General features: G+C 66.3%; 95 protein-coding genes and 1 pseudogene (1 of these 96 running past the window's edge). 52 read left to right on the top strand and 44 right to left on the bottom strand.

The window, feature by feature from the left end; translation table 11 throughout:
- Together BLU29_RS00485 and BLU29_RS00480 are read right to left on the bottom strand one after the other, a co-directional pair.
- Positions 1-355: the start of a cytochrome c biogenesis protein ResB gene (locus tag BLU29_RS00485; protein WP_091054631.1), read on the bottom strand. The gene continues 803 nt to the left of window position 1, outside the view; 355 of the gene's 1,158 nt are visible here — the first part of the coding sequence; its start codon is at positions 353-355; the stop codon falls past the left edge of the window.
- A gap of 2 nt (positions 356-357) precedes the next feature.
- The gene (locus BLU29_RS00480) at positions 358-1,017 is read right to left on the bottom strand and encodes a hypothetical protein (protein WP_091054630.1); all 660 of its coding nucleotides are present in this window, start codon (positions 1,015-1,017) and stop codon (positions 358-360) included.
- Between the two features lie 437 nt (positions 1,018-1,454).
- Between BLU29_RS00480 and pxpB the strand changes: the two genes are divergently transcribed.
- From pxpB to pcp, 6 genes are all read left to right on the top strand, one after another.
- The gene (pxpB, locus tag BLU29_RS00475) at positions 1,455-2,159 is read left to right on the top strand and encodes a 5-oxoprolinase subunit PxpB (RefSeq protein ID WP_091054629.1); all 705 of its coding nucleotides are present in this window, start codon (positions 1,455-1,457) and stop codon (positions 2,157-2,159) included.
- Entirely contained in the window at positions 2,156-3,145 is a 990-nt protein-coding gene (locus BLU29_RS00470) for a biotin-dependent carboxyltransferase family protein (RefSeq protein WP_091054628.1), read from the top strand. Before pxpB ends, BLU29_RS00470 begins: the two co-directional genes overlap by 4 nt.
- 3 nt (positions 3,146-3,148) lie before the next feature.
- The gene (locus BLU29_RS00465) at positions 3,149-3,895 is read left to right on the top strand and encodes a 5-oxoprolinase subunit PxpA (protein ID WP_091054627.1); all 747 of its coding nucleotides are present in this window, start codon (positions 3,149-3,151) and stop codon (positions 3,893-3,895) included.
- Positions 3,892-4,581 carry a DUF969 domain-containing protein gene (locus BLU29_RS00460; RefSeq protein ID WP_091054626.1) on the top strand — a complete coding sequence of 230 codons (690 nt, stop codon included), beginning with the start codon at positions 3,892-3,894 and terminating at the stop codon, positions 4,579-4,581. The genes BLU29_RS00465 and BLU29_RS00460 overlap by 4 nt, the downstream gene beginning before the upstream one ends.
- Positions 4,578-5,540 carry a DUF979 domain-containing protein gene (locus BLU29_RS00455; protein ID WP_091054625.1) on the top strand — a complete coding sequence of 321 codons (963 nt, stop codon included), beginning with the start codon at positions 4,578-4,580 and terminating at the stop codon, positions 5,538-5,540. The genes BLU29_RS00460 and BLU29_RS00455 overlap by 4 nt, the downstream gene beginning before the upstream one ends.
- 167 nt (positions 5,541-5,707) lie before the next feature.
- The gene (gene pcp, locus BLU29_RS00450) at positions 5,708-6,358 is read left to right on the top strand and encodes a pyroglutamyl-peptidase I (protein ID WP_091054624.1); all 651 of its coding nucleotides are present in this window, start codon (positions 5,708-5,710) and stop codon (positions 6,356-6,358) included.
- On the opposite strand, the gene BLU29_RS00445 is transcribed toward pcp, so the two are convergent.
- Positions 6,311-7,192 carry a hypothetical protein gene (locus BLU29_RS00445; RefSeq protein ID WP_157693529.1) on the bottom strand — a complete coding sequence of 294 codons (882 nt, stop codon included), beginning with the start codon at positions 7,190-7,192 and terminating at the stop codon, positions 6,311-6,313. The two genes, pcp and BLU29_RS00445, sit on opposite strands and share 48 nt — an antisense overlap.
- Before the next feature lie 262 nt (positions 7,193-7,454).
- Positions 7,455-8,558: a redox-regulated ATPase YchF gene (ychF, locus tag BLU29_RS00440; RefSeq protein ID WP_091054622.1), complete on the bottom strand. Its 1,104-nt coding sequence runs from the start codon at positions 8,556-8,558 to the stop codon at positions 7,455-7,457.
- 129 nt (positions 8,559-8,687) lie between these two features.
- Here ychF and rpsP point away from each other — a divergent pair, with 129 nt between their 5' ends.
- From rpsP to BLU29_RS00365, 15 genes are all read left to right on the top strand, one after another.
- Positions 8,688-8,945 carry a 30S ribosomal protein S16 gene (rpsP, locus tag BLU29_RS00435; protein WP_091054621.1) on the top strand — a complete coding sequence of 86 codons (258 nt, stop codon included), beginning with the start codon at positions 8,688-8,690 and terminating at the stop codon, positions 8,943-8,945.
- Between the two features lie 124 nt (positions 8,946-9,069).
- Positions 9,070-9,738 (top strand): tRNA (guanosine(37)-N1)-methyltransferase TrmD, encoded by a 669-nt coding sequence (gene trmD, locus BLU29_RS00430; protein ID WP_091054620.1) that lies wholly within the window; start codon positions 9,070-9,072, stop codon positions 9,736-9,738.
- Positions 9,739-9,747: 9 nt separating this feature from the next.
- The gene (rplS, locus tag BLU29_RS00425; RefSeq protein WP_091054619.1) at positions 9,748-10,119 is read left to right on the top strand and encodes a 50S ribosomal protein L19; all 372 of its coding nucleotides are present in this window, start codon (positions 9,748-9,750) and stop codon (positions 10,117-10,119) included.
- 239 nt (positions 10,120-10,358) lie between these two features.
- Positions 10,359-12,347, top strand: coding sequence for a transketolase (tkt, locus tag BLU29_RS00420; RefSeq protein WP_091054618.1), 1,989 nt, complete (start codon positions 10,359-10,361; stop codon positions 12,345-12,347).
- Positions 12,348-12,503: 156 nt separating this feature from the next.
- Positions 12,504-13,082 carry a MarR family transcriptional regulator gene (locus tag BLU29_RS00415; RefSeq protein ID WP_091054617.1) on the top strand — a complete coding sequence of 193 codons (579 nt, stop codon included), beginning with the start codon at positions 12,504-12,506 and terminating at the stop codon, positions 13,080-13,082.
- Between the two features lie 37 nt (positions 13,083-13,119).
- Complete coding sequence (locus BLU29_RS00410; RefSeq protein WP_091054616.1) at positions 13,120-14,241, top strand: efflux RND transporter periplasmic adaptor subunit; 1,122 nt, start codon at positions 13,120-13,122, stop codon at positions 14,239-14,241.
- A 37-nt stretch (positions 14,242-14,278) separates the two neighbouring features.
- Positions 14,279-17,587: an efflux RND transporter permease subunit gene (locus BLU29_RS00405; protein ID WP_091054615.1), complete on the top strand. Its 3,309-nt coding sequence runs from the start codon at positions 14,279-14,281 to the stop codon at positions 17,585-17,587.
- Between the two features lie 28 nt (positions 17,588-17,615).
- Positions 17,616-18,980 (top strand): TolC family protein, encoded by a 1,365-nt coding sequence (locus tag BLU29_RS00400; protein WP_172830173.1) that lies wholly within the window; start codon positions 17,616-17,618, stop codon positions 18,978-18,980.
- 126 nt (positions 18,981-19,106) lie between these two features.
- Positions 19,107-22,649, top strand: coding sequence for an AsmA-like C-terminal region-containing protein (locus BLU29_RS00395; RefSeq protein WP_091054613.1), 3,543 nt, complete (start codon positions 19,107-19,109; stop codon positions 22,647-22,649).
- Positions 22,650-22,791: 142 nt separating this feature from the next.
- Positions 22,792-23,781: an aldo/keto reductase gene (locus tag BLU29_RS00390; RefSeq protein WP_091054612.1), complete on the top strand. Its 990-nt coding sequence runs from the start codon at positions 22,792-22,794 to the stop codon at positions 23,779-23,781.
- A gap of 143 nt (positions 23,782-23,924) precedes the next feature.
- Positions 23,925-24,932 (top strand): AAA family ATPase, encoded by a 1,008-nt coding sequence (locus BLU29_RS00385; protein WP_091054611.1) that lies wholly within the window; start codon positions 23,925-23,927, stop codon positions 24,930-24,932.
- Positions 24,933-25,116: 184 nt separating this feature from the next.
- Positions 25,117-25,755 carry a hypothetical protein gene (locus BLU29_RS00380; RefSeq protein ID WP_091060798.1) on the top strand — a complete coding sequence of 213 codons (639 nt, stop codon included), beginning with the start codon at positions 25,117-25,119 and terminating at the stop codon, positions 25,753-25,755.
- A gap of 101 nt (positions 25,756-25,856) precedes the next feature.
- Positions 25,857-28,649 carry an AMP-binding protein gene (locus BLU29_RS00375; protein WP_231962278.1) on the top strand — a complete coding sequence of 931 codons (2,793 nt, stop codon included), beginning with the start codon at positions 25,857-25,859 and terminating at the stop codon, positions 28,647-28,649.
- A 546-nt stretch (positions 28,650-29,195) separates the two neighbouring features.
- Positions 29,196-29,441 carry a hypothetical protein gene (locus BLU29_RS00370; protein WP_091054610.1) on the top strand — a complete coding sequence of 82 codons (246 nt, stop codon included), beginning with the start codon at positions 29,196-29,198 and terminating at the stop codon, positions 29,439-29,441.
- A gap of 12 nt (positions 29,442-29,453) precedes the next feature.
- Positions 29,454-29,987 (top strand): hypothetical protein, encoded by a 534-nt coding sequence (locus BLU29_RS00365; protein WP_091054609.1) that lies wholly within the window; start codon positions 29,454-29,456, stop codon positions 29,985-29,987.
- A gap of 128 nt (positions 29,988-30,115) precedes the next feature.
- On the opposite strand, the gene BLU29_RS00360 is transcribed toward BLU29_RS00365, so the two are convergent.
- Together BLU29_RS00360 and BLU29_RS00355 are read right to left on the bottom strand one after the other, a co-directional pair.
- Positions 30,116-31,216 carry an Ldh family oxidoreductase gene (locus tag BLU29_RS00360; protein WP_091054608.1) on the bottom strand — a complete coding sequence of 367 codons (1,101 nt, stop codon included), beginning with the start codon at positions 31,214-31,216 and terminating at the stop codon, positions 30,116-30,118.
- Positions 31,217-31,331: 115 nt separating this feature from the next.
- Positions 31,332-32,297, bottom strand: a complete 966-nt coding sequence (locus BLU29_RS00355; RefSeq protein WP_091054607.1) for a phosphoglycerate dehydrogenase — start codon at positions 32,295-32,297, stop codon at positions 31,332-31,334.
- A 357-nt stretch (positions 32,298-32,654) separates the two neighbouring features.
- Between BLU29_RS00355 and BLU29_RS00350 the strand changes: the two genes are divergently transcribed.
- Together BLU29_RS00350 and BLU29_RS00345 are read left to right on the top strand one after the other, a co-directional pair.
- Positions 32,655-34,118 carry an FAD-binding oxidoreductase gene (locus BLU29_RS00350; protein ID WP_091054606.1) on the top strand — a complete coding sequence of 488 codons (1,464 nt, stop codon included), beginning with the start codon at positions 32,655-32,657 and terminating at the stop codon, positions 34,116-34,118.
- A gap of 117 nt (positions 34,119-34,235) precedes the next feature.
- A complete protein-coding gene (locus tag BLU29_RS00345) occupies positions 34,236-34,652 on the top strand; it encodes a GNAT family acetyltransferase (RefSeq protein WP_091060794.1) in 417 nt (138 codons plus the stop codon).
- On the opposite strand, the gene BLU29_RS00340 is transcribed toward BLU29_RS00345, so the two are convergent.
- Positions 34,649-36,103, bottom strand: coding sequence for a DHA2 family efflux MFS transporter permease subunit (locus BLU29_RS00340; RefSeq protein ID WP_091054605.1), 1,455 nt, complete (start codon positions 36,101-36,103; stop codon positions 34,649-34,651). The two genes, BLU29_RS00345 and BLU29_RS00340, sit on opposite strands and share 4 nt — an antisense overlap.
- 393 nt (positions 36,104-36,496) lie before the next feature.
- Here BLU29_RS00340 and smc point away from each other — a divergent pair, with 393 nt between their 5' ends.
- On the top strand, positions 36,497-40,318 hold the full coding sequence (smc, locus tag BLU29_RS00335; RefSeq protein ID WP_091054604.1) for a chromosome segregation protein SMC: 3,822 nt from the start codon (positions 36,497-36,499) through the stop codon (positions 40,316-40,318).
- Positions 40,319-40,483: 165 nt separating this feature from the next.
- Here smc and BLU29_RS00330 read toward each other — a convergent pair whose 3' ends face one another.
- Positions 40,484-42,733: an ATPase, T2SS/T4P/T4SS family gene (locus BLU29_RS00330; protein ID WP_091054603.1), complete on the bottom strand. Its 2,250-nt coding sequence runs from the start codon at positions 42,731-42,733 to the stop codon at positions 40,484-40,486.
- Positions 42,734-42,848: 115 nt separating this feature from the next.
- Here BLU29_RS00330 and BLU29_RS00325 point away from each other — a divergent pair, with 115 nt between their 5' ends.
- The 7 genes from BLU29_RS00325 to BLU29_RS00295 all read left to right on the top strand — a co-directional run bounded on the left by BLU29_RS00325 (position 42,849) and on the right by BLU29_RS00295 (position 47,979).
- Complete coding sequence (locus BLU29_RS00325) at positions 42,849-43,331, top strand: YraN family protein (RefSeq protein WP_091060791.1); 483 nt, start codon at positions 42,849-42,851, stop codon at positions 43,329-43,331.
- A 59-nt stretch (positions 43,332-43,390) separates the two neighbouring features.
- Positions 43,391-44,932, top strand: a complete 1,542-nt coding sequence (gene zwf, locus BLU29_RS00320) for a glucose-6-phosphate dehydrogenase (protein ID WP_091054602.1) — start codon at positions 43,391-43,393, stop codon at positions 44,930-44,932.
- A gap of 90 nt (positions 44,933-45,022) precedes the next feature.
- Positions 45,023-45,979, top strand: coding sequence for a glucose-6-phosphate dehydrogenase assembly protein OpcA (locus BLU29_RS00315; RefSeq protein WP_091054601.1), 957 nt, complete (start codon positions 45,023-45,025; stop codon positions 45,977-45,979).
- A gap of 82 nt (positions 45,980-46,061) precedes the next feature.
- Complete coding sequence (locus tag BLU29_RS00310) at positions 46,062-46,382, top strand: multidrug efflux SMR transporter (RefSeq protein WP_091054600.1); 321 nt, start codon at positions 46,062-46,064, stop codon at positions 46,380-46,382.
- 34 nt (positions 46,383-46,416) lie between these two features.
- Positions 46,417-46,746 carry a hypothetical protein gene (locus BLU29_RS00305; RefSeq protein WP_091054599.1) on the top strand — a complete coding sequence of 110 codons (330 nt, stop codon included), beginning with the start codon at positions 46,417-46,419 and terminating at the stop codon, positions 46,744-46,746.
- 4 nt (positions 46,747-46,750) lie between these two features.
- Complete coding sequence (locus BLU29_RS00300; RefSeq protein WP_091054598.1) at positions 46,751-47,152, top strand: VOC family protein; 402 nt, start codon at positions 46,751-46,753, stop codon at positions 47,150-47,152.
- Between the two features lie 53 nt (positions 47,153-47,205).
- On the top strand, positions 47,206-47,979 hold the full coding sequence (locus BLU29_RS00295) for a hypothetical protein (protein WP_091054597.1): 774 nt from the start codon (positions 47,206-47,208) through the stop codon (positions 47,977-47,979).
- Positions 47,980-48,026: 47 nt separating this feature from the next.
- Here the strand turns inward: BLU29_RS00295 and BLU29_RS00290 are convergent, their stop codons facing one another.
- Both BLU29_RS00290 and tyrS read right to left on the bottom strand, forming a co-directional pair.
- Positions 48,027-48,239, bottom strand: a complete 213-nt coding sequence (locus BLU29_RS00290) for a hypothetical protein (RefSeq protein WP_091054596.1) — start codon at positions 48,237-48,239, stop codon at positions 48,027-48,029.
- A gap of 61 nt (positions 48,240-48,300) precedes the next feature.
- The gene (tyrS, locus tag BLU29_RS00285; RefSeq protein ID WP_091054595.1) at positions 48,301-49,584 is read right to left on the bottom strand and encodes a tyrosine--tRNA ligase; all 1,284 of its coding nucleotides are present in this window, start codon (positions 49,582-49,584) and stop codon (positions 48,301-48,303) included.
- A gap of 288 nt (positions 49,585-49,872) precedes the next feature.
- Here tyrS and BLU29_RS00280 point away from each other — a divergent pair, with 288 nt between their 5' ends.
- From BLU29_RS00280 to BLU29_RS00250, 7 genes are all read left to right on the top strand, one after another.
- Positions 49,873-50,346: a redoxin domain-containing protein gene (locus BLU29_RS00280; RefSeq protein WP_091054594.1), complete on the top strand. Its 474-nt coding sequence runs from the start codon at positions 49,873-49,875 to the stop codon at positions 50,344-50,346.
- 81 nt (positions 50,347-50,427) lie between these two features.
- Entirely contained in the window at positions 50,428-53,253 is a 2,826-nt protein-coding gene (locus BLU29_RS00275) for an aconitate hydratase (protein WP_091054593.1), read from the top strand.
- A 55-nt stretch (positions 53,254-53,308) separates the two neighbouring features.
- Positions 53,309-53,818, top strand: a complete 510-nt coding sequence (locus tag BLU29_RS00270) for an STAS domain-containing protein (RefSeq protein WP_091054592.1) — start codon at positions 53,309-53,311, stop codon at positions 53,816-53,818.
- 100 nt (positions 53,819-53,918) lie between these two features.
- Entirely contained in the window at positions 53,919-55,358 is a 1,440-nt protein-coding gene (locus tag BLU29_RS00265) for a GAF domain-containing SpoIIE family protein phosphatase (protein WP_091054591.1), read from the top strand.
- 45 nt (positions 55,359-55,403) lie between these two features.
- Positions 55,404-56,636, top strand: coding sequence for a tryptophan synthase subunit beta (trpB, locus tag BLU29_RS00260; protein ID WP_091054590.1), 1,233 nt, complete (start codon positions 55,404-55,406; stop codon positions 56,634-56,636).
- A 45-nt stretch (positions 56,637-56,681) separates the two neighbouring features.
- Positions 56,682-57,035 carry a four helix bundle protein gene (locus BLU29_RS00255; RefSeq protein ID WP_091054589.1) on the top strand — a complete coding sequence of 118 codons (354 nt, stop codon included), beginning with the start codon at positions 56,682-56,684 and terminating at the stop codon, positions 57,033-57,035.
- Between the two features lie 58 nt (positions 57,036-57,093).
- The gene (locus tag BLU29_RS00250) at positions 57,094-57,963 is read left to right on the top strand and encodes a YicC/YloC family endoribonuclease (protein WP_091054588.1); all 870 of its coding nucleotides are present in this window, start codon (positions 57,094-57,096) and stop codon (positions 57,961-57,963) included.
- 68 nt (positions 57,964-58,031) lie between these two features.
- Here the strand turns inward: BLU29_RS00250 and lspA are convergent, their stop codons facing one another.
- The 6 genes from lspA to hemF form a co-directional block, all read right to left on the bottom strand.
- Entirely contained in the window at positions 58,032-58,625 is a 594-nt protein-coding gene (gene lspA, locus BLU29_RS00245) for a signal peptidase II (RefSeq protein WP_091054587.1), read from the bottom strand.
- Positions 58,626-58,662: 37 nt separating this feature from the next.
- Positions 58,663-59,592 (bottom strand): TraR/DksA C4-type zinc finger protein, encoded by a 930-nt coding sequence (locus BLU29_RS00240; RefSeq protein ID WP_091054586.1) that lies wholly within the window; start codon positions 59,590-59,592, stop codon positions 58,663-58,665.
- Positions 59,593-59,603: 11 nt separating this feature from the next.
- Positions 59,604-62,447: an isoleucine--tRNA ligase gene (gene ileS / locus BLU29_RS00235; protein WP_091054585.1), complete on the bottom strand. Its 2,844-nt coding sequence runs from the start codon at positions 62,445-62,447 to the stop codon at positions 59,604-59,606.
- A 115-nt stretch (positions 62,448-62,562) separates the two neighbouring features.
- A complete protein-coding gene (hemG, locus tag BLU29_RS00230; protein WP_231962276.1) occupies positions 62,563-63,951 on the bottom strand; it encodes a protoporphyrinogen oxidase in 1,389 nt (462 codons plus the stop codon).
- 108 nt (positions 63,952-64,059) lie between these two features.
- Positions 64,060-65,085 carry a uroporphyrinogen decarboxylase gene (hemE, locus tag BLU29_RS00225; RefSeq protein ID WP_091054583.1) on the bottom strand — a complete coding sequence of 342 codons (1,026 nt, stop codon included), beginning with the start codon at positions 65,083-65,085 and terminating at the stop codon, positions 64,060-64,062.
- A gap of 81 nt (positions 65,086-65,166) precedes the next feature.
- The gene (gene hemF, locus BLU29_RS00220; RefSeq protein ID WP_091054582.1) at positions 65,167-66,075 is read right to left on the bottom strand and encodes an oxygen-dependent coproporphyrinogen oxidase; all 909 of its coding nucleotides are present in this window, start codon (positions 66,073-66,075) and stop codon (positions 65,167-65,169) included.
- Between the two features lie 214 nt (positions 66,076-66,289).
- Between hemF and BLU29_RS00215 the strand changes: the two genes are divergently transcribed.
- Positions 66,290-67,006 carry a hypothetical protein gene (locus BLU29_RS00215; RefSeq protein WP_091054581.1) on the top strand — a complete coding sequence of 239 codons (717 nt, stop codon included), beginning with the start codon at positions 66,290-66,292 and terminating at the stop codon, positions 67,004-67,006.
- Between the two features lie 117 nt (positions 67,007-67,123).
- Here BLU29_RS00215 and BLU29_RS00210 read toward each other — a convergent pair whose 3' ends face one another.
- On the bottom strand, positions 67,124-68,479 hold the full coding sequence (locus BLU29_RS00210) for an amidohydrolase family protein (RefSeq protein WP_091054580.1): 1,356 nt from the start codon (positions 68,477-68,479) through the stop codon (positions 67,124-67,126).
- 145 nt (positions 68,480-68,624) lie between these two features.
- Between BLU29_RS00210 and BLU29_RS00205 the strand changes: the two genes are divergently transcribed.
- Positions 68,625-69,458 (top strand): hypothetical protein, encoded by an 834-nt coding sequence (locus tag BLU29_RS00205; RefSeq protein ID WP_091054579.1) that lies wholly within the window; start codon positions 68,625-68,627, stop codon positions 69,456-69,458.
- 57 nt (positions 69,459-69,515) lie between these two features.
- Here the strand turns inward: BLU29_RS00205 and BLU29_RS00200 are convergent, their stop codons facing one another.
- The 4 genes from BLU29_RS00200 to BLU29_RS00185 form a co-directional block, all read right to left on the bottom strand.
- On the bottom strand, positions 69,516-69,923 hold the full coding sequence (locus BLU29_RS00200) for a hypothetical protein (RefSeq protein ID WP_091054578.1): 408 nt from the start codon (positions 69,921-69,923) through the stop codon (positions 69,516-69,518).
- A 16-nt stretch (positions 69,924-69,939) separates the two neighbouring features.
- Complete coding sequence (locus BLU29_RS00195; RefSeq protein ID WP_157693528.1) at positions 69,940-70,722, bottom strand: alpha/beta fold hydrolase; 783 nt, start codon at positions 70,720-70,722, stop codon at positions 69,940-69,942.
- 82 nt (positions 70,723-70,804) lie between these two features.
- Positions 70,805-71,158, bottom strand: a complete 354-nt coding sequence (locus tag BLU29_RS00190) for a cyclic nucleotide-binding domain-containing protein (protein WP_091054576.1) — start codon at positions 71,156-71,158, stop codon at positions 70,805-70,807.
- A 113-nt stretch (positions 71,159-71,271) separates the two neighbouring features.
- Positions 71,272-72,909 carry a peptide chain release factor 3 gene (locus BLU29_RS00185; protein ID WP_091054575.1) on the bottom strand — a complete coding sequence of 546 codons (1,638 nt, stop codon included), beginning with the start codon at positions 72,907-72,909 and terminating at the stop codon, positions 71,272-71,274.
- Between the two features lie 192 nt (positions 72,910-73,101).
- Here BLU29_RS00185 and BLU29_RS00180 point away from each other — a divergent pair, with 192 nt between their 5' ends.
- Positions 73,102-73,308, top strand: coding sequence for a hypothetical protein (locus BLU29_RS00180; RefSeq protein WP_091054574.1), 207 nt, complete (start codon positions 73,102-73,104; stop codon positions 73,306-73,308).
- Positions 73,309-73,602: 294 nt separating this feature from the next.
- Positions 73,603-74,817, top strand: a complete 1,215-nt coding sequence (locus BLU29_RS00170; protein ID WP_091054572.1) for a class I SAM-dependent rRNA methyltransferase — start codon at positions 73,603-73,605, stop codon at positions 74,815-74,817.
- Between the two features lie 83 nt (positions 74,818-74,900).
- On the opposite strand, the gene BLU29_RS00165 is transcribed toward BLU29_RS00170, so the two are convergent.
- The 3 genes from BLU29_RS00165 to BLU29_RS00155 all read right to left on the bottom strand — a co-directional run bounded on the left by BLU29_RS00165 (position 74,901) and on the right by BLU29_RS00155 (position 77,984).
- The gene (locus BLU29_RS00165) at positions 74,901-75,413 is read right to left on the bottom strand and encodes a hypothetical protein (protein ID WP_157693527.1); all 513 of its coding nucleotides are present in this window, start codon (positions 75,411-75,413) and stop codon (positions 74,901-74,903) included.
- Between the two features lie 183 nt (positions 75,414-75,596).
- Entirely contained in the window at positions 75,597-76,874 is a 1,278-nt protein-coding gene (gene eno, locus BLU29_RS00160; protein ID WP_091054570.1) for a phosphopyruvate hydratase, read from the bottom strand.
- 84 nt (positions 76,875-76,958) lie between these two features.
- The gene (locus tag BLU29_RS00155; protein ID WP_091054569.1) at positions 76,959-77,984 is read right to left on the bottom strand and encodes an ankyrin repeat domain-containing protein; all 1,026 of its coding nucleotides are present in this window, start codon (positions 77,982-77,984) and stop codon (positions 76,959-76,961) included.
- 117 nt (positions 77,985-78,101) lie between these two features.
- Here BLU29_RS00155 and BLU29_RS00150 point away from each other — a divergent pair, with 117 nt between their 5' ends.
- Complete coding sequence (locus BLU29_RS00150) at positions 78,102-78,536, top strand: response regulator (protein WP_157693526.1); 435 nt, start codon at positions 78,102-78,104, stop codon at positions 78,534-78,536.
- A 93-nt stretch (positions 78,537-78,629) separates the two neighbouring features.
- On the opposite strand, the gene rpoN is transcribed toward BLU29_RS00150, so the two are convergent.
- Entirely contained in the window at positions 78,630-80,087 is a 1,458-nt protein-coding gene (rpoN, locus tag BLU29_RS00145; protein WP_091054567.1) for an RNA polymerase factor sigma-54, read from the bottom strand.
- A gap of 12 nt (positions 80,088-80,099) precedes the next feature.
- The gene (locus BLU29_RS00140; protein ID WP_231962275.1) at positions 80,100-81,110 is read right to left on the bottom strand and encodes a serine/threonine-protein kinase; all 1,011 of its coding nucleotides are present in this window, start codon (positions 81,108-81,110) and stop codon (positions 80,100-80,102) included.
- A gap of 133 nt (positions 81,111-81,243) precedes the next feature.
- Here BLU29_RS00140 and erpA point away from each other — a divergent pair, with 133 nt between their 5' ends.
- Positions 81,244-81,561: an iron-sulfur cluster insertion protein ErpA gene (gene erpA, locus BLU29_RS00135; RefSeq protein ID WP_091054566.1), complete on the top strand. Its 318-nt coding sequence runs from the start codon at positions 81,244-81,246 to the stop codon at positions 81,559-81,561.
- Between the two features lie 80 nt (positions 81,562-81,641).
- Here erpA and BLU29_RS00130 read toward each other — a convergent pair whose 3' ends face one another.
- On the bottom strand, positions 81,642-82,337 hold the full coding sequence (locus BLU29_RS00130; RefSeq protein ID WP_091054565.1) for a class I SAM-dependent methyltransferase: 696 nt from the start codon (positions 82,335-82,337) through the stop codon (positions 81,642-81,644).
- A 94-nt stretch (positions 82,338-82,431) separates the two neighbouring features.
- Here BLU29_RS00130 and BLU29_RS00125 point away from each other — a divergent pair.
- From BLU29_RS00125 to BLU29_RS00115, 3 genes and pseudogenes are all read left to right on the top strand, one after another.
- Positions 82,432-82,785, top strand: a pseudogene (locus BLU29_RS00125) (HU family DNA-binding protein); the annotation flags it as partial.
- A gap of 24 nt (positions 82,786-82,809) precedes the next feature.
- Positions 82,810-84,195 (top strand): histidine--tRNA ligase, encoded by a 1,386-nt coding sequence (gene hisS, locus BLU29_RS00120; protein ID WP_091054563.1) that lies wholly within the window; start codon positions 82,810-82,812, stop codon positions 84,193-84,195.
- A gap of 4 nt (positions 84,196-84,199) precedes the next feature.
- Positions 84,200-85,027 carry an alpha/beta hydrolase gene (locus tag BLU29_RS00115; protein WP_091054562.1) on the top strand — a complete coding sequence of 276 codons (828 nt, stop codon included), beginning with the start codon at positions 84,200-84,202 and terminating at the stop codon, positions 85,025-85,027.
- A 15-nt stretch (positions 85,028-85,042) separates the two neighbouring features.
- On the opposite strand, the gene BLU29_RS00110 is transcribed toward BLU29_RS00115, so the two are convergent.
- On the bottom strand, positions 85,043-85,459 hold the full coding sequence (locus BLU29_RS00110) for a cytidine deaminase (protein WP_091054561.1): 417 nt from the start codon (positions 85,457-85,459) through the stop codon (positions 85,043-85,045).
- Positions 85,460-85,530: 71 nt separating this feature from the next.
- A complete protein-coding gene (locus tag BLU29_RS00105; protein WP_091054560.1) occupies positions 85,531-86,721 on the bottom strand; it encodes a glycine C-acetyltransferase in 1,191 nt (396 codons plus the stop codon).
- Between the two features lie 139 nt (positions 86,722-86,860).
- Between BLU29_RS00105 and BLU29_RS00100 the strand changes: the two genes are divergently transcribed.
- Together BLU29_RS00100 and BLU29_RS00095 are read left to right on the top strand one after the other, a co-directional pair.
- Entirely contained in the window at positions 86,861-87,505 is a 645-nt protein-coding gene (locus BLU29_RS00100) for a SatD family protein (protein WP_091054559.1), read from the top strand.
- The gene (locus tag BLU29_RS00095; RefSeq protein ID WP_091054558.1) at positions 87,502-88,254 is read left to right on the top strand and encodes a hypothetical protein; all 753 of its coding nucleotides are present in this window, start codon (positions 87,502-87,504) and stop codon (positions 88,252-88,254) included. The genes BLU29_RS00100 and BLU29_RS00095 overlap by 4 nt, the downstream gene beginning before the upstream one ends.
- Positions 88,255-88,305: 51 nt before the next feature.
- Here the strand turns inward: BLU29_RS00095 and tdh are convergent, their stop codons facing one another.
- From tdh to BLU29_RS00075, 4 genes are all read right to left on the bottom strand, one after another.
- The gene (tdh, locus tag BLU29_RS00090; protein WP_197677741.1) at positions 88,306-89,346 is read right to left on the bottom strand and encodes an L-threonine 3-dehydrogenase; all 1,041 of its coding nucleotides are present in this window, start codon (positions 89,344-89,346) and stop codon (positions 88,306-88,308) included.
- Positions 89,347-89,458: 112 nt separating this feature from the next.
- Complete coding sequence (locus BLU29_RS00085) at positions 89,459-90,091, bottom strand: DNA-3-methyladenine glycosylase (RefSeq protein ID WP_091054557.1); 633 nt, start codon at positions 90,089-90,091, stop codon at positions 89,459-89,461.
- Positions 90,092-90,166: 75 nt separating this feature from the next.
- Positions 90,167-90,691 (bottom strand): methylated-DNA--[protein]-cysteine S-methyltransferase, encoded by a 525-nt coding sequence (locus tag BLU29_RS00080; RefSeq protein WP_157693525.1) that lies wholly within the window; start codon positions 90,689-90,691, stop codon positions 90,167-90,169.
- Between the two features lie 238 nt (positions 90,692-90,929).
- A complete protein-coding gene (locus BLU29_RS00075) occupies positions 90,930-93,188 on the bottom strand; it encodes a S9 family peptidase (protein ID WP_091054555.1) in 2,259 nt (752 codons plus the stop codon).
- A 239-nt stretch (positions 93,189-93,427) separates the two neighbouring features.
- On the opposite strand from BLU29_RS00075, the gene dgt reads away from it, so the two are divergent.
- The gene (dgt, locus tag BLU29_RS00070; RefSeq protein WP_091054554.1) at positions 93,428-94,699 is read left to right on the top strand and encodes a dGTP triphosphohydrolase; all 1,272 of its coding nucleotides are present in this window, start codon (positions 93,428-93,430) and stop codon (positions 94,697-94,699) included.
- A gap of 211 nt (positions 94,700-94,910) precedes the next feature.
- Positions 94,911-95,750, top strand: coding sequence for a hypothetical protein (locus BLU29_RS00065; RefSeq protein ID WP_091054553.1), 840 nt, complete (start codon positions 94,911-94,913; stop codon positions 95,748-95,750).
- A 219-nt stretch (positions 95,751-95,969) separates the two neighbouring features.
- Here the strand turns inward: BLU29_RS00065 and BLU29_RS00060 are convergent, their stop codons facing one another.
- From BLU29_RS00060 to BLU29_RS00020, 9 genes are all read right to left on the bottom strand, one after another.
- Complete coding sequence (locus tag BLU29_RS00060) at positions 95,970-97,025, bottom strand: GDYXXLXY domain-containing protein (protein WP_091054552.1); 1,056 nt, start codon at positions 97,023-97,025, stop codon at positions 95,970-95,972.
- Positions 97,022-98,350, bottom strand: a complete 1,329-nt coding sequence (locus tag BLU29_RS00055) for a DUF2157 domain-containing protein (protein WP_091054551.1) — start codon at positions 98,348-98,350, stop codon at positions 97,022-97,024. Before BLU29_RS00055 ends, BLU29_RS00060 begins: the two co-directional genes overlap by 4 nt.
- A 194-nt stretch (positions 98,351-98,544) precedes the next feature.
- A complete protein-coding gene (locus tag BLU29_RS00050; RefSeq protein ID WP_091054550.1) occupies positions 98,545-99,045 on the bottom strand; it encodes a hypothetical protein in 501 nt (166 codons plus the stop codon).
- 84 nt (positions 99,046-99,129) lie between these two features.
- Complete coding sequence (locus tag BLU29_RS00045) at positions 99,130-100,251, bottom strand: efflux RND transporter periplasmic adaptor subunit (RefSeq protein WP_091054549.1); 1,122 nt, start codon at positions 100,249-100,251, stop codon at positions 99,130-99,132.
- A 12-nt stretch (positions 100,252-100,263) separates the two neighbouring features.
- Positions 100,264-103,383, bottom strand: a complete 3,120-nt coding sequence (locus tag BLU29_RS00040) for an efflux RND transporter permease subunit (RefSeq protein WP_091054548.1) — start codon at positions 103,381-103,383, stop codon at positions 100,264-100,266.
- 150 nt (positions 103,384-103,533) lie between these two features.
- A complete protein-coding gene (locus BLU29_RS00035) occupies positions 103,534-104,019 on the bottom strand; it encodes an arsinothricin resistance N-acetyltransferase ArsN1 family B (protein ID WP_091054547.1) in 486 nt (161 codons plus the stop codon).
- Positions 104,020-104,102: 83 nt separating this feature from the next.
- Entirely contained in the window at positions 104,103-104,711 is a 609-nt protein-coding gene (locus BLU29_RS00030) for an HD domain-containing protein (protein ID WP_091054546.1), read from the bottom strand.
- A 93-nt stretch (positions 104,712-104,804) separates the two neighbouring features.
- Entirely contained in the window at positions 104,805-105,467 is a 663-nt protein-coding gene (locus tag BLU29_RS00025; protein ID WP_091054545.1) for an SGNH/GDSL hydrolase family protein, read from the bottom strand.
- A 53-nt stretch (positions 105,468-105,520) separates the two neighbouring features.
- Positions 105,521-107,881 carry a fused MFS/spermidine synthase gene (locus BLU29_RS00020; protein ID WP_091054544.1) on the bottom strand — a complete coding sequence of 787 codons (2,361 nt, stop codon included), beginning with the start codon at positions 107,879-107,881 and terminating at the stop codon, positions 105,521-105,523.
- Between the two features lie 123 nt (positions 107,882-108,004).
- On the opposite strand from BLU29_RS00020, the gene BLU29_RS00015 reads away from it, so the two are divergent.
- A complete protein-coding gene (locus tag BLU29_RS00015) occupies positions 108,005-110,116 on the top strand; it encodes a prolyl oligopeptidase family serine peptidase (RefSeq protein ID WP_197677740.1) in 2,112 nt (703 codons plus the stop codon).
- 61 nt (positions 110,117-110,177) lie between these two features.
- On the opposite strand, the gene BLU29_RS00010 is transcribed toward BLU29_RS00015, so the two are convergent.
- Complete coding sequence (locus tag BLU29_RS00010) at positions 110,178-111,275, bottom strand: efflux RND transporter periplasmic adaptor subunit (RefSeq protein ID WP_157693523.1); 1,098 nt, start codon at positions 111,273-111,275, stop codon at positions 110,178-110,180.
- 11 nt (positions 111,276-111,286) lie between these two features.
- The gene (locus BLU29_RS00005; protein ID WP_231962352.1) at positions 111,287-113,932 is read right to left on the bottom strand and encodes an efflux RND transporter permease subunit; all 2,646 of its coding nucleotides are present in this window, start codon (positions 113,930-113,932) and stop codon (positions 111,287-111,289) included.
- Positions 113,933-113,960 lie beyond the last annotated feature (28 nt).

The raw sequence follows: 113,960 nt of genomic DNA, 5'->3' as shown, positions 1-113,960 counted from the left end.
GGAGGCTGGTGAACAGCTCGCCGAGCAAGAGGAGGATGAGCCCGAGGTGCGTGAGCTGGATGCCGGCCTTTTTCCATTCGAGCCGGAAGCGGTAGATATGCGCGGCGACGAGGTTGATGAGCAGCAGGCCGCCGAGGAAATAGCCGCCGGGGAAGACCGGCACGGGGATGCCGGTGCCGGGGATCTTCTCCAGCACGAAGAAGGCGTGGAAGAATTTCTCCTGCACGCCCCAGATGCCGAGCTGCACCTGCGCGAGCGTCGCCCAGAAGATCAGCACGATCGACAGCGCGAGCAGCACGACCGTCAGCTTGAGCGAGACGAAGAAGTCGCGGAATTGCCTGACGACGGGGCTCATGCTCAGCGCGGGCGCACGGTGCGGAGGAACTCGAGGAACGCGGGTTTTTCCTGCGCCACGAGCGCGTCGGGGCCCAGCAGCTTGAAGAACCAGGTCTCGCCGTTGAGCGGGACGACGGCGCCGACCAGGCGGGTGGGGGCGCCGTTGGCGGAGCCGGCGAAGTCCACGACGTCGGCATGGAGGGTGCCGAGATCGAGATGTTCAACGCTGGCGCCCAGTTGGGCCTCGGCCAGGGGCGGCAGGGAAACCTGGCCGCGCCAGCGGTTGAGGTTGGCGAGCAGGCCGCCGGTGTCGCCGGGGAAGGCGGTGATGGAAAGATCGGCCTCCGTGCCGTTGCCCTTGACCGCATAGCTGCCCTTGCGCATCGGGCCGTTCGCCTTGACGGTCCAGGCCGCGGGAGCGGTCCAGACGAGGCTGTCGCCGCCGGTGGGCACGGTGGTGGCCGCCATGGTGTCGCCCTCCTTCGCCAAGGCTTCGGAGGGCACGCCGACCGACGGATGGCCGCGGGGCAAGTCGTTGGTGTTGGCCGAGCCGGCGGTGGACGGGGGCACGGTCGCCACGGGATCCTTCGGTGCGCGGTAGGCCGTGATCTCACGGTCGCGGCAGCCGCCCAGCAGGAGCAGGGTCAGCACGGCGGCGCAGGCAGGGGAGCGGAGGGACATGGGCAGGGGTTCACTCTAGCATTCCCCGGACAACCGCAACCCTAACTAAAATCTATGAGGCGGACGGGGCGGGGCGATTAGTTGCGAGATTTTGCCCACGGTCTTGGTGCAGGTCGGGCTTTATTCCCCGTAGGTCCCATACCCCGGAGCTTGGCTCCAGCTTGATCGGAATGTAGGAGCCTGCTTGCAGGCGATTCGGAACGCCCGCCCCCGTCCCGCCCACGGACCAACCGTAGAATCGCCTGCAAGCAGGCTCCTACAAAAATGAAAGGAAACGGGCATGGTGGGTTTGATCAAATGCCCCGGGGATTCTTTATGTCCGACGGCATCACGCAAGCTGCCGGGGATAAACCCCGGCCTACCAAAGGCGGGCGCCAACAGATAGATCCCGCGAGATTTTGGCTGCCAATCATCCGCCAGCAATTAGGCAAGTAGCCATGCAGATCACGCCACTCGGCGACAACGCCCTGGTGCTCGAAGTGGGGACCGTCATCGACGAGTCCACGCACCGGCGCGTGCAGGCGGCGTGGCGGGCGCTGGCGGCGGCGCCCCTGCCGGCGGTCAGCGAACTCGTGCCGGCCTACACCACGGTCACGCTCTTCTACGACCCGTGGGCCGCGGTGCAGGCGGGCGCGCCCGCGCAGGGCATCGCCGACTGGCTCGGGGCGCAGGTGCGCGGGCGGCTGAAGAATCCGCCGAAGACGGAGAAGACGAAACCGCGCGTCGTGGAAATCCCCGTCTGCTATGGCGGCGAGTTCGGACCCGACCTCGCGCGGGTGGCGGCCCAGGCGAAATTGTCGCCGGAGGAAGTCATCAAGCGCCACGCCAAGGCGGACTATCTCGTGCACCTCATCGGCTTCGCGCCGGGCTTTCCCTACCTCGGCGGCCTGCCGAAGGAACTGCACACGCCCCGGCACGCGAAGCCGCGGATGACGGTGCCGCCCGGCTCGGTCGGCATCGGCGGCGAACAGACCGGCATCTATCCGCTCGCGACGCCCGGCGGCTGGAACCTGATCGGCCGCACGCCGCTCCGGATTTTCCGGCCGGAGCAGACCCCGCCCGTGCTGCTCGCGGCGGGCGATCACGTGAAGTTCCGCGCCATCACGCCGGAGGAATTCGCCCGGCAGGAGGCGCGGTCATGATGCGCATCCGCAAACCCGGCCTGCTGACCACGGTGCAGGACCTCGGCCGGCCCGGCTACCAGCAATACGGCGTCGTGGTGGGCGGCGCGCTCGACACGTTTGCCGCGCGGGCGGCCAATCTCTGCGCCGGCAACGACGACAACGCCGCCTTGCTGGAAATGGCGCAGACCGGCGCGGACCTCGTGTTCGACCAGGACACGCTGATCGCGTGGGGCGGGGCGGATTTCGATGCCCGCGTGAGCGGCCAGCCGCTGCCGCGGGACCGCGCGGTGCGCCTCGCGGCGGGCGAGGTGGTGAGCTTCGGACTGGCCCGGAGCGGCCTGCGGGCGTGGCTGGCCATCGCGGGCGGGATCGACGTGCCGCTGGTCATGGGCAGCCGCACGACCTACCGGCGCGCCGGCATCGGCGGACACCAGGGGCGGCCGCTGGTCGCGGGCGACGTCTTGAAGCTTTTCGCGCCGACACCGTGGGCGCAACAAATCCTGGCGTCGCTGACGGCCGGGCAAAAACGGGCGGTAACCTGGACCGTGCGGCCCGAGACGATGGGCAAGCCGGCGCGGCCCGGCGTCGTGCGCGCGCTGCGCGGGCCCGAGTGCGACTGGTTTGCCAAGGAGGCACAGCGCGCTTTTTTTGCGGCCGAGTGGACGGTCACCAAGGAGGCCGACCGGATGGGCGTGCGGTTGAGCGGACCGGAGCTGCCGCTGCTGACCCCGCGGGAAATGATCTCGTCGTCAGTCAACGCCGGCACCGTGCAGGTGCCGCCCGCCGGCCAGCCCATCGTGCTGCTGCCGAGCCGGCAATCGATCGGGGGTTATCCGCGGCTGGCGGCGGTGGTGACGGCCGATCTCGGGCGCTTCACGCAGATGCGCCCCGGGGACAAGGTGCGCTTTGAGGAAACCACGCTGGCGGCGGCGCATGACATCTATCTCGCGCGCGAACGCGATCTGGCGCGGGTGCGCATGGGCCTGGCCCGGCTGACGGGCTGAACCATGCCGCGCGTCGACCTCAACTGCGATCTCGGGGAGGGCGCCGGCCACGACGCGGAGCTGATGCCGCTCATCACCTCGGCCAACATCGCGTGCGGGGCGCACGCCGGCGACGAGGCGACGATGCGGGCGACGGTGGCGCGGGCGAAAAAACACGGCGTCGCCATCGGCGCGCACCCGGGGTTTGCCGACCGCACGAATTTCGGCCGGCGCGAGCTGGTCGTGACGCCCGCCGGGGTGCACGGATTGGTTCATGACCAAGTCCTGCAGTTGCAGCTGATCGCCCGTGGGGCCGGCGCGCGGCTGGTCCACGTCAAGGCGCACGGAGCGCTCTACAACATGGCGGCGCGCGAAGCGGCGCTGGCCCGGGCCGTGGTGGATGCGGTCTATGAGGTCGATCCGCGGCTGATCCTGTTCGGGTTGGCCGGCAGCCAGCTCATCGCGGTGGCCGAGGCCTGCGGACTGCCGGTGGCGAGCGAGGTCTTTGCCGACCGCACCTACCAGGCCGATGGCTCGCTCACGCCGCGCACGCAGGCGAACGCGCTGATCACGGACGAGGACGCGGCCGTGGCGCAGGTGTTGCGGATGGTGCGCGAAGGCAAGGTGCGCGCGACCGACGGCACCGACGTGGCCATCACGGCCGACACGGTCTGCCTGCACGGCGACGGGGCGCATCCGGTGGAGTTCGCCCGGCGGCTGCGGCGGGAGCTGGCCACCGCCGGCATTGAAATCAAGGCCTGCGGCGCATGATCAAGCTCATCGGCATTCTCGTGGTGGCACTCGGGTTCGCCCTGCGGTTCAACACGCTGCTGGTGGTGATGGTGGCGGGCATTGCGACCGGGTTGGTGGCGGGGATGTCCTTCAACGAGATCATGGAATTGTTCGGAAAGTATTTTGTGGAAAACCGCTATATGACCCTGACGGTCGTGCTCATGCTGCCGGTCGTCGGCCTGCTGGAACGTTACGGCCTGCGGGAGCGGGCGGAGACGATCATCCGGCGCTCCCGGGCGGCGACGGCCGGCCGCGTGCTGATCTTCTACACGGCGGTGCGGCAGATCTCGATCGCGTTTGGAGTGAACATCGGCGGGCACGCCCCGATGGTGCGGCCGCTGGTTTCCCCGATGGCGGAGGGCGCCGCGCGGGCCCGACACGGCGACCTGCCGGAGAAGACCAGCGAGGCGATCCGCGCGCACGCCGCCGCGGCGGAGAACATCGGGAATTTCTTCGGCGAGGACACGGTCTTCGCCGTGGGCGCGGTGCTGCTCATCCAGGGAACGCTGCAGGCCCAAGGCTATGACGTGGGACTCTGGGCGCTCTCGCTGTGGGGCATCCCCACGGCGCTCGTGGCGTTCGGCTGTCTGGTCTGGCGGGCCCGGGTGCTCGACAAGCGCATCGCGCGCGACGCCGCCGAAGCGAAAAAGGAACCGGCGCCGTGAAGCTCCTGAACCTGGAAGTCTTTTATGTGATCGCGGGCCTGTTTCTGCTGATCGTGGCGGCACAGATCGCGGCCGACCGCACCCATCCGAAGCGCTGGGGGTCGGCCCTCTTCTGGGGTCTGCTAGCCGTCACCTTTCTGGTGGGAAAATCACTGCCCTCCACGGCGGTCGGCTACATGATGCTCGCGATGGTGGGTCTGGCGGCCACCAAGCAGATGGGTTTCGCGGAAAAAGCCGGCACCTCGCTCGCGGAGCGCACCGCCTCGGCCGACCGGCTGGGGAACCGGATCTTTCGGCCCGCCCTGTTGATTCCGGGCACGGCGGTGGTGGGCACACTTTTGCTGAGCAAGCTCCATTGGGACGATTGGTGGCTGCTGGATTCCACCAATACGACGGTAACGTCGGTCTGTCTCGGGGCGGTGGTGGCCGCGGGCATGGCGCTCCGGTTGACCGGCGCCCGGGTGGAGGTGCCGGTCGGGGAGGGCGGCCGGCTCGTGCAGACCATCGGTTGGGCGTTGATCCTGCCGCAGATGCTCGCGGCGCTGGGTGGCATCTTCTCCAAGGCCGGGGTGGGTCCGGTCGTGGCCGACCTTGCCGCGCACGCGCTGCCGACGCAGTTCCCGTTCGTCGCGGTGGTGGCGTATTGCGCGGGCATGGCGCTGTTCACGATCTGCATGGGCAACGCTTTCGCGGCGTTTCCCGTCATCACGCTCGGGATCGGGCTGCCTTTCATCGTGCAGCTGCACCATGGCAACCCGGCCATCATGGCGGCCATCGGCATGCTCTCAGGCTACTGCGGGACGTTGCTCACGCCGATGGCGGCCAACTTCAACCTCGTGCCGGCCATGCTGCTGGAGTTGAAGGACAAGAACGCGGTCATCAAGGCGCAGGCGCCGATTGCGCTCAGCATCCTCAGCGCCAATGTGGTCATCATGTATCTGTGTGTGTATCGATTTTGATTTGCGCCACGGATTACACGGATGGATTGGCCTATGATTGTCATTCTGAGCCGGGCGAAGAATCCATCAGGATGACCGCCTTCGAGCATCAGGCTGGATCCTTCGCTGCGCTCAGGATGACAGACCGGAGTTGCTTGTTTTCCCATCCGTAGCCATCCGTGTAATCCGTGGCTAAGAAATCGAAAACCGTCCTCCTCACCGGGTTCGAGCCGTTCGGCGGCGAGTCGGTCAACCCCTCGGGCGAGATCGCCCGGCAGCTGCACGGCACGGTCATCGCCGGGCACCGCGTAGTCGGCGCGCTGCTGCCGTGCGTGTTCGGTGCGGCGATCGCGGAGTTGAAGAAGCAGATCCGCGCGACGAAACCGGTGCTGGTCATTTGCACCGGGCAGGCGGGCGGGCGGGCCGAGATCACGCCGGAGCGCGTGGCGATCAACGTGGACGACGCGCGCATCGCCGACAACGCCGGGCGGCAGCCGGTCGACCGGCCCATCGTGCGCGGCGGGCCGGCGGCGTATTGGTCCTCGCTGCCCATCAAGGCCATCACGGAGGAGCTGCGCCGCCGCGGCATCCCGGCGACGGTGTCGCAGACGGCGGGCACCTTCGTCTGCAACCACGTTTTCTACGGCCTGATGCACGCCCTGCAGGACCGGAAGAAAGTGCGCGGCGGGTTCATCCACGTGCCGTTCCTGCCGGAACAAGCGAAGCCGGGGCAACCCAGCCTGCCGCTCGATACAATGACAGCGGCGATCGCGGTGGTGCTCGCGGTGGCGCTAAAAATCCGGCGGGATGTCCGCGTGGCCGGCGGGGCGACGCATTAGCCGGCGCCCCACGAAGACAGTCGTGAGCGCGCCGAGCAGGAGCGCGCCGTAGGTCCGCGCCTCTGGGACGTTGGGTCGGATCTGGTTGTCGTAGGAATCCCAGCCGGTCTGGCTGGCGGTGAAGCCGTTGAAGGTGACCTGGTTCATCGGCGCGCTGCCCATGACATTCGGCGTCGCCCCGGTCCAGTTGGTGGCGTAGAAGAAGTCCGAGGCCCGGGTCCAGTTCTGGATAGTGAGGGTGACACCCGCGCTGATGGTAAGCGTGGTGACGTTGAGGGTGTTGGTGCCGGCGAAGTCGATGGTGCTGTTTCCCGTCACGTTCAGTGTGCCGAAGGTTGAGCTGGTGCCGCCGAGCGTCAGGGTGCCGCCGGCGAGCGTGACAGTGCCGCTGAGGGAGGTGTTGGCGGAAAAGACGGTCGTGCCGGTGAAAGCGGAGCTGCCGAGGGTGAGATTGTTGCTGGTGCTGGTCAGCGCGCTGCCGAAAGTGAGCGTGCTGCCGGCGGCGACCAGGACGTTGGGCGTGGCAGTGCTGAAGTTGATGTTGCCGGACGACAGCGTGGGAGAACCAAGATTGACCGTGATACTGGAAACATTCTGCGTGCCGCTGACCGTGACAGTGAATGCCCCGGTGGCGTCGGTGCCGGCGCTGAAGACGGCGTCGTTGCCCGATGTCCAGCTGGAGGTGGTGGCGGTGCCGGCGGAACTGGTGCTCCAGCGCTTGTTGGCCGCACCATTTGCGGTGGACCAAGTGCCGCTGGGCGTGGGGCCACCGGCGCCCGCGGTGGTGCCGTTTGTATCCCAATAGACAATGGCCCCCGGGAGGGTGCTGCTCATGATCTGGGTGGCAAACAGCACCGCGAAAACGTGCCGAAGCAGCCGTCGTGGGCTGGTCGACGGAGGGCGCGCACTGGCAGTGAATAAGGGACCGGGCATGCTCTTCTCCACCGGAAATCCTATTCTCGCCAATGGGTTGGATGCAATCCAGATGAGGTCATCCACCCGGGGTTTTACGCGACGTTATCAAGACCCAATGCGTTGGCGGCAAGGCCCAGCCATGGTTGCGGCAAAACCATGCCCTCTGCGGTCGGGCATCGCGTCAGTTGTTGAACCGGAACAAGGCCACGTCGCCGTCGGCGAAGACGTATTCCTTGCCCTCCAGCCGGTATTTGCCGGCCTCACGGGCGGCGGCGACGGAGCCAAGCCGGGTGAGATCGCTGTAGGAAACGATCTCGGCCTTGATGAAGCCCTTCTCGAAATCGGTGTGGATGACGCCGGCGGCCTGCGGCGCCTTCCAGCCTTTCCTGATCGTCCAGGCGCGCACTTCCTTCTCGCCGGCCGTGAAGTAGGTCATCAGACCGAGCAGCGCATAGGTGCCCTTGATGAGCGAGGACACGCCGGAGTCATCGACCCCGAGATCCTTGAGGAACGCCTTCGCCTCCTCCGGCGGCAGGTCGATGAGCTCGGCTTCGATCTTGGCGCTGATCGGCACATAGGCGGCGTCGTGATGCGTGCGGACATACTCCGCGACCTTCTGGACAAACTTGTTCTGCCCGGCGGTCGCGAGGTCGGACTCGGCGACATTGCACGCGAAGAGCACGGGCTTCGCCGTGAGCAGCTGGAACAGCTTCATCAGGACAATCTCCTCGGGCGTGGCGGGCAGGGTGTTGGCGGTCTTGCCGGCGTTGAGGTGCGGCTCAAGCTTTTGCAGCAGCGCCAGCTCGATGACGGCTTCCTTGTCGCCGGCCTTGGCGTTCTTCTGGGTCTTGGTCATGCGCTTGGCGACGGCGTCGAGGTCGGCCAGCACGAGTTCGGTCGTGATGACCTCGATGTCGCGGACCGGGTCCACGCCACCCATGGTGTGGACGACGTCGCTGTCCTCAAAGCACCGCACGACCTGCACGATGGCGTCGACCTCGCGGATGGTGGCGAGAAACTGGTTGCCCAAGCCTTCGCCCTTGCTGGCCCCGGCCACCAGGCCGGCGATGTCCACGAATTCGATGGCGGCGGGCACGACGACGTTCGTTTTGGCGATTTTCTGGAGGACGTAGGCGCGCTCGTCGGGGACGATCACCACGCCGACGTTCGGATCGATCGTGCAAAACGGGTAGTTGGCAGCCTCGGCCTTGCGGCTGCGGGTCAGGGCGTTAAAGAGGGTGGACTTGCCCACATTGGGGAGACCGACGATACCGGCTTTGAGCATAAAATTGAGTGCGTTAAGGGTCGGATGCAGGGGTGGCACTGGGGGCTTGACAAGGGCAAAGTTGTTCCGTCCATTCTGCCCCTTTTCCAACCGCAATTCCGTCTCCCGTTAAGCAACCAGATACATCAAATGGCACTCAAAATCCGTCTTTCCCGCGTCGGCACCAAGAACGAACCGCACTACCGCGTGGTCGTCGCCGAGGAGCGCTCCCGCCGCGATGGTGACGCCGTCGAACAGCTCGGCTCCTACAATCCCCGCGCCAAGGGCAACATGCTGACCATCAAGCTCGACCGTGTCGATTACTGGGTCTCGAAGGGCGCCAAGCCCACCGCGACCATGCACTCGATGATCAAGCGCGCCAAGCGGGCCGCGGCCGCCACAGCCTGATTATCTACACCAAGATCGCAAAGGACGCGAAGGCGTCCGTGGTGCAACCGGCCTCGGATCATTCCGGGGCCTTTTCATTTCGGGCCTTGGCGATCTTTGCGACCTTCGTGTAAATTCCTCTTCCATGCGCATCGACGTCCTGACGCTGTTTCCCCCCATGATCGACGGCTTCCTGTCCGAGAGCATGCTGGGCCGCGCCCAGGAGGCGAAGCTGCTCGAGATCAAGGTGCACAACCTGCGCGACTGGGCGACCGACAAGCACAAGACGACCGACGACCGGCCCTTTGGCGGCGGCGCCGGCATGGTGCTGAAGTGCGAACCGGTCTTCGACGCCATCGAGCAGGTTTCGACCCCGGGCTGCCGGCGCATCTACCTGACGCCCGACGGCACGCCGCTTTCGCCGGCCCTGGCCCTCGAACTCTCCCAGCAAAAACACCTCGTGCTTTTGAGCGGCCATTACGAGGGAATCGACCAGAGGATCCGGGAAAAAATCATCGATCAGGAGATCAGCATCGGGGATTATGTGCTTACCAACGGCACACTTGCGGCGGCGGTGGTCATCGATGCGCTGGCCCGTTTCATCCCCGGGGTGCTCGGGGAAGAAAAGTCGTTGACGACAGAAAGCTTCACCAGCAAGTTGCTCGACTTTCCTCAATACACGCGTCCCGCCGTTTATCGCGGCATGTCCGTGCCGGAAGTGCTCCTTTCGGGCAACCACGGCGAGATCGAGAAGTGGCGGCACGCGCAGCAGGTGGAAAAAACGCAGCAAGTCAGACCAGATTTACTCAAATAACTCCCAGCCATGAATCCCATCATCCAAGAAATCACCGCCAACCAGGTGAAACATAAAGTTGCGCCGTTCAAAGTCGGCGACGGTGTCCGCGTGCACACCAAGGTCCGCGAGGGTGACAAGGAGCGCGTGCAGGTTTTCGCCGGCGTCGTCATCGCCCACAAGGGCAGCGGCATCCACGAGACCTTCACCGTCCGCCGCATCAGCTACGGCGAGGGCGTCGAGCGCGTGTTCCCGGTGAACTCCCCGAACCTCGAGAAGATCGAGGTCGAGAAGGATTCCGAGCCGGGCAGGGCCCGCCTCTACTACCTCCGCGACCGCTCCGGCAAGGCCGCCATGGCCGTCAAGGAGAAGCGCTACGACTCCGAGGCCGCCAAGGCCTGAGTCTCAGGCAATTTGTTTTCTGTGGGCGGGATCACTGATCCCGCCCTTTTCTTTGGTGCACCTTGTGGGGTCGGCCCTTGGGCCGACCTTCAGCCACGGCAGAGGCGGTCGCTGACGAGGTCGGCGCGAGCGCCGACCCTACAAGCGATCGGCCGGATTTTTATGCCCAAAAATTGGGCTTTGCACGCCGTCCGCCCGCAGCGTAAATGAACATTCACACATTTCGCTCACACTTTTCCATGAAACTCCAGACTGAGATTCTCGCCCAAGCCGCCAACCAGGCCCGTGGCCTCGCCATTGACGCCGTCCACAAGAGTTCCTCCGGCCACCTCGGTCTGCCGTTGGGCTGCGCGGAGATCGGCGCCGTGCTCTACGGGCACGTGCTGGTCCACAACCCCGACGAGCCGCGCTGGCTCAATCGCGACCGCTTCGTGCTCTCCGCCGGCCACGGCTCGATGTTCCTCTACAGCTGGCTCCACCTGAGCGGCTACGACCTGTCGATCCAGGAGGTCAGCAACTTCCGCGTCCTCCACAGCAAGACGCCCGGCCATCCTGAGTTCCATGAGACGCCCGGCGTCGAGTGCACCACCGGCCCGCTGGGGCAGGGCATCGGCAACTCCGTCGGCCTGGCCATGTCCGGCCAGATGCTGGCCGCGCGCTTCAACGCGCCGGGCCACGAGATCTTCAACCACCACGTCATCTGTCTCGCGGGCGACGGCTGCATGCAGGAAGGCGTCGCCATGGAGGCGTGCGAGTTCGCCGGCCACCAGGGCCTCGACAACCTCATCCTCATCTACGACTCGAACGACGTCACGCTCGACGCCATGGCGGACAAGACGCAGAGCGAGAACACCGCGCTGCGTTTCAAGGCGATGCACTGGGACGTGCAGACCGTCGCCGCCGGCAACGACCTGGAGGCGATCTTCAAGGCCATCAACAAGGCCAAGAAGGCCAAGACCGGCAAGCCGCAGCTCATCATCGCGCGCACCCTCATCGCCAAGGGCATTCCCGAGGTCGCCGGCACCTCCAAGGGCCACGGCGAGGGTGGGGCGAAGTTCGCCGACAGCGCCCGCCGCGGCCTCGCGCTGCCCGAAGAGCATTTCTACGTGAGCGAGCAGGTCCGCGCCTACTTCGCCGACCACAAGAAGCGCCTCAAGCGCGCCCACGGCAAATGGAAGAAGGCCTTCGCCGCCTGGCGCGAGGCCCACCCCGCCAAGGCCGCGCTCCTCGACGGCGCCGGCCAGACCCCGAGCGCCGCGCACCTCCTGGAAAAAATCCCGCTGTTCCCGGCCGACGCCAAGCTCGCCACGCGCGCCGCTGGCAAGGACGTGCTGCAGCCCGTCGCGGCCGAGCTGCCCCTGCTGATCTCCGGCTCGGCCGACCTCCACGGCTCGACGCTCAACTACATCGCCGCCGACAAGGATTTCGACAAGACCAACCGCGCCGGCCGCAACCTGCGCTACGGCATCCGCGAGCACGCGATGGCCTCCATCAGCAACGGCGTCGCCTACGACGGCATCTTCCGCGCGTCGTGCGCGACGTTCCTCGTGTTCGCCGACTACTCGCGTCCCGCGATGCGCCTCGCGGCGCTGTCCAAGCTGCCGGTCGTCTATATCTACACGCATGATTCCATCGGAGTGGGCGAGGACGGCCCGACCCACCAGCCGGTGGAAACCGTTTCCGCCCTGCGCCTGATCCCGAACTTCGACGTTATCCGCCCCGCGGATCCGGAGGAGACCGCCGGCGCCTTTGCCGCGGCGATGGAACGCGTCGACGGCCCGACGCTGCTCGCGCTCACGCGCCAGGCGGTGCCGATGCTCAACGATTGCACGCCGCACGAACGGCGCGCCGGCGTGCTCAAGGGCGGCTACATCCTCCTCCAGGAAACCGCCCCGCTCACCCACATCCTGCTCGCGAGCGGCAGCGAGGTGCAGTGGGCTGTTGCGGCGGCCAAGGCGCTGGGCGGCGGCGCCCGCGTGGTCTCGATACCTTCGTTCCTGCGCTTCGATGCCCAGCCCGCGTCCTATCGCGAGGCGATCCTGCCTTCGTCGTGCCGGAAGCGCGTGGCGATCGAGGCGGGGGTAACCGCCCTCTGGAGCAAGTATGTCGGCCTCGACGGCAAGGTCGTCGGCATTGACCGCTTCGGCCTCAGCGCTCCCGGTAACATCGCCATGAAGGAACTCGGCATCACGGCCGAGGCCGTCGTCGCGGCGGCCAAGTCACTGTAAGCCAGGATTTAGGCGCAGTATTTTCAACCGGCCCCGGGGCCGGTTGTTTGTTTGGCGCGTAAAACCAGCCGTTCGCTGAATTTCACAAAACTATCCTTGCAAAATTCGTTAGGCGGCTAACTTTCAGGCGCCTGATAGTTTCGATTCCTCCGATAAATGCCTCATCTCCTGCTCAAAGACCTGCCGCGCTACGAATGCCTCCTCGAGGCCGCCAAGGAGTTTCCCGACCTTGATCCGTCGGCGGCCGAGGCGTTCCTGCACCTGCTCCACACGGGCGACGAGGTGTTCGGCGTGTCGGACCGCAGCCTGGCGGGGCACAACATTTCCCACGGCCGCTTCGGAGTGCTGATGCTGCTCTGGCGCAGCGTCCAGCCCCGGGCCGCGGCCCTGCTGGGCGCGGAGCCCTGTGTCGCCGGCCCGCGCACGCCGGCCGAACTGGCGGACGCCGCCGGTGTCACCCGGGCTACGATGACCGGACTGATCGATACCTTGGAGCGCGACGGCTACGTCAAGCGCGAGCCCGACCCGGTGGACCGCCGGCAGATGTCGGTGCTCCTCACGCCGCGTGGCGAAAAGTTCCTGATGGAATTCCTGCCCGGCCACTTCAAGGCCATCGCCGCCATCATGGCCCCGCTGACCGAGGCCGAGCGCAAGACGCTCGTCCGTCTCCTCGGCAAGGTCCAGCAGCAGGCCGCCGTCCTCAATCCCCGGCGCGAGGCCGCGTCCGTCGGCTGATCCCTTTTCCCGCTTCGATCCAACATCCCTCCACGCTATGCTTAAAAAATTCCTCATCGCCACGGGCGGCTTTGCCGTCGTTGTCCTCACGCTCGGCGCCATCAAGGTCGCCCAGATCAAGCAGATGTCCTCGGTCTCGCATGTGCCGCCGCCGGCCGCGGTCACCACGGCCGAAGCCAAGCCGATGGAATGGCACTCGTATCTCAAGGCCATCGGCACGCTGGCGCCGGTCGAGGGCGCGACGCTCAGCGCCGACGCCGATGGCATCGTGTCGCGCATCGTGGCCGACAGCGGCACGGCCGTGAAGGCCGGCGACCTGCTGGTCGAGCTCGACGCCAGCGTCGAGCAGGCGCAACTGGCCTCGGCCGAGGCGCAGGCCGACCTCGCCCGGCTCAATTACGAGCGCGCCAAGGATCTCTGGGCGCAAAAGAGCAATTCCAAGTCCGACCTGGACCTGGCCGAGGCCACCCTGAAGCAGAGTGCGGCCAACGCCGCCGCCTTGCAGGCCCAGATCGCCAAGAAACAGGTGCGCGCGCCCTTCGACGGTCGCGTGGGCATCCGCGTGGTCAACGTCGGTCAGTTCGTGCCCCGCGGCAAGGACATGGTCCCGCTCCAGAAGCTCGACCCGATCTACGTGAATTTCAATGTGCCGCAGCAGCAGCTGTCCGACCTCTCCCTCGGCCAGAAGGTTTCCGTCAGCATCGATGCGTTCGCGGGCCGGCTGTTCGAGGGTGGCCTTTCCGCCATCAACTCCGAGGTCGATCCATCCACGCGCAACATCTCCGTGCAGGCCAAGCTGGCCAACCCCGAGGAAAAGCTGCGGGCCGGCATGTTTGCCCAGGTCGAGGTTGAACTCCCGACCGGCGCCCCGCGGATCGTGGTGCCCGCCACCGCCATCAACTATGCGCCGTATGGCAACTCCGTCTTCATCGTCGAGAAGATGAAAGGCCCCGACGGCGCGGAATACCTCGGGGTTCGCCAGCAGTTCGTGAAGCTCGGCGACACCCGCGGCGACCTCATCACCGTCGAGGAAGGGATCAAGCCCGGGGAGCAGATCGTCATCGCGGGGGTCTTCAAGCTGCGCAACGGCATGTCCGTCCAGGTGAACAACACCTACCAGCCCACGAGCGATCCCGCGCCCAAGCCGGCCAATACCTGAGGCCCGCATTCCTCCGACAACCAACCGAGGCCTCCCCATGCTCTCCAAAAGTTTCACCGACCTCTTCATCCGCAAGCCGGTCATCGCGCTGGTGGTGAACGCCGTCATTCTCGTCGTGGGCCTCGTGGCCTACTTCAAGCTCAACACCCGCCAGTATCCCCGCAGCGACAGCGCTGTCGTCAACGTCAGCACGATTTACTTCGGGGCGAGCGCCGACACGGTCCGCGGCTACATCACCACGCAGCTCGAGCGCGCCGTGGCCAGCGCCGACGGCATCGACTACATCGAGTCGTCCAGCGCCGCGGGCGCCAGCAACATCAACGTCTACCTCCGGCTCAATTACGACACCAACGCCGCGCTCACCCAGATCAGCTCCAAGATCGACGCCGTCCGCAACCAGCTGCCGCCCGAGGCCGAGACGCCCACCATCTCGGTGCAGTCCAGCGACAACCAGTTCGCGTCGATGTATCTCGGGTTCTCGTCGGACACGCTCGACCAGAACCAGATCACCGACTATCTCGCCCGCCTCGTCCAGCCGCGGCTTTCGGCCGTCAAGGGCGTGCAGCGCGCCGACATCCTCGGCGGCCGCGTCTTCGCCATGCGCGTGTGGCTGAAGCCCGACCTGCTCGCCGCCCACGGCATCAGCCCGGCCGACGTCCGCCAGGCCCTCGCGGCCAACAACGCCCTCGCCGCCGTCGGCTCGACCAAGGGCTCGATGCTCAGCATCAGCCTCGTCGCCAACACCGACCTCAAGAACGTCGACCAATTCCGCAAGCTGGTCGTGGCCGAGAAGAACGGCACCATCATCCGTCTGGCCGACGTGGCCGACGTCGTGCTCGGCGCGGAGGACTACAACACCGAGGTCCGCTTCGGCGGCAAGACGGCCACCTTCATGGGCATCTGGGTGCTGCCGAACGAGAGCACCGTCGAGGTCATCAAGCGCGTGCGCGAGGTCATGCCCGAGATCGAGCGCGGCCTGCCCGCCGGCCTCAACGGCACCATCGCCTACGACGCCACGCAATACATCGACGATGCGTTGCACGAGATCGTGCACACCCTGCTCGAGACCCTGGCCATCGTCACCGTGGTCATCTTCCTCTTCATGGGCTCGCTGCGCTCGGTCCTGATCCCGATCGTGGCCATGCCGCTTTCCCTCGTCGGCGCGCTCTTCCTGATGCTCGCCTTCGGCTTCACGATCAACCTGCTCACGCTCCTCGCCGTCGTGCTCGCGGTCGGCATCGTGGTCGACGACGCCATCGTCGTCGTCGAGAACATCGAGCGCCACATCCGCGAGGGCCGGTCGCCGGTCGATGCCGCCATCCTCGGGGCGCGCGAGCTGGTTGGCCCCGTCATCTCGATGACGATCACGCTGGCCACCGTCTACGCCCCGATCGCCTTCCAGGGCGGTCTCACCGGCGCGCTGTTCCGGGAGTTCGCCATGACGCTCGCCGGCGCCGTGGCGGTGTCGGGCTTCGTCGCCCTCACGCTCTCGCCGATGATGAGCGCCTACCTGCTCAAGGACCATGCGCACGAGGAGCAGGGCCTCAGCGGCAAGATCAACCACCTGTTCGACCGCCTGCGCAACCGCTACGAGCACGTCCTGGGCCGGATGCTGTTGCCGCGGGAGGAACGGCGCGCTTCGTGGTCGGTGTTCTACTGGTCGTTCGTCGTCTGGATTCCGTTCTGGCTCGTCGCCCTGGCCTTCGTCGCTTTCGAGGGCGGCAGCCTGAAGGCGATGGCCGGCCCGCTGGCCGGCGGCATCGCCTTCGTCATCATCGTGGCCGCCCTGGCGGTCGTGGTGCTTGATTACCTGATGGGCCGCCGGTTCGCCTGGGTGCAATACGTCATCATCGGGGCCGGCCTGCTCGCGCTGCTGTTGGTGCCGTTCGGCATGTTCGCCCAGAAGGAACTCGCGCCGATCGAGGACCAGGGCGTGGTGTTCAGCGCGCTGCTGCCGGCGCCCACCGCGACCATCGACCAGAACATCATCTTCGCGAAACAGGTTCAGAAGATCTTCGAGAGCGTGCCCGAATATGACACCTCGTTCCAGGTCACCGGGCCGAACTTCGGCTTTTCCGGCATTCTGCTGAAGCCCTGGTCGGAGCGGAAACGCAACTCGGTCCAGATCATGCAGTCGCTGCAGGGGCCTTCTTCGCAGGTCGCGGGCCTGAATGTCTTCACGCAGACGCCGCCGCCGCTGCCCTCCGGCGGCCAGTATGACGTCGAACTCGTGCTTCGCTCGACGGCCGAGCACAGCGAGATGATGGAGTATGCCCAGAAGCTCGTGCTCTACGCCAACACCGAGGCCAACGCCGGCGGCGGGGCGCCGACCTTCTACTTCGCCGACAGCGACCTGAAGTTCGACCTCCCGCAGGTCGAGATTCAGATCGACAAGGACAAGGTCGCCTCGATGGGGCTCAACCTCAGCGACGTGGCGCGCGATCTCGGCTCGATGCTGGGCGGCGGTTACGTCAACCGCTTCGTCAACGACGGTCAGAGCTACCGTGTCATCCCGCAGGTTGAGCGCGGCCAGCGCCTCAATCCCGACCAGTTGCTCAACTACCATGTGCGCGGGCCCAACGGCCTGCTCATCCCGCTCTCGACCATCGCCACGCTCAAGCGCACGGTGCAGCCGCGCTCGCTCAACCGCTTCCAGCAGCTCAATTCCGTCAAGATCATCGGCGCCGGTCCCAGCGTGGACAACGCGCTCAAGAAGCTCGAGGCCAAGGCGGCCGAGATCCTGCCCGCGGGCTATTCCATCGACTACGGCGGCCAGTCGCGCCAGTTGCGCTACGAGGGCAACGCCCTCTGGCGCACCGGCCTGCTCGCGCTGCTGCTGATCTTCCTCGTGCTCGCGGCGCAGTTCAACAGCTTCCGCGACCCGTTTGTCATCCTGCTGGGCTCCGCGCCGCTGGCCATCGTCGGCGCCATGCTGCCGGTCTTTCTGGGCAAGACCTCGCTGAACATCTACTCCCAGATCGGCCTGATCACCCTCGTGGGCCTCATTTCGAAGAATGGCATCCTGGTCGTCGAGTTCGCCAACTCGCTCCAGGAGCAGGGGGTCGCCAAGCTCGAGGCCATCCGGCGCGCCGCCGCGACCCGCCTGCGCCCCGTGCTCATGACCTCCGCCGCCACCGTCTTTGGTCACCTCATGCTCATCTTCGTGACCGGTCCCGGCGCCGCCGCCCGTAACAGCATCGGCTGGGTGCTCGTCGTGGGCATGGCCGTCGGCTCGATCTTCACGCTCTTCGTCGTGCCGGCGTTCTATATGCTCATCGCGGCCGATCACTCCGCCCGCAAGGTTCCGGAATCCGCCCTCGTCGCCGAGCCCGTTCTTGCCAAGTGACCCGCCATTTCCTTTCATGAACTTTCCTATGCGCCGCTTCCTCCCGTTTCTTTTCGCCACGAGCCTGCTGGTTGGGCCCGCCGCCCGCGCCCAGCTCAATGACGGCAAGCCCGACCCGAACTTCCCCGTGCCTGATGCCCTGGACCTGCCTTATGCCCTGGCGTTCGCGCTCGATAACAACTTCACCATCCGGCAGGCCAAGGAGAGCATCCGGCAGCAGGAGGGCGTGGTCCTCCAGGTCCGCTCCGCGGAGATCCCGAACGTCTCCGCCACCGGCGGTTACCAGCGCAATGCCGTCGCCGTCGGTCCGACCGGCGAGGACCGCTACTGGTCCTTCAACATCACCGCCAAGCAGACCCTTTACGCCGGCGGCGGGGTGGTCGCCAGTGTGAAGAGCCAGCAGCTCACCCTCGATGCGGCCGTGCTTGCCCTGCAGGCCGTCATCAACGACGCGCTGCTCGATGTCCGCACGCGCTTCTACACCGTCATCCTCAGCCGGGAGAAGATCAAGGTGGAGGAGCAGAACGTCGAGCTCCTCCAGCGCCAGCTGCAGGACGTGAAGAACCGCTTCGAGGCCGGCACCGTGTCGAACTTCGAGGTGCTTCGCGCCGAGGTCGCCCTGGCCAACGCCCAGCCGGCGTTGATCACGGCGCGCAACGACTACCGGCTCTCCATCGAGACCCTGCGCCAGTCCCTCGGCTTCGTGACCGCCAACGAACCCAATGTCACCAAGATCCCCGAGTTTGTCGGCACCTTGGATTTCACGCCCGCCAGCTTCGATTTGCGGTCCGCGCTCGCCACCGCGCGCGAACAGCGGCCCGACCTGAAGCGCCTCCAGCAGCTCACGACGGCGGCCGAGCAAAGCGTGATTTCGAACCGCGCCGGCTATTTCCCGAACCTCGCGCTCTTCGGCGCCTATGATTGGAAGAAGGCCGCCGGTTCGAACGGGTTTCCGGGCGATCGGGATGGTTGGACCGTCGGCCTGGCGTCCTCGTGGAATGTCTTTGACGGCCGCGCCACGGCCGGCCGGGTCATGCAGGCCCGTTCGTTTCTCGAGCAGGCGAAACTCGCGCTGGCCGCGACCCAGCTGTCCGTCGATGTCGAGGTTCGCCGCGCGATCTCCACCTTCCAGCAGGCGACCGAACTGGCCGAGGCCTCGAAGAAGGTCATCGAGCAGGCCGAGGAGGCCGTCCGCCTGGCCAACGCGCGCTACAGCGCGGGCACGGCGACCCAGCTCGATGTGCTGACCGCACAGACCGACCTCACTACCGCCCGCCTCAATCAGATCCAGGCCTACTACACCTACGATGTGGCGGTCGCCACGGTCCGCCGGGCCATGGGTCTGTCCGACGAGATGCGGCCCGTGGGCGAGGTGAAATATCCCGCCAAGTGACAGGCCTCCGGGCTCCACAGCCAAGGCCGCCCCGGGGCGGCCTTTTTTTTGCGCCCGGCGGTTCTTTTCTGAGTCGCCCGGGGCGCGCAACCTCCGTCACACTCGCGTGTCGTTAATCCACCGTTCATGAAGCCGGCCCGCTTGCTGCTCATCATCCTCGGCGTCTTCCTCGCGCTGGTCCTCGTGGCCGGCGGGGTGGCCCTTGTGCCGGCGGTGCAACGCTGGGCGGTGCTGCGCGTCGTGCGCGGCACGCCGGGACTCAAGTTTGAGGCGGCGACCGTCGCCGCCGGCTTGAGCCGGATCAGCCTGGCGGGTGTGAAGCTCGAGAAAAACGGCCTCACGGTCGAGCTCGGGCAGTTGGACGCGGACTACTCGCTCTGGTCATTGGCGTTCAGCCGTCGCCTCGCCGTCGGCCGGCTGACCGGCCGCGGCCTGCTGGTGGATGCCAGCCGGATTTCGCGCCCCAAAGCCGGGGCCGCCGCCGCCGGCGTGCCCGCGGCGGCGCCGGGCCTGCTGGGGCAGGTCGAGCTCCCGTTTGAACTCGTGCTGGGTGACTGCCTTCTCGAGGGCCGGGTCCTGCTGCCCGGGTCGGCCGGAAGCCCGCCGGTCGCGGTGGAATACAAGGTCACCGGCGGCCAGCTGGCGCCGGGGCAGGAGGGGACGCTGGTCCTGGCCACGACCCTGAAGAACCCCGCGGCCGAGGCCCACGTGGCCACGCTCCGCGCCACGGTCACCTTGCGCCTGCGAGAGACCGATCACCGGACCTTCGGGCGCGTCGGGCTGACCGCGGTCGTGGATGCGGAGGGCAGGAATCTTTCCGGGCAGGAACAGTTGAAGGCCACGGCCGCGCTCGAGGAAACTTCCGCCGGCGAAAGCTACGAGCTCAGCGTGGACACGCTCATCGGGGGCGTCGCCGGGAATCTGCTGACGGTGCACGCCGTGCTGCCGGCGGGCGGCAAGGAATACGCCGGGGAGTGGAAGGTGCTGGCGCACACCGCCCAGGTGGAGCCGTTCTTCCTTGGCGCCGCGCTGCCCGAGTTCAACGCCCGCGGGGAGGGGCGCTTCGCTTTCAATCCCTCGACCGCCGCCGCCAGCCTCCAGGGTGGCCTGGCGGCGGACGTCAGCGGGCTGGAAACGCTCGAACCCGCCTGGCGGGCGCTTGGTCCCGTCAAGATCGCGGCGCAGTTCGATCTGGCCGAGGCGGACGGTGTCGCACGGTTGAACGAGCTCAAGGTTTCGCTGGCGGGCGAGGCGCCCGTGCTCGAGCTGTCGGCGGCGCGCGCCGCCGAGATCAATTTCAAGGAACGCCGCCTGCAGGTCGGTGGCGCGGCGCCCGGCGAGGCCCTGACCCTGACGCTCCACGGCCTGCCCCTGGCGTGGGTGCGGCCGTTCGTGCATACCGCCGATGTGTCCGGCGGGATGATCACCGGCCAGCTGGCGATCACCGGCGAGGCCGACCGCGTGCTGCTGCGCGCCGTGCAACCGCTGCGTGTCGGGCAGCTGAATGTCGTCCAGGCCGGCGTCCCGCTCCTGATCAAGGCGGACGTCACGCTGGGCTTTGAAGCCGTGTTGACGGCGAAGGAGCTCACGGCGGTCGTCAGCGACTTCACCCTGCAAACCCCGGCGGGGGACACGCTGTCGGCGCAGGCCAGGGTCGCGCTGCCGGTCGGACCCGATCCGTCCGTCTCCGTCGTCGCCAAATATGCGGCGGACCTGCCGACGCTGCTGGCCCCGTGGCTGCCCCTCGGGCGCGTCAAGGCGGCCGGCGAGGCGGACTTCACGCTGGCGGGGGAAAAGCTGGAGCTGCACCAGCTGCGGGCCGGGGTGACGGATGTCGCCGGGCACGATCTCTGCAAGGTCGCCGCGCTCCGGCCGTTCACCTTTGATCTCGCCACCCGTCGCGCCGAGGTGGCCGGGACCGTTGGCGCCGTCGAGTTGCTGCGCGTGACGCTCGACCGCATGCCCCTGGCCGCGCTGCCGCTGACCCTCCCGGGCACGAAGCTTGGCGGGGTCGTGACCCAGGGCGAATTGGTGCTCGCGCTGGACGGGGACAAGCTGACCGTGCGTTCGCCGGCGGCATTCAAGTTGGCCGAGGTTTCGCTCACGGAGCAGCGGCAGCCGGCGCTCGCCGGCCTGAGCTTCGAGGCCCGGCCGGTGTTTGAACTGGCGGGCGGCGCCAACGCGCGTTTCCAGACGGGGGACATCACGGTGCGCAACGCCGCGGGGGACCTTTTGCTGACGGCCAAGGGCGAGGCGACCCATGCTCCCGGCACCGGCTTGCAGGGTGCGTTGAGCTTCACGCTCGAGGTGCCGGCGCTCGCCACGCAGCCGATTTTTGCCGGCGCGCAGGCCGTTTCGGCGGGGCGGGCCAGCGGCGAGGTGCGCGTGGCCCTCGGTTCGGCCCGGCAGATCGAGGCCCGTCTGACGGTCAACGGCTTGGTGGCGGCGGGCACCGGCGCAACCCTGCCGGTGGCCAACCTCAGCTTCCGCGCCGTGGCCCAGGCGGATGGGAGGTTCAGCGTGCAGGCGCCGCTCCTCCTCGACCGGGGGGGCCAGCGGTCCGATTTGAATTTCTCCCTGGACCTCACGCCGGCGGGTCGCGGGTTCGCGATCAGCGGCGGGCTGACCGGCGAACACGTGGAGCTGGCCGACGTCCTGGCGGTGCTCGGCGTCTTTGCGGCCCCGGCCACGGCGGCCGGCGCGAAACCGGCCGAAACCGTGGCTGCGGCCCCGGCGCCGCTCGTCGCGGACATCGCGCCGCCCTGGTCGCATTTCACCGGCCGGCTGGGCCTGGACGTGAAGTACGTCGTCCGCGGCGCCGACTGGGCGATGACCGGGCTGACCGGCCAGGTCGTCATCGAGTCGGCGGACGTCACGCTGCAGAAGCTCGAGGCCGCCTTCGGCGAAAAAGGCCGCTTCGCGGCGAAGGCGCTCCTCAGTTTCACCAAGGGCGCGTCACCCTATGAGCTGACGGGGAACTTCGCCCTGACCGAATTCGACGCGGGCAAGCTCTTCAAGGCGCTCGAGCCGGCCAAGCCGCCGACGGTCGAGGGTGTTTTCACCGTGGCCGGGAATTTCACGGGCACCGGCGAGACACTGAGCCGCACCCTGGAGCGCAGCCGCGGCTCGTTTGAGCTGACCAGCCGGGCGGGCGTCTTCCGCGGCCTGCAACGCACCACCAACAAGGTCTCGATGGCCACCAAGGCCGTGGATCTCGTCGGCTCGCTGTTCGGTTCCAGCAAGGTGGTGGAAAAGGTCGCCGGGTCGGCCTACGTTGTCGACCAGCTGGCGCAGGCGCTCGGCGAGTTCAACTACGACCAGTTGAGCGTGAAACTGACGCGCGACGAATCGCTCAACGTGGCGCTGGAGGACATCAGCCTCGTCGCGCCCGAGATCCGGCTGGTCGGGAAGGGCACGGTCACCTATGCGGCGGACAAGCCGCTGTTGGAGCAGCCGCTCAAGGCCTCGCTCGCGCTGGCCGCGCGCGGCAAGATCGAGGAGCAGCTCGGCAAGCTGCGCGCCCTCAGCGGGGCCCGCGACGAACTGGACTACGCGAAGGCGAAGGAAGCGGTCACGTTTGGCGGCACGCTCCTGCGGCCCGACCCCACGGCCTATTTCGCGCGGCTCGCCGCCAGCAAGCTGACCGACCTGCTGACCCCGGACAATTGAGTTGAAGGTGGAGCGCGGACTCCGTTCCGCGCTTGGGTTGTAGGGGCGCCGCTCGCCGGCGCCCGGGCGTGGTCAAGGCAAGTCCCTACCGGGTGACAGCCGGGGCTTGTCGTCTGTCCCCATTCTACCAACACTGCCCGCGATGAATTCACGCATTTTCGGCAAAACGGGCCGGCTTGTCAGCGAAATCGGCCTCGGCACTTGGCAACTCGGCGGCGGGTGGGGCGATGTCACCGACGAGGCGGCGCTGGCCACGCTGCGCGCGGCCTACGAGGCCGGCACGACCTTCTTCGACACGGCCGATGTTTATGGCGACGGCCGGAGCGAGACGCTCATCGGGAAATTTCTCCGCGAGGCGAAGTTGCGCGACCGGGTCTTTGTCGCCACCAAGCTCGGCCGGCGCGGCGACCCCGGCTGGCCGAAGAACTTCACCCGTGAGGTCGTGCGGAAGCACACCGAAGACTCGCTGAAGCGCCTGGGGATCGAGGCGCTCGATCTGACGCAGTTCCATTGCGTGCCGCCGGAGGTGCTCAGGCGCGGCGAGCTGTTCGGCTGGCTGGCCGAGCTGCAGCGCGAGGGGAAGATCCGGGCCTACGGTGCCAGCGTCGAGGCCATGGACGAGGCGCTGTGGTGTTGCGCCCAGCCCGGTTGCGCCGCGCTCCAGATCATCTTCAACCTCTTCCGGCAAAAGCCCGTCCACACGCTCTTCGACGCCGCCCGCCGCAGCGGCGTGGCGCTCATCGTCCGCCTGCCGCTCGCGAGCGGGCTCCTCGGCGGCAAGATGACCGCGCAGACGAAGTTCCCGGCGAACGACCACCGCAACTTCAACCGCGACGGCCAGCAGTTCAATGTCGGCGAAACCTTCGCCGGCCTGCCGTTCGAGAAGGGCGTGGCCTTGGCCGATGCGCTCAAGCCGCTCGTGCCGGCGGGCATGACGATGGCGGAATTCTCGCTACGCTGGTGCCTCGATTTCGAAGCGGTGAGCGTGCTCATTCCCGGCGCGCGCAACCCGGCCCAGGCGCTGGCGAATGCGCGGGCCTCGGTGCTCGCCCCGCTCGGCGCCGACCGGCACGTGAAGCTCGCGGCCTTCTACGAACGCGAGGTCGCCGCCCACATCCGCGGGCCGTATTGATGGGACGAGAACCACGAATGGACACGAATAGACACGAATTGAGGAGACGGATGCCGCTGTCCGATGGATCGGGTTCATTGATTTCATTCGTGTTAATTCGTGTTAATTCGTGTTCATTCGTGGTTACCTGGATCGATTAGTCCATGATCGCCGCCGTCCATTTCCGGAACTTCAAGGCCCTGCGCTCGGCGGCGGTGCGGCTGGAGCCATTCAATCTCTTCATCGGTCCCAACGGCAGCGGCAAGACCAGCCTCATCCAGGCGTTGCTGCGGTTGCGCACGCTCGCGGGGCTGCCGGTGGTGCACGGCCACGATCTCCAGGGCCAGAAGCCCGCGGGCCCGCAGATCGAGTTTCATTTCGTCCCGCCGTTCCAGAACGTCCGGGTGACGCTGGGCTGCACCTCCGACGAACTCGTTTGCAACCTGTTGGTTGTCGACCATCCACCGGGCATCGCCGGGGAAGGCCAGTGGGCGGAACTGCGCACCAAGCTGCAGGGCATCCGCGCCTACCTGTTCGATCATTACGCCATGGCGGTGCCGGCCAAGCGCAGCGATGGCGCCGAGCTGGCGTCCAATGCCGGCAACCTCGCCGCCGTGCTCGCGCTGCGGCGCGAGCAGGCTTCGGTCGCGCTGAAGGCGCTGGAAGAGGACTTCTGCCGGATCCTGCCGGAGTTCGGCGGGCTGGATTTTCGCGACGCCGGCGACGGCCGCGTGGAACTGGTCGCGCGGCTGGCCGGTGGCGATGAGCGCATCGCCGCTGACAGCCTGTCCCAAGGCACGCTCTATCTGCTCGCCACGCTCACCCTGGCGCACACCCCGGCGCCGCCGACGGTGGTGTGTCTCGAGGAGGCTGACCGCGGCGTGCACCCGCGCATGCTGCGCGAGGTGCGGGATGCGCTTTACCGGCTGAGTTACCCGAAGGACGCGGGCATGGAGCGTGTGCCGGTACAGGTCGTCACGACGACGCATTCGCCTTACCTGCTCGACCTGTTCAAGGAGCATCCGGACGAGGTCGTGCTCGCCAGCAAGTCGGGCAACGCGGCCACCTTCATGCGGCTGTCGGAGCGCACCGACCTGCTGGACCTGATGAAAGAGACGCACCTCGGCGACCTGTGGTATAGCGGCATCCTGGGCGGCGTGCCGGGGGAGTGAGCGCGAAGCGCTCACGGAGACCTGAGACCTGAAACCTGAGACCTGAAAATTAGATGCCCTCGCTCCTTTCAATATCGTCGCCGGCAACCCGCGTTCGCCACTTTCGACTCAGGCTATCCGGCAATGTTTCCGGATGCATTGGTTTCAGGTCTCAGGTCTCAGGTTTCAGGTTTTCCGGATCGCGATGAATATCGCGATCCTCAGTGAGTCACCGGCGGATGAGGCGGCGTTGCGCGTGCTGGTCGGCTATGTGATCGGGCAGGGGTTCAACCAGATCTCGCCGTCGCTGCGGGCCCGGGGCTGGCCGTCGGTCGAGCTGGTGCTGCCTGCCATCCTCCGGCACCTGCATTTCAACACCAATGCCGACGGGCTGGTCGTCGTGGTGGACTCGGACGACTCGCCGGTGCACTCGGCGGAGCACGAGGCGCCGGGTTATTATCATCCCTATTGTCGGATCTGCCGGCTGCGGGCGGTTTTCCGGCGGACCCTCAAGAACCTGCCTCCGGCCCGCGGTCGCGACCGGGTGCTGCGGGCGGTGGGCGTGTGCGTGCCGGCGCTCGAGGCCTGGCTGCTCTGCGGGCGGGACACGTCGGTCACGGAGCAGGCGTGGGTGGACGGGATGGCGTCCGGCCGGCTGCCCTACACCCGGCGCGAGCTGAAGCGGCGGGTCTACGGCACGGAGCGGCCCGCGTTGCCGTTTGAAATGAAGCGGATGGTGCAGGAGGTGAGCCGGCACCACGGCGACGTGCGCCGGTTGGAGAATGATTTCCCCCAGGGCTTCGGTTGTCTCGCGCGGGATTTGCGGAGCTGGAAAGTTGGGTAGGGCGGTCGTCCCGACGAGTCGCGGCTCATCCGGAGGATTCGCCCTACCAAAGGTCTTGCCCCGCGTCAGGCGGGTCGCACTGTTTGAAACGTTCACCCCGCATGAAATCCCCACATGTCCCGTTGACGGCGCGGCCTTTGCCGCCGGCAAGCTTGGTGGCCGAATTGTGGCGGGACAGTCCGCTGCGGCGCACGACCTACGGCATCATGTTTTTCTTCGGGCTGGGCGCTTATCTCGGACTGTTTCTCCTACGATGGAACCTGGGCTTATGGCTTGCCGGTGCGGGTGTGGGAGTGGTCCTTGGGGCGGGAGCCGCGGGCCTTGTTTCACGTCGCGGGCCCGAGCTCGGCCTCGTGCCGCTCGGCGGCATCGTGCTCATTGCCGCGCTGGCGACGCTGGGTCGTGATGGGCACGACTTGGCGTTCGCCTGGTGGTTTGGGGTGGCGGGTTTTGGCTGCGGGTTGTTTCTGGTGCCGCTGTTCAGTTATGTGCGGGGGAATGCGGGCGGCGCGGTGCGCGCCTTGGTGGCACTCGCCATACCGGCATTGGGGGCGGTGGCAGTAGGCGCGGCATTGTATTGTTTGCTGGCCACACCGGCGGGATTGAACTGGCAGCCGTTCCGGCAGTTTCGCCTGCTGGCCGGGCTTACGCTGTTCATGACCCTGTTCGCGCTGTATCACCTGCCGCACCAGACGGTGTGCGCCGTGATGCGCCTCATCGGTGCGCTGTTCTACCGCGTGAAGGCGCTGGGCACGGTGAACGTGCCGGCGGGCGGCGCGCTGGTGCTGTGCAACCACCTGTCCTATGTGGACGCCGTCGTGCTGCAGATCGCCTCGCCGCGGCCGCTGCGCTTCGTGGCCTTCGCGGGCTTCGCGAAAAGCCCGGTCGTGCGCTACCTCTTCCGCGCCGCGGGGGTCATCCCGGTCAATCCCAACAAGCCCCTGAAGGGCATCCGCCTCGCCTGGGACGCCCTGCAGGCGGGCGAACTGGTCTGCGTCTTCCCCGAGGGCGCCATCTCGCGCACCGGGCAGCTGATGGAGCTGCGCCGCGGGTTCGAGACCATCGTCCAGCACGCGAAGGTCCCGGTGGTGCCGGCGGCGATCGACGGCCTGTGGGGCTCGGTCTATTCCTTCGCTGGCAACCGCTACCTCTGGAAGTCGCCGCGCCTGATGCCGACGCACGTGTGCGTCGTGTTCGGCCCGCCGATCCCGAGCGAAAAGGCCGATGTCGCGCACATGCGCAAGGCCATGCTCGACGTGGGCGAGGAGGCTTTCCAGGAGCGGCCGATGCTCAAGCGCCACCTCGGCCGCGAGATCGTCCGCTCGCTCGCCAAGCGCCCGCGGCACATCGAGCTCGTGGACCGCACCGCCGAGCGCCGGGCGGTTTCCGCCGCGCAGTTGCTCGCGGTGGCGGCGACGTTGTCGCGTTACCTCCGGAAGACCGTCCCGGGGAAACGCATCGGCATCGTGCTGCCGCCGGGCGCCGGGGCGCACATCGCCAACCTTGCCGTCGCCTTTGCCGACAAGGTGCCGGTCAACCTCAACTTCACCGCTGGCAGGACCGCCATCGAGGCCTCGCTCAAGCTGGGCGAGATCGACACCGTCATCACGGCCGACGCCATGCGGGCCAAGGTGCCGAATTTCCCGTTTCCCGCCAACACGCTCGACCTGAAGCAGGCCATCGAGGCCGCGGGCGGCAAAATCGCCATCCTGCCGTGGCTGCTCGCGGCGTGGCTGCTGCCGAACCAGTGGGTGGCCAACCTGCTCGGCCTGCCCAAGCAGGGCGACAACGAGGAGGCCGCGCTGCTCTTCACCAGCGGCAGCTCGGGCGAACCGAAGGGCGTCGTGCTCACGCACCGCAACCTTTTCGCCAACTGCGCGCAGATTTCCTCGCTCTCGATCCTGCCCGACACGGCCGTGCTGATGGCGTGCCTGCCGGTGTTCCATTCGTTCGGCTTCACCGTGACGCTGTGGTATCCGCTGCTGCGCGGCTGCATGGTGGTCACCGTGCCGAGCCCGCTCGACACCAAGAAGATCATCGAGGCCATCCAGCAGGAGCAGGCGACCGTCATGCTCGGCGCCCCGACCTTCGTGCGGCCATTCCTCAAGAAGGCCAGCAAGGAGGAACTCAAGTCGCTCACCCTCGTCGTTACCGGCGCGGAGAAACTGACGATGGATCTCTACGAGGCCTTCCTCGGGCAGTTCGGCATCGAGATTTTGCAGGGCTACGGCCTGACCGAGACGACGCCCGCGACCAACATCAACCAGCACAATCCGCCCATCACGACGTCCACCGCCGCGGAGCAGCTGGGCAAGCGCAAGGGCGCGGTCGGCCGCCTGATGCCGGGCATGACGGCGCGCATCGTGGACCCCGACACCGGCGAGGAACTGCCCATGACCTCGACCGGCATGCTCTGGCTGCGCGGGGCGAATGTGTTTCCCGGCTACCTCAAAGATCCGGAGAAGACAGCGACGGCGCTCAAGGACGGCTGGTTCATCACGGGCGACCTCGGGCGCTTCGACCACGACGGCTTCCTGTTCATCGAGGGCCGGCTGTCGCGGTTCTCCAAGATCGGCGGCGAGATGGTGCCGCACGGCACGATCGAACAGCGGATCCTCGATCTCTTCGGCTGGGACCAGCACGACGGACCTGTCGCAGCCATCACGGGTATTCCCGATTCCAGCAAGGGCGAGGCGCTCGTGCTGCTGACGACGCAGGACATCACGCTGGAACAGCTGCGCTCGAAGCTGCTCGAGTCCGGCCTGCCGAATCTCTGGGTGCCGAAGATCCTGCGGAAGGTGGACAGGATCCCGATGCTCGGCACCGGCAAGACCGATCTCAAGGGCGTTCGCACGCTGGCGATCGAGCTGACGAAGGAAACGGCGGAAGCGTGAGGAGAGACCTGAGAGCTGAAACCTGAGACCTGAAGTTCAGGCCGCGGAGATTAGGGAGTGTTTTCAAACCCAACAAATATCCGTTTCCTGTCATTCTGAACGAAGTGAAGAATCCATGCGTTCGTTCGCGATATGGCCTTCGTTGCCATGGATCCTTCGCTCCGCTCAGGATGACAAACCGGGTTTGAAAACACTCCCTAGTGGTAGGGGCCGTTGCCCTCAACGGCCCTTGGGACACGGCGCCGAAAGGCGGTTGAGGGCAACCGCCCCTACCAAGAGGCGGAATTGTGTTCCCGCCCCTGAACGGCCCGCAGGGACGCGGGCCCTCCAAAAGAAAAGACCTGAATCCCGAGTTGTCTCAGGTTTGTTGCGCCATCTCCGCGCAACGATCCGTAGCTCTCAAGTTTCAGATTTCGTCTTTTAGATCGTCATCGTCTTGAACAACTCGGGCTTGCACAGCGGCTGCCTGGCCTCGGTGGCGGGTTCGTTGAAGGCGGTGGGTGCAAATGGCTTGTCGTGCCACTGCTGCGCGCTAGGGTGCGGGGCATGAAGCCGTCCATCGAAGCCGTCCATGAGATCCGGCCGGATTTGCGGCCGGAGGCCCCGCTTGATGCGCGCTTGGTCGCGCTTTACCGGGCGGCTTCGCCCGAGAAGAAGCTCGCGGCGGTGGACCGCCTCAACCGGACCTTGCAGGGCCTGAAGGAAGCCGAACTGGCGGCCCGCCGACCGGAGCTATCCGCTGATGAACGACGGGCCGAGCTGCGTCGCTGGTGGCTTTCGGCCCGGGACTGAGGTTACCCGGCAATGTGGGACTGGCTGTTTCAGTTTATCGATCCGTTGGAGCGGGCGGGCATCCCCTATGCGCTGGTCGGCTCGGTCGCTTCATCCATCTATGGCGAGCCGCGCGCCACAAATGACTTGGACGTGGTCATCCAGATCGGAGCAAACGATGCGCCCCGACTGCTGGCGGCTTTTCCGGAAAAGACGTTTTATGTGCCGCCCCTTGATACGATTCAGACGGAAGCGGGCCGGGCCCATGGCGCCCACCTCAATGTCATTGCGCTGGAGGGAATGACCAAGGCCGATCTCTATCCGCTGCCGGCGGACCAACGGACGTGGTTTGAGCGCCGCCGCAGCATCGAAGTGGCGGGTCGCAAGGTCTGGGTGGCGGCACCGGAGGCGATCATCTTGCACAAGCTCCTCTTCCACCGCGAGAGCGGCGGGGAAAAGCACCTGCGAGATGTGCGAGCCATGCTGGCGACGCTCGGAGCGGAGCTGGATCGCCCGTGGTTGGATCGCGAACTGGTCCGGCTGGGGCTCGCGTTGCCGCTGAAATGAAGTGGGCCGCGGCCCAACGGGAGCTGGGCCCCAAAAGAGGATTTTGGCGGTAGGGGCGCTCGCCCCCAGCGTCCGGACCGTTGGGGGCAACGGCCCTACCGGCGCGGAGCGGAGTCCGCGCCCTACCTTCAGATCGTCACCGTCTTGAACGACTCGGGCTTCCACAGGGGCTGTCTGACCTCGGTGGCGAGTTCGCTGAAGGCGGTGATCTCGGCGGCGCTGAAGAGCAGGCCGCCGGCCTTGGCGGTGTGCGCGGCCCACTGGGCTTCGAGCTGGCCGGGGAGCATGGACTTTTCGTTGCCGTGGCCGAGGACGTCTTGGATGACGGCCTTGACGTTCTGCGACTGGTTGCGGCCCTTGGCGAAGGCGCCGGCGTTGATGGCGTCGGGATGGATGACTTGGAAGAAGAACACGCAGGTGCCCTTGTCGCCGACGCCGACCTGGTCCCAGCGGTTGCGGATGGTCGGCAGCGAGCCGCCGATAAAGCTGCCGACGATCTCGTTGATGAGCGAGAGGCCGTAGCCCTTGTGCGCACCGAAGGGCAGGAGGAAGGTGGCGAGGTTCGGGTCGGTCGTCGGGTTGCCGTCCTTGTCCACGGCGGCGAGCGGCGGCAACGGTTTACCTTCGCGCTTGAGCTGCTGGACGCGGCCCATGGCGACGACGGACGTGGCCCAGTCGATGACGATCGGGTAGCCGACGGCATCGGTGGTGGGGAAGCCCCAGGAATGCGGGTTGGTACCGAGCGTCGGGAACTTGCCGCCGAACGGCACGACTTCGGCGAGCGCCGCGGTGCAGTTGGTGTAGGCGATGTAGCCCTTCTTCGCGGCGTCCATCACGTAGCCGCCGCCCCAGAGGTAGTGGAAGGCGTTGTCCACGGACACGGTGCCGACGCCGTATTTGTCCGCGAGGCGGATGGCCTCGGCCATGGCGCGGTAGGCGGTGGACTGGCCGAGCTTCTTGTTGGCGTTCCAGATCTTGGCGGCCTCGAACTTCGACGGCTTCTCGACGATCTGCGCGCCTGGCACGCAGCCCTTCGAGCCGGAGCCGAAGAGATGGTCGAGGTGGAGGGCCTTGATGCCGTTGTGCGTGCGGATGCCGTGGCGCGAGGCCTCGGCGCAGAAGCGGGCACCCTCGGCGGCTTCATCGGCATGGAAGCCGCGGTGTTGATAGGCGGCTTGGACCAGGTCGTTGTGCTGCTTTTCGGGGACGATGAAGAATTGTTCGGGCATGGGAAAAGATGTTTTATTTTTAAGTCACAGAGGACACGGAGATGACACAGAGGGCACGGAGGAAAACACGGGCTCAGTGATCTCTGTGAGGGCTCTGTGGTCTCAGTGACAATGATTAGGATTTAACTTCGTTGGCCTGGGCAATCGGCTTCTTGCCGGCGAGGAAGAGGGTCAGATTTTCCACGGCGCAGCTGGCCTGGCGCTGGACGCTCTCGTGGGTGCGCGAGCCGATGTGCGGCGTGAGGATGACGTTCGGCAGGCCGAGCAGCGGGTGGTCGGCGGGCGGCGGTTCCTGGTCGAGGACATCGGCGGCATAGGCGAGGAGTTGCTTGGACTTGAGGGCGGCGACGAGGGCGGTGAGGTCGACGAGTTCGCCGCGGCCGGTGTTGACGATGACGGCGCCCTGCTTGATGAGCGGGAAGTTCCTGGCGTTGATCAGGCCTTTGGTGGCGGGCGTGAGCTTGGTGTGCAGCGAGATGATGTCGGCACGCTTGAGGACGTCGTCGAGCTGCTCGACGCGCTCGATGTCATGCCAGCGCGCGAAGTCCTCGTCCCAGTAGTTGCCATACCCGATGACCTTGAGGCCGAAGGCGCGGGCGCGGATGGCGACTTCCTTGCCGATGCGGCCGAAACCGACGATGGCGAGCGTCTTGCCGCAGACCTCGTTGCCGGTGATGCGCGTCCAGCGGCCGGCGGCGACGTGGTTGGCCTCGACGACGAGGTTGCGCACGGCGGCGAGCATGAGGGCGAAGGTGTGTTCGGCGACGGTGGTATGGTTGACGCCCGGGGTGAAGAGGACGGGGACCTTGAGGTCGGTGGCGGCCTTGACGTCAATCTTGTCGAGGCCGATGCCGTATTTGGAGATGACCTTGAGGCGCGGGAGGGATTTTTGGATGACCGCGCGGGTCAGGGCATCGTCGCCGCAGAGGTAGGCGTCGAACTGCCCGGCCAGCCCGAGCATGCGGGCCTCGGACAGGGGGCCGCGCTCGCGGACAATTTCGAAGCCGGCCTTGGCCAGCATGTCGTGGTGGATGCCGGGCGTGTCTTGGAAGGAGGTGGTCGTGAGGAGGACGCGGGTCATGGAGGGGCGCGCTGAGGCGCGCAGTTGAAACGTGAAGGTTGAGAGTTGAGAGCCAAAAACCGGGACATTCAAAGCGAAACTTGTGGAGAGTCTGTCATGTAAGCCGAACCCTGACACCAAGACAGGTTGGCCGCAAAAGGCGCAAGTGGGCATAGGGTTTTGGTGGCTTGAAATCGCATCTATAGATGCGACGAGAGTGGAGGGCTTTGGCGTCCGGGTTTTCGACAAGGGCAGGACAATACTTCGATGCGCCTATAGACGCACTTTGGGTGTTGGGGCAATACATCCTCTTGCGCTTTTTTGCGGCTAAAGAAATGCTTGGAGGATTGCCGGTATCGTCTGTAAACAGGCTCATACATGTCCGCCAAGTCACATGCCCTTGCCACCCGGCAGTTGAGGAAGCGCCTGGGCGCTCGCGTCGACACCTCGAAAGAGGGCTGTTGGGCTGCGTCATTCGACAGCAGCAAAATCTCGTTCCTGCCGGAAGCGGTCATCACGCCCCGGGCGGAAAAGGACATCGGGCCGGTGCTGGAGCTGGCCAACAAACACCGCGTGCCGGTCACGGTGCGCGGGCGCGGCACGACCCTGATGGGCTCGGCGGCGCCGGTGCGCGGCGGCTGGGTGATCGACATGATGAAGCTGAAGGCCGTGCGGATCGACGCTGATGCCGGCATGGCGCACGTCGGTGCCGGGGCGACCAACGCGGCCGTCCAGCGCGCCGCGGCGGCGAAGGGTTGGTTCTATCCGCCCGATCCGTCGTCGAAGGAGTATTGCACCATCGGCGGCAACATCGCCTGCAACGCCGGCGGCATGCACGGCGGCAAATATGGCGTGACGCGCGACTTTGTCATCTCCCTGCGCGGCTTCCTGCCGACAGGCGAGTTTGTGGAGTGGGGGACCGCCACCAAGAAATTTGCCGCGGGCTTCAACCTGCGTGACCTCTGGATCGGCAGCGAGGGCATGCTCGGCGTCGTCACCGGCGCCGTGCTCAAGCTTGTGCCCATGCCTGCGGCGCGGTGGACGCTGCTGACGGCTTTCGCGGACGAGGTGGCGGCCTTCAAGGCGGCCAAGGCGCTTTTCCGCGCGCGGGTGCAGCCGGCGATCTGCGAGTTTTTGGATCGCGAGAGCGTGCTTTGCGCCGAGCGGGCCACGGACAAGATGGTGTTTCCCAGGCAGCCCTTCGATTGGATTCAGGACAGGGTTGTCCGGCCGGTGATCCTGCTTGAGCTGGCGGGTTCCCTGGCGGAGGTGGACGATCTGAAGTTGGAAGTGCTGGCGTGGGCCCAATCGCATACCTGGGCCTACAAGGAGGCGCACAGTCGCGCCGAGGTCGAGGAACTGTGGGAAGTCCGGCGCAAGTGCTCCGGCGCCATGTTCGAGCTCGGCGACTCGAAGCTGAACGAGGACATCGTCGTCCCGATGCGCAACTACGAGAAGTTCGCGCGGTTCATCACGCAGCTGAAGCGGCAGTCCAAGCTGCCCATCCCGACCTTCGGACACCTCGCCGACGGCAACCTGCACGTGAACATCATGTATCATCGCGACAACCCGGCCGAGACCAAGGCGGCCGAGGCCGCGGTGCAGAAGCTCATGGAGATGGTCGTGTCACTCGGCGGCGCCATCTCCGGCGAGCACGGCATCGGCCTGGCGAAGACGCCCTTCCTGCGCTTGCAGCACAGCCCGGCGCAGGTCCGCGCCATGCAGGCCGTCAAGCAGGCGCTCGATCCCCGCGGCATTCTGAATCCGGGGAAGATGTTCTCGGTAGTCCGCATCTGGAAATACCCGAAGCTGAAGCTGCATCTGCCGTGGGATCATAAGTGAGCGTTTTTTTGACCACCGATTTCACGGATAGTCACGGATGGGGAACCAGTCATTCGGAATTCAATCCGTGTTCATCCGTGTAATCCGTGGTTAAATAAAATGTCCGGCCAGACCATCATGCGTATCCGTCCTTTTACTCCTTTTGACGAGGTGGCGGTCATCGCGCTGTGGCGTGCGTGCGGCCTGGTGCGGCCCCAGAACGACCCGAAGAAGGACATCGCCCGGAAGCTGCGCGTGAATCCGGAATGGTTTTTCGTGGCAGAGCAGAATGGGCGGATCGTCGGCGCGGTGATGGCCGGCTACGAAGGGCATCGTGGCTGGATCAATTACCTCGCGGTCGATCCCGCGCAGCGCCGCAGTGGGCTGGGGCGGGCGTTGATGACCGAGGCGGAGCGGGTGCTCCGTGCCGCGGGCTGCCCCAAGATCAACCTGCAGGTGCGGCCCGGGAACAAGGACGTCATCGCCTTCTACGAGGCCATCGGCTTCAGCGTCGAGGGCGCCATCAGCCTGGGCAAGCGGCTGGAACGCGACTAAGCCGCCTCGGCCGTTTCGGGCGACGTGGGTTCGGCCTGGCGGTTGCTGACGTTGTTGCCGTCGTCGGCGCGCAGCCGCCAGAACATCAGCGAGGCGATGATCGTCGCACTGCCGAGGGCGATGAAGGCGTGGTGCAGCGCGCTCATGAAGTGGAGGCGGTCCGACTGGGGAATGTCGCCCACGAACCAGGCCGTGACCAGCGAGGCAAAGGCCACGCCGAAGCTGAGTGCCATCATCTGGGCCGTGCTGGCGATGCTGTTGGCCATGCTGGCGTCGCGGTCGCTGATGTCGGCGTAGACCAGCGTGTTCATACCGGTGAACTGCAGGGCCGAGAACAGCCCTTGCGTGAAACTCAGCAGCAGGATGGTCCAGATGGGCGTGTCGGGGCCGACGAGCGAGAACGCCGCCATGGTCAGGCCAAAGCCCACGGTGTTGACGGTTAACACGCGGCGGTGGCCGAAGCGGGCGAGGATGCCCTTGCTCATCACCTTCATGGCGATGGCGGCGGCGGCCTGGGGCATGGTCAGGAGGCCCGCCTGCCACGGCGGGTGGCCGAGGCCGATCTGGTAGAGCAGGGGCAGCAAAAACGGCATGCCGCCGACGCCCAGCCGTGTGATGATGCCGCCTAGCACGGCGACGTTGAAGGTGCGGATCTGGAACAGGCTGAGCCGCATCACCGGGTTGGGCACGCGGGTGCCATGACGGTAATACGCGCCAAGCAGGGCCAAGGACACGGCGAGCAGGCCGAGGATGGGGCCGACTGTCAGGCGGTGTTCGCCGAAGATCTCCAGCACGTAGGACAGCAGGGCGATGCCGCTGCCGAAGAGCAGGAAGCCCCACCGGTCGAGCGGCGCCACGGCCTCGTCGCGGTAGTCCGGCATGTGGCGCTTGATGAGCCACAGGCCGAGCAGACCGATGGGCAGGTTGACGAAGAAAATGGAACGCCACGGCAGCAGGTGAACGATGACGCCGCCCATGAACGGCCCGAGCAGGGGGCCGATGAGGGCGGGGATGACGACGAAGTTCATCGCATTCAGCATCTCGGACTTCGGGAAGGTGCGCACCAGCGCCAGCCGGCCGACGGGGGTCATCATCGCCCCACCGATTCCCTGGATGACGCGGGCGGCGACCAGCATGGGGCTGTTGAGCGCCAAACCGCAGGCCAGCGACCCGAGGGTGAACAGGCAGACCGCCCACGTGAACACCCGCTTGGTGCCGAAGCGGTCGGCCATCCAACCGCTGATCGGGATGAACACCGCCAGGCAGAGGGTGTAGCTGGTCAGCACGCCCTTGAGGCTCAGCGGGGTCACCTCGAGGCTGGCCGCCATGGTCGGGACGGCCGTGTTCACGATGGTGGCGTCCAGGTTCTCCATGAACAGCGCCACGGCCACCAACCACGGCATGAACCGCTTGGTCTGGTCGAGGGAGGGGGTGGGTTGGGCGCTGGCCATGGCCCTTTTCCATAGCCCAGCCCGGTCCGGCAGGCAAGCGGCCGGCGCCAGCCAGTAGGTGGCCGCATGGCCCATGTCCCGAAAATATCATATTTCCTGCTGGGCCGAAAGGTGGGGCGAGTCGTCCCGACGAGCCGTTGCCTGGAAGAGGCGATAGCATCCTGACGGCTCATCCGGAGGATTCGCCCTACCAGCCATCTGCCCTCTCATTGACCAGCCCAAAATCGCGATTGGGCGCAATTTTTGAGAGGGGAATAACACGCTTTTTCCATTGCACCGCGGAAATGCGCTGCCTCTAGTTTGCCCTTTAAGTTGAACGCCGTCCTCACGGACGGTGTCCTAATTTCCCCGCAAAAACCCGCAGCAAGCTGCGGGGAGATATTTCACCATTCAATGCATCTTAAGGCGCTAAAACTGCACGGCTTCAAAAGCTTTGCCGACAACACCACTCTCAGTTTCCAGCCGGGCGTCACGGCCATCGTCGGCCCCAACGGCTGCGGCAAGAGCAACATCGCCGATGCCATCCGCTGGGTGTTGGGCGAGCAGAGCGCCAAGGCCCTCCGCGGCGGCAAGATGCAGGATGTCATCTTCGAGGGCGCGGACACGCGCAAGGCCGCCCAGTTCTCCGAGGTCGCGCTGCTGCTGACCGAGTGCGAGCAGCAGCTCGGCAGCGACTTCCACGAGATCGAGATCATGCGCCGCGTGGCCCGCGACGGTCAGGGCGAGTATTTCTTCAACGGCCAGCCCTGCCGCCTGAAGGACATTCACAAGCTTTTCATGGACACCGGCGTCGGCCGGACCAGCTACTCGATCATGGCGCAGGGCCAGATCGACCAGATCCTGTCGTCGAAGCCCGAGGAGCGCCGCGTGGTGTTCGAGGAGGCCGCCGGCATCACGAAATACAAGAGCCAGCGCCGCGAAGCGATGAACAAGCTCTCGCTCACCGAGCAGAACCTGGCCCGCGTGTCCGACGTCATCACCGAAGTCGCCCGCCAGATTGGTTCGTTGAAGCGCCAGGCCGCGAAGGCCATGCGCTACAAGCGCCTCAGTTTCCGCCTGCGTCACCTCGCGCTGGCCCAGAGCGGCCACCAGTTCGGCCTGCTCAGCACGGCGCTCGCCGACCTCGACGGCCGCGTGGCCGCGCTCCGCGACGCCGCCGACACCCGCCGCTCCTCGCTCGAGGAGCGCACCCGGTCGCTCGACGGGAAGAAGGCCGCCCGCGCTTCGCTCAACCAGCGCGTGCAGGATGCCCAGCAGGGCGTGTTCGACCTCCGCTCGCAGAAGGAGTCCGCCGAGAACGCCGCCAGCTTGGCGGAGGTGAAGCGCACCGGCCTCACCGAGCGCATCGACGCCGGCAAGGACGACCTCTCCGAACTGGAAATGCAGCGCCGGGAACTCGCCACGCAGGTGGACACCGGCGCGCAGGACAAGCAGATGCAGCTGACCATGCTCGGCAGCTCCGACGCCGTCTTCCAGGACCGCAACCGCGAGCTGGCCGTCACCGAGGGCGAGCTGACCAAGGCCGAGCAGCAGCTCAACCAGGACAAATTCCACCTGCTGCAGCTCGAGAGCGCCGTGGCCCGCCACCGCACCGAGAGCTCCGGCCTCGAGGTGGACGCCCGCACGAGCCAGAACAAGTTCGACCAGCTTTCCACCGAGCTCGCCGAGCTGCGCGCCGCCGTCGAGGCCGCCGCCGCCGCGCTGACGCAGGTGCGCGGCCGGGTCGAGGAGGCCCGGGCCGAGCAGAGCCGCTCGAACAACGAGGCGCAGGCCGCGCAGGCCGCCCTGCAGAAGGCCACCCAGGAATTCCGCGACGCGCAGCGCAAGCTGCAGGAGATCGACCGCAACCTGGCCCAGAAGACCGCCCGCCTGAAGCTGCTCCAGCAGCTGCAGGAGAAGTGGGAAGGCTTCGGCGAGGGCGCCAAGGCGATCCTCCAGGGCCGTTTCACTTCGCTGTTCGGCGAGCAGAAGTTCACCCCCATCACGCAGGGGCTCGAGGTCCGGGCCGACTACGCCAAGGCGGTCGAGGCGCTCCTCGGCGCCTCGGTCGAAGCCATCTCGGTCTCCGACCTTGACACGGCCCAGAAGATTCTCGCCCAGCTCGAAACCGACAAGATCGGCAGCGTCTGTCTCCAAGTCTCAGGTTTCAGGTCTCAGGTTTCAGGTCTCGATCAGCTTCCGGCCGGTCTCAAGCCGGCCACGGAAGCGGTGGCCAACCTGGACCCGTCGCACCCCGCCGCCTCGATCCTCTCCGCCTGCTATCTGGCGGAGGATCTGGGCGCCTTCCTGGAGTTCTGGAAGGCCAATCCCGCGTTCAGCTTCCTCATGGTGGCGACGCCGAAGGGCGACCTCGTGGACCGGCGCGGTCTGATTTACGGCGGCCACCACAAGAAGCCGGCCAACAGCATCGTCCAGCGCGAGGTCGACCTCCGGGAGACGGGCAAGGCGGTCGTTTCCGAGCAGAAGACGCACGATGAGCAGCGGGCCGTCATCGACCAGCTCAACACCGCGCTGGCCGCCGCCGAGCAGACATTGGAGCAGAAGCGACGGGAAGTGCTCGCCACCTCCCAGGCCGCCGCGTCCATCCATACCGAGGAAAAGAACGCCCAGAAGGCGCACGACGACGCCGGCAACCGGCTCGCCCGGATGGAGAACGAGCTCAGCAATCTCAAACGCGATCATGACGAGGCCCTGTCCCGCCTGGTGAAGGCACAGGCCCAGCTGGCCGAGGCCGAGGCCGGCGTCACCGCCCAGAAGCAGAAGCTGGCCGCCACCGAGGTGACCATCGTCGAGAAACGCGCCGACCGGGACCAGAAGAAGGAAATCCTGGCCTCGGCCCGCCTCGAGCTCGCGGAGCGCCGCCAGAAGGTCGAGGTGCTCGACCGCGGCCTGACCGAGATGGAGCGTCGGGGCGAACAGCTCGAGGAACTCATCACCCAGCGGCAGATCGAGCTCGAGACCTGGTCCGAGCAGGTGGCGGTGCTGGCGGGCGAAACCACGGACCAGAAGCGCCGGGCCGAGGAAATCGTCAAGACCCTCGCCGTTGCCCAGGCCAACGTCGAGTCGGTCCGCAGCGAGCTGTCGACCATTGAGAGCGAAATTTCCGCCGTGGAGAACGGCCTGACCTCCATCCGCAGCGAGGCCGAGACCTCGCAGGCCGAGCTGGGAAAGCACGAGGTGAAGGTCGCCGAGACCCGCGCCCGGGTGCAGTTCCTGACCGAGGAAGTGACGCGCGAGTTCAATGCCGACATCGCCGCGCAGGACTGGAAGCAGCTGCTCTGGCGCGCCGACGACGAGCCCGAGGGGATCAAGGACCTGGATTTGGATGAGGAAGATGAAGCGGCATCTTCCAGTGTAGGGGCGCCGTTGGACGGCGCCCGGGCGTCGGCAAGCGACGCCCCTACAGAGAAGAAGCGCCGGAAGAAGAAAGGGGAGCCCAAGGGCGAAGCGACCGAGGCCGACCTGGCCGCGCTCGACTCGACCAATTGGGACGGACTCAAGGCCGAGGTGGACGCGCTCCGCCAGCGCATCGGCGCGATGGGCGCGGTGAACCTCGTGGCCATCGAGGAATATTCCGAGCTGAAGCAGCGCTACGAGTTCCTCAAGACGCAGAGCGACGACCTCGCCGGCGCGAAGGCGCAGCTGCTCAAGGCCATCGACGACATCAACCAGACCTCGCTCGAGCAGTTCAAGGTGACCTTCGAGCAGATCCGCAAGAATTTCGCCTACACGTTCAACATCCTGTTTGGCGGCGGGCGGGCCGAGATCGAGCTGGTGACGGCCGACGATCCGCTCGAGAGCGGCATCGAGATCGTCGCGCAGCCCCCGGGCACCAAGCTCAAGGGCATCACGCTCCTCTCCGGCGGCCAGAAGACGCTCACCGCGGTGGCGCTGCTCTTCGCGCTCTACATGGTGAAGCCGTCGCCCTTCTGCTTGCTCGACGAGCTCGACGCGCCGCTCGACGAGTCGAACATCCACCGTTTCATCAACCTGCTGAAGCAGTTCGTGAAGGAGTCGCAATTCATCATCATCACGCACAACAAGACGACGATCGCCTCGGCGGACGCCATCTACGGGGTGACGATGCAGGAGCGCGGCGTGTCGAAGACGCTCTCGATGAGATTCGACCAGCACAAGGGCGAGCCCGAGGTGCTGCCGACGACCATCGCCGACTCGGTGCGGGCGGCGGCGCCGAGCGCGCCGGTGAATTCGTAAGGGGTCGTTGCAGTCGGCCAGGGATTGCCGGCGGAAGTGGAAGATCCGCCTTCGCCTCACTGAGGCTACGGCGGATGCCTTTCGGCTCCCGAAAGGCAAAGGCGCGACCCTTGCGGATCGCGCCTCTTTGCTTGCCCGCCCGAGGGGTAGTTCGGGCGAGAATGGTTAGTGGCCTTTCTTGGCCTTGGGCTCGGCGGCCTCGCCGCCGCCGTCCATCGCGATCATGTCGGCGGGGACGTTCGAGAGGGCGTCCTCCATGGTGGTGAGGCCCATCTTGACCTTGAGCATGGAGTCCTGGTGCATGGTCTTCATGCCGGACTTCATGCAGACGCGCTTCAGGTCGGCGACCTCGACCTCCTTGTTGATGGCCTCGACGATTTCCTCGCAGTTGACCATGAGTTCGTGGATGCCGACGCGGCCCTTGTAGCCATTGCCGCTGCAGATGTGGCAGCCGCCCGGGGCGGCCTTGAAGATCTCGGGAACTTCCTTGAGGTCGAGGGCCTTCTGGAGGATCTCCCACTCGCGGCCCTCGGGCTTGTATTTCACCTTGCAGTTCTTGCAGACGCGGCGGAGGAGGCGCTGGGCGCACACGCACACGAGCGCCGCGGAGATGTTGAAGGGCTCGATGCCCATTTCACCCATGCGGGACACCGTGGACGGCGCGTCGTTGGTGTGGAGGGTGGAGACGAGCAAGTGGCCGGTGAGCGCCGCTTCGCAGGCGATCTGGGCGGTTTCCTTGTCGCGGATTTCGCCCACGAGGATGATGTCGGGATCCATGCGCAGGTAGCAGCGGAGCGCCCGTTGGAAATCGAGGCCGATCTGCTTGTTCATCTGCATCTGATTGAGGCCGGGCAGCGTGTATTCGATCGGGTCCTCGGCGGTCTGGATGTTGACGTCGGGCGTGTTGATCTCGGCGAGCGCCGCGTAAAGCGTCATGGACTTGCCGGAGCCGGTCGGGCCGCAGTGCAGGATCATCCCGTAGGGCTGCCGCACGCAGTCGCGATACTTGGCGAGATTCTCCTCCGAGAAACCGAGCTGGGGCAGGGGCAGGGTGGACTTGGCCTTGTCGAGGATACGCATGACCACCTTCTCGCCGTGGTTCATCGGGCCGGTGGCGACGCGCAAGTCGATATCGATGTTTTTCTTTGTGAACTTCTTGAAGACGATGCGGCCGTCCTGCGGCAACCGGCGCTCGGAGATGTCCAGGTTGCACATGATCTTCAGGCGGGCGACCATGGCGAAGGCGACCTGCTTCGGGAGGCGCATCTTCTCGGCGCACATGCCGTCCACGCGGTAGCGGACCACGAGGTCCTTTTCCATCGGCTCGATGTGAATGTCGGATGCACCGGAGACGTAGGCGTCCTCGATGATGCGGTTGGTGAGCTGGATGATGGGGGCGGAGTCCTCGCTCTCGAGATCGGCGGCCTTGACCTCGCCGCCGCCGCCCTCCGTGTAGGCGCCGGAGATGAGGTCCTTCACCTCGTCGATGTCGACCTCGGTGGCGGCCTCGCCGGCCTTGGCGGCGGCGCCGGCCTTCTCGCCGAAACACTTCTTGAGCAGGGCGTCGAGGAGGCTGGCGGGGATGACCTTGACGTCGTCGATCGACATCTCGGTGGCCTGGGAGAACGCCTCGCGCTTGGCGTAATCCAGCGGGTTGGTCATCAGCACCGAGCAGGAGTTCGCGCCGGTCTTCTTGTAGGGGAAGATCGCCTCGCGACGGATGACGGCATCACCGGTGATCTCGACAAGCTTCTCGTCGATCTCGACGTCCTCGATCTTGGAGATGAGGGGGAGCTCGGTGAACTTGGAGATGAATTTGGCCGTGTCCTCGGGCGTGAGCTGGAACTTCGGGTCCAGCATGCGCTGGATGAGGGTGGAGGAGTATTCGGCCACCTCGAGGAGGACACTGAGGTCCTTGGGGGTGAACGAGCCGCCGGTGCCGGCGGAAGGCTCCTTGTTGAGCACCTGGATGGCGCCGATGACGATGTTCGTCTTCAGCGGCACCGTGAGCATGGAGTGGACCTCGAAACCGACGTCCATCTTCTTGAGCGAGGCGGCGTCAGCGCCCTTGCCGCTGAAGAAAAGCGGTTCGCCGGTCTGGATGACCTTGCCGACGTTGCCGGTGCCGGCGGGCAGCTTCAGGGTCAGCAGTTTCTTCTGCGTTTCCTTGAATTGCATCTCCTTGGTCTTGTCGGTGCCCCAGAGGGTGGGCGAGTAATACACCTGCTTGAACGCAATCTCGCCCGCTTCGACGAGATACATCGTCATGGACTGCGCCTGCAGCGACTCGACGACCTTGCTCGAGGTCAACTCGATGACGGTGTTGACATCCTCCTTGCTCGGGGCCGGCTTGGAGATGACCTTGATGAGCAGGGAGCGGCGGAGCGTGCCGGTGAGATTGCTGGAGGTAGCCATGAGAGGGGAGGTGGAGGAGGGCCGCCGGCCGGGGCCGCGGGAAACGGCGACGGTGGTTTGAAAAACGCGCTTGCTTGTAAGGGCAATTTTTAACGTGGTCGAGGGCGAATTGCAAATGCTTGGCTGGCTCAAAGAGGTCTGGAGCAAGGTTGTGCGTCGCAGGGCCCCCACGGCCCGCGCGGAGGCCGGGGCCCGGGGCGAGCAGGCGGCGGCGGACTACCTGCAGGAGCGCCACGGCTTCGCCATCGTGACCCGGAACTGGCGCAGTCCGCGCGACCGGCGCGACGAGATCGACCTGGTGTGCCGCGACGGCGAGGTGCTGGTGTTCGTCGAGGTCAAGGCCCGCGCCGAGGGCGCGCGGGTGGCGGGTTTCTCGGCGGTGGACGAGCGCAAGAAGCGCGCGCTGCGTCGCGCGGTGCACGCCTACCTGGCGGCGCTGGCGAGTCCGCCCCGCACCTTTCGCTTCGACGTCGCCGAAGTCACGCTCAGCGACCGGCTCCCCGCGCAGGTGATGCACTTTGAGAACGCGCCGCTCTTCCCCAAGGGCTACCATGTCGCCCGCCAGAGCGGCTCGCTGGACGAGATGGCCGGCGGATGACACGCCCGGCGATTAAATAGCCTTGCGGGAGCTTCCCATCGGGCCGAGTTTTCCCACGTATGGCTGAAGAAACCCGCCACCCGTTTTTGCATGGCCTCAGCAAGCACCGCGGCTCCCCGCCGACGGTGATCATCATCTTCGGCGCCTCCGGCGATCTGACCGCCCGCAAGCTCATCCCCGCGATCTACAACCTGGCGCATGACGGCCTGCTGCCGGCGGATTTCTACCTCATCGGCTTCGGCCGGAAGGCGATTCCCGACGCCGAGTTCCAGAAAATGGCGGCCGATGCCATCAAGGAGTTTTCCCGCCGCGAGCCGAGCCCGGACGTCTGGGCCCGCCTGGCCGCCCGCACGCTCTACGTGAGCGGCGGCTACGACGAAAAGCCCGCCTACGACCGCCTCGGCGCCCGTATCGCCGGCCTCGAGAAGGAGATCGGCCAGGAACTCCAGTCGCTGTTCTACATCTCCACGCCGCCGACGGTCTTCGCCCCCATCATCCAGAACCTCGGGGCCAGCGGGCTGGCCGCGCGCTACCTGCGCCAGCGCCACCAGTCGAAGTGCATCATCGAAAAACCCTTCGGCCGCGACCTCGCCAGCGCCCAGGCGCTCAACCTCGAGCTGACGACGGTCTTCGACGAGTCGCAGGTCTTCCGCATCGACCACTACCTCGGCAAGGAGACCGTGCAGGACCTGCTCGTGCAGCGCTTCGCCAATGCGATCTTCGAGCCGATCTGGAACCGCAACTTCATCGACCACGTGCAGATCACCGTGGCCGAGCAGGTTGGCGTGGAGGCCCGCGCCGGCTACTACGAGCAGAGCGGCTGCCTGCGCGACATGATCCAGAACCACACCATGCAGCTCCTCGCCCTCACCGCGATGGAGCCGCCCGTCTCGATGGACGCCGAGTCCGTCCGCGACGAGAAGGTGAAGGTGCTCAAGGCCATCCAGCCGCTCCGGCTCGACGGCGCCAACCCCGACGTGGCCCGCGCCCAATACGGCGCCGGCGTCATCGGCGGCAAGCCCGTGCCGGGCTACCTGCAGGAGAAGGACGTCTCGCCGGCGTCGGCCACCGAGACCTTCGCCGCGCTCCGCCTGAGCATCAACAACTGGCGCTGGCAGGGCGTGCCGTTCTACCTGCGCTCCGGCAAGCACCTCGCGCGCCGCGTGAGCGAGATCGCCGTCCGCTTCAAGCGCACGCCCGGCAGCCTCTTCGCCGAGACCGACCGCTCGATGCTCGCGGCCAACACGCTGGCGTTCCAGATCCAGCCCGACGAGGGCCTGAGCCTCATTCTCAACGCCAAGATCCCCGGCCTCGAGACGCGCACGCAGCCGGTGAAGATGAACTTCAAATACGCCACGACCTTCGGCTCCAACACGCCCGAGGCCTACGAGCGCCTCGTGCTCGACGCCATGATCGGCGACGGCACGCTCTTCATCCGGGGCGACGAGACCGAGCGCTCGTGGCAGCTCTGCACGCCGATCCTCGAGCACTGGGCCGCCCAAGGCCGCACCGGCCTCGACACCTACGCCTCCGGCGCCTGGGGCCCGCCGTCGGCCGAGGCCCTGCTCGCTGCGAACGGCCATTCGTGGAGGGAGCCGTGAACCGTTTGATTGCTTTGTCTGCTCCTGTAGCGGCGGTCTATGACCGCCGACGTGCGCCCTCAACGGCGGTCATAGACCGCCGCTACAGTCATGCCCGCCGTCTTTGACGCTCTGCCCGGACAGGAGGTGCCCGTCGGCGGCATCTCGGCCGGGTTCAAGAAACTCTGGGCCGACTCGCCGGCCAAGGAGAGCCGCGCCGTGCAGCTCAACCTCGTGTTGCACCTCGGGTCCAACTCGAATCCGGCGGACGCCCAGGAACAGTTCCAGAACACGCTGAAGTTCGCCCAGCGCTACCCGGCGCGGGTCGTGGTGCTATGCCCGGACTTCGGGGAGAAGGCGCCGACCGAGATCCGGGCGAAGATCTACGGCGAGTGCTTCCTCGGCAAATCGAAGAACGACACGCGCTGCGTCGAGTTCGTCATCCTGCACTACACCATGGCGGCGCGCGGCTACCTGGAAAACCAGGTCTCGGTGTGCCTCTCGACCGACATGCCGCTCTACTACTGGGGCCATGGCTTTTCCGCGGCCAAGCGGCTGGCCGACTACGGCTACCTGCTGACCCGCTCGAAACGCGTCCTCTTCGACAGCGCCGTGGCGCCGGCGGACGCGTTCACCTTCCCCTGGCCGAACATCGCGGCGGTGCGCGACCTGGCCTACACCCGCACGCTGCCGCTCCGGCAGAACCTCGGGCAATTCCTCAGCCGCTACGCCCCGGCGCTCATCACGACCGGGTTGCAGACGGTCACCATCCGCCACCGCGCGCAGTTTGCCGCCGAGGCCAGCTGCCTGCTCGGCTGGGTCAAGAAGGGCCTGACCCGCGCCGGCGCCGGTCCGGTGGCCTTCGCGGTCACGCCGGTGGACTGCCCCGGCTGCCTCTCGATGGCCTTCGCCTACGCCGAGCCGAGGAAGGTCTTCAAGTGGGCGGCCGACCTGAGCAAGGATCACGCCGAGTTCACCGGCGATCTCGGCACGGGCCGGACCTCGCTCGTGGCCGGTGCGCACTTCCTGGCGCAGGAGGCGGCGCTGAGCGAGGCGATGTTTTTTTAAACACAGAGTTCGCCGAGGACACCGAGGTTGAAATCTCACGGCTTGCCTCGGTGCCCTCCGTGTCCTCTGGGTTAAATTCATTATGCCTTGGATCTGGTTGATTATTGCCGGTGTCTTGGAGATCGCCTGGGCCATCGGCCTGAAATACGCCGACGGCTTTACCAAGCTCTGGCCGGGTGTCGCCACGGTGCTGCTGATGCTGGCGAGTTTCTGGTGCCTGGCGCAGGCAGTGCGCGGGCTGCCGCTCGGGACCAGCTACGCCATCTGGACGGGCATCGGCGCGGTCGGAACGGCGGTGCTCGGCATGATCCTGTTCAAGGAACCGGCCACCGTGGCGCGCCTGCTGTGCATGCTGCTCATCGTCGCCGGCATCGTCGGTTTGAAGCTGACGGCCCGGGCCTGAAATGGCTCGCCGTCGCGACCGCTAGCGTGGCGGCATGCAACTGAAACTGAAGCGCATCGCGCCGTTGCAGGCGGGCAAGATGCTGGCGGCCTTCTACGGCCTGCTTTCCCTGCTGTTCGTTCCCTTCATGCTCCTTTTCATGGCCATGGGCAGCTTCGCGGCCCGCCAGCAAGGCGGCGGCGCGATGCCGGCCCTGCCGTTCATGTTTGGCATGGGCGTCGGCTTCATGGTGCTGCTGCCGTTTTTCTATGCGGCCATGGGCTTTGTCTTCGGCGTGATCAGCGCGGCGGTCTACAACCTGCTCGCGAAATGGATCGGCGGCCTCGAACTCGAATTCGAGCCGAACCAGCCGCCGCTCAATTGAACAGATGAAAGCCAAACAACGTGTCACCGGCCTGGGCGGATTTTTCTTCAAGGCGAAGAACACGAAGAAGCTCGCCGGCTGGTATAAGAAGCATCTTGGTCTGCCCATCGACGACCAGTGGTTCGGCTGGTCGTTCGAGTGGCGCGACGTGAAGAATCCGAAGAAGAAGGGCATGACCATCTGGAGCGTCATGGATTCCGACACGAAGCATTTCGGCCCGGGCAAGCAGGGCCACATGGTCAACTACCGGGTCGCCAACCTGAAAAAAGTGCTGGCGGCGCTGAAGAAGGAACGCGTATGGATCGACCCGAAGGGGATCCAGAAGTCGGAATACGGCCAGTTCGCCTGGATCAAGGACGGCGAAGGCAACCGTCTCGAGCTCTGGCAACCGCCGGCGGGCATGTGAGCGCCGCCGTCGGTTTTAATCGACTCCGGCGCAGTGGGCGCTTCCTATCCGCCATGCACACTCTCCGGATGGCGCCCTTCTTGTTGGTGTCGGCCATCGGATTGGCCGCCGCGCCGGGCAGCGCACTCTTCGAGCAAACGAAGGCGCAGTATCAGAAAGACTATGAGATCGAGCTGGTGGCGGACGATGAGCCCTATCCCGTCGCCGAATCCGACGGGGCCATCACGGCGCGGAATTCCGGGGTGCGGAATGTGGACATGGTGCTGTATTTCCTGCGCAAGGAGTTTGCCAAATACCCGCCCGAGCTCGTCAAGCTGTCGGGCCTGAAACGCATTGTGTTCTGCCGCGACCTCAAGGCGAACGGGCATCGCATCGCCGGCGTGGCGGTGGAGAAGAACGCGACCATCTACATGGATTCCTCGACCGAGATCGGCGACGAGCCGCACCGCCGCCGCACGCTGCACCACGAATTCTTCCACTTCATCGACTATGCCCTGCACGGCGAGCGTGACATCCGCGACAATCGCGAGTGGGTGGCGGCCGGTGCGCCGGGTTCCGCCTATGGCGCGGCCGAAACCGGCGCCCCCGTCGCGAACTGGGCCTCCCATCCGGCGGCGGGTTTCGTCTCAAATTATTCGCGCAAGTCCGTGCCCGAGGATCGCGCGGAACTTTTCGCCGCCATCATGACGAACAACCTGACCGTCCGCCTGCTGCTCCAGAAGGACAGCTTCCTCACGGGCAAGCTGAACGTGCTGAAGGACGAGCTGAAGGCGTTCTGCCCGCAGATCGACGAGGCCTTCTGGGCGAAGACCGCGAAGAATTTCTAAGACCGGACAATCGCGGAAACGCGAAGGAGCGGAACAGGCAAACGGCATCAGACTCCGGCGGCCCGGAGTGACTTGTGCAGGCGCAGCAATTGCGCGCGTGTCACCTTCTCACCTTGGGCCATGAGACCGGCCGCTGCATCCAGCGACCGCTTGTTGGATTCGCTCTCGGCCCGGGAGAGATGCTTTAGATAAGCGGAAAGGGCGAGCCGCTCGGAGCGGGGCCACGCCTTCACTTTGCGCTTAACCTGCAGCAATGTCATGGCGCGGAATCTAGCCGGGAAGGATGCCTTGGCAAGGCGGGTTTTGACGGCGGAGACCGGTCTATTTTGCCGTCAGCACCGCGTAGCTCTTCTTGCCCTTGCGGAGCAGGAGATACTTGCCGAACAGCAGGTCCGCGGACGTGACCGCCCTGGTGTGGTCGGGGACGCGGACGTTGTTCAGATAGATGCCGCCGGCCTCGAGGGCCTTGCGCGCGGCGCCCTTGGAACTTTCCAGGCCGGAATGAACGATGAGGTCGGCGATGGGCGAACCGGTGCCCTCGAGCTTCACCTTCTCCAGGTCCTTGGTCGGCACCTCGCCGGCGACGTCGTTGAAGATGTCCTCGGTGATGCCGTCGAGCGAGCCGCCGAAAAGGATTTCGCTGGCCTTGAGCGCGGCGGCGAGGGCCTCGGCGCCGTGGACCAGCACGGTCATCTCCTTCGCGAGGGCCTTCTGCGCGGCACGGGCGCCCGGGTTGGCCTTCAGTTCCTTCTCGAGCGCGGTGATTTCGTCTTGGGGGAGGAAGGTAAGGGTCTTGAGGAGCTTGACGACGTCGGCGTCGTCGGCGTTCACGAAGAACTGGTAGAAGCGGTAGGGGCTGGTCTTTTTGGCGTCGAGCCAGACGGTGCCGGTGGCGGTCTTGCCGTATTTCGAGCCGTCGGCCTTGGTGAGCAGCGGGAAGACGAGGCCCCAGACGGTGGCGCCGAGCTTCTTGCGCGTCAGCTCGGTGCCGACGGTGATGTTGCCCCACTGGTCGGTGGCGCCGACCTGCAGCTCGCAGTTGAAGGTTTTGCGCAGGTGGTAGAAATCATGACCCTGCAGCAGCATGTAGCTGAACTCGGTGAAGCTGATGCCGGTGCTGCGGTCCTCCATGCGCGAGCGGACGGAATCCTTCGCAGTCATGGAATTCACGGTGATGTGCTTGCCGATGTCGCGGAGGAACTCGAGGAAGGTGACCGAGCCGGTCCAGTCGTAGTTGTTGACGAGGCGGGCGGGGTTCTTGGCACCGGAGAAGTCGAGGAAGCGGGCGAGCTGCGGCTTGATACAGTCGAGGTTGTGCTGGAGCTGGTCGGGCGTGAGCAGGTTGCGCTCGTCGGACTTGCCGGAGGGGTCACCGACCATGCCGGTGGCGCCGCCGGCGAGGGCGATAGGCAGGTGGCCGTATTGTTGGAAGCGGCGGAGGGCGAAAAGCGGCACGAGGTTGCCGACATGGAGCGAGTCCGCCGTGGGGTCGAAACCGCAGTAGAGCGTGGTCGGGCCCTCGGCCAGGCGCTTGGCCAGGGCGTCGCGGTCGGTGCAGTCGGCGTAGAGGCCGCGCCATTCAAGTTCTGCAAGGATGTCGCTCATGAGGTGGCCGCCGTTATTGGCGGCAAGTGAACAAGTGACAAGTGACAAGTGACAAGGGGAGGGGCCTGAATGTAGGGTCGCCGCTGGTCGGCGGACCTTCTGCGCATGCGGTCCGGTCCGGCGACTAGCGCCGACCCTACAGATGAGCTTATGGGCGTCGCTGCCAATTTAGTAAGCCGCTTGATACCTACCTGAAATGGGTTGCCCGGGAAGCGCGGGCGGCTCTACTTACCGGGTTCCTGGCGACGGCCCGCCGTCCGCCCAATCCAGCCTTCAACTCCCGACTTTATGCCCCTCGTCGTTGGCGCCAAAGCGCCTGATTTCACCCTCAAGACCAAGACCGCGGACGGCCTCAAGGACGTCAGGTTGAGCGACAATTTCGGCAAGAAACAGACCGTGCTGCTGTTCTTCCCGCTGGCCTACACCGGCACCTGCACGCAGGAGATGTGCGACATCTCGAACGGCCTGAGCGGCTACACCGGCCTGGGCGCGGAAGTCTACGGCATCAGCGTCGACAGCCCGTTCGCCCAGGAAGCCTGGGCGAAAAGCAGCAAGATCACCGTGCCCCTGCTTTCCGACCTCAACAAGACCGTCACCAAGGCCTACGACGTCGTGTTCCCGAACCTGGCCGGCGTGGGCGACACCTCCGCGCGCGCGGCGTTCGTCATCGGCCGGGACGGCGTCATCAAATACGCCGAACAGACGCCGACGCCGAAGGACCTGCCGAACTTCAACGCCGTCAAGGCTGCGCTCGCCAAGTAACGCATTTCTTGCGGCGCTCCATGAGCGCCGGACGGCGGTCACAGGCCGCCGCTACAGTTTCACCCATCTAAAGTCACCACCATGAGTCTCCCGAATCCGTTCAACACCCTGCAGTCCTTCGAGGGCGGCAAGAAGTTCTACTCGCTCCCCGAGCTGGCCAGGCAGTTCCCGGGCGTCGCCCGCCTGCCGGTGAGCATCCGCCTCGTGCTCGAGGCCGTGCTGCGCAACTGCGACGGCAAGCGCGTCATGGAATCCAACATCAAGGAGCTGGCCAACTGGAAGCCGACCGAGGCCCGCACCGCCGAGATCCCGTTCGTCGTCGCGCGTATCGTGCTGCAGGACTTCACCGGCGTGCCGCTGCTCGTCGATCTCGCCGCCATGCGCTCGGCCGTGGCCAAGCTCGGCAAGAACCCGAAGATCATCGAGCCGCTCGTGCCGGTGGACCTCGTGGTGGACCACTCCGTGCAGGTGGACTTCTCCGGCAACGCCGAGGCGCTGGCCAAGAACCTCGACCTCGAGTTCAAGCGCAACCGCGAGCGCTACCAGTTCCTCAAGTGGGGCATGCAGGCGTTCGACACCTTCAAGGTTGTCCCGCCGGGCATCGGCATCGTCCACCAGGTGAACCTCGAATACCTTGCCAAGGGCGTGCTCAGCCAGGGCGGCGTCTATTATCCCGACACGCTCGTCGGCACCGACTCGCATACGACGATGATCAACGGCATCGGCATCGTGGGCTGGGGCGTCGGCGGCATCGAGGCCGAGGCCGGCATGCTCGGCCAGCCGGTCTATTTCCTCACGCCCGATGTCGTCGGTGTGCACCTGACCGGCGCGCTCCGCGAGGGTGTTACTGCCACCGACCTGGCACTCACCGTCACGCAGCTGATGCGCAAGGCCAAGGTCGTCGGCAAGTTCGTCGAGTTCTTCGGCCCGGGTGCCGCCGCGCTGCCGGTCGTCGACCGCGCGACCATCGCCAACATGGCGCCCGAATACGGCGCGACCATGGGTTTCTTCCCGATCGACGCCGAGTGCTCGACCTACCTGCGCGCCACGGGTCGCGACGACCAGCACATCGCCACCTACGAGGCCTACTACAAGGCCCAGGGCCTGTGGGGCATCCCGGCGAAGGGTGCGATCGACTACTCGCAGGTCGTGGACCTCGACCTCGCGACCGTTGTCCCGAGCGTCGCCGGCCCGAAGCGCCCGCAGGACCGTATCGAGCTCCCGAACCTCAAGAAGGAGTTTACCACGGCGTTCTCGAAGCCGGTCACCGAAAACGGCTTTGGCAAGAACGCCGGCGATCTCGCGACCAAGACGCATGTCGCGGCGGCCGGTTCCTTCCACGGTGGCGGCGGCGGCAGCCAGGAGCCGGTCTCCGGCGCCAGGGCGGCGGCTTGCGCCACCAACCCGCTCACCGAGCACGAAATGACCAACAACCGGCCCACGCCGGACAAGGTCACGGGCGCCGCGCCCACCATGGAGGGTGACATTGGCCACGGCTCCGTGCTCATCGCCGCCATCACGAGCTGCACGAATACGTCCAACCCGAGCGTCATGCTCGCCGCCGGCCTGCTGGCCAAGAAGGCCGTCGAGAAGGGCCTCACCGTCAACCCGGTCGTGAAGTCCTCGCTGGCCCCCGGCTCGCGGGTTGTCACCGATTATCTCAACAAGACCGGCCTCACGCCCTATCTGGACAAGCTCGGCTTCCAGACCGTCGGCTACGGCTGCACGACCTGCATCGGCAACTCCGGTCCGCTGCACCCCGCGATCGAGGAGGCCATCGTCAAGAACGACCTCGTCGCCGCCTCCGTGCTCTCGGGCAACCGCAACTTCGAGGCCCGCGTCCATCAGAACATCAAGGCGAACTTCCTGATGTCGCCTCCGCTCGTCGTCGCCTTCGCGCTCGCGGGGCGGGTCGACATCGACATGACCAAGGACCCGATCGGCAAGGACAAGGCCGGAGTTGACGTCTACCTCAAGGATCTCTGGCCGACGCTCAAGGAGGTCCGCGACCAGATGGCCGCGGCGCTCAAGCCCGAGGTGTTCCGCCGGCTCTACACCGACTTCGCCGCGCAGAACCCGAAGTGGAACGAGATCCCCTCGACCACGGGCAACGTCTACGCCTTTGACGCCAAGTCCACCTACATTCAGGAGCCGCCGTTCTTCACGGGCTTCTCGCTCACGCCGGGCAGCATCCAGCCGATCAACGGCGCCCGCGCCCTCGGCATCTTCGGGGATTCGGTCACCACCGACCACATCTCCCCGGCCGGCGCCATCAAGAAGTCGTCGCCCGCGGGCAAATACCTGCTCGATAACGGCGTGACCTTCGAGGACTTCAACTCCTACGGCTCCCGCCGCGGCAACGACCGCGTGATGACCCGCGGCACGTTCGCGAACGTCCGCATCAAGAACCTGATGCTCGGCGGCAAGGAAGGCGGCAACACCCTCGGGCCGGACGGCGCCGAAACCTCCATCTACGACGCCTCGATGGCCTACCAGAAGGCCGGCGTGCCGCTCATCGTTCTCGCCGGCCAGGAATACGGCACGGGTTCCTCGCGCGACTGGGCCGCCAAGGGCACCAACCTGCTCGGCGTGAAGGTCGTCGTGGCGCAGAGTTTCGAGCGCATCCACCGCTCCAACCTCGTCGGCATGGGCGTGCTGCCCCTGCAGTTCAAGGAGGGCACGACGGCCCAGACGCTCAAGCTCGACGGCTCCGAGACTTACGACGTCGTCGGCCTCACGGGTGCCATCAAACCGCAGCAGGACCTGACGCTGAAGATCACCCGCAAGGGCGGGGCGGTCGAGAACGTGCCGGTGCGCTGCCGCATCGATACGCCCATCGAGATCGATTATTACCAGCACGGCGGCATTTTGCCCTACGTGCTTCGCCAGATTGTCGCGAAGAGCTGATTGACTTGTCCCGGGACGCGGCGGTGGAATACCGCCGCGCCCCTGCTTTTGTCCCATGTCCGAGCCGACCAAACCGACCTTCCTCGTCGACGCCTACGCCAACCCGGTGCTGGTGCGGATCGACGGCCGGGCGTCGTTCGCCAACAGCGGCGGACTGCGGGATTTCTTCGCGGAGATGCTCAAGCACGGGCACAAGAGCTTCGTGGTCGACTTCAAGGACTGCACGAGCATGGACAGCACCTTCCTCGGCGTGCTGGCCGGGGCGGCGCTGGAACTCCGCCGCCAGCAGCCGCCGGGCACGCTGACCCTCGTGCGGGTGGGGGAGCGCAACCTCGAGCTGATCCGCAATCTCGGGCTGCACCGGCTGGCCACGGTGGACGCGGGGAGCTTCCAGATGAATTTCCGTGGCGGCACCACCGGCCTCGACACCCGGGCCAAGAGTGAGATCGAGAACGCCCGGCTCGTGCTGGAGGCCCACGAGAACCTGGTCAGCGCCGATGCCGCCAACGCCGCCAAGTTCCAGGACGTGCTGGCCTTCCTGCGCAACCGGGTGGAAAGCCGCTGATGCGGGAAGTAACAAGCAACAGGGATCAAGTAACAAGGGCCTGGCCCGGTCACTTATCTTGCCACTTGTTACTTGAAACCCGGTCCTTCAATTTTTCGCCATGATGTCCTTCGTCCTTGGCGGTCTCCTCGGCGCGCTGCTGGTCTACGCGTTCTACTGGCGGGCCCAGCACGCGGCGGCCCGGCTGGAGGAGGAGAAGCAGGTGCTGATGGAGGAGCGGCAGATCGTGCTGGATTACATGCACACCATGGTGGACGCCGTGGGCGAGCGCCTGCCGCGCGAGGAACTGTTCCAGCGGATCGTGCACGCGGCGATCCTGAGCACGGGGGCGCTGAGCGCCTGCATCTTTGAGAAAGACGCCGACGACATGATGCGCGGCGCGGCGGTGGAGGGCCTGTTTCCCCCGCACCGGCCCATCGCCGATACGCACAAGATGAAGCTCGGCTCGCGCGCCAAGTTCATCGAGCAGGTGTTGAAATCGGAGTCGTTCCCCGTAGGCGAGGGTGTGGTCGGCCGCGTGGCGGCCACCGGCCGCGGCGAGCTCGTCGCCCAGGCGGCGGCCGACCCCCGCATCGTGAAGCACGAGGACGAGGCCCTGGTGGTGCGCTCGGTCATCGCCGCGCCCATCACGGTGCGGAAGCGGCTCATCGGCGTGCTGTGCGTCTGCAACGCCTCCGACGGCCTGCCGTTCACCGAGACGGACTATTCGCTCGTGGAGGCGCTCGCCGAGCAGGCCGGCCTCGCGGTGCACAATGCGGATTTCCTCGCGCTCCAGGTGGACAAGCAACGGCTCGACCTCGACCTCGCGCTGGCCAGCGACGTGCAGCAGATGCTGCTGCCGCGGACCATGCCGGTGGTGCCCGGGCTCGACATCGATGCCCGCTACCTCGCGGCCCAGAAGGTCAGCGGCGACCTCTACGATGTCTTCAAGCTCGGCTTTGACCGGGTCGGCGTGGCGGTGGCCGACGTGTCGGGGAAGGGCGTCTCGGCCTCGCTGCTCATGGCCATCTGCCGGACGACGCTGCGGCAGATCGCCCCGATGCACACCTCGCCGGCCCGCGTGCTGGCGGAACTGAACCGGTCGCTGGCCGGTGACATGCGCGAGGGCATGTATATCACGATGGCGTATGCCGTGGTGGACGCCGGCAAGAACCAGGTGACGGTGGCCCGGGCCGGCCATGAACTGACGCTGCTCTCGCGCCGGGATCCGCACACGGGTTCCTACCTGAGCGAGTATGTCGGCTCCGAGGGCATGCCGGTCGGATTGGTGGATCCCGAGCTGTTTGACTCGGTCATCGAGGACCGGACGCTGGGGTTCGCCCCCGGCTCGACCCTGGTGCTCTACACCGACGGCCTCACCGAAGCGCCGAACGAGCAGGAGCAGGAATTCGGCGGGGCGCGGCTGGCCGATGCGCTGCGCGCCGGGCACACCGGCTCCGCCCGGGAGGTCAACGACGCCATTCTCGCCGCCGTGCAGCGGTTTTCCGGCACAGTCGGCCTGCGGGATGACTACACACTGCTGACGGTCAAGCGGACGTGAGAAAACGCGTTGCATTTGGCGGTATGGCGCCTAGCGATTGAGGCGATGTCCGTCGCCACCAAGCCCGCACCCGCCACGCCCGACCAGCTGCCCGATGCCGCGGGGCATTTCGGCCGTTACGGCGGGGTGTTCGTGCCGGAAACCCTGATGACGGCCCTGACCGAGCTCACGGCCGCCTACGAGCAGGCGCGCACTGACCCGGCCTTCCAGTCGGAGCTGCGGCACCACCTCAAGGAGTTCGCTGGCCGGCCGACCGAGCTGTATTTCGCCGAACGGCTGACCCAGCACTGCGGCGGGGCGAAGATCTATTTCAAGCGCGAGGACCTGCTCCACACCGGGGCGCACAAGATCAACAACGCCCTCGGCCAGGCCCTGCTGGCGCGGCGCATGGGCAAGAAGCGCATCATCGCCGAGACCGGCGCCGGCCAGCACGGCGTGGCGACGGCCGCGGTCTGCGCCAAGTTCGGCCTCGACTGCACCGTCTATATGGGCGCGGTCGACATGGAGCGCCAGGCGTTGAATGTCTTCCGCATGCGCCTCATGGGCGCCAAGGTCACGTCCGTCGAGGCCGGCCAGAAGACGCTCAAGGACGCCGTCAACGAGGCGATGCGCGACTGGGTGACCAATGTCCGCGGCACGCACTACATCCTCGGCTCGGCGCTCGGGGCGCACCCATATCCGATGATGGTCCGTGATTTTCATCGCGTCATCGGCCAGGAGCTCCGCGAGCAGATCATGGCCCGCGAGGGCCGGCTGCCCGACGAGATGGTCGCGTGCGTCGGCGGCGGCAGCAACGCCATCGGGTGCTTCTACGAGTTTCTCGACGACAAGGGGGTGAAGCTCATCGGCGTCGAGGCCGGCGGCCGCGGTATCAAGCGCGGCGAGCACGCGGCCCGCTTCGAGGGTGGCAAGCTCGGCGTCCTGCAGGGCAGCAAGACCTACATCCTCCAGAACCCCGACGGCCAGATCGAGCTGACGCACTCCGTGTCGGCCGGGCTCGACTACGCCGCCATCGGCCCGGAGCACGCTTATTACCGGGACACGGGTCGCATCGAATACGCCTTTGCGACGGACGACGAGGTCATGGAAGCCTTCCAGCTCTGCTCGCGCCACGAGGGCATCATTCCGGCGCTGGAATCCACCCATGCCATTGTCCACGGCTTGAAGCGCGCCAAGGCGCTGAGCAAGGACAAGATCGTCCTGATCAATCTCTCCGGCCGCGGCGACAAGGATGTCCAGACGGTGCAGAAGCTCCTGACGGAGCAAAGTAACAAGTAGCAGCCTCAAACGCCAAATCACAATGGGCCAGACTCCAAACAAACCATGGAAAAAAAGCCCGTTGATCTTGAGGAGAGGACGGCACTTTTTGCGGAAAATGTCCGAAAGTTTGTCCGCCAGCTGCCACGCACGATAGCGAACATCGAGGACGTCAAGCAGCTGGTGCGCGCCTCTGGTTCGGTGGCGGCCAACTGCATCGAGGTCAATGAAGCCCTCGGCAACAAGGACCGCGTCATGCGATTTCGTATTAGCCGCAAGGAGGCAAAGGAATGCCAACTGTGGCTGCGTCTGGTGAATGTGGGTGACAACCCGGAGATCGACACCGCGCGAAAGATTCTCCGCCAGGAAGCGCATGAGCTAAAGTTGATTTTTACCAGCATCATCAAGAAATTGGAATGACCACGATTTCCTGCGGATTTGTTTGGCCTTTGGCGCTTTGGCGTTTGGACTTTAGGCAATGAATTCGATGACTGGCTATGGGCGGGCAACCGCCACCCTCGGCACCCAAACCCTGACCGTGCAGGTCAACTCGGTGAACCGCCGCGGGCTCGACCTGTCGCTGTCGCTGCCCGATGAGTGGCAGGCCTTCGAGTCCGCCGTGGGCGACGCCGTGCGCAAGCAGGTCCAGCGCGGCAAGGTGCACGTGGCGGTCGAGGTGGCGGGGCAGGGCGCTGCGGCGGCGGAGTGGGACCAGGATGCCCTGACGGCCACGCTCGCGCAGCTCACGAAGTTCGCCCGGGCCAAGCACATCAATTTCGAGGTGACCGGCGAACTCCTCTGGGCGATCGCCAGCGCCCAGCGCAGCGGCACCAAGCTGCCGGCGGACGACGAGACGTCGGCCCTGCTGCTCAAGACCCTCGGCCAGGCGCTGCGCGGGCTGGGCGCCATGCGGGCCAAGGAAGGCGAGGCCCTGCTGGTCGATTTCCTCGGCCGGCTGGAAAAACTGCACGCGGCGGTCGAGGCCATCGCCCACCGGGCGCCGCAGATCACGGGCGTCTACAAGGAGCAGCTGCTGCAGCGCCTGCGGACGGCCGGCCTGGCGCTCGACGTGAACGACGAGCGCGTGCTCAAGGAAGTGGCGCTGTTCGCCGACCGGGCGGATATCACCGAGGAGATCACCCGGCTGCGCCACCACCTGGGCCAGCTCAAGGAGCTGTTGCGGGGCGACGGCGAGGTCGGCCGCAAGGCGGAGTTCATCCTGCAGGAGATCGGCCGTGAGATCCACACCATCGGCAGCAAGGCCAATGATCTGGCGATCGCGCAGCGGGTGATCGAGTTCAAGAACGAGCTCGAGCGCATCCGCGAGCAGGTCGCGAACGTGGAATAATCAACCACGACGGCACGACGACTCAACGAATCCATCGGCGTGGTGCCGTCGTGTCGTTGTGGTGAAAATCAGCTGGTTGGCACGGCCGGCTGCTTCAGCGACCAGAGCACATACCAGAAGACACCGAGGCAGATCCCGATGTCCGCGACGTTGAACGTCGGGTAGATATAGCTGCCGAAGTGGAAGTCGAGGAAGTCGATGACGTGATGGTGCACGATCCGGTCGACCAGATTGCCCACGATGCCGCCGCAGAGCAGCCCGAAGGCGGCCTGCGCGGAGGGCGAGCGGAGGCCGAGCGGCCGGCGCCAGAAGAAGATCGCCACCAGCGTGCCCGCGGCGAGGAGGGCGAGCCACAGGCTGGCCCCGGCGAACATGCTCCAGGCCGCGCCCGTGTTGCCGACATGGACCAGGTAGAAGAAATTCGGGAAGACCGTGACGCTGGCGCCGGGACCGTAGCTGCCGAAGGGCAGGCGGGCGTTGATCCAGTATTTCGTCAGCTGGTCCAGCGCAAAGACAATGATCCCCAGCAGCCAGAGCCGACGGTAGGCGAAAAAACGGCTGAAGTGAGAAGGATGATTTAAGAAAACACGGTCATCGCCCGCAGACGTGGAAGGTGAGACGACGGCTTTTCCCGGTTCCGCGGATTTAGGCAAACCGGACATCGGCTGGATTCTTAATGCTTAACTCTTGCTTCGGCCTTTATTCGTCGTCGCCGCCGTCGGAGATCTTGCCGCCTTCCTCCTCGGCGCCGTCGCCGAACAGGCCGCCGCGCTCGACGGAGCGATGGGAGTGGCGCTCCACTTCCTTCTTGGCCTCGGTGGAGTAGCGCGTGAAGGGCACGGCCAGCAGGCGCTCCTTGGCGATGGGCTTCTGGGTCGTCTCGCAGATGCCGTAGGTGCCGGCGTGGATGCGCTTGATGGCGGCCTCGATCTCGGAGAGGGCCTCCTGCTCGTTGGAGACGAGGCTCAGGGCGAAGTCGCGGTCAAAGGTGTCGGTGCCGGCGTCGGCCATGTGCTGGCCGTAGCCCGAGAGGTCGCCCGAGTCGTCTTTGGCGGACTTGAGCAGCGTCTCCTCGGTGTGTTCGCCCAGCTGGACGAGCACGTGGTGGCGCAGCTCGAGCAGCAGGCGGTAGTAACGGCGGAATTTCTCGGGCACCTCGGCCTCGTCGACCATCGCGGCCGGCGCCTTCTTGCCCCTGGCGGGGTTGAAGCCGAGGATGTCCGCCAGCGAGGCGGTCTTCACGTGGTGCGGCTTGTGGGGCTTGGCCAGGTCGGTGGTGAGCGAGGTGGGCTTGGTGGCGGCGCCGGGCTTGCCGTTTTTGCCGTTCTTGGCGGAGCTTTCGACCTGCTTCTCGTTCTTCTTCGCGATCTCGCGGACCTCATCGAGGCTGAAGGCGATGGCCTTGGGGGCGGCCTTGCGCTCGAGGAGCAGGCGCTTGAGGTCGGCGGCGGACACGGCCTTGCCCTTGGCGGCCGGGGCGGGCTTGCCCACGGGGGCGGCGGCCTTGGGCGCTGATTTTGCCGTGGGCTTTGCGGTCGCCACCGGTTTGGCCGGGGCCTTCGCCGGTTTGGGGGCCGGGGCTTTCTTGGCGGCGGGCTTCTTCGCGGGTGTCTTTTTCGTCGTGGCCATAAAGGGTCGGATTAGGAGTTAAGGGCTTCTGCGCACCGAGGGCAAACTTCTCCGTGCGGGGTGTGAACAACTTTCGGCACCCACCGCCAGCAGCGCGGGCAGCGGGTGTGGCCGGCTTCCTGAGCGTGGCGGGCGGTGGGCGCCACGCCGGGACCGGCTGCGAGACTGACATCGGAGACGATAAAGAGTTCGGGTAGAAATCTCCGGTGCTTTTCCAGCACCTTGAAGGCGGCATCGTCCGCCGCGCCGGTGAGCGCCACAACGGCGTCCAGCGACTTGCCAATGGTGCCGGCCTGGCGAAGGGGCTCGAGCGTCTCGGTGACCTTGGCGCGCTGCTGGAACAGGACGGCGAAATCAGACTCGACCTCGCTGCTGCGCCACGCCGCGGGTGTGACCGGCCAGTCCTGCAGGTGGATGGACGCGGCGGAGTATTCCTGGTTGGTCTTGGCGTAGCTCCAGGCCTCGTCGGCCGTGAAGGTGATGAAGGGCGCGAGGATCTTCACGAGGGCGTCGAAGATGGCGGCAATGGCGGTCTGCGACGAGCGGCGGAGCGGGTGGGCGGCGCCGAGCGTGTAGAGGCGGTCCTTCAGGATGTCATGGTAGGTGGCTGACAGCGTGACCGAGCAGAATTGGTTGCAGAGTTGGTAGACGCGGTGGAACTCGTAGGCGTCGTAGGCCTTCGTGCACTCGTCGATGAGGACGGCGGTCTGGTGCAGCGCCCAGCGGTCGAGGACGTCCATCTTTTCCACCGGCACGGCGTGTTGCGCGGCGTCGAAGTCGAACAGGTTGGAAAGCTGGAAGCGGAGGGTGTTGCGGAAAAGGCGGTAGGCCTCGCCCACGTGCTTGAGGATCTCGTCGTCCACCGGGATGTCGTCGCGGAAATCCTGCGAGGCGATCCAGAGGCGGATGACGTCGGCGCCGTGCTGGGCGATGTAGGCGTCGGCCGTCTGGGGCTTCTGGTAGGTCGAGCTCTTGGAGATTTTCTGGCGGTTCTTGTCGACGATGAAGCCGTGGGTGAGGACGGCCTGGTAGGGGGCGGCACCGAAGGCGATGACGCTGTTCCAGAGCGACGACTGGAACCAGCCGCGGTGCTGGTCGCTGCCCTCGAGGTAGAGGTCGGCCGGCCAGTGCGTGCCACCCTGGCCGCGCTTGAGCACGGCGGCCTGCGTCGAACCGGAGTCGATCCAGACGTCGAGGGTATCACGGCCGCAGGTGAGCATGTCGGCCGCCGGCCAGCCGGCGGGGAGCTTCACGCCGGCGAGGATCTCGGCCGGCTTGGCGTCATACCAGAAGTTGGTGCCCTTGGTCGCGACCTTGTCGGCTACCGCGCGGACCACGCCGGCGTCGAGGTAGGGCTTCTTGTCCGGGCCGTAAAAGGCGATGATCGGCACGCCCCACGAGCGCTGGCGGCTGATACACCAGTCCGGGCGCGACTCGACGGCGCTGCGGATGCGGGCCTCACCCCAGGCGGGGATCCAGCCCTGATGTTCGGCGATCTTGGTGATCTCCCGGAGGGCGACCTGGCGGTGGCCGGCCTTGTCGAGGGAGACGAACCACTGGTCGACGGCGCGGAAGATGATCGGGGTCTTGGAGCGCCAGCAATGCGGGTAGCTGTGCGGATACTTGGCCTTGGCCAGCAGCGCGCCGACGGCGTCGAGCTTCTTCAGCACGCCGAGGTTGGCGGGCGCGGGCTTCTTGGCGGCCAGGTCCTCGACGGTCTCGAGCGTGGTCAGGCCGACGAGATCGGCCGGCACGCGGCCGTCGTCCAGGTATTTGCCGTCGTCGCCGACCGGGCAGTAGACCTCGAGGCCGTATTTCAGGCCGGTCTGGTAATCCTCGGCGCCGTGGCCGGGCGCGGTGTGGACGGCGCCGGTGCCGCTGTCGGTCGTGACGTAATCGGCGAGCACCACCGGCGAAGCGCGGTCGATGAAGGGATGGCGGGCCTGCAGCTTCTCCAGCTTGGCGCCGGGCAGCGTCTGCACGATGGCGGGCAGGGGCTCAAGCTTGGCGGCCGCGGCGACCTGGCCGAGCAGCGCCCGGGCGACGATGATGCGGTCGGCGCCGGTGTCGGCGACGACGTAGTCCACCTCGGGATGCAGGGCGATCGCGAGGTTGGCGGGGATCGTCCACGGGGTGGTCGTCCAGATGACGATATAAAGCGGTTTGTCGGTCGGCAGGCCGAACTTCTTCGCCTCCTCCACGGGCACGAGGAACTTTACCCAGATGGCGATCGAGGTGTGGTCCTTGTATTCGATCTCCGCCTCGGCGAGCGCGGTCTCGAAAGGGATGGACCAGTAAACGGGCTTCTTGCTGCGGTAGACGAGGCCCTGCTCGACGAACGCGGCGAAGGTGCGGAGGATGTCGGCCTCGAAGGCCGGCGCCTTGGTCTTGTATTCGTGCTTCCAGTCGGCGAGGACGCCGACGCGCTTGAACTGCGCGGTCTGCTTGCCGATCCAACTCTCGGAAAACTCGTCGCACTTGGCGCGCAGCTCCGCGGTGGAAGGGGTGAGGTTCTGGTCCTTCAGCTCGCGCGAGACCTTCTGCTCGATGGGCAGGCCGTGGCAGTCCCAGCCCGGCACATAAGGCGTGCGGAAGCCGCGCATGGACTTGTAGCGGTTGACGATGTCCTTGAGGGTCTTGTTGAGCGCGGTGCCGATGTGGACGTCACCGTTGGTGAACGGCGGGCCGTCGTGCAACACGAAGGCGGGGCGCCCGGCGCGGACCTGCTGGATCTGGTTGTAGAGACCGGTCTTCTCCCAGTGGGCGACCCGGCCCGGCTCGCGTTGCACCAGGCCCGCCCGCATGGGGAAATCGGTCTTGGGAAGCAGGAGGGTGTCTTTGAGTTCTTGCGCCATCGGAAATAAGGGGCGGGAGGCTACCCATGCAGGGGGGGTAGTCAAGTGGCGAGACGGGGATAAATTCCTCTGTAGCGGCGCTCTGTGAGCGCCGTCCGGTGGTCATAGACCGCCGCTACAGTTTGGTGACGAATTCGCCCGTTTTCCGGGCCAGTTCCGCGCCGGATTTGAGGCAATCCGGGAGCGAAATCCCGTCGCGGGCGTTGCCGCCGATGAAGAGGCCCTTGTGCTGGACCTCGCAGCGGGCGAGCGGTTCGAGAAAGCGCTCGTGACCGAGATTGTATTGGGGAATGGCCTTGGGCCAGAACGTGTGGTGCGTGAACACCGGGTCACCCGTCACGCCGAGCAGCTCGCGCAGGTCGGGCAGCACGCGGGCGAGAAGCGTGGCGGTGTCCAGCCGGCCGGTCTCCGGCTGGCGCATGCCGCCGGCAAACACCGTCAAGGCCACGTGGCCGTCTGGCGCCCGTCCGGCGAAGAGCGACGACGAGAACAGCACGCCGAGGAGGCTGCGTTGCTCGCGGGCCGGCACGAGGGCGCCAAAGCCGTCGAGCGGATGCGCCACCTGCTCGCGCCTGAAACCGAGGAAGAGCGAACTGACCGGCGGGTGAGGCTGATGGTCAAGCGAGGCCAGAGTGCGCTCGCCCAAGGTGCTGAAAACCAGCTGGGCAAGACCCGTGGCCGGCAAGGCGAGGACGACGGCGTCGAATTCGACGGTCGTCACGGCGTCGGCGCGGGTCCAGATCAGCTTCCACGGCTGGCCGGGGATGAGGCTGGTGACGGTGGCCTCGGTCTGCACGGTGCCGGCGGGCAAGGCGGCCGCGAGCGCCCGCGGCAGGGTTTGCAGGCCGTGTTGAAACGAGATGATCGGCACGACGCCCGCCGCGTCGCCGCGGGTCCGGCGCTCGGCGGCCTGGGCCCGGAAACCGCGGAGCAGCGAACCGTGGGAGCGCTCGAGTTGCCAGAGATTGGGGAAGGCGTAGCGGGCGGAGAGCTTCTCGGGATCACCCGCATACACCCCCAAGACGAAAGGATTCAGGCCGTAGTCCACGATTTCGCGGCCGAAATGGGAGGCAACGAAGGAGGCGAGATTGACGTCGGTGGTGCGCACACGCGGCCGGGTGAGCAACTCGGTGAGCACGCGCAACCGGGCGCCGAGGGAGAAAAGCGGTGAGGTCAGCAGGCCGGCGGGGGAGAGCGGCACCATGACCGGCCGGCCGTCGCGCACGATGAAACGCTTCCTGGCGGTGGGACTCACGAGGGCCCGTTGGTCCGTCAGCCCCAGCTCCGCGATCAGGGCGGCGACCTCGGGCGTTTCCTGCAGCGAATTCGGTCCACCCTCGACGAGCCAGCCGTCCCTCTCCGTCGTGACGATGGCGCCCCCGACCTGCGGGGCCTTCTCGAAGACGGTGACGCGGTGGCCGGCTTGGTGCAGCCGCCACGCGGCGGTCAGGCCGGTGAGGCCGCCGCCGACGACCGCGATGGAAGAGGCAGAGTTTTTAGCCACAAAAAAGGGCAAAAGGGGTTTGTGGCTTCGATTGCACGTTCCGCGCGCCTATAGGCGCGGTGACGAGGGCGGGGCTACGGAATGATTCTTTGTGCCTTTTTGCGGCCATTACTTCCAGGTTGTCACGGTCTCGACCAGCGCCTCGACGCATTCGATCTTCGCTTGCGGCATGATGCCGTGCCCCAGGTTGAAGATATGACCGTTCGAGCCGCGCATGGTTTCCAGCAAACGGGTGGTTTCGCGGCGGACGATCGCCGGGGTCGTGTTCATGAGCACCGGGTCGAGGTTGCCCTGCAGCGCGATGTTGCCCGGCACGAGCCGGCGGACGACCCCGAGGTCGACGGTCCAGTCCACGCCCAGCACGCTCGCGCCGCTGAAGGCCTGGTCGGTCAGCTGGGACGGAGTGCCCTTGGCGTAGAGGATCACGGGAAAACCCTTGGGCAGCGCGGTGATGATGGCGCGAATCCAGCGCAGCGACGCAGCCTCGTAATCCTGGCCCGCCACGATGCCGCCCCACGAATCGAAGATCTGGATGGCATCGACGCCGGCGCGGATCTGCATCTGGAAATATTCGATGAGCGCGGCGGTGAGTTTCTCCATCAGGGCGTTGAACAACGGCCGGTCGGAATAGAACACGGCCTTGCTGCGCTCGAAGTCGTCCGCGCTGCCACCCTCGAGCATATACGTGGCGAGCGTCCAGGGCGAACCGCCGAAGCCGAGCAGGGCCTTCTCGCCCTTCAGCTCCGCCTTCACGCGGGTCAGCGCCTGGCCGACATAGTCAAGCCGCGCGGCGACGCCCACCGGGTTGAGGCGGTCCAGCTGGGCTTTCGTTTCCAGGCGGAAATCCATCGCGATGCCGCCTTCGTCGCGGAACTTGTAGCCCTGGCCCAGGGCTTCGGGGAGCACAAGGATGTCCGAGAAGATGATCGCGGCATCGAGGGCGAAGCGCCGCAACGGCTGCAGCGTGACCTCGGCGGCCAGCTCAGGGGTCTTCACCATCTCGAGGAAGGAGGATTTCGCCTTCAGGTCGCGGTATTCCGGCAGGTAGCGCCCGGCCTGGCGCATGATCCAGACCGGTGGACGGTCGAGCGGGGTGCAGGCGACGGCGGCGAGGAATCTTTCTCGGGAATTCATTTTAAAACCACGAATGGACACGAATTCACACGAATTGAGAAATGATTTTCGGGGTTAGTGTCCATTGGTGTCCATTCGTGGTTAAGCCTGGTTTGCCCAGTTTCTGGGTTTGAGGAAGACGTCGTAGAGCCGCGCCTCGGGCGTGCCGGGCGCGGGCTTCCAGTCGTAGCGCCACGCGACGAGCGGCGGGAGCGACATGAGAATGGACTCGGTGCGGCCGCCGCTCTGCAGGCCGAAGATCGTGCCGCGGTCCTGAACCAGGTTGAACTCCACATAGCGGCCCCGCCGGTAGAGCTGGAAGTCGCGCTCGCGTTTGCCGAAGGGCGTCGCTTTGCGTTTTTGCACGATCGGCAGGTAGGCCGGCAGGAAGGCATCGCCCACGCTGCGGAGAAAGGCGAAGGACTGCGCGAAACCCGGGGCGTTGAAATCGTCGAAGAAAATGCCGCCGACGCCGCGCGGCTCGCCGCGGTGCTTGAGGAAGAAGTAATCGTCGCACCACTGCTTGAATTTCGGATAGAGTTCCCGACCGTGCGGGTCGCACGCGGCGCGGGCGGTGCGGTGCCAGTGCCCGGCGTCCTCCTCGAAGCCGTAGCAGGGCGTCAGGTCAAAGCCGCCGCCGAACCACCAGACGGCCTGGTCGCCGGCGCCGGCCTGGAGGAAGCGCACGTTCATGTGGACCGTTGGCACGTAGGGATTGCGCGGATGGATGACGAGCGACACGCCCATCGCCTGAAAGGCCTTGCCGGCCATTTCGGGGCGCGCCGCCGTGGCGGAAGCGGGCAGGGCGGCGCCACTGACGTGGGAGAAACCCACGCCGGCCTTCTCGAATACGGCGCCGTCGGTCAGCACCCGCGAGCGGCCGCCGCCACCCTCGGGACGCGTCCAGGCATCCTCGCTAAACTGCCCGCCATCCTCGCGCGCCAGTGCCGTGCACAGCGCGTCCTGCAGGGCGCGCAGGTAGGAGCTGACGGCGTTGAGATCGGGAACCATGGAGGAAGGAGACAGGTAGCCACAAAGAGTCACAAAAATACACGAAAAACCTCAGGTGGAGGGCCCGCCTCCCTGCGGGCCGTTGGTGCGCCATAACCAATCCCGGCCCGCAGGGACGCGGGCCCTCCACTCGGGCTTGACGACTTTGCTAGGGTGGTGCGGCTTGACCTCAAGCCGCATAGCGCGTTGAGGTCAACGCGCTCCACCACCAAACATGAATTCCGCCGTGCTCACCACCATCGCCGCCACCGGTTTCACCGTGGCGTTCTTCCATGCGGCGATCCCGACGCACTGGCTGCCGTTCGTGCTGGTTTCACGGGCGCGGGGCTGGAGCCGGACGAAGACCCTCGCCGTAGCGGCGCTGGCCGGACTGGGACACGTGGCCCTGACGACCCTGCTCGGGCTGGCCATTGCGTGGTTCGGTTTCCAGCTCGACGAGAAGCTCGGGCGGCTGTTCCCGTGGATCGCGGGCGGCATCCTGCTGGCGATCGGCCTGTATTATTTCTGGCGGCAGTGGCGCGGCGGGGTGGTGCACCACCACGTCCTCGGGGCCCACCACCACCCGAGCGAGCAGTGCGGCCACGAACACGAGCGCAGCCATTGGGACGAGGAATTGAAGGACAGCCGGCTGGTCGAGACCAAGACGGGCGACTGGACCGCCATCAGCGGGCTGTTCGTGATGCTGACGCTGTCACCCTGCGAGGGCTTCCTGCCGGTCTATTTGTCCGGCGTGCAGTTCGGCTGGCGCGGTTTCGTGGTGCTCAGCCTGATCCTCGCCACGGCGACGCTCGGCGGCATGATGCTCTTCACCTGGCTGACCTTGGTCGGGCTGGAGAAGTTCGAGGTGAAAAATTTCGAGCGCTACGAGGCCGGACTGCTTGGCGCGCTCTTCACCTTGCTCGGGGCGCTGCTGATCGTGCTGGAGCACTGACTGGTGGAGGGCGCACGTCCCTGCGCGCCGCGGCCCCTCCAAAGAAAAAGGCGCGATCGATGATCCCGCCCGGGAAAAACGGTCCGCCGGCGAGCGGCGACCCTACATTCAGAACCCTTACTCCATCCGGTCGGCTGGTTCGCCGGTCAGGTTGTTCTTCACGATCTGACCGCCCTTCATGACAAACCCGACCTGCTCGAGCACGGTGACATCGGCGAGCGGGTCGCCTGACACGGCGATGAGATCGGCGTAGAACCCGGGCGCCAGCTGGCCGACCTTGTTTTGCCAGCCGAGCAGGTCCGCCGCATTCACGGTGGCGGACTGGATCGCCTGCATCGGGGTCATGCCCCACTTGACCATGTGGAAGAACTGCTTGCCGTTCCAGCCGTGCGGATAGACGCCCGCGTCGGTGCCGTAGGCGATCTTGCAGCCGGCCTTCACGGCCTTCGTGAAGTTCTCGCGCTGGGTGCGGCCGACGAGGCGCTCCTTGGCGAGGATCCTGTCCGGGTAGCCGAGGCGGCCGTATTCGGCCAGGATATAGTCGTCGTTGTAGATGTCGGGCACAAGGTAGGTGCCGTGTTCCTTGGCGAGGGCGATGCCCTCGTCGTCGATGAAGCTGGCGTGCTCGATGGAGGCGACGCCGGCGCGGATCGCCATCTTGATGCCCAGTGTGCCGTGGGCGTGGGCGGCGACCTTGCGGCCCCACATCGCGGCCTCGTCGACCGCGGCCTTCATCTCCTCAAGGGAATATTGCGGCGCGCCGACCGACTCCTCCTCGGAGAGCACGCCGGCGGTGGCGAGGATCTTGATCAGATCGGCGCCATACTTGATGTTCTCGCGGACCTTCTTGCGGATGGCGTCGACCCCGTCGGCCACGCCGTCGATGTCGCCTTGGAAATGGACGTAGGGGGACATGCCGTTGAGGTCGCCGTGGCCGCCGGTGGCGCTGAGCGCCGGGCCGCTGGCCAGCATGCGCGGGCCGGGGATCTTGCCGGCGTTGATGGCGTTGCGCAGCGCGAAGTCGATGTAGTTGCCCGCACCGACGTTGCGGATGGTGGTGAAGCCGGCCTCGAGGGTGCGCCGCGCGTAGATGTGGGCGGTGACCGCCTCGTCGATCGGGCTCTTGCGGAAGATGTCCTCGTAGAAATTCTCCGGCTGGCTGGTGACGTGGGTGTGGCAGTCGATCAGGCCGGGCAGGATGGTGGCGCCGCCGAGGTCGATGACGCGGGCGCTGGTGCCGGCGGGGATTATCTTCGCGAGATCGGCCACCGCGACGACCGCCTTGACGCGGTCGCCCTCGATGACGACGGCCTGATTGGCGAGAACCCGGCCGGTGGCGGGGTCGACGAGGTGCGCGGCCTTCACGACGAGGAGCGGCAGGACCTTGGTTTCGACGGCGCCGGACTGCGGGGCCGCGGACAGGGCGGTGGCAAGACCCACGGCCAGGAAGAATGACGGGAGGAGGAGACGCATGGGGGACACTTTGGGTAGAGTCGCCCGGCAGACAAAGCAAAAGTCACGGGACGCCGGGCGCGGGCCAAATGACACTTGTGAGACGGTGCCAGGCAGGGTAGCTTCCCGCAGCAGGTCAACCCACCCTTGCCTTGGATCTCACCCCATGAAAAACCTCGCACGTTTTGCCCCGGTTGCGGCGGTGCTCGGCACGGTCCTGTTTTTCTCCGGTTGCGCCACCCCGCGATCCGCCCGCGTCACGCGGGCCCGGCCCGTGGCGGAGTTCACGGTGGTCGAGAGCTCCACGCAGAAGGAACTGACGCCGGCACAGCTCGGCGAATTGCGCGAAGCGGTGGCCAACTATCTGCATGAGCAAGGGCTCACCAGCAACCGGCGGTATTACGTCAAGATCAGCTTCCCCGGGGAAAACCCCGGCGACGAAGAACAGTGGGCGATCGTGCGGATCGGCAGCCTTCCGACGCGCACCTACACGATCCTCGCGGCCTACCCGGGCCCGGATGACTACGACCCCTACGATTACTACGGCTACAACGCCGGCTACGACGGCTTGGCGCGTTATGGCTACTACGACCCCTTTGACTACAACTACGGCTATTACACCCGGCCCGCGCCGCGCCGCGATCACAAGCCCGACGATCGCCCCGGGGACAAGCCCGACCACCCGCGCACCGTGCCCACCCGCTGGGACAACAAACGGCCGGATCCCGATCAGCCGCGGTGGCGCGACCGTGATCACCCGGACAATCCCAACCCGCGAAACGGGGCGCGCAACCACCCCGATGATGGCGGCCGCAAACGCGATGGCGGCGGTTCGCGCGATGGGGGACGAGACCGTCCGGCCTCCCCGGGTGGCGGCTCCACTGCGCCGCGACCCGCTTACACGCCGCCGGCGCCGGTGCGCTCCGATCCGCCGGCGCGTTCCGAGTCTTCGTCGCAAAACCGCGATGACCGACGCCCGACCACGGTAAATGACCACTAGCAGCGTGCCCCGTCCGGCGCGTAACTACCAAACGGGACACCCCGGCCGGTCATTATTTCATTTGGCGCGCTTGCCGATGACGCGGCCTTTTTTGGGCGGGGGGATGATGCCGATCCGCGGGTCGCGGCGGCGGGCCAGCGTGACGAGGCGGGTGGCCGTGCGTTCGAAGTGCTCGGACGTTTCCGGCAGGTAAAGCCACTTGGGCAAAATCGAATGGGGCCGGAGCTCGGGGAATTCCGCCTGCAGCGCGGCATGGCGCGCCCGGTCGGTGCTCACCAGCATCCCGCGCCAGGGTTCGTCGCCAGCGCAGAAACAGAACATCAGCCTGCCTCCGAGATAGACCGCCTTGGCGCCAAACATCGAGCGCAGGAGAAACCCCGGTTCCATCTCCAGCGGTTCCCAGAGCCATTGGTGGCGATGCACGGGCTTGGCCCGGCCGAGGGAGTGGTCGAACTGCGGGCGCATCGGGCGGGGGGCCGGCTCAGTGGAGGTCCAGCAGCAGATTGGCCAGCGCCTCGGGCTGATGCCATTGCGGGTTATGGTCGGCTTCCATGATGATCACCGGCCAGCCGCGGGCCCTGGCGCGCTCGGAAGCGGCATAGAAGTCATCCTCCTCGGGCTGCTTGCCCTTATCGACGGTGAGGATGTAGGTCGCCGGGATTTTCGCCGCCGCGGCCTGATTCTTGAGCGCGATCGGATCGGTGAAGGTCTTGCGCGGATGGGGCACGTCGATGGGAAAGGGTTTGCCGGGCTTGACCCAGTCGGGAATGACGAAGCCGTCCCTGGTCATCTTATCCAGATCGAACGTCGCGCCCGGTTTATGGAGGGTGAGGAGACTTTCGCCATCCACCGGCAGGCAGGCATCGAGGTAGACGAGCCGGCCGATGCGCTCCGGGATGCGGTCGGCGACGCCCGTGATGACCATGCCGCCGTAGCTGTGGCCGAGGAGGATGACGTCGTGCAAATCCTCGAAGAGGATCAGGTTCACGATGTCGTCGATGTGCGTGGCGAGACCGATGTCGGTGCGGGCGGTGTTGAAGTGCTCGCCCAGGCCGCTCAAGGACGGCCGGTAAACCTTCCAGCCCTTCGCCTCGAGGAGCGGCGCGATTTTCTTGAAGTGCCAGCCGCCGGCCCAGGCGCCATGGACGGCCACCAAGACGGGCTGCTTGATGGCCGGGGCAACATTGGCCGCCGGCGCAGGCTCCGCCGCCGGCAGGAAGGCAAAGCAGGCAAATCCGAGCAGGGCGAGCAGGCGGAGTCTCATGCGGGTATTTTGGCGCACATTACTCCTCCGGTCAACCTGCGTGGCGTGGCCTAACGCGGACATGCGCCTCCTTGTGGCCGGTCTAGAGCTTCTCGTCCATCCGCCGCAACCGCGCGGCCATGATCGTCATCAGCTGCAGGGCAAAGAACGGGCTCTGCTGCACCAGAAACTCGAAACGCTTGCGGTCGACGGGCACGAGCTTCGCGTCCGTCTTCACCAGGGCGGTGGCGATGCGCGGACGCGATTCGATCAGCGCCATCTCGCCGAAAACGCCGCCGGCCTCGATGGTCTCCACCAGCTTCCCCTTGATGTGGATCTCCACGGCGCCTTCGATGACGGCGAACATCAGCTCGCCGCCGTCACCCTCCCGAAACACCGTCTGGCCGGCGGAATAACTGACAAACTCGGTATCGGTGTTGAACAGCTTGATTTTCATGGGTCGATCGCGAACGATGCCGGCTATCGCCGGCAGGGCAATGGCGACCCCGACACCGGATGTTACATTTGGGTCACGGTAGCGGCCTCACCGGTGCAGGCCGGTCGGCTCCGTTATTTCGTCTGTTCCAGCGGCAGGGCGTGGAGCTTCAGCTCGGGGTTCTTCTCCTGAAAGTAGCGCATGGTCCACTCGTTGGGGAAAAGAACAACGGGATTCTCGAACTTGTCGGCGCCGAAGCTGACGCCGGTGGCGATGATGAGGCGGGTCGGATCCTTGAGCAACGGGTGCGGTTCGACCCAGCGGAGCATCGTCCACGGCGCGGGCGTGAGGCGGGACTCGGCGCCGTATTCGCTCTGGAGGCGCCACTGCACGACCTCGAACTGCAACGGGCCGACCGCGGCGAGCAGCGTGGCGCCGGATGGGGCGCTCTTGGCGGTGAAGGACTGGACGACGCCCTCCTGCAGGAGCTGCTCGAGGCCGGCGCGGTATTTCTTCGAGTCGCCGGTGTTCGGGTTGGCGATGTAGGAGAAGACCTCGGACGGGAAGCGCGGGATCTCATCGTAGCAGATGCTGCGGTCCTGCGTGAGCGTGTCGCCGATGCCGAACTCGCTGTGGCCGACGAGGCCGATGACGTCGCCCGGCCAGGCCTCGTCCACCGTCTCGCGTTCGCGGCCGAAGAGCTTGTGCGAGGAGGAGAGGCGGACGGACTTGCCAGTCCGCTGGTGAGTGACGACCATGTCGCGGTCGAATTTGCCGGAGCAAATGCGGCAGAAGGCGATGCGGTCGCGGTGCTTCGCGTCCATGTTGGCCTGGATCTTGAAGATGAAGCCGGAGAACTTCGGGTCGTCGACCGGCACCTCGCGGGCGGTGGTCGGCTGGGGGAATCCCGGCACGGTGATGCTGACCGATTTGCGTGGCGCGGGCGGCACGGAGTCCTTCAGGAAGCCGTCAAGCAGGAGCTGGATGCCGAAATTGTTCACGGCGGAGCCGAAGTAGACGGGGGTCTGCTGGCCGGCCTGCACGGCCTTGAGGTCGAACGGATGGCCCGCGCCGTCGAGCATCGCGAGCTGGTCCTTCACCTGCTCCAAGGTGTAGTCGTCGAGCTTGCTGCGGACGGCGTCGTCATCGAGCGAGGTGACGTTGACCGGCGCCTGGAACTTGCCACCCGGGACGCGCTCGAAAAGGTGGACCTCCTTGGAGCGGCGGTCGAAGACCCCCTTGAAGGTCGGGCCGTTGCCGAGCGGCCAGATGACGGGCGACGACTGCAGGCCGAGGACGTTCTCGAGTTCGTCGAGCAGGTCGATCGGGCTGCGCGTGGGCCGGTCGCACTTGTTCATGAACGTGAAGATGGGCACGCCGCGGCGACGGCAGACTTCGAAGAGTTTGCGCGTCTGCGTCTCGACGCCCTTGGCGGCGTCGATGACCATCAAGGCGGCGTCGACCGCGGTAAGCACGCGATAGGTGTCCTCGGAGAAGTCCTTGTGGCCCGGGGTGTCGAGGAGGTTCACGGCGCAGCCGGCGTAGTCGAACTGGAGGACGGTGGAGGAGATGGAAATTCCGCGCTGCTTCTCCAGCTCCATCCAGTCAGACGCGGTGGCCCGCTGGTTCTTGCGGTCCTTGACGGCGCCGGCGAGGTGGATGGCGTTGCCGTAGAGCAGGAACTTCTCGGTCAGGGTCGTCTTGCCCGCATCTGGGTGCGAAATGATCGCAAAGGTGCGGCGGCGGGCGATTTCCTGGGCAGGCGTGGACATGAAGGGGTCACGCAAAGCCGCAAAGGCCCGGAGGGAAAGCCTTTTCTGAAGATCGGGCGCCGCGGTCCCCAATCGGGCCGACCAGAGGGTGTTTTTACACTACGGGGTTCCCGTAGGTCAGGTTACGGCCGGAGCCGGATAGGCCAATCAGGCATTTTCATGTAGATTGAGCCTACAACCCAACCATCTCCCATGCTTCTCGCCGCCATCGTCATCCTTTTCTCCGCGCTCGCGCTTGGCATGCTGGCGCTTTTGGACCGCTATCAGTCCGCCGCAGACAAGGCGCACGTAGAGCGCCGGACGAGCCGCCCGAACCAGCCGTCTTACTACGATGCCTTCACGGATCGACGCCAGGCCTCAGGGCGACGGAAACCGGATGACCCGCAACTGGCGGCCTGAACCGAAGGACACACGCACTTCCGCACAATGAATGCTTGGACTTTCTTGGCCTTGGTCGGATGCCTGATACACGCCGCCAGTCTTTTGGTCCTGGCGGTCAGGGTCGGGGCGGCACGGCAAAGGGCGGAGCGGGCCAATCGTTTTGCGTTGGAGGCGGAGTTGGCGCCGCAAACCTTGGTTTATGGCGATCCGGCCGAGGGCGAGTGGGAACGCACGGGCTGAGAATGGGCGCCGCGGCGGCGCCGGCATCATTTTGAGCTTCTAAGCTCCGGCAAACCCCCGGAGAGTCCGGGCATGTCCGCCAGCCTCAAGCTCAAGCCCAACGCCACTTCCCGCGTGCTCGGCGGCCACCCCTGGGTGTTCGCCAACGAATGCGAGGCCCTGCTGCCGGCCGAACACGACGGCGAAGTGGTGGAATGTCGCGATCGCACCGGGCGCTTCCTTGGCACGGGCATCTACAACAGCAAGTCGCAGATCGTCTGGCGACGGCTGAGCCGGGACCGGGTGACGCTCGATGCCGCCTATCTGCGCGCGGCGCTGACGAAGGCAATTGACCGGCGCGCCGAGGGTGAGGCGGGCAGTCCCTTGCCCGCCGGGGATGTGGCGCGGAGCGGGGTCCGCGCCCTACCTTTCCAGCGCCTCGTCTGGTCCGAGTCCGACGACCTGCCCGGCGTGGTGGCGGACCAGTTCGGCGACACACTGGTGGTGCAGATCCAGACGCTGGCGATGGAGAAGCGCGCGGCGGCTCTCGGCGACCTGCTGGCCGAGCTGACCGGCGCCAAGGAGATCATTTTCCGCAACGATGCCAACATCCGGAAACTCGAGGGCCTGCCCAGCGAGGTGCACACGCGTTCCGGCGCGGCGTGGGCTCCGCGCTGGGTGAAGATCGACGGCCTCGACTACTGGCTCGACCTGCAGGGCGGGCAGAAGACGGGATTTTATCTCGATCAACGCCTCCAGCATGCGGTGGTGGCGAAATACGCCGCGGGCAAGCGCGTGCTCGATGCGTTTTGCAACCAGGGCTCGTTTGCGCTGCACTGCGCCAAGGCCGGGGCGGCGAGCGTGCTCGGGCTCGACAGCGCCTTCGACGCCGTCGGGCAGGCCAAGAAAAACGCCGACCGCAACGGTCTGAAGGCGGAGTTCACCGGGGCGAATGTCTTCGACTGGTTCACGGCGCAGCGCGACGCCGCGCCGGCATGGGACCTGATCATTCTCGACCCGCCGCCGTTCGCGAAATCGAAGTCGGCGCTGGAAGGCGCCCTGCGCGGCTACAAGGAGCTCAACCTCCGGGCGATGAAGTCCCTCATGTCCGGCGGGGTGCTGGCGACTTACACCTGTTCGCACCACATGCAGGACGCCCAGCTGCGCGAGATCCTCGCCGAGGCCGCGGCCGATGCGAAGCGGCGCGTGCACGTGTTGGAATTCTGCCACCAACCGGCGGACCATCCGGTGCTGGTGACGATGCCCGAGAGCGAATACCTCCGCGGGTATATCCTGCGGGTGGAGTAGTGGAGGGTCCGCGTCCCTGCGGACCGTTCAACCCAGTCGCGGCCCGCAGGGACGCGGGCCCTCCCAAAGGCAGGAGAATCGCCTCACCGCTGCTTGGCGGCGTCGTCGAGCTCGCGGCGGGTCTTCCGGATGTTCTCCAGTTCCTTTTCGATCAGGGCCTTGTCTTCCTCGGTCCGGGGAAACTTGAGTCGCTCGAGCATTTCGCGCTCGTTCTCGAGCAGGGCGACGCGGGTGGCGGCCACGGCCTCCATGTGCGAGGCGGAGTTGCCCCCGAAGATCGCGGCGGACTTGGCGAGCTTGTCGCTGTTGAGCGATTTGTCCAAGTCGGTCCCCTTGATGTTCTTTTTCTCCCGGGCGATCTGCTTGTCGATTTTCTTCAGCTCGGCGTCGATGGCCTTGATGCGGGCGGAAGTCACCTCGACCTTGGGCAGCTTGAGCACCTCCTGGTCCGCGGGAGTGAGAGCCGGATCCGCCTTCGCCGGTTCGGCCGGTTTGGGCTGATCGACGGGTTTGGCCGGCTCGGCGGCGCGGAGCAGCAGGGCCGCGCTAACGGCGAAAAGAACAAGCAAGCGGCGGGGAAGAAGGAGGTGGTTCACGGGGGGAGCTGGGTTTGGGTGGAAGGTCGGACCAGTGCAGACATTTGCCGCGGGCGGAGGTTTCGCCAATAGAAAAGGCCGGACCTTGCGGCCCGGCCTTTCCCGGTGTGTGTTGGCGAAGCTTGGTGTTAGGTCGGCTTCGTAGGCTGGAGTCGATAGCAGGCCGCGTGCCCGCGGCAAGCCTTAGATTCGGCCGCCATAGATGGCGCTGGCCCCCAGTTCCTCCTCGATCCGGAGGAGCTGGTTGTATTTCGCGACGCGGTCGGTGCGGGACGCGGAGCCGGTCTTGATCTGGCCCGCGTTGGTGGCGACGGCGATGTCGGCGATGGTCACATCCTCGGTTTCGCCCGAGCGGTGCGAGATGATGGTCGTGTATTTGTTTTTCTGCGCGAGCTCGATGGCGTCGAGCGTCTCGGTGAGCGAGCCGATCTGGTTGACCTTGACGAGAATCGAGTTGGCCGTGCCGGTATCGATGCCCTTCTGGAGGAACGCGACGTTGGTGACGAAGAGGTCGTCACCCACGAGCTGCACCTTGGAGCCGATGGCGTCGGTGAGCTTCTTCCAGGTGGTCCAGTCATTCTCGGCGCAGCCGTCCTCAATCGAGACGATCGGGTATTTGGCGACGAGATCCTTGTAGTAGGAGACGAACTGGTCGCCGGTGAAGGAACGGCCGTCGGACTTCTTGAAGACGTAGGTCTTGGACTCCTTGACGTAGAACTCGGAGGAGGCGACGTCGAGGGCGAGGAAGATGTCCTTGCCGAGCTTGTAGCCGGCGCCCTTCACGGCCTCGGCGATGGCGTCGAGCGCATCGGTGGTGGAGGCGAGGTTCGGCGCGAAGCCGCCCTCGTCACCGACGGCGGTCTGGAGGCCCTTCGACTTGAGGACCTTCTTGAGCGAGTGGAAGACCTCGGCGCCGGCGCGGAGGGCCTCGGCGAAGGTGTCGAAGTTCCTCGGCACGATCATGAATTCCTGGAAGTCGATCGGGGCGTCGGAGTGCGCGCCGCCGTTCATGATGTTCATGAGCGGCACGGGCAGGACCTTGGCGTTCGGGCCGCCGAGGTATTTGTAGAGCGGGACGCCGGACGCGGCGGCGGCGGCCTTGGCGGTGGCGAGGGAGACGCCGAGGATGGCGTTGGCGCCGAGCTTTGACTTGGTGGGCGTGCCATCGAGCTTGAGCATGGCGCGGTCAACGCCGAGCTGGTCGAAGGCGTCGAAGCCGAGCAGCGCGGGGGCGATCTTGCCCTTTACGTTGGCGACGGCCTTGAGGGTGCCCTTGCCGCCGTAGCGGGCCTTGTCGCCGTCGCGAAGCTCGATGGCCTCGTGCTCGCCGGTGGAGGCGCCCGAGGGCACGGCGGCGCGGCCGAAGGCGCCGCTGGCGAGCTTGACGTCGACCTCGACGGTGGGATTGCCGCGGGAGTCGATGATCTCGCGCGCGGTGATGGCGGTGATGGTGGTGTTCATGCGGTTAAGGGGAGGGAATGGACAGCAGAGGCACGTTTCGTGCCGGTGACAACCCGGGGCTGTGTCACAACCGCCCGGCGTGGTCTAGCCGAAAGGCGGGCGGGAGACGCCGAGCTGGTAGAGGAATTTCTGGAAGGCGCTCGGCGGCTTGGGGATGAACTCCGCCGGCAGCTGGTCGGCGTGGCCGTAGCGGATGGCGGCGCCGATGGGCGTGCCGCCATTGTAATTGCGGATGAGCAGCGTCGCGCGGTTCAGGAACTCGCGCGGGATCTCCTTGAGGTGGCCCTCGACGGCGGCGGCGTGCAGCGGCGTGTCGCCAAAGTCGTTGCGGCTGATGAGCAGGTCGACGGTCAGGTGTTCGCGCGGGATCTGGTGGATGTAACCGGACTCGGCGGCCGCGTGGATCGGCGTGTGGCCCGACTTGCTGGGCAGCACGAGATTGTCGTGGGTGAGGATCTCGGCGGGAATCTGGTCGAGATGGCCGGAGATGGCGGCGGCGTGCAGGCAGGTGTCGTGGTTCGAGGTCTTGGTCAGCATGTTCTCCGCCGTGAGCAGGGCGCGCGGGACCTGGTCGAGGTGGCCGTTGAAGACGGCGACATGCAGCACGGTCTCGCCGCTGATGTTGGCCGTGGTGAGCGTGGCGGCGGTGAGGAAAGTGGCGGGGAAGCGGTCGAGCGTGCCGTGCTCGGCGGCCTCGTGCAACAGCGTGTTGCCCGTGTCGGTCTTGGTCAGCACCAGGTCGGTGGTGAGCAGGCCGGCCGGCAACTGGTCGAGCGAGGCGCCGGCGGCGGCCTGGTGGAGCGGAGTGTAGCCGCTATTGGAGCGGATGAGCAGGTGTTCGCGGGTGAGCAGGGCGGCCGGGACCTGCCGGAGGTGCCCGTGCCGGGCGGCGAGGTGGAGCGGGGTGTAGCCGGCGTCGTTCTTGCGCAGGAGGTTCTCACCGGTGAGAAAGGTGGCCGGGACCTGGTCGAGATGGCCGTATTTCGCGGCGATGTGCAAGGGGGTGTTGCCCGAGGCATTGCCCTTGGCCAGGGCCTCCGCCGTAAGGGCGGCAGGTGACGCGGAGAGGGAGCCGGCGCGGGCGGCGGCGTGCAAATCGGGGTTGTCCATGCCAGTGCCTGCCAAAAAAATACGCCACTGCGGGGGCACGCAAACCAAAACCGGTCACCGGCAAGCAACCGGCGATTTGGGTTTGCCAAGAGTGGGCAGTGAAGCACTGTTTTGGGCGTGTCGACCGCCCCAACCACCGAACCGGCCATCACCAAGCCCAAGCTGGGCGCAGTGCTGCTGATCGATGATGAAAAGCCGCTGATCGAGTTGTTCGCCGAGGCGCTTTCCCCCCATTTCGAGTGCGTGCTGGCCACCAGCACCCGGGAGGCCGGATACATCCTCCACAAGAAGGCCTTCAAGGTTGTCGTGTGCGACCACCTGATGCCGGGCGGCAACGGCCTGAGCTTTCTCGTCGACGCCCGGGAAGAATATCCCGAAATGCAGCGCGTGCTCGTCACGGGCTACATGAAGCCCGAGATGCTGCTGCGCAGCGTGAACGAGGCCGCGCTTTACCGCTATCTGCTCAAACCCGTGTCGCTGCCGGAGCTGGTCAAGACGGTGCTGGAAGCGGCCAAGCTCCACGACCAGACGGCCGCGAGCCGCTCGGCGTGAGGCAAATGTAGGGTCGCCGCTTGCCGGTGGACCACGCCGGGCGTTCTTCGCGGCCCGGCGACAAGCACCGGCCCTACAAAGAAAACAACGCGATCAATCATACCGCCGGCGCAGGTTGCTCGGCAGCAGGCCGAGTTCCTCGCGGTATTTCGCAACGGTCCGGCGGGCGATCTTCAGGCCCTTGGCTTCCAACAGGCCGACGATTTCCTGGTCGCTGAGGGGCTTGCCCGGGTCCTCGCTGGCGATGATGTCGGCGATCATCTCCTTCACGCTGGTGTTGGCGACCGCCTCGCCGGCGTCCGACTGGTAGCCCGAGGTGAAGAAGAACTTCATCTCGAAGACGCCGTGCGGGGTCTTGATGTATTTGTTGGCCAGCGCGCGGCTGACGGTCGTCTCGTGCACGCCGATGATGTCCGCAATCTGCGTCATCGTGAGCGGCTTCAGCTTCGCGACGCCCTCCGCGAAGAACTCGCCCTGGTGCTTGATGATCTCGCGGGTGATGCGCTCGATCGTGCGCTGGCGCTGCTCGATGGCATTGATGATGAACTTGCCCGAGCGCAGCTTTTCGCGGAGATAGTCGCCCTCCTGTTTGCTCAGCTTGCCCTTCGCGATGAGCTCCTTGTAGGTGTTGCTCAGCCGCAGGCGCGGGATGTAGTCCTGGTTGAGGATTATCTTCCACTCCTCGCCATCCTTCTCGACGGTGACATCGGGCACGACCACACGGTTGGCATCGTCGGCGAAGCGCCGGCCGGGCGCGGGGTCAAGGGTGCCGATCTCCTCGATGGCCTCCTGGATGACCTCGGGGGCGAGGCCGGTCTTGCGGGCCAGGTCGGGGATGCGGCGGCGGACCAGCAGGTCGAAGTGGTCGCGGATGATGCGGGCCGCCACGGATTTCTCGCGGCCCTTCTGGGCGAGCTGGATGAGCAGGCAGTCGGCGAGGCTTTCGGCGCCGATGCCGGCCGGTTCGAAGGTCTTCAGCAGCTTGGCGGCCTCCTGCATCGTCGACAGCGGCAGGTTGGCCAGCAGGGCGAGGTCGGAGAGCGTCGAGGTGAGGTAGCCGCGGTCATCGAGGCTGCCGACGAGGAAGCGCAGGGCCGTGAGCACCGGGGGCGGGGAGTCGGACTGCTCGGCCTGGCCCATGAGGTGCTCCTGCAGCGAGGTCTCGGTGGTCAGCGAGTCGAAGAAGTGCTGGCGGCGCTCGTCCTCCTCGCTCGAGGTCTGGCGCACCCCGCCGGCGTCGGAAAGGTGGTCCTTCCAATCCTGCCCGATTTTCTCGAGCACCTGGAAATCCTTGGAAAAATCCATCTCCTCGCGGGGATCGTCGGCGGGCGTCGCGTTGTCGTCCCCGTTGCCCGCCTCCTTCTCGAGGCTGACATCGTCCATCGGCAGCTCCTCGAGGGTCGGGTTGGACTGCAGCTCCTCCTGGACGGTGGCGCGCAGGTCGAGCGCCGCGACCTGCAGGATCTTCAGCGACTGGCGCATCTGTGGCGCCAGCACAAGCTGCTGCGTCTGCCTCTGGTGGAAGCTCTGGTTGAGTCCGGGGCCGCTCATGCGCGCAAGGGGTTACCTCTGGCTTTCGAGCGTGGACACGCGGGGTAGGGCGGAGGTCGGGACGGCGGGGTTGGAGCCGGGTTTGGCGGGGGGAAAGACTTCGGCGAGGTAGACGGCCAGCTTCTCGTTGGTCGGGCCGTAACGGTCGCTGTAGAGATACATCTCGAGGTCGGTGAGCATCTCGAAGGCGGATTGGTAGCGCTTGTCGCGGTCGCGCTCCAAGGCCCGGTGGAGGATGGCGTCGAGCTTGGGGTCGATGTCGGCGCGGAGCGTGTGGAAGTCCGGGATGGGCAGCGTGAGGATGTTGCGGCGCGACTCCACGCGGGTGGCGCCCCGGAAGATGTTTTTGCCCAGCAGGATTTCGGTCAGGACGATGCCGAGCGGGAAGAGGTCGGAGCGGCCGTCGGTGACGGCGTAGCTGGCACCCTCGGGCGAAAGATACTCGTCCTTGCCCGGGATCACCTTGCCTTCCTCGTTATACATCAGGTCGAGAGCCTTCGCGATGCCGAAGTCCGTGAGCTTCACGTCGCCCTCGATGGCGAGCATGACGTTCTTCGGGTTGACGTCGCGGTGGACGATGCCGACCAGGCGGCCCTCGGTGTCGCGCTTGGCGTGGGCGTAGCTGAGTCCGCGGCAGACGCGGGAGGCGATGAAGACCGCCATGTCGATCGGCACCTGCCGGCCCAGCTCGATGTGGCGGTCTATGAACTGTTCCAGGTTCACGCCATGGACGAACTCCATCGTCATGAAATATTGTCCGCCAATCTGGCCGAGGTGGTAGGTCTGGACGATGTTGGTGTGGATGAGGTCAGCCACCAGCCGGGCCTCGCCGATGAAATTCTTCTGGAACTCCGGGATGCTGGAATACTCCTCGCGAATGAGCTTGATGGCGACGGCCTTGCGGAAGTTGCCCGTGCCCTTTTGCACGGCCTCGTAGACCAGGCCCATGCCGCCTTCGGCGAGCTTGTTGGTCAGCTCGTATTGGAGTTCGTTGAAGATGTGCTTGAGGGCGGGCGTGGGCACGGCCTCACAAAAACGGCCGGTTTCCTGTGTGGCAAGAACTCATGCGCTAAATTGCACACTTCCTGCTATGGGCTGGCGCCGGCCGGTTGGAAGCGCCGGTTGACAGCCGGGGTGACGCGCCTAGGTTGCGCCCATGGTCACCCTTTCCAACCGCGCCGCCCGCCAGGTGCAGACGATGCGCACGGCGCAGGCCGATGCCGCGAAGCAACTGCGCGTGTTCGTGGAAAGCGGCGGCTGCTCGGGCTTCGAATACGGCATGTCCTTCGACCTGCCCAAGGCGGACGACAACGTGTTCGAGAGCGAAGGCGTGCAGGTGCTGGTGGATCCAACCAGCCTCGCCTACCTCACTGGCTGCAGCATCGACTTTGACGACGGCCTCCACGGCAAGGGCTTCGAGATCAAGAATCCCAATGCGCAGAGCACCTGCGGCTGCGGGAAATCGTTCAACTGAATTGCTATTTGAATGCCGGGCCGGTGCTTGGCGCCGGGCCGTGTTCAATTCGCGAAGCGGTCCGCCGACTAGCGGCGACCCTAAACTTGCGCGACGTGCAGGGCGACGATGCCGAACGTCATGGGCGTCGCGGCGACTGAACTGAAACCGGCCTGACGGATCTCCGCGGCGATGCCCGCCCGGTCAGGAAACAGCCCGATCGAACCACAGAGATATTCATAGGCCGAGCGATCGCCTGTCACGACCGCGGCGACGGCGGGCAGCACGAACTTCAGATAGGCGTAGTAGAACGGCCGGAACCAGAAGAAAGGTTGGGAGAATTCCAGCAGGAACAGCCGGCCGCCAGGCCGCAGCACCCGGCGCATCTCGCCCAAGGCTTGGTGGCGGTCAGCCATGTTGCGCAGCCCGAAGGAAATCGTGACGGCATCAAACGACCCGTCAGGCAGAGGCAGAGCCAGGCCGTCGCCGTGCCGAAACTCAATGGCGGTCCACCGGGGGCTATCGGCGCGTTTTTTTACGGCTTCTTCAAGCATCGGTTCACAGAAGTCCATTCCGGTGATCCGGGTGCCCGCCGGCAGTCCGTCGGCCAAGGCAAAGGCCACGTCGCCACTCCCTGTGGCCAGGTCGAGAACAGCTCCCGGACGGGTGTCGTGGACGGCCCGCACGAGTCGCTGGCGCCACCAATAGTCCACGCCCCCGCTCAGGAGGTGGTTGGCGAGGTCATAGCGGCCCGCAATACGGGCAAACATGCTGTTTACAGCCTTCGGATCGGGCATGGTTAAGCCCTAGGCTTTGTGCGGCTTTGCGGTTGACGCAAGCACAGGGTAGTGAATTATTTGCGGCTGTAAGCCTTAGCACACCAAAAATTTCAACCCACGCCCAGCCATGTCGACCAACCTGACCAAACGTGAGATCGTGCTCGAAATCTACGAGAAGACCGGTTTCCCGCAGAAGCAAATTCAAGACACGGTGCAAATGACGCTCGATATTGTCATGGATGCACTTGCAGCCGGCCGCAACGTCGAGCTCCGCAACTTCGGCGTCCTCGAGGTGCAGGTCCGGAAGGCCCGGGTGGGCCGCAATCCGAACAAACCCGAGACCGAGGTCGTGATCCCGGAGCGCGCCGTGGTGAAGTTCAAGTCGGGCAAGATTCTCAAGCAGAAGATCAAGCAGCTCAGCCTCGAGAAACTGCGCAGCAACCCGCCGCCCCCGGCCTCGGCCTGAGCGCGCGCTTAGTCGCAGCGAGGCATGGCCGGCTTCCAGTCGCTTCCGGGCTTCCGGGATTTCTATCCGGAGGATTTTTCCCGCCGTCAGCACATCTTCCGCACCTGGCGGCAGGCGGCGGTCAGTTTTGGCTTTCAGGAATACGACGCCCCGGTCCTCGAGCCGCTGGAACTCTACAAGACCAAGTCGGGCGACGAGATCGAGGCACAGCTGTTCAGCTTCAAGGACAAAGGTGACCGCGAGGTATCCTTGCGGCCCGAGATGACCCCCACGGTCTGCCGGATGGTCGGCGAGAAGGCCGGCGCCCTGAAGCGGCCGATCAAATGGTTCAGCATCGCCGAGTTTTACCGCTATGAGCGTGCCCAGAAGGGCCGGTTGCGCGCCTTCCACCAGTTCAACGCCGACATCTTTGGCGAAGCCGGCCCGGAGGCCGAGATCGAGCTCATCGCCCTGCTCATCCAGTGCCTCGCCGGCTTCGGCCTGACCAAGGACGACTTCTACGTCCGACTGAGCGATCGCGACTTGTGGTTTTTCTATTTGGAGGCGCTGGGCTTCACCGATGCCCAGGCGCGCAGCGTCCTGACGGCCATCGACCGCTACGAGAAGGCTGGTGACGACGCCTTTAAGGTCTACACCGAGGCGCACGGTGCTATGTCCGCCGACAAAAAGGAAAAGATACTAGCTTTTCTTCAGGTGAAGTCAGTTGATGCACTTGAACGAACGATAACGCAGACAATACCCGGTGAAACCGTAAAGGAATCACTCAAGGCTGGTGATTTTTCTGCGCAGGTGGCGGACGTCACAGCTAAAGCACTTCCTCTTGCCATGCGCTTACTCGATTGGAAGAAGGTGCTGGCTAGGCTTGAGGCCATGGGGCTAAAGGATTTTGTTCAAGTCGATCTCAGTGTGGTTCGTGGGCTGGCCTACTACACGGGTTTCGTCTTCGAAGCTTTTGACCGGAAGGGCGACCTGCGCGCGCTGGCCGGTGGTGGCCGCTACAACGATCTCATCAAGAAACTCGGCTATGCCGATCTGCCGGCGGTGGGTTTCGCCATCGGCGATGTGACCACCAGCCTGCTGATCGAGCAGCGCGGGCTGGCCCCGGCCCACGGGACTGCGCCCCAAGTCTACGTCGTCATGGGCGGCGAGGCGGAGCGGAAGGCGGCCTTTGCCGACATCCAGGCGCTGCGCGCGGCCGGCTTCAGGGTCGAGTATCCCTTCAAGGACCTGGCGTTCGGGAAGCAGTTCAAGGCGGCCTCCGAGTCCGGGGCGAAGATCGCGCTCATCTACGGCGGCGACGAGTTGGCCAAGGGCGTCGTGAAACTGCGCGACCTGGCCGACCGGGCCGAGCGCGAGATCCCGCGCGGCCGGGTGGTGGCGCTGGTGCGCGAGCTGCTCACGGGGCACTGAGACCATGGCCCACTATTCCGGGCGGAATCCAGACCAGTCCACCATGCCGGAGATGATCGCTATTGCGGGTCGGATCGGGCTTCTGCTGTTGGCGGTCTATGGGCTGCTGGCGGTCGGGGCGCATTTCCTGGCGCAGTCGATGATCTTCCCGCGACCCCCGGTGAAATACGAACTGGGGCCGGACTACCTCCAGCTGACGGCGCCGGACGGCGTGAAGATCGCCGCGCGGCACTGGCCGAACCCGAAGGCGAAATACACGCTGCTCTACCTGCACGGCAACTACGAGGAACTGGGCAGCATCGGCGAATACCTGCCGCAGTTTGTGGTGGCGGGCTACGCGGTCTTCGCCATAGACTACCACGGTTACGGCCGCAGCGAGGGGACACCGACGGAAGCCAACCTCTATGCCGATGCCCGGCTGGCCTACGATTATCTGCGCACGAACCTGGGCGTGCCGGCCGATCGGATCATCATTTTCGGCTACTCACTTGGGTCCGGTCCGGGGATCGAACTGGCCCGGCACCAGCCGGCCGCCGGGCTTGTCATCCAGGGCGCGTTCGTCAGCGCCTACCGGGTGATGACCAGGGTTCCCCTCTTTCCGGGCGACAAGTTCGTGAACCTTGCCAAGGTGCCCGAACTCAAGTTGCCGGTGTTTGTCATCCACGGCACGGCGGACAACACCGTGCCGTTCTGGCAGGGCGAGAAACTCTACGAGACGATCACCGCGCGAAAGCAGAAGCTCTTCGTCGAGGGAGGGCCCCACGCCGGTCTCGGCGACTTCACCGGGCCGCGCTACTGGGAAGAGTTCCGAAAGTTCACGGACTCGCTTTAGGTGGCAGGGGCCGAATCAAGCAAGGTCGGCCGGACCGAAGGCGCCGGGCAGCAGCTCGCGCGTGCTGGAGGCGATGTGGCCCTTGCCGCGGCAAACGGACAGGATGCGGGCGTCGGGCCCGAATTCGTTGATGACCTGCCGGCACGCGCCACACGGGGCCGTCGGTATGTCGGTCGGGGTGTAAACGACGACGCACTTCAGTCTCAGCCGCTTTTCCCCGGCGGCCACGGCGTTGAATATGGCGGTGCGTTCGGCGCAATTGGTCAGGCCGTAGGAGGCGTTCTCGACATTGCAGCCCGAGTAGATCCTGTCGGTCGAGGTCAGGATCGCGGCGCCGACCGTGAACTTGGAGTAGGGGGCGTAGGCCCGGCCGGCGGCTGTCTTGGCGGCGGCCTTGAGCTGCCTGAGTTGGGCGGGGGTGGGATTCTTCATGTAGGAGCCTGCTTGCAGGCGATCAGGACGCGGTGTGTCGGCGCGAGTTTGTATCGCCTGCAAGCAGGCTCCTACAAGCCAAACTCTGTCTTCACTTCGGCGAAGGCCTTGATGGCAAATTCCAGGTCTTCGCGGCTGTGCGCCGCGGACACCTGCGTGCGGATGCGGGCCATGCCCTGCGGCACGACGGGATAGAAGAAGCCGATGACGTAGACGCCCTTCTCGAGCATGCGGGCGGCGACCTTCTGCGACAACGCGGCGTCGCCGAGCATGACCGGCACGATCGGGTGCGTGCCGGGGCGGATCGTCAGGCCGGCCTTGGTCAGGCCCTCGCGGAAAAACCTGGTGTTGGCCTCGAGCTTGTCGCGCAATTCGGTCGAGCGGCTGAGCATCTCGAGGCACTTGATGGACGCGGCGGCGACGCTCGGGGCGATGGTGTTGGAGAAAAGGTAGGGCCGGGAGCGCTGGCGGAGCAGGTCGATGATCTGCTTCCGGCCGCTGGTGTAGCCGCCGGTGGCGCCGCCGAGCGCCTTGCCGAGCGTGCCGGTGAAGACGTCGACGCGGCCCATGACGCCGCAGTGTTCGTGCGTGCCGCGACCGGTCCGGCCCATGAAGCCAACGGAATGGCTGTCGTCCACCATCACCAGCGCGCCGTATTTGTCGGCCAGGTCGCAGATGCCTTTCAGGTTGGCGATGAAGCCGTCCATCGAGAACACGCCGTCGGTGGCGATGAGCTTGAAGCGGGCCTTGGCGGCGTCGGCCTCCTTCAGCTTGGCCTCGAGGTCCTCGAGATTGTTGTTCTTGTAGCGGTAGCGTTGCGCCTTGCAGAGCCGCACGCCGTCGATGATCGAGGCGTGGTTCAGCTCGTCGGAAATGACAGCATCCTCCGCCCCGAGCAGGGTCTCGAAGAGGCCGCCGTTGGCGTCGAAGCAGGACGAGTAGAGAATGGTGTCTTCGGTGCCGAGGAACCCGGCGAGGGTCGCCTCGAGGTCCTTGTGGATTTGCTGGGTACCGCAGATGAAGCGCACCGAGGCCAAGCCGTAGCCCCAGCGGTCGAGGGACTCGCGCGCGGCCGTGATCAACTCCGGGTTGTCGGCCAGGCCGAGGTAGTTGTTGGCACACAGGTTCAGCACCTTCTGGCCGGACGCCACGGCGATGTGGGCCGTCTGGTGTGTGGTGATGATCCGCTCGCGCTTGTAAAGCCCGGCGGCCTCGATTTCGCCGAGAGTCTTCGTCAGGTGGTCGGAGTAGGCGGAATTCATTTGCCCGCCAGCGTTGGGAAAAAACCGGACGCGGCAAGGGCCCGCACGGCCGGGTTAACCGATTCGGTTAATTATGATGAAATTAACCGAATTGGTTAGAATATTGACAATCTAACCAAAATGGTTAACTCATAGCCTCATGAAATACCTCGCGCTCATCGGCGACATCGTGGACTCGAAGGCGCTGCCCCGGCGGGATCAGTTCCAGACGGAGCTGGCGGCTTTCTTGAAGGAAATCAGCAGCCGCAACCCGGCGCTGGCTTCGCCCTATACCATCACGCTCGGCGACGAATTCCAGGCCGTCTACAAGTCGGCCGACACGCTGTTCGCGGATATTTTCTCCATCTTGTGCCAGATCCATCCCGCGCAGGCCCGCTTCGCGGTCGGCGTGGGCGTGATCAGCACGGAGATCAACCGGAAGCAGGCGCTCGGCATGGACGGCCCGGCGTTTCACCGGGCCCGCGAGGCCATCACCGGGTTGAAGAAGACCTCCTACCTGCTGCGACTGCAGGGCGATCCCGCCAAGGATGCGGCCTATGACCGTTGGATACTCATCAACCATCTGCTCAACCTCGTGAGCCATAAGATGGATGGGTGGACGCGCAACCGCCTGCGCATCATGCAGGGCCTGCTCAAGGAGGAATCGGTGGGCACGCTGGAGAAAGAGCTCCGCATCAGCAATGTGGCGGTCTACAAAAATATCAATGCGGCCGCGCTCGACGAACTGCAGGGACTCTGCAAAGAAATCACGCGTCTGCTGAATCACGAACTCAAGACCCCATGAACTTCCTGGTCTTCGCCAACCTCTGGCTTCTCACCCGGCTCGTCAGCCTGTTTCGCGATGACGCGGTGGACGGGCGGGTGTGGCGCATCAAGGCGGGGATCGAGCTCATCGCGCTGGCGGTGCTTTACCCCTGCGGCGGTGTCTGGCTGGCGGCGGCGGCCGCGGTGGTCGCGCTGAACATCCTGGGCTACCGGCTGGAGCGCCGGGCCGGGCGCAAGGACTTTGCCCGGCTGGCGCTGGGCCTGCTCGGGCTGGTGGCGTGGAGCATTTGTTTTTCCCCGCGCCTGGGCCTGGCCTTCCGGCCGGAGCTGGGTGAGTGGAGTGGCCGCCTCGGGCATTGGACCGTGCTCACCCCATTGCTGCAGGTGCTGGGCGGTGTCCGGTTCCAGCTCGTGCTTTTCGGCCTGTTGCTCTCGGCCAACGAGGCGAACCTGGTCATCCGGGCGGTCTTCGACTGGCTGGACCTGAAGCCGCGCTTTCTGTCGGCGCGTCCGGACGGCAGCACGATCGACATCGGCGAGTTCAACCGGGGCCGGGTCATCGGCATCCTCGAGCGCGTGCTGCTCTACAGCTTCGTCCTGCAGGCCCAATACGGCGCCATCGGGTTCATCCTGGCGGCGAAGGCCTTCACGCGCTTCAAGGCGCTCGACGACCGGCCGTTCGCGGAATACGTGCTGATCGGCACGCTGCTGTCCGCCTGCCTGGCGCTGGCGACCGGCGGCCTGGTGCACTGGCTGCTGCGGCACTGAGGCGGTTTGGTGGAGAACCCACGTCCACCTGGGCCTTCCAGAGTGCCCCTCTCACTCCCAGTTCAGCACGATCTTGCCGGACTTGCCCGCGCCCATGAGGTCGAAGCCCTCCTGGAAATTGGCGACGGGCATCCGGTGGGTGATGACGGGCGTGATGTCCATGCCGCCTTGCACGAGCGCGGTCATTTTATACCACGTCTCGAACATCTCGCGGCCGTAAATGCCCTTCAGGTGAAGCATCTTGAAGACGATCTTGTTCCAGTCGACCTCGGCCTTGGCGGAGTGCGTGCCGAGCAGCGCGATGCGGCCGCCCATGATCATGTTGTCGATCATCTGGTTCAGGGCGATGGCGCTGCCGGACATCTCGAGGCCGACGTCGAAGCCCTCGGTCATGCCGAGCTCCTTGTGCCAGACATCGGAAAGGTTTTCCTTCGCGGTGTTCACCGTGCGCGTCGGCCCGAATTTTTTCGCGAGCTCGAGCCGGCCGTCGTTGATGTCGGTGATGACGACCTTGCGGGCGCCGGCGTGCTTGGCGACAGCGATGGCCATGCAGCCGATGGGGCCGGCGCCGGTGATGAGGACGTCCTCGCCGACCATGTCGTAGGAGAGGGTGGTGTGCACGGCATTGCCGAGCGGGTCGAAGCAGGAGACGACGTCGAGGTCCATGCCGGCGGGCACCTTCCAGACGTTGCTGGCCGGTATGGAAACGTAGTCGGCGAACGCGCCGTCGCGGTTCACGCCGACGCCGACGGTGTTGGGGCAGAGGTGGCGGCGGCCGGCGAGGCAGTTGCGGCAGTGGCCGCACACGATGTGCCCCTCGCCGGTAACGACCTGACCCTTGGTGAACCCCGTGACACCGTTGCCCAGGTCCTCGACGGTGCCGACATATTCGTGGCCGATGACCAGCGGCGGCTTGATGACGCGCTGGGCCCACGAGTCCCACTTGTTGATGTGCACGTCGGTGCCGCAGATGGAGGTCTTCTTGATCTTGATGAGCACATCGTTGACGCCCGGCCGGGGCACCGGGACCTGGGTCATGATGAGGCCGGGGCCGGCAGTGGGCTTCACGATGGCGCGCATGGTGGTGGACATGAGGGAATGGGTTGGCCGACAACCTAGGCGCGGTTCCCTGGGAAACAACTCCGAAGGCATACGCCTTTCAGGTTATTCCTGACCCGGTGCGGCCGGGAAGCCCGCGAGGCTCTCAACCCGTGTCGAGCGAACGCCACAGATACCAGCTCGCGACCGACCGGTAGGGCGACCAGCGCCGCGCGTGTTTGATGATGGCTTCGGGCGTCGGGTCCTTGCGCTTGCGATAGAGTTTTTTGAACCCCAGCCGGATGGCGAAATCGCCCGTCGGCATCACGTCCGGCCGGCCGAGGTGGAAAATCAGCAGCATGTGCACCGTCCACGGCCCGATGCCGCGCACCTCGGTCAGGCGCGTCACCAGCTCCTCGTCACCGAGTTTCGCCGCCACCTTGAGCGACGGCACGGTGCCCGCGATGCACTTGCGGGCGAGGTCCCGCACGGCCAGCAGCTTGTTGCCGGACAACCCGGCGCCGCGCAGCGCGGCGTCCGACGCCTTGGTCAGGGCCGCGGGCGTCGGGCCGCCGTGCTTCGCCAACTCGGCCAGCACGCGGCCGTGGATCGAAGCCGCAGCCTTGCCGTGCAGCTGCTGGTAGACGATCGAGCGCAGCAGCGCCTCAAAGAGGCTGGGGGCCGGGTTCAATTCCATCGTGAACGGCCCGACCCGGTCGATCAGTGCGGCCAGCTCGGTGTCGCCGGCCCGGAGGTGCGCGAGGGCGGCGACGGGGTCGAATTGGAGTTTGGGTTTCATCCTGTAGGAGGGGCTTTATGCCCCGACCGAATTACGCGTAGTTCCATCGGGGCGTAAAGCCCCTCCTACAGTAAATCATTCCGAGAGCAGTTCCGCGCCTTCCAGCGTGAGCAGGCGGGTCTTGGTGCGGACGCCGCCCGGCGCGGAGAAGCCCGTCATCTTGTCGCCGGCCGACACCACGCGGTGGCAGGGCACGATCAGCGGCCAGGGATTCGTCGCGAGGGCGACGCCGACGGCGCGCGCCGCCTCGTGGCCGAGGGCCATCAGCTTGGCGATCTCGCCATAGCTCTTCTTGTAGCCGGGCTTGATCGCCTGCGCCTGCAGATAGACCGCCTGTTGGAAATCCGTCACGCGCGACCAGTCGAGCTCGGTGCCGGCGAAATCCTGCAGCTGGCCTTCGAGGTGCTGCTGGACGCGGCCGATGAGGCCTTGCACCCACTCGGGCGGCGGCTCCGTGGCCGGCTGGCTGCGGGCCTTGCGGGCGAGGTGCTGCTCGGTGAGCGCCGCGGTTTCCTCGGGCAGTTGGAAGCCGGTCAGCCCGGTGTCGTTCCAAGCGATGCCGCAGGTCCCGAACGGGGTGGGGAAGAGGACGTGGGGCATGGCGGGAACTATGGTGGCGGCAAGCATGACCGCAAGCAGGCACCTGCGGCGGCGAGGGCCAAGAGCGTTAATCGGGCGTTATATTCGGGCGACACACCCCGTCGCTTCGCGCCACCCCTCTCAAGAGGGGATCCAGACATGTATATGGGAATCCCCTCTTGAGAGGCGTGCCCGCAGGGCGGGGTGTGTAGGACATAACCGCGGTCCGCCGGCGAGCGGCGACCCTACAGTAGATGCCTTAATTCTCCCCGATGTAGCGGCGGAAGAACTCCTCGTAGCGCACGAGCGTGTCGAGGCGCTGCTTGGGCTCGCCGCTGCGGCTGAGTTCGTGCGTGGCGCGCGGGTAGCGGACGTATTCCACGTCGCGGCCGAGCTGCTTGAGGCTCTTGTAGAGGACCTGGCTCTGCACGAAGCCGGTGCGGAAATCCACGTCGCCATGCTGGATGAGCAGCGGCGTCCTGATGTTGTCCACGTAGGTCAGCGGCGAGTCGCGGTCGAGCAGGGGCCGGACGTCCTTCTGCCAGGGATAACCCCCCCAATAGAGCGGCAGCAGGAACCAGGCGTTGCCCTCGCCGAAGAAGGTCGAGAGATCGTAGACGCCGCGCTGGGCGACCGCCGCCTTGAAGCGATGGTCGTGGCCGACGATCCACGCCGTCAGGTAGCCGCCGTAGGAGCCGCCGGTCAGCACCTGCCGGTCCTTGTCCACGTAAGCCTCCTTGGCGGTGAAGCTCGCGGCCGCGAGCACGTCGCTCGCGGGCCCGATGCCCCAGTCCTTGAAATTCGCGCGCTGGTAATCCCTGCCGTAACCGCCCGAGCCGCGGGGATTGGCGAACATCACGACATAGCCGCGCGCGGCATAGAACTGGAATTCGTGCCACATGCTCGCCTCGCCCGGGCCCCACATGGCGGAAGGACCGCCGTGGATCTGGACGAGCAGCGGGTATTTTTTCTTCGGGTCGAAGTTGGCCGGCTTGAGGGTCCAGTAGTCGACCGTGATGCCGTCCGCCTGCACCAGCCGGTGCCCCTCGTAGGTGCTGAGCTTCCGGTCCTGCAGCCAGGAGCTGTTGCCGCGGGTGAGGGGTTGCGGCATCTTGCCGTCGGCCGGGCCGCGGTAGAGCTCCGAGGGATTGCCCGGGTTGGTCACGGCCTGCACGAGCGCGCCGGCCCGGACGTCGAAGTCATTGACCCCCCAGTCGGTCTGCGGGGTCAGGGTCTCCGGCACGGTCCGGTCGACCGCCGCGCGGTAAAGCGGAAAACGCCCGCGGTCGGGCGCGGTGAAATACACGAACTTCGAGTCGGACGACCATTTGAGCCTGGCCACCGCGCGGTCGAGATCGGGCGTCAGCACCTTCGGCGTGCCGCCGCCCGCGGGCACGATGGCGACCATCGGCTGGTTGAAGCTGAGTTCGCCGCCCGGGCCGACCGCGTAGGCGATCCACTTGCCGTCGGGCGAGGCGGTCGGCCCGCCATAATTGCACCCGGGTTCCTCCAGCAGCACCTTCGCCGCGCCGGTCGCGACGTCGATGGTGTAGAGGCTGCTCAGCCTGTCGCGGTCGGGGTGGAGCTTGGGGTCGCGCGGGCCGGTGCAGATGATGCCCTTGCCGTCGGCCAGCCAGCTGGCGGCGGCATAGCCCTCGTAACCGAGCGTGATCGCCTGCGGCTCGGCGCCTTCCCTGGCTTCCACCGCGTAGAACTCGTTGAACTCGGGGTCCACCTGCAGGTCGCCCTCGGCCAGGAAGTTGAGGCGGTCCATGACGCGCGGGTTGCCGTCGGCCTCGTTCCTGGCGAGCCACTCGCGGATTTCCTGCGGCGTGCCGTCAGCCTTCGCCAAGGCTTCGGCTGACAGGTCCGGCTTGGCCTTGTCACCTTCTTTTGCCGATTTTTTTGCGCCCCAGTTGGCCGTGTCGTTGGCCTTGCGGCGGGGCTTCTCATTGCTCCAGGCCGGCGCGGCCTCGGCCGACTTCTTCTCCAGCGCGGCGCGCACCTGCGCGTAGGACAGCGAGCTGGTGAAGAGGATCTTCGTGCCGTCCGGCGACCAGCGTGGACTGGTGGCGCCGGTCTCGATCTTGGTGAGCGGCAGGGCTTCGCCGCCGGCAATCGGGAGGACATAGACCTGCGGCTTTTCCTTTTCGACGGTGCGGACGAAGGCGAGACGGTCGCCGGCCGGCGACCAGGCCGGGCTGGAGTTGCGGGCGACGCCGAAGGTCAGCTGGCGCGGCGGGGTCTGGCCGTCCGTGGCGGCGAGCCAGAGTTGCGTGCGATAGGTCCAGTCCTCCTTCATCGAGGCTTCGGCGGACCCGGTCGTCTTTTCGATGGTGCGGAGCACATAAGCGACCCACTTGCCGTCGGGCGAGAGGGCGGGAGTCTCGACCGTCTTGATGTTGAACAGGTCGGCCGCGGTGATCGGAGTCTGGGCGACGGGCTCGGCGCCGCGCAGGATGGGTAGACTGGCGACACACAGGGCCGCCAGGAACAGGAGAAGACGTGAGTTCAGCATAGGGGAAGGGAATGGAGCCTGCCCTCCGGGGCCTTGGCAAAGGAGGGCGGCATAAGGCTGGCATCCTGTGAAATCCCGTGCTTCTGTCGAAACGAATCCTGATGTCTCCGTCCACTTACATTTCGTCCGTCCGCTTCAATCATTCCGCCTGTAGGAGCCTGCTTGCAGGCGATCCGGGATGCAAGCAGGCCGCCGGGGCTTCAGATCGCCTGCAAGCAGGCTCCTACAAATAAGACACCATGCCGCAGAACCGTTTCTACAACGCCTTCGACCTGCAGGAGTGGGGCACCGCCCGGCGGACGGACTACCGCAGCCCGTTCCAGATCGACCGCGACCGCATCATCCACGCGCACGCCTTCCGCAAGCTCCAGTCGAAGACCCAGGTGTTCCTCAGCGGCGAATACGACTTCTACCGCACCCGGCTCACGCACTCGATGGAGGTCGCGCAGATCGGGCGCTCCATCTGCCACTACCTCCGCAGCCGCGGCGACCCGCTGACCGACGACTTCTACATCGACTCCGACCTCGTCGAGGCCTGCAGCCTGGCGCACGACATGGGCCACCCGCCGTTCGGGCATTCCGGCGAACGCACGCTGCAGGAGCTGATGAAGCGGCGCGGCGGCTTCGAGGGCAACGCCCAGACGCTGCACCTGCTCTGCGAGAGCATCTACCAGAACGAGTCCGGCGTGAAGGGCATGCAGCCCACCCGTGCGCTGCTCGACGGCGTGCTCAAATACAAGAAGCTCTACACCGAGTTCGCCACGCCGCCGATCAACCACTTCATCTACGACGGCCAGGCCCCCGTACGCGACTGGGTGTTCGGCGGCACCAAGCTCCCCGGCGCCCTCATGCGCGGCGACGCGCTCAACGACTTCAAGAGCGTCGAGTGCCAGATCATGGACTGGTCGGACGACGCGGCCTACTCGCTCAACGACATCGTGGACGGCGTGCGCGCCGGCTTCCTCACGGTCGAGCGCGTCGAGCGCTGGGCCGACGGCGAGACCATCGGCGCCGCCGAGCAGCGGCACCTCGACACGCTGTTCGACGCCATCCGGCGCGACCGGCTGGAGAACACCTTCTCGAAGAAGACGGGCGCCTTCATCCAGGCCTGCCGGCTCAAGCCGCGCGACAACTTCATGGCCGAGAAGACCAACCGCTACAAATTCGACCTCGTCATCGACCCGGTGGCGCGCAGCGAGGCGGACTTCTTCAAGAAGATGGCGAACGACATCATCTTTGAGAGCCCGCAGCTCGAGCAGCTCGAATACAAGGCGCGCACGATCATCAACGCCCTCTACAACGCCATCTGGGAGAACTACGCCGAGCGCAACGAGCGCGTCATTCGCATCCTGCCCAACCACGTCAGCCGTCTCATCGAGGCCGAGAAGACCCAGGACGGGAAGGCCCGCCGCATCTGTGATTTCCTCTCCGGCCAGACCGACGGCATGGTCGTCCGCACCTACCGGCGTCTGTTCGACCCGGAGTTCGGCAGCTTCCGGGACCTGAGCTGAGCGTTTTAACCACGGATTGCACGGATAGACACGGATGCAATCGGTGTTGGTTTGAACTGTAGGAGCGGGTTTACCCCGCGATGAATCGGGGCGCAAAGTTCCTCCTACAGCTTGACTTGACGGCGTTTTTTCCGCGCTTGTCTGGGCTTTCGTCTGACTTGCCGCTGCCTGATCGACTTGGCGCGTCATCCCGTCAGTTTGCTGGCGCCCCATGATTCCAATCTCGCATACTTGGTTCCGGACCATCGGTCGCGTCTTCTACGCGGTGGCCGTCATTTTTTTCGGCGCGCAGCATCTCCTCTACGGCAAGTTCGTCACCCGCATCATGCCCGCGTGGCCGGCCTGGGTCCCGGCCGGCCCAATCTGGCCTTATGTGGTCGGTGTTGGGCTGATCATCGCGGGCGCGGCGCTTCTCTTTGAGCAAACGGCCCGCCGCGCCGCGCTGTTCCTCGGAGAGCAGACTCTCCTCGCCGCCGTGTTGCTGGCGCTGCCGGCGGCTGTTGCCGGGCCCAACTGGGGCGGCGATTGGACGAACGCGGGTAAGGCGTTCGCCCTCGGTGGCGGCGCGCTGGTCGTCGCGGCTACGATCCACAACGGGGCGCGTGGAGCCCGCTGGCTGGTTCCCGTCGGTCGGGCCTGCCTGGGCGGGTTTTTCATTCTCGGCGGGATCCAGCATTTCATCTGGGTGCGCTTTGTGATGACCCTCGTGCCCGCGTGGATTCCCGGCGCCCAGTTCTGGACCTGCTTTGCCGGTGTCGCTCTCATTGCGGGCGGCGTGGGCATGCAGCTCCGGCCGACGGCCCGGCTCGCCGCGGGGCTGAGTGCAGCGATGATTTTTTCCTGGGTCGTCCTGCTGCACATCCCGCGGGCCCTCGCCGATCTGAGCAACGCGAACGAGACCACGGCGGTATTCGAAGCACTCGCCATGAGCGGAATCGCGCTGTTGCTGGCTAACGTGCCGAAGGGTGGTTCAGATTTCGCCCGTTCCATTCAGGGCAAGCGGTCCGCCGCATCTGAGATTTCCTCTCCGGCTGGACTGACGGCACGGTGATCAGGATCTAAGGATGCTCTTCCTTAGCGCTGGAAGGCGCATCGAATATGGAGCGCAGCTAAGATACTTACACTAGGGAGTGCTTTCAAACCCAACAAATACCCGCTTCCTGTCATTCTGAACGAAGTGAAGAATCCATGCATTCGCTCGCGATATGGCCTTCGTTGCCGTGGATCCTTCGCTCCGCTCAGGATGACAAACCGGGTTTGAAAACACTCCTTAATCCACACCCTGATTTGCGTTGAAGGCGCGGGAGCGGACCGGGGCGTGGCGGATGAGGTCGGCGTGCGGCAGGCCGCGGACGGCGTCGGCGGACGGCGGGGAGTATTCGAGGCGGAAGCTGGCGGACCAGCCGTCCGTCACCTTCTGCAACGGCATCGGCTCGGCGTTCGGTTTGCGGATGTCGGTCACCCACCATTGCGACTGCGTGAGGTCGAGGTGGACGTCGTGCTTGGCGCCGGGCTTGAGGACAATGATGTCTTTGGCCGCCGGCGCCGGCCGGTTGTCGGATTTCTCGCCGACCCAGGCATAATTGTTACCGTTGAAGCGGGTGTTCGCCAGCAGGCGGAAGGACTGCCCATCCGGGAGATTCACGATGGCGAGATCCTTGTCGCCGTAGTTGTGCAGCGTGACGGTCAGGCCGGCGATGCCCGGCGGCGGCTGCCAGGGCTGGCCGGGCACGCGGTTGGGTTGCGGCGGCCGGCGATCAACGGCGAACGTGATGCCCAGCGGCTCCCAGCTGGTGTCCTTCAGCACGGCGAGGCCCGACGAGCCGACCGCCACGGTGACGTCCATCGGGGCGCCGGCCTTTTCCGCGCCCATGGTTTCCATCCGGCGGGCGGCGTCCTGGTGCATGAAGTAGGCCTCGATGCCGTAGCGGACGCGCACGCCGTTGGTATCGGCGGACTCCACCCGGCCGCGCAGGTAGGGGCCGCTGGCCGGCGGGGTGTCGCTCAGCGAAGTCAGCTCGGCGAGGCCGTAGGCATTGACGCTCACGGCGGCATAGACGACGCGGTCGCGGATTTTCTGCGACTCGCGGTAGTCGTAACCCTTCGCCCACTTGGCCGTTTCGCCGCGGCAAAGCACCGCCGGCACCGTGCTGATCTCGTAGGTGAGGCGGACAAAGGCGCCGCGCATCGGGTCGTTGGGGTCGATGGGCGCCGTGCGCAGCACCAGCGGCGTGCCGGTGCGCATGATCCATTCGCGCTGGCCGCCCATGAAGGCCAGCACGAGCACCTGGAGCGCCGCGGCGAGGAGGGCCAGTTTCACCTTCACGCGGCACCTCCCTTGGTCTGCCGCATCTTCCGGTAAAACATCGCCTCGGCGACGAAGATGATGCCGAGGACGATGAACGCCAGGCCGCGCGAGGCCAGGCTCTGGAACAGGTCGAAGTAGCGCGCCAGCACCACGGCGCCCAGCAGCAGCGAGCCCAGCACGGTCGGCCGCAGCCGGCTTTCCTGGCAGCCGCGCCACATCCACATGACGGCGATGCCGAGCAGCATCAGATTGAAGGACAACGAAACAAACTGACCCCAACCGCGTTGATTCAGCGTGGCGAGGCCGAAGCAGTAAAGCAGCGCGATGGGCAGCAACCAGTCCTCGCGATGAACTTCCAGCTCGCGTTGCAGCAGGCTGCGGCGGGCGATCCAGCCCCAGCCGCCGAGGCCGAGGGCGAAGAGCGACCAGCTGAAGGCGTGGGCCAGATCGGGGCGCGGGCCATATTGGCGGGTCCAGTCGAGCAGGCTGTCGGCGGAACGCTGAAACGTGAGCAGGTAGGCGCAGACGAAGAAAGCGCCGAAACCGAAGAAGGCCATCACGGTCGCGCCGCCCATGAAGTCCGGCCGGTCGGCGTCGGTCAGGCGCGAGGTGGCGACCAGCAGCACGGCCCAGGCGAGGGTGGCGGTGAAGGCGTGGGCCCCACCGCCCCAGTTGACGGTGTTGACGGCGAGCAGGAGCTGGATGGAAGCGAGCGTGGCGGCCAGCAGGAGGGCCGAACGTTCTTTCCACGCCAGCGGCAGCAGGCCGGCCGCGACCAGCAGCACCGACCAGAGTTCCGGCGCCCGGAAATCAAACGTCTCACAGCAGCCCCAGATGGTGAGGAGGACGACGGCCAGCAGGCCGTTGGCGGTGGAGCGGATGGCCCAGGCCATGGCGAGCGCCCCGAGCGCCCAGAACAGGAAGCCGTTGGGGTAGTGCTCGTCGATGTTGTAGATCTGGGCGACGAGCCAGATGCCCGCGCCGTAGAACATGGTGCCGAGGGCGGCCAGCGCCTCGCCGAGCTTGGGCTGCCAGCCGGGGCGGGCCAGCAGCCGGATGCCGCCGGCGTGGGCACCGATGATGGCGAGGAAGACCAGCGCGAGTTTTCCGAATTTCGGGATCTCGGCCCAATTGTAGGCGAAAAGCAGGATGACCCCGAGGCCGATGACGATCGCGCCGGCGGAGGCGAAGACCAGCAGGCCCCACGGGACGGCCTCGGCCGCGGGCGGGGCCGGGGGCTGGTCGTAGCGCTGGCGCAGCCGGTCGGCCTGTTCGGTCGAGACAAGACCGTCCGCCTTCCAGCGTTCAATCTCGCCCAGCAGCCAGCGGATTTTGTTGTCCATGCAGTGAGTCGGCCCGGGCGGGACTCAAGCCGGAGGGTCCGTGGGCGGCAATGCTATTGATTGACCTCGATGTAGGGTCGGCGCTTGTCGCCGGACCGCATTGCGCGTGGATCTCGGTCCGCCGGCAAGCGGCGACCCTACAGGCCTTACGTCCGGAGGATCGTATCGAGCTTGCCGGTGCTGTCGTGCCCCGCTCAGGCCGCCGGCTTGTGGCTGCGAATGAGTACGCCGGTCTGGTAGGCGATGAAATACCCGGCACTGAGACCGAATAGGAAGAAGGTCAGCGGACTCTGGAAAGGCTGCGGGGCCTGCGGGGTCTGCAGGTCCGTCACGGCGTAGAGCACGAGGAAGCGGTAGGCGATGCGGCCGAGGAACAGCGCGCTGATGCCGATGCCGAGCGCGGTGTTGGGCGTGTAGAATTTGCCCTGCGGGGTGTCCTCGAACTTCGTCAGTTTCAGGCCGCCGAGCGCGATGGGCACGCTGAGGGCGAGGCCGCCGGCGAGCGCGGCGAGGACGGGCGGATACATGAGGCCGGTCGCAGCGAAGATCAGGACGATCGTGGCGAAGATGCCGACGCTGACCTTCAGGCGGTCCGGCCGGAAGGGCTGCCGGCCGATGTTGCGGCGGACCCGCAGGTAGACCCGCCAGGCGACGAAAGGAATGATCAGGGCGGGGACGAGCTGGCGGGAGGTCATGCGTGGAGGGTGGCCACGCCAGAAAACCAGCCTGCGGCGGGGGGCGTCAACTCCGATGAGTCCCCGCCGGTGCCCGGCCGGGGTTCAGGGGCGGGTGGACTTGATCTGCACGCGGACCTTCGGCTGGAGCAGGTATTGCCCGTCCACGACCACCCTCTCGCCTTCCGTGAGGCCGCTGGCGACCAGCGCAAGGCCGGCCTCGGTGTGGGCTACCTTCACGATCTTGAGCGCGGCGGTGTTGTCGGCGCCGATGGTGTAGACATAGTCGCCGTCCGCCCCGGCCTTGACCGCGGCGGTGGGAACGACGAGCACGGCCTGCTGCTCGGCGACCCGCAGCCGCAGGTTGACAAACTGGCCCGGCCAGAGGTTGCGGCCCTTGTTTTCAAACACGGCCTTCAGGCGGATGGTGCCGCTGGCCTCGTCGATCTGGTTGTCGATGGCGTCGAGCCGGCCGGTGTCGAGAATCTCCTGATTGTTGCGTTCCAAGGCGAGGGCGGTGAGCGGCGCCTCCTCCGTGGCCCGGCGCGCGGCCGTGTGCACTTCCTGGAAGTCCTGCTCGGGCAGCGTGAAGACCACAGTGATCGGGTGAATCTGATTGATGATCAGGAGGCCGGTGGCGTCGTTGGCGCGGACAAGGTTGCCCTGATCAATGAGCCGCAGGCCGACGCGGCCGGTGATCGGCGCGGTGATGTGCGTGAAGTCGAGCCGCACGCGGGCGCTGGCAACGGTGGCGTCGTCGGCCTTGGTGAGGGCCTTGAGCTGCGCGACCGTGGCCTGCTGCAGGTCGTAGGTCTGCTGGTCGAGCGATCCCTGTTTCATCAGGCCGCTGTCACGTTCCAGCACGCGCTCGGCGTAGGCCAGCTGGGCGAGGTCCTGGTCGCGCTTGGCGAGGGTCTGGTCGAGCTCCGCCTGGTAAGGGCGCGGGTCGATCTGCACCAGCAGGTCGCCGGCATGCACCTCCTGGCCGTCGCGAAAGGCGATCTGCTCGATCTTGCCGTCGACCTGGGTGCGCACGGTGACGGTGTTCATGGCCTGCACCTTGCCCAGCGCGTCGAGGTAGACGGGCATGTCCTGCCGTTTGACGGTGGCGACCACGACAGGAATGGCATCGCCTTCCGCGCGGGCGGCGGGGGCGAGGCCGCCCGCGAGCAGGAGCAGGCCGGCCGGGAGCAGCCGGAAGAGAAGATGGAGGAGCGGGGATGACATGGGGGTGACGGGTTAGTCGAGGACGGGGACGGCGGCGGCGGGCAGCGGCGCGGGACGGCGTTTCCGTCCCAGCCACTGGGTGGCGCGGTCGACGTAGAGGAAGATGATCGGCACGGTGTAGAGGGTGACGAACTGCGAGACCAGCAGGCCGCCGACAATGGCGATGCCCAGTGGCTGGCGGAGCTCGGAGCCCGCGCCGGTGCCCACCGCGAGCGGAATGGCGCCGAGTAAGGCCGCCATGGTGGTCATCATGATGGGCCGGAAGCGCAGCAGGCAGGCCTCAAAGATGGCGTCGCGCGCGCTGCGGCCCTCCTCGCGCTGGAGCTTGAGGGCGACGTCCACCATCATGATGGCGTTCTTCTTGACGATGCCGACGAGCAGGATGAGGCCGATGAGGGTGATGACCGAGAGATCGATGCGGAAGAGCCACATGGCCAGCAGCGCGCCGAAGGTGGCGGAAGGCAGCGACGAGAGGATGGTGATCGGGTGGGCGAAACTCTCGTAGAGGACGCCGAGGATGATGTAGACCACGGCGATGGCGGCCAGGATCAGCAGCGGCTGGCTGGAGAGCGAGTCCTGGAAGGCCTGCGCGGAACCCTGGAAGGAGGTGCGCAGGCCGCCGGGCTTGTGCAGCTGGGCCTCGGCCCGCTGGATGGCGGCGACGGCGTCACCCAGCGACTTGCCCGAGGCGACGTTGAAGGACAACGTGACGGCCGGAAAGGCGCCGAGGTGCCCCACGGTGAGCGGTGCGAGGCCGGGCTCGAGGCGGGTGAAACTGCTCAGGGGGATCTGCTGACCGCTCTTGGGCGAGCGGACCTGCAGCGCCTGCAGGCTGGTGGCGTCGAGGTGCCATTCCGGCGAAACCTCGAGGATCACCTTGTATTGGTTCAGCTGGGTGTAGAGCGTCGCGACCTGCCGCTGGCCAAAGGCGTCGTAGAGGATCTGGTCGATCGCGACGGCGCTGATGCCGTAGCTCGCGGCCTTGTCGCGGTCGATGACGACGGCGACGGCGGGCGCGAGGGCGGAGAGGTCGCTGCCCACGTCCTGCAGCTCGGGCAGGGTCTGCAGCTTGCGCTGGTAAAGCAGGGCGGCGTCATAGAGTTCGTTGATGTCGGTATCCTGCAGCACGAACTGGTAGAGCGTCTTCGAGCCGCCGGTGCCGATGGTGATGTCCTGCACGGCCTTGAGGTAGACCTTCATGCCCGGCACGGCCTTCACCTTCGGGCGGAGGCGGGCCATGACCTGGACGGCGGTGCTCTTGCGCTGGTCGGAGGGCTTCAGCACAATGGTGACGCGGCCGAGGTTCGTGGCCGGGCGCGATTCCACGAAGGCGTAGGTGTGGTCGACGTTGGGATCTTCCGCGATGATGCGGGCGATGGCGGAGTTTTTGGCGCACATCTCGGCGAACGGGATGTCGGGGCTCGCCTCGGTGGAGGCGAAGATGATCCCGTTGTCCTGCTCGGGGATGAAGCCCTTGGGGATGACGATGAACAGCCCGAAGGAGGCCACGAGCAGACCGAGGGTCAGCAGCAGGCCCGCGCGCTGGTGGTCGAGCGTGCGCAGCAGGCCCGCGCGGTAGACCGCCAGCAGCCGGTTGAACAGGCGCTCGATGGCGCGGTAGAAGCGGCCGCGGCCATGCTCCGCGGGCGGGCGCAGAAAGAGGCTGCACGACACGGCGGTCTGGCTGAGGGAGATGATGGCGGACAGGATGAGGGCGATGCTGACCGTGATGGCGAACTCGCGAAAGACGCGGCCGACAATGCCGGTCATGAGCAGCAGCGGGAGGAAGACGCCGATCAGCGACAGCGTCATGGAGAGGACGGTGAAGCCCACCTCGCCCGCGCCGTCGAGGGCGGCCTGGAAGCGCGGCTTGCCCATCTCGAGGTGGCGCATGATGTTTTCCAGGACGACAATCGCGTCGTCCACCACGAAGCCCACGGCGATGGTGAGACCCATGAGGGAGATGTTGTCCAGGCTGAAGCCGAGGAGATACATCAGGGGGAAGGTGCCGATCAGCGACAGGGGGATGGAGATGCCCGAGATGAGCGTGGCCATCGAGTCGCGCAGGAAGAGGAAGATGACCAGCGCTACGAGCCCGATGGTGATGGCGAGGGTGAGCTGCACGTCGACGATGCCGGCGCGGATGTTTTGCGTGCGGTCCATGACCACGCCCACCTTGATGGCCGGCGGCAGGCCCTTCTCCAGCTCCGGCAGCATGGCCTTGATGGTGTCAATGAGGGCGGGCACGTCGACCTTGGCGCCGGTCTGCTTGTGCACGTCGACGATGATGGCGCGGCGCGCCCCGACCCAGCCGGCGGACTTCAGGTCCAGCACGGAATCGCGGGCGGAGCCGACATCGGCGACGCGGGTGGGCGAACCGCCACGCCAGGCGAGGATCTGGCTGTTGTAATCGGCGGCCTTGAGCAGCTGGTCGTTGGACTGGATGAGCAGGGTCTTCTGGCTGCCGTCGACGGAGCCCTTGGGATTGTTGGCCGTGGCGGCGCCCAGCGCGGTGCGCACGTCCTCGAGGTCGAGGTTGCGGGCGGCGAGCGCCCGCGGGTTGATCTGGACGCGGATGGCCGGCACCTGGTCGCCGTGATAGTCGACCTGGCCGACGCCCGGCAGGCGGGCGATGGCGCGGGCGATGACATTGTCGGCGTAGTCGTAGACCTCCGAGAGCGGCAGCGTGTCGGAATAAACCGACAGCGACATGATGGAAAAGCCGTTCGGGTTGGCCTTCTTGTAGGAAGGCGGATTGGGCATGTCCTTCGGCAGCTGGCCGGCGGCGGCGCTGATCGCGGCCTGGATGTCCTGGCTCGCCGCGTCGATGTCACGGTCGAGCTGGAACTGCACCACGATCTGCGCCTGGCCCAGCGAGCTGGAGGAGCTCATCGACGTCACGTAGGGGATGTTGGCGAAGGCGCGCTCGAGCGGGCTGGCGACGGAGCTGGCCATCGTCTCCGCGCTTGCGCCCGGCAGCGAGGCGTTGACGTTGATGGTGGGGAAATCGACGTCGGGCAGCGCGGAGATCGGCAGCTGGAAGTAGGCGCCGACGCCCAGGGCGAAAAACCCGGCGACGAGCAAGGCCGTGGCCTTGGGGCGCTGAAGAAAGGGGCGGGAGAGGTTGAGCATGCGACCGGAAGGGCTGACCGGATGCGATCAGACTACTTGCCCACCTGCGGCCGTCCAGAGCCGGTTTAGTTAACTTTGCTTAAGGTTGGCTTAAGGAAGCCGCAAGGTGCCGGCGGCATCGCCACGCAACGCGGCGGCGATTTCGCACGGCTACAGCAGCAATTCCCAGTAGCCGACGTCAATCCACTGGTTGAACTTCCAGCCGACCTCGCGGAAGTGGGCGACCTTTTGGAACCCGAGTTTCTCATGCAGCGCCACGCTGGCGGCGTTGGGCAGGGCGACGCCCCCGATCAGCGCATGCATGCCCTGTGGCCGCACCGCGGCAATGAGCGCGGTGTAAAGCTGCGTGCCGAGGCCGCGGCCGGTGGCGGCCGGGTCAAGGTAGACCGTGGTCTCCAGGGAGAAGCGATACGAGCAGCGCGCCTTCCATTTGCCCGCGTAGGCGTAGCCCAGCACGCGGTCGCCCTCGGTCGCGGCCAACCAGGGCAGGCCGGCGGCGAAAACCTCGCCGATGCGCTGGGCCATGTCGGCCGCCGGCACCGCCTCCTCCTCGAAGGTGACGATCGTGTTCGCCACATAGTGATTGTAGATGGCGGCAATCGCGGCGGCGTCGGCGGTCGTGGCGCGGCGGATCATGGAGGAAGTGCTCGGCCCCAATGCAGCAGGCTTCAAGCCAAGTGGCCCGGGCTCCAAGGTGGAGCGCACTGATCTCCGTGCGCTCAGGGCTTGGGCGCGAGGTGGCCGGCGGCCACCGCGTCGTCGATCAAGCGGACCGCGTATTCCCAGATGGCCTGCGAACCGGCGGCGACATGGGCGTTGCGGGCCAGGACGCGGTCGTGGGTGACGCCGTGTTTCTGCCAGGCATGGCCGTCGGTCAGGCAGTTGAGCAGCATCGGGTGAAAGCGGTCGCAGGCGGCGGCGAACTTCGCCTCGGGCGTCTTTTGTTCTTCGAATTCGTCCCACAGGGCGCGGAACTCGGCGGTCTGATCCGGCGGGAGCAGGCCGAAGATGCGCGTGGCGGCCTTGGCCTCGCGCTCATGCTGGTCGGCCATGTTCTTCACGTCGTAGGCGAAGGTGTCGCCGGCGTCGATCTCCACGAGGTCGTGGATGAGCACCATCTTGAGGATGCGGAGCACGTCGAGCGGCTGGTGGTTGGAGTGCTCGGCGAGCACGATGATCATGAGCGCAAAATGCCAGGAGTGCTCCGCGCTGTTCTCGGGCCGGCGGCTCTGCGTGACGATGGTCTGGCGAAAGACGTCCTTGAGCTTGTCGACCTCGGTGATGAAGGCGATCTGGCGGCGCAGGCGTTCGGCGGAGGCGGGATTCATGGCTGGTAGTAAATGGAGGAGCCTGCTTGCAGGCGATTCAGGGCGTCGAGGTCGCCTGCAAGCAGGCTCCGACAACAAAGCCGGTGATGTTGCTTATGGTTTGAGGTAGGGGGCGAGGACCTTGGTCCAGATGGCATAGCCGGCGGGGAGCATGTGCAGCTGGTCCGGGCGGAACAACTCGGGGCGGTAGGCGCCAGCGGCGCCCAGCAGCGGCGTGGCGACGTCGACAAACGTGCAGCGCGCATCCGTCGCGCAATCGGCGGCGATGAGCCGGTTGGTGGCGAGCACCTGCGGGCGGACCTTGGCGCGCACCGGGCTTTCCTTGAGACTGAGGAAGAGGATCCGGGTTTTCGGCAGCGCGGCGTGGACCTTGGTGCGGAAGGCCCGGAAATCCGCGAGGACGGTCTCCGGCGACTTGCCCGCGGCGATATCGTTTTCCCCGGCGTAGACAACCACGAGGCGTGGCGCGTAGGAAATCACGATGCGGTCGGCGTAGAAGACGCTGTCCGCGAGCTCGGAGCCGCCGAAGCCGCGGTTGATGGTGGCCACACCCGGGAAATCCTCCGCCAAGGTTGTCCAAAAGCGGATCGAGGAGCTGCCGACAAATACGACCGCGCCGTGGGCCGGCGGGTGGGCGGCATCGGCCGCGGTGAACTTGCCGATATCGGCGGCCCACTGGTCGGGCGTGGCGCAGGCCGGGACGGCCAGCAGCAGCGCGGCAAGGATGCGGGGGAGGAAACGGGGCAAGCGGCTCATGCTCCACAAAAAACCCTAATGACCGGGAGCGCAATGCGGGAGGTGCGGGGGCATCAGCGGGCGGGCGCGGCGGGCGGGTGGCGGAGGGCCAGCATCTCGGCATAAGCGGCGCGACCCTCGCGGGAATTGCGCGCCGCGCCGGCGAGATATTGCAGCCGCAGGTTCCGGTCGCGGTTGATTTCGGCGCCGGCCAGCCAGGCGTGCAGGTCGGCCAGGCGCCCCGCGTAGATCCCGAGCAACGCCCTGGCCGAACCCAGGCCGACGCCGGCCAGCGACGCCTTCACCCCAGCATGGTCAGGCCGGTCGAGCCGCCGTTGCAGCGCCCCGTCGTCGAGAACCGGGGGCGCCTCCGTGCCGAGCACGACCACATCATAGCCGCCGCCGTCCTCGCCCTCGTTGCCCCAGACCGTGGCGGCGGGGAACGCCGTGCCGAAGGTGGCCAGCTCGCTCTGCACCGCGGCGCGGTTGCTGTTGTAGAGCGGGACCCATTGCGCGGCCACGCCGCCCGGCCGGAGGTGCGCGCGGCAGAGCGCGAAATATTCCGCGGTATACAGCACCGCGGCGCCCTTGACCCACGGATGGATCGGGTCGGACGTGATGACATCGAATTTCTCGCTCGTGGTCGCCAGGAAATGTCGGGCATCATCGTGGACGATCTCCACCCGCGGGTCCGTCAGCACGGCGTGGTTCTCCTCGCTGAACAAGGGGGCCACGAACCGCGGGATCAGCGGCTCGATCTCGCAGATGACGAGGCGCGTGACCGAAGGGTGGGGCACGAACGAGCCCGCGGTGACGCCCGCGCCGCAGCCGACCACGAGCACCGACCGCGGCGCCGGGTGCACGAGCGCCGGCAGGTCGCCGAGCATCCGCTGCATGCGCATGTCCCGGGGATGGCTGGAGGCCTCGGTTTTCCCGCTGACGTGGAAATATTTCGTGCCGCCCGCCGACTGGGTGACGGCGACGGTCGCGGTGGCGCCTTCCCCGAGGTAGAGCACGCGGGCCGTCTGGTCGCCGGCGGTCGCATACGCGCCGTAGCTGACCAGCTGCCACGGCACGCCCGGGGTGGTGGCCCCCACGAGCCCGCCGAGCGCGGCCGCGCCGGCGAAGATGATCCAATCCGCGGCGCGGCGCGGCCGCAGCACCAGAAAGGCGCCGAGTGTGGACAGGGCAATGAGCAGCCACTCGGTGCGGGCGGTGCCCAGCAGCGGCAGCAACCAAGGGCTGGCGACGGCGGCGCCCAGCACCGCCCCGATCGTGTTCGCGGCTCCGATGCGGCCGGCCACTCGTGCGGGGTCCCGGCCGGTGCCGCCGGCCGCCGCGAGGGCGAGAGGAAAACTCGCACCCCACAGGCACGCGGCCGGCAGGATGGCGACGCCGCAACGAATGAGCTCGGACCAGAAGCGGATCCCGGCCGCCGCCTCGGCGGCATAATCCACGGGCCGGAACACCAGCGTCCGCGCGAGCATGTCCGACGCCCAGCCGATCGCCAGGATCTGCAGCAGCTGGCAGCAGCCCAGCGCGAAGCCCGGGCGGGTCGTCCGCCGCGCCATGAGCGCTCCGCCCACCCCGCCCAGGCTGAGCCCCGTCAGGAAGGCGGCGAGGATGATGGAGAAAGCATAGACCGTGGCGCCCAGCAGCAGCGACAGCAGACGGGTCCACACCACCTCGGCGCCCAGCGCGCAGAAGCCGGACAACGCGATCGTGACGAGCACCGCCGGCGCCCCGAGCGTCGCAGCCGACGGTGCTCCGGGTGCCGCGGCCTGGCCGGCCTTCGCGCCCCGCGCGAGACCGAGCGCTCCGGCGGCGATGACGGCGTTGAGCGCGGCCGCGACCAGCGTGGCGACGACCGTGTCGTAAACCCGGAGCAGATAAAATCCCGCGAGCAGACTGCCCGCGACGGCGCCCACCGTGTTGGCGGCGTAGACCAGTCCCAGTTGCGAGAGGTCCCGCGGAGTGGTCCCGAGCCACCGGGCGATCGCGGGCAGCGTGGCGCCCATCAGCATCGTCGGCGGGAGCAGGCACATCGCGCCCAGCCCGGCCCGCCACCCGCCGTCGGCCGGGCCGGCGCCCAGCCATCCGGGGAAATCCCGGCCGAGGGCGGGCAGCACAAACAAAAGCAGGATGGCCAGCAACCCGAGGCCGAGTTCAATCAGGGCATAGACCCGCAGGGGATGGCGGGCGGCGGACACGAGGCGGGGGAGGGCGAGATTGCCGAGGCAGAGTCCACCCATGAACGTGCCAAGCAGCAGCGCAAGCGAGAGGGCGGACGACCCGATGACCAGCTGCAGTTGCTGGAACCAGACGACCTCGTAGATCAGCGCGGCACAGCCGCTGCCGGCGGAAAGCGCGAGCAACACGGGCAGGAAGCGCGGGTGTTCGCGGGGGTCGGCATTGGCTGGAGGGGCGGAATCCACGCGGGGGGAGAAAAACCCCGGGATGCCGGAAGCGCAACCCCGCGCCGGGATTTCTGACGGCTTGCGCGGGGGGCGGATCCGGTTCTTTTTGGCGGGATGCGAAAAATTGCCCGCCTTCCCCTCGTGGCAGCCCTCGCGCCGGTTCTGGCGCTCGCGGCCGTCAGTTATCCGCCCAGCGAGACCGTCGACCACACCGACGACTACCACGGCACCAAGGTCGCCGATCCCTACCGGTGGCTGGAGGAACTCGACTCCCCCGACACCAAGGCGTGGGTCGCCGCGCAGAACGCGCTGACCGATTCCGTCGTGGACGCCTTTCCCGAGCGCGCCGTCATCAAGCAGCGCCTGACCGAGCTGTGGAATTACCCGCGCACCGGCCTGCCGTTCAAGGAGGCCAACTGGTATTTCTACACCAAGAACGACGGTCTGCAGAACCAGTCGCCGCTCTACGTGACCGACGGCCTGCGCGGGGCCGAGCGCCTGCTGCTCGATCCCAACACGCTGTCGGCCGACGGCACGGTCGCGCTTGCCCTCACCTCGCCGTCACCCGACGGCAAGTGGCTCGGCTACGGCCTGGCCACCGGCGGCTCCGACTGGCGTGAGCTACGGCTGCGCGACGTCGCCACCGGCCAGGACGCGCCCGACTCGATCAAGTGGGCGAAGTTCACGGGCATGAGCTGGACGCACGACGGGAAAGGCTTCTTCTATTCGCGCTACCCGGCGCCCGCCGACGGCAACCCGAAGGTCTTCACGAAGCTGGAGAACCGGCAGCTCTATTACCACCGCGTCGGCACGCCGCAGTCCGAGGACCGCATGGTGTATGCGATGCCGGACCAGCCCGCGTGGTTTCCCGGCGGCGCGGTGTCGTCCGACGGCCGTTACCTGCTCATCTCGGTTTCGCAGCCGGGCAAGCTGGGCAACAGCGTGTATTATCTCGACCTCGGCGATGCGCAGAAGCCGTCGTTCGACGGCCCGGTCGTGAAGCTCATCGACCAGTTCGTGAGCGGCTACAACTTCCTCGGCAACGCCGGCCGCACGTTCTATTTCAGCACGGACGAGGGCGCGCCGCGCAACCGCATCGTCGCGCTCGACCTCGACCACCCGGCGGCCCCGGCCGTGACAGTGGTGCCCGAGTCGGCCGACACAATGGAGGGCGTCCGCATTTCCGCCGGCAAGTTCGTGCTCACCTACATGCACGACGCCGTGAATCGCGTGGTGCTGTGCAACCTCGACGGCAGCGCCGCGGGCGAGATCAAGCTGCCGGGCGTCGGCTCGGTCGGTGCCGTCTCGGGCAAGTTCAAGGATCCCGAGATCTTCATCAGTTACTCGTCCTACCTCGCGCCCGGCACCACGCTCCGCCACGACCTGGCCAGCGGCATGACGGAGGTCTTCAACGAGACAAAGATGCCGCTCGACCTCACCCAATTCGAGGTGAAGCAGGTGTTCTACCCGTCGAAGGACGGCACGAAGATCCCGATGTTTCTCGTCTACAAGAAGGGCCTGAAGCTCGACGGCACGGCGCCGACGTGGCTCTACGGCTACGGTGGCTTCAACATCACGCACAAGCCGGCCTTCGCGGTGCCGCCGCTCGTCTGGATCGAGCGCGGCGGCATTTATGCCGACGCCTGCCTGCGCGGCGGCGGCGAATACGGCGAGGATTGGCACAAGGCCGGCACCAAGGAGCGCAAGCAGAACGTGTTTGACGACTACATCGCCGCCGCCGACTGGCTGGTGGTCCAGCACTACACGACACATCGGAAGATCGTGCTCGACGGCCGCTCCAACGGCGGGCTGCTGCTCGGCGCCGTCGTCAACCAGCGGCCCGACCTCGCCGGCGCGGCCGTGCCCGCAGTCGGCGTGATGGACATGCTGCGCTACCACAAATTCACCGTCGGCGCCGCCTGGGCGTCGGACTACGGCAACTCGGACACGCCCGAGGGCTTCAAGTATCTCGCGGCCTATTCGCCGCTGCACACCGTGAAGGCCGGCGCCAGGTATCCGGCTGTCCTCGTGACGACCGGCGACCACGACGACCGCGTGTTTCCGGCGCATTCCTACAAATATGTGGCCACGATGCAGCAGGCGGTGGCGGCGGACGCCGGTCCGGTGCTCATCCACATCGAGGCCAACGCCGGTCACGGCGGCTCCAGCGGCACCTCACCGGTCTCCAAAACCATCGCCGACTGGGCCTACCGCATGGGGTTCGGCGCGCATTTCACCGGCTGGGGGAAGTGAGAGGGTAAAGCACTGTCTTGATGGAGGGCTCAGCTCCAGCTGAGCCCTCCATAATCCCACCTTATTTCTTGGTGTCGGGCCGCAGCGGTTCCACGGCCTGGCCGTCGACGAGGGCGTCGCTCGGGTTGGCGACAACCTGCGCGTTTTCGGCGAGGCCGCCGGTGATCTCGATCTGCGTGCCGTAGTCGCGACCGAAGGCGACCTTCTGCAGGCGGACCTTGTCCTGGGCGTCGACGACGGCGACATAGTTGCCGTCGGGCCGGATGATGGTGGCGTTGGACGGCACCAGCAGCGGCGGCTGGGGCGAGACGAGCTTGAAGCGCAGCTGGACGAACATGCCCGGGAGCAGTTCGCCGTTCTCGTTCGGGATCTGCACCTCGACCTGCAGGGTGCGCGACGCGGCGTCGAGGGCGCCGGCGACGCGGGCGATCCGGCCCTTGAACGCGCGGTCGGGGAACTCGCTGGCGAGCACGTCGACTGCGAGGCCCGGGCTGACGGCACGCATATAGGCCTGCGGAATGCCGGCGTAGACGCGCAGCACCGACTGCTGGGTGAGGCGGAAGAGGAGCGGGCGGTTGGTGTCGGTGGTGATGAGCGTGCCGATGTCGGCGCCGCGGGCGGCGATGACGCCGGCGAAGGGCGCGGTGACCGTCTCGAAGCCCTTGAGCTGCGTGAGGCGCGCGACCTCGGCCGTGGCGGCCTGGACGTTCGCCTCGCTGGCGGCGGCGGCGGCGTTCTTCTCGTCGGTCTCCTGGTGCGAGACCGCGTTTTGCGCGCCGAGCGCCTCCCAGCGCGTGGCGGTGGCGCGGGCCAGCGTGGCGTTGGCCTGCGCCTGCAGCAGGGCGGCCTGGGCGACGAGCAGCTGCTGGTCGACCTCCGGCGAGTCGATGACGGCCAGCACCTGGCCGGCCTTCACCTCGTCACCGATGTCGACGAGCCACTTGGAGAGGTAGCCGGTGGTGCGCGCGTAGATCAGCGCCTCCTGGAAGGCCTGGAGGCCGGCCGGCAGCACGAGGTCGGTGCTGGCGGCGGCCTTGTGCGCGATGACGATGTTGACCGTCGGGCGGCGGGCGGCGCCGGCCTCGGCGGCGGATGACGGCATGGTGGCGGCGAGGGCCGCGAGCGCGGCAAAAGCGGGGAGCAGGCGGGCGGGTTTCATGGATGGAAAGTTCAAGGCTTCGGCTCGAGGTGGCATTCGGCCATCTCTTCGCTGATGGTCTCGTCGGGGCGGTGGGCGGCCTTGCGGCGCAGGGCGGCGTAGACGACCGGCACGAGAAAGAGGGTGGCCAGGGTGGCGACCAGCAGGCCGCCGATGACGGCGCGGCCGAGCGGGGCGTTCTGTTCGCCGCCCTCGCCGAGGCCGAGGGACATCGGCAGCATGCCGATGATCATGGCCAGCGCGGTCATGAGCACGGGGCGCAGGCGCGTGTGCCCGGCCTCGAGGGCGGCGGCACGGGCGTCCTTGCCCTCCTTGCGCAGGTCGTTGGCGAAGGTCACCAGCAGGATGGAGTTGGCCGTGGCGACACCGACGCTCATGATGGCGCCCATCAGCGAGGGCACGCTGAGCGTGGTGCGCGTGAGGAAGAGGATCCAGACGATGCCGCAAAGCGCCCCGGGCAGCGCCATGATGATGATGAACGGGTCGAGCCAGGACTGGAAGTTCACCACCATGAGCAGGTAGACCAGCAGGATGGCGAAGAGCACGCCGATGCCGAGCCCGATGAAGGAGGCGTCCATGCTCTGCACCTGACCGCGCAGGGTGATGAAGCTGCCGCGCGGGAGCTGCGGCTCGAATTCCCTGATCAGCTTGCGCACCTCGGTGGCGACCCCGCCGAGGTCGCGCTGGTCCACGTTGGCGTAGACGTCGAAGACCGGCTGGATGTTGTAGTGGCCGACGACCGCCGCGCTGACGGTGCGCTCGACGCTGGCGACATTGCCGAGGATTTGCGGGGTGTTGGCCCGGCCGCTGACGCCGACCGGCGTGGCCTGGAGGGCGTCGATCGAGTCGATGAGGAACTGCGGCGTCTGCGTGGCGACGAGGTATTGCACGCCGTTCTGCGGGCTCAGCCAGTAGTTCGGAGCGGACTGGCCCGAGCCGCTGAGCGAGATGAGGAGGTTGCCGGCTACGTCACGCTGCGTCAGGCCGAGCTGCTCGGCGCGCGCGCGGTCGACGTTGACCTTGAGCGAGGGGGCGTTGACGACCTGGTGGACGTGGACGTCGACCGCGCCGCGGATGGCGGCGATGCGGGTCGCGAGCTGCTGGGCGAGGGCGTAGTTGGTTGCGCGGTCGCGGCCGGCGATCTGGACGTCGATGGGCGCCGGCAGTCCGAAGTTGAGGATCTGGCCGACGATGTCGGACGGCTGCGTGAAGAAGACGTAGTCGGGGTAGTCGTGGGTCAGGCGCGCGCGGATGCGGCGGACATATTCCCAGGTGGAGCCGTGCTTGTCGGGATTGAGCGAGACGAGGATCTCGCCGTCGGCCGAGCCGATGGTGACGGAGTCGCTGAAGGCGAGGGCGGTGCTGCCCGCCGGCAGGCCGATGTTGTCGAGGATGGCGGTGAGCTCCCCCGCCGGGATGATCTCGCGGATGGTGTTTTCCACCCGGGTGAAGACCCGCTCGGTCTCCTCGATGCGCGTGCCGGCGGGCGCGCGGACGTGGAGGCGGAACTGGCCGGCGTCGACGATCGGGAAGAAGTCGCGCCCGAGGAAGGGCAGGAGCACGGCCGTGAGCAGGACGACCGCGACGGAGGCGAAGGCGATCGTCTGCTTGCGGTTCAGGCACCAGTCGAGCGCCCGTGTGTAGGCGCCGCGCAGGCGGGCGAAGTGGCGGTTGAAGCGGACGTGGATGCGCCAGAAGATGTCCCCCTTGGGCGCGCCCGGGTCGACGTGACCGTCCTCGGCGTCGTGGAAGACCGGCTGGCCGTGCAGCAGGTAATGCACGAAGGTCGGCACCACGGTCCGGGACAGCAGATACGAGGCGAGCATCGCGAAGATGACCGCCATCGCCAGCGGGCCGAAGAGGTATTTGGCCGTGCCCTCGAGCAGGAAGATCGGGACGAAGACGATGCAGATGCAGAGCGTCGAAACGAAGGCCGGCATGGCGATCTGCTCGGCGCCGTCGAGGATGGCCTGGATGAGCGGCTTCTTCAGGCCGAGGTTGCGGTCGATGTTCTCGATGGTGACCGTGGCGTCGTCGACCAGGATGCCGACGGCGAGCGCGAGGCCGCCGAGGGTCATGGCGTTGATGGTCTGCCCGAAGATGTTCAGCGTGATGACCGAGCAGAAGATCGAGAGCGGGATGGAAAGGGCGACGACGAGCGTGTTGCGCCACGTGCCGAGGAAGAGCAGGATCATCGCCGAGGTGAGGAGTGTCGCCAGCAGCGCCTCGTTCAGCACGCCGTTGAGCGCGGCGCGGACGAAGATCGACTGGTCGAACTGCGGCTTGAGGTCGAGCTCCGGCGGCAGCGTGCTCTGGATGCGGGGCAGGGCGGCGCGGACGCGCTTGATGATGTCGAGCGTGGAGGCGGTGCCGCTCTTCAGGATGGGCAGGAGGGCGCCGCGGGTGCCGTTCTGGCGGACGATGTTGGTCTGGGGGGCGTTGCCGTCGCGGACCTGGGCGACGTCGCGGATGTAGATCGTGCTGCCGTTGACGACCTTGATCGGGAGGTCGTTGAGGCCGGCGACGAGGTCGGGGCTGCTGTTGAGGAGGACGTTGTATTCGCGGTCGCCGATCTTGGCGGTGCCGGCGGGCAGGGTGAGGTTCTGGAGGTTGATCGCGTTGGCGACATCGGCGGGCGTGAGGCCCTTCGCCTGCAGCGCCTGCGGGTCGAGGTCGACCTGGATC

It is taken from the genome of Opitutus sp. GAS368 (genome assembly GCF_900104925.1).
GTDB lineage: Bacteria > Verrucomicrobiota > Verrucomicrobiia > Opitutales > Opitutaceae > Lacunisphaera.
This window is presented reverse-complemented; position numbering and strand designations above follow the sequence as displayed.

What these genes read in the sequence shown, in the direction of transcription:
- BLU29_RS00480 (WP_091054630.1), bottom strand. Translation starts at nt 1,017, where the DNA reads ATGTCCCTCCGCTCCCCTGCCTGCGCCGCCGTGCTGACCCTGCTCCTG.
- pxpB (WP_091054629.1), top strand. Translation starts at nt 1,455, where the DNA reads ATGCAGATCACGCCACTCGGCGACAACGCCCTGGTGCTCGAAGTGGGG.
- BLU29_RS00470 (WP_091054628.1), top strand. Translation starts at nt 2,156, where the DNA reads ATGATGCGCATCCGCAAACCCGGCCTGCTGACCACGGTGCAGGACCTC.
- BLU29_RS00465 (WP_091054627.1), top strand. Translation starts at nt 3,149, where the DNA reads ATGCCGCGCGTCGACCTCAACTGCGATCTCGGGGAGGGCGCCGGCCAC.
- BLU29_RS00460 (WP_091054626.1), top strand. Translation starts at nt 3,892, where the DNA reads ATGATCAAGCTCATCGGCATTCTCGTGGTGGCACTCGGGTTCGCCCTG.
- BLU29_RS00445 (WP_157693529.1), bottom strand. Translation starts at nt 7,192, where the DNA reads ATGAGCAGCACCCTCCCGGGGGCCATTGTCTATTGGGATACAAACGGC.
- ychF (WP_091054622.1), bottom strand. Translation starts at nt 8,558, where the DNA reads ATGCTCAAAGCCGGTATCGTCGGTCTCCCCAATGTGGGCAAGTCCACC.
- rpsP (WP_091054621.1), top strand. Translation starts at nt 8,688, where the DNA reads ATGGCACTCAAAATCCGTCTTTCCCGCGTCGGCACCAAGAACGAACCG.
- trmD (WP_091054620.1), top strand. Translation starts at nt 9,070, where the DNA reads ATGCGCATCGACGTCCTGACGCTGTTTCCCCCCATGATCGACGGCTTC.
- rplS (WP_091054619.1), top strand. Translation starts at nt 9,748, where the DNA reads ATGAATCCCATCATCCAAGAAATCACCGCCAACCAGGTGAAACATAAA.
- tkt (WP_091054618.1), top strand. Translation starts at nt 10,359, where the DNA reads ATGAAACTCCAGACTGAGATTCTCGCCCAAGCCGCCAACCAGGCCCGT.
- BLU29_RS00415 (WP_091054617.1), top strand. Translation starts at nt 12,504, where the DNA reads ATGCCTCATCTCCTGCTCAAAGACCTGCCGCGCTACGAATGCCTCCTC.
- BLU29_RS00410 (WP_091054616.1), top strand. Translation starts at nt 13,120, where the DNA reads ATGCTTAAAAAATTCCTCATCGCCACGGGCGGCTTTGCCGTCGTTGTC.
- BLU29_RS00405 (WP_091054615.1), top strand. Translation starts at nt 14,279, where the DNA reads ATGCTCTCCAAAAGTTTCACCGACCTCTTCATCCGCAAGCCGGTCATC.
- BLU29_RS00400 (WP_172830173.1), top strand. Translation starts at nt 17,616, where the DNA reads ATGCGCCGCTTCCTCCCGTTTCTTTTCGCCACGAGCCTGCTGGTTGGG.
- BLU29_RS00395 (WP_091054613.1), top strand. Translation starts at nt 19,107, where the DNA reads ATGAAGCCGGCCCGCTTGCTGCTCATCATCCTCGGCGTCTTCCTCGCG.
- BLU29_RS00390 (WP_091054612.1), top strand. Translation starts at nt 22,792, where the DNA reads ATGAATTCACGCATTTTCGGCAAAACGGGCCGGCTTGTCAGCGAAATC.
- BLU29_RS00385 (WP_091054611.1), top strand. Translation starts at nt 23,925, where the DNA reads ATGATCGCCGCCGTCCATTTCCGGAACTTCAAGGCCCTGCGCTCGGCG.
- BLU29_RS00380 (WP_091060798.1), top strand. Translation starts at nt 25,117, where the DNA reads ATGAATATCGCGATCCTCAGTGAGTCACCGGCGGATGAGGCGGCGTTG.
- BLU29_RS00375 (WP_231962278.1), top strand. Translation starts at nt 25,857, where the DNA reads ATGAAATCCCCACATGTCCCGTTGACGGCGCGGCCTTTGCCGCCGGCA.
- BLU29_RS00370 (WP_091054610.1), top strand. Translation starts at nt 29,196, where the DNA reads ATGAAGCCGTCCATCGAAGCCGTCCATGAGATCCGGCCGGATTTGCGG.
- BLU29_RS00365 (WP_091054609.1), top strand. Translation starts at nt 29,454, where the DNA reads ATGTGGGACTGGCTGTTTCAGTTTATCGATCCGTTGGAGCGGGCGGGC.
- BLU29_RS00360 (WP_091054608.1), bottom strand. Translation starts at nt 31,216, where the DNA reads ATGCCCGAACAATTCTTCATCGTCCCCGAAAAGCAGCACAACGACCTG.
- BLU29_RS00355 (WP_091054607.1), bottom strand. Translation starts at nt 32,297, where the DNA reads ATGACCCGCGTCCTCCTCACGACCACCTCCTTCCAAGACACGCCCGGC.
- BLU29_RS00350 (WP_091054606.1), top strand. Translation starts at nt 32,655, where the DNA reads ATGTCCGCCAAGTCACATGCCCTTGCCACCCGGCAGTTGAGGAAGCGC.
- BLU29_RS00345 (WP_091060794.1), top strand. Translation starts at nt 34,236, where the DNA reads ATGCGTATCCGTCCTTTTACTCCTTTTGACGAGGTGGCGGTCATCGCG.
- BLU29_RS00340 (WP_091054605.1), bottom strand. Translation starts at nt 36,103, where the DNA reads ATGGCCAGCGCCCAACCCACCCCCTCCCTCGACCAGACCAAGCGGTTC.
- smc (WP_091054604.1), top strand. Translation starts at nt 36,497, where the DNA reads ATGCATCTTAAGGCGCTAAAACTGCACGGCTTCAAAAGCTTTGCCGAC.
- BLU29_RS00330 (WP_091054603.1), bottom strand. Translation starts at nt 42,733, where the DNA reads ATGGCTACCTCCAGCAATCTCACCGGCACGCTCCGCCGCTCCCTGCTC.
- BLU29_RS00325 (WP_091060791.1), top strand. Translation starts at nt 42,849, where the DNA reads ATGCTTGGCTGGCTCAAAGAGGTCTGGAGCAAGGTTGTGCGTCGCAGG.
- zwf (WP_091054602.1), top strand. Translation starts at nt 43,391, where the DNA reads ATGGCTGAAGAAACCCGCCACCCGTTTTTGCATGGCCTCAGCAAGCAC.
- BLU29_RS00315 (WP_091054601.1), top strand. Translation starts at nt 45,023, where the DNA reads ATGCCCGCCGTCTTTGACGCTCTGCCCGGACAGGAGGTGCCCGTCGGC.
- BLU29_RS00310 (WP_091054600.1), top strand. Translation starts at nt 46,062, where the DNA reads ATGCCTTGGATCTGGTTGATTATTGCCGGTGTCTTGGAGATCGCCTGG.
- BLU29_RS00305 (WP_091054599.1), top strand. Translation starts at nt 46,417, where the DNA reads ATGCAACTGAAACTGAAGCGCATCGCGCCGTTGCAGGCGGGCAAGATG.
- BLU29_RS00300 (WP_091054598.1), top strand. Translation starts at nt 46,751, where the DNA reads ATGAAAGCCAAACAACGTGTCACCGGCCTGGGCGGATTTTTCTTCAAG.
- BLU29_RS00295 (WP_091054597.1), top strand. Translation starts at nt 47,206, where the DNA reads ATGCACACTCTCCGGATGGCGCCCTTCTTGTTGGTGTCGGCCATCGGA.
- BLU29_RS00290 (WP_091054596.1), bottom strand. Translation starts at nt 48,239, where the DNA reads ATGACATTGCTGCAGGTTAAGCGCAAAGTGAAGGCGTGGCCCCGCTCC.
- tyrS (WP_091054595.1), bottom strand. Translation starts at nt 49,584, where the DNA reads ATGAGCGACATCCTTGCAGAACTTGAATGGCGCGGCCTCTACGCCGAC.
- BLU29_RS00280 (WP_091054594.1), top strand. Translation starts at nt 49,873, where the DNA reads ATGCCCCTCGTCGTTGGCGCCAAAGCGCCTGATTTCACCCTCAAGACC.
- BLU29_RS00275 (WP_091054593.1), top strand. Translation starts at nt 50,428, where the DNA reads ATGAGTCTCCCGAATCCGTTCAACACCCTGCAGTCCTTCGAGGGCGGC.
- BLU29_RS00270 (WP_091054592.1), top strand. Translation starts at nt 53,309, where the DNA reads ATGTCCGAGCCGACCAAACCGACCTTCCTCGTCGACGCCTACGCCAAC.
- BLU29_RS00265 (WP_091054591.1), top strand. Translation starts at nt 53,919, where the DNA reads ATGATGTCCTTCGTCCTTGGCGGTCTCCTCGGCGCGCTGCTGGTCTAC.
- trpB (WP_091054590.1), top strand. Translation starts at nt 55,404, where the DNA reads ATGTCCGTCGCCACCAAGCCCGCACCCGCCACGCCCGACCAGCTGCCC.
- BLU29_RS00255 (WP_091054589.1), top strand. Translation starts at nt 56,682, where the DNA reads ATGGAAAAAAAGCCCGTTGATCTTGAGGAGAGGACGGCACTTTTTGCG.
- BLU29_RS00250 (WP_091054588.1), top strand. Translation starts at nt 57,094, where the DNA reads ATGAATTCGATGACTGGCTATGGGCGGGCAACCGCCACCCTCGGCACC.
- lspA (WP_091054587.1), bottom strand. Translation starts at nt 58,625, where the DNA reads ATGTCCGGTTTGCCTAAATCCGCGGAACCGGGAAAAGCCGTCGTCTCA.
- BLU29_RS00240 (WP_091054586.1), bottom strand. Translation starts at nt 59,592, where the DNA reads ATGGCCACGACGAAAAAGACACCCGCGAAGAAGCCCGCCGCCAAGAAA.
- ileS (WP_091054585.1), bottom strand. Translation starts at nt 62,447, where the DNA reads ATGGCGCAAGAACTCAAAGACACCCTCCTGCTTCCCAAGACCGATTTC.
- hemE (WP_091054583.1), bottom strand. Translation starts at nt 65,085, where the DNA reads ATGAATTCCCGAGAAAGATTCCTCGCCGCCGTCGCCTGCACCCCGCTC.
- hemF (WP_091054582.1), bottom strand. Translation starts at nt 66,075, where the DNA reads ATGGTTCCCGATCTCAACGCCGTCAGCTCCTACCTGCGCGCCCTGCAG.
- BLU29_RS00215 (WP_091054581.1), top strand. Translation starts at nt 66,290, where the DNA reads ATGAATTCCGCCGTGCTCACCACCATCGCCGCCACCGGTTTCACCGTG.
- BLU29_RS00210 (WP_091054580.1), bottom strand. Translation starts at nt 68,479, where the DNA reads ATGCGTCTCCTCCTCCCGTCATTCTTCCTGGCCGTGGGTCTTGCCACC.
- BLU29_RS00205 (WP_091054579.1), top strand. Translation starts at nt 68,625, where the DNA reads ATGAAAAACCTCGCACGTTTTGCCCCGGTTGCGGCGGTGCTCGGCACG.
- BLU29_RS00200 (WP_091054578.1), bottom strand. Translation starts at nt 69,923, where the DNA reads ATGCGCCCGCAGTTCGACCACTCCCTCGGCCGGGCCAAGCCCGTGCAT.
- BLU29_RS00195 (WP_157693528.1), bottom strand. Translation starts at nt 70,722, where the DNA reads ATGAGACTCCGCCTGCTCGCCCTGCTCGGATTTGCCTGCTTTGCCTTC.
- BLU29_RS00190 (WP_091054576.1), bottom strand. Translation starts at nt 71,158, where the DNA reads ATGAAAATCAAGCTGTTCAACACCGATACCGAGTTTGTCAGTTATTCC.
- BLU29_RS00185 (WP_091054575.1), bottom strand. Translation starts at nt 72,909, where the DNA reads ATGTCCACGCCTGCCCAGGAAATCGCCCGCCGCCGCACCTTTGCGATC.
- BLU29_RS00180 (WP_091054574.1), top strand. Translation starts at nt 73,102, where the DNA reads ATGCTTCTCGCCGCCATCGTCATCCTTTTCTCCGCGCTCGCGCTTGGC.
- BLU29_RS00170 (WP_091054572.1), top strand. Translation starts at nt 73,603, where the DNA reads ATGTCCGCCAGCCTCAAGCTCAAGCCCAACGCCACTTCCCGCGTGCTC.
- eno (WP_091054570.1), bottom strand. Translation starts at nt 76,874, where the DNA reads ATGAACACCACCATCACCGCCATCACCGCGCGCGAGATCATCGACTCC.
- BLU29_RS00155 (WP_091054569.1), bottom strand. Translation starts at nt 77,984, where the DNA reads ATGGACAACCCCGATTTGCACGCCGCCGCCCGCGCCGGCTCCCTCTCC.
- rpoN (WP_091054567.1), bottom strand. Translation starts at nt 80,087, where the DNA reads ATGAGCGGCCCCGGACTCAACCAGAGCTTCCACCAGAGGCAGACGCAG.
- erpA (WP_091054566.1), top strand. Translation starts at nt 81,244, where the DNA reads ATGGTCACCCTTTCCAACCGCGCCGCCCGCCAGGTGCAGACGATGCGC.
- BLU29_RS00130 (WP_091054565.1), bottom strand. Translation starts at nt 82,337, where the DNA reads ATGCCCGATCCGAAGGCTGTAAACAGCATGTTTGCCCGTATTGCGGGC.
- hisS (WP_091054563.1), top strand. Translation starts at nt 82,810, where the DNA reads ATGGCCGGCTTCCAGTCGCTTCCGGGCTTCCGGGATTTCTATCCGGAG.
- BLU29_RS00115 (WP_091054562.1), top strand. Translation starts at nt 84,200, where the DNA reads ATGGCCCACTATTCCGGGCGGAATCCAGACCAGTCCACCATGCCGGAG.
- BLU29_RS00110 (WP_091054561.1), bottom strand. Translation starts at nt 85,459, where the DNA reads ATGAAGAATCCCACCCCCGCCCAACTCAGGCAGCTCAAGGCCGCCGCC.
- BLU29_RS00105 (WP_091054560.1), bottom strand. Translation starts at nt 86,721, where the DNA reads ATGAATTCCGCCTACTCCGACCACCTGACGAAGACTCTCGGCGAAATC.
- BLU29_RS00100 (WP_091054559.1), top strand. Translation starts at nt 86,861, where the DNA reads ATGAAATACCTCGCGCTCATCGGCGACATCGTGGACTCGAAGGCGCTG.
- BLU29_RS00095 (WP_091054558.1), top strand. Translation starts at nt 87,502, where the DNA reads ATGAACTTCCTGGTCTTCGCCAACCTCTGGCTTCTCACCCGGCTCGTC.
- tdh (WP_197677741.1), bottom strand. Translation starts at nt 89,346, where the DNA reads ATGTCCACCACCATGCGCGCCATCGTGAAGCCCACTGCCGGCCCCGGC.
- BLU29_RS00085 (WP_091054557.1), bottom strand. Translation starts at nt 90,091, where the DNA reads ATGAAACCCAAACTCCAATTCGACCCCGTCGCCGCCCTCGCGCACCTC.
- BLU29_RS00080 (WP_157693525.1), bottom strand. Translation starts at nt 90,691, where the DNA reads ATGCCCCACGTCCTCTTCCCCACCCCGTTCGGGACCTGCGGCATCGCT.
- BLU29_RS00075 (WP_091054555.1), bottom strand. Translation starts at nt 93,188, where the DNA reads ATGCTGAACTCACGTCTTCTCCTGTTCCTGGCGGCCCTGTGTGTCGCC.
- dgt (WP_091054554.1), top strand. Translation starts at nt 93,428, where the DNA reads ATGCCGCAGAACCGTTTCTACAACGCCTTCGACCTGCAGGAGTGGGGC.
- BLU29_RS00065 (WP_091054553.1), top strand. Translation starts at nt 94,911, where the DNA reads ATGATTCCAATCTCGCATACTTGGTTCCGGACCATCGGTCGCGTCTTC.
- BLU29_RS00055 (WP_091054551.1), bottom strand. Translation starts at nt 98,350, where the DNA reads ATGGACAACAAAATCCGCTGGCTGCTGGGCGAGATTGAACGCTGGAAG.
- BLU29_RS00050 (WP_091054550.1), bottom strand. Translation starts at nt 99,045, where the DNA reads ATGACCTCCCGCCAGCTCGTCCCCGCCCTGATCATTCCTTTCGTCGCC.
- BLU29_RS00045 (WP_091054549.1), bottom strand. Translation starts at nt 100,251, where the DNA reads ATGTCATCCCCGCTCCTCCATCTTCTCTTCCGGCTGCTCCCGGCCGGC.
- BLU29_RS00040 (WP_091054548.1), bottom strand. Translation starts at nt 103,383, where the DNA reads ATGCTCAACCTCTCCCGCCCCTTTCTTCAGCGCCCCAAGGCCACGGCC.
- BLU29_RS00035 (WP_091054547.1), bottom strand. Translation starts at nt 104,019, where the DNA reads ATGATCCGCCGCGCCACGACCGCCGACGCCGCCGCGATTGCCGCCATC.
- BLU29_RS00030 (WP_091054546.1), bottom strand. Translation starts at nt 104,711, where the DNA reads ATGAATCCCGCCTCCGCCGAACGCCTGCGCCGCCAGATCGCCTTCATC.
- BLU29_RS00025 (WP_091054545.1), bottom strand. Translation starts at nt 105,467, where the DNA reads ATGAGCCGCTTGCCCCGTTTCCTCCCCCGCATCCTTGCCGCGCTGCTG.
- BLU29_RS00010 (WP_157693523.1), bottom strand. Translation starts at nt 111,275, where the DNA reads ATGAAACCCGCCCGCCTGCTCCCCGCTTTTGCCGCGCTCGCGGCCCTC.